Below are 113584 nucleotides of genomic sequence, written 5' to 3' on the forward strand. Positions count from 1 at the left end.
GACGGCCAGATACTCGCTGGGCGTCAGGTTGCGGGCCAGCCAGATGAACTGGCGGTCGAGCGACAGCCGCTGGCGGACCGTGTCTGCGCTCAGTTCGGGCAGCACCGTGATCAGGGCCGCGGTCGCGCTCTCGACGTCCAGGATCTCGCTCGGATTGGCATAGAGCGACTTGGTGACCACGCTGGTTGCCAGCAGCAGGCCGTTGCGGTCGACGATGTCGGCGCGGCGTGCGGTCGCAGTTGCCTCTTCCGCCGGCTCGGCGACCGGCGTCATGGCCGGGCCGATCACCATGGCGTCGACGAGCCGGCCGGCGACCGCCAGGAAACCGATCGAAAACAGCACGCTGGCCACGACCAGGCGCGTGCGGCCGACCTCGACGGAGCGCGAAGCCGGGATCTCGGCGCCGCGTGCGCCCTGCGCGCGCAGGTCGATGCCGGCGCGCAACGCCGCGGGCTGGCGGGCGGGGCTCGCGGGCTTCGATCGCCACAACCTCATTGCGCGATCCCCCGCGGGAAGCTCAGGCCAGCGGGCGGCCCGTCGGTGGACGAGGCGGAGTGGCTGTCGAGCACATTTGCGATCAGCGCGCCGATCGCATCCTGCGGCGCGGCGGCCGCGGTGGCGACTCCGGCCTGGGCCGGGCCGGCCGGGACCAGGGCGAGCTCGGGCGGCGGCGCCGTCTCGGCGTCGGCGACGATCATGCCGTCCGCGCCGTCGTTGCCGACCAGCGGGGTCGCGCCGGGCTCGGTCGTGCGCCGCGGCGGCAGGGGCGGCAGCGGCGGCGGCGTCACGCCGTCGGGTGCGGCGGGCAGGCTGGCGTCGTACACATGGCCCGGCGCCATCGGGATGGCGTCGAACGCCACGATGTCGTGCACGGTGGCCGGGCGTGTCGACAGGTAGTGGCCGGCATAGGCCTCGATCCGCGTCGGGTCGTTCAGGTAGGACCATTCGGCGTGGAGCATGGCCACCGCGTCGCGGTTGGCCTCGATGTCGCCGTGGATCGCGGCGAGCTCGTGCTCCAGCGCCTCCACCTTGTACTTCAGGTGATACAGGCTGCCGCCGGCGCCGGCGATCAGCACCAGCCAGATCGCTATGGACCAGCGGATCACGCGCGGGTCCCCGCCAGCGGGTCGTCTTCGCCGGCGGGCATGGCCGGCGCGTCGGTGCGCTCGGCGATGCGCAGCCGGGCGGAACGGGCGCGCGGGTTGGTCTCCGCTTCCAGCAGGCTCGGCCGGACGGCCTTGCCGGACAGCAGGCGGAAACTGGGCGGCCGCCGGCGCAGCAGCTCCGGCAGGTGGCGCGACGGGTTCGGCGCCGCGCCGCAGCGCACGCGCAGGAAGGTCTTCACCAGCCGGTCGTCGATCGACTGGAACGAGACCACTGCCATGCGGCCGCCGGGGCTCAGCATCTGCTCGGCCGCGGCCATGCCGCGGTTCAGCTCGCCGACCTCGTCGTTGACCTTGATGCGCAGCGCCTGGAACGTGCGGGTCGCGCCGTCGATCTGGTCGCGGCCGGACCGCACCACGCCGCGCACGATCTCGGCCAGCCGGCGCGTCGTCGCGATCGGCGCCTGCAGCCGGGCGGCGACGATGGCGCGGGCCACCGCGCGGGCGTTCCGCTCCTCGCCGTAGGTGTAGATGATGTCCGCCAGCTCGCGCTCGGACCAGCTGTTGACGATGTCGGCGGCGGTCGGGCCGTCCTCGTCGCTGGTATCCATCCGCATGTCGAGGAAGCCGTCGTACCTGAAGCTGAATCCGCGCTCCGGCGTGTCGATCTGCATCGACGAGACGCCCAGATCCAGCGCCACCCCGTCGATCTGCTCGATCCCGCGGTCGCGCAGCAGGCGCGCCATGTCGCCGAAGCGGCCGTGCACCATCATCAGCCGGCCGGGATAGTCGCGCGCCAGCCGCCGGCCGCGGCGCACCGCACTGGGGTCGCGATCGATGGCACAGACGAAGCAGGCAGTGCGGCGCAGCATCTCGGCGGTGTAGCCGCCGGCGCCGAAGGTGCCGTCGACGTAGATGCCGCCCTCGCGCAGGTTCAGGGCGTCGATGACCTCGTCGCGCAGGACCGGGGTATGGCCCGCGGCGGTGCCGGTGGTCTGCAGGGTGGCTGTCACGGCATTGCCTTCGTTCGTCACAGGTCGTCTCCCCCCGAAACGATGCTGAACAGCAGATCCTCGGTCTCGCTCTCCGGGATCGCCTCGATTTCGGCCTGCAACGCCCTGTCGTAGGCCTCGTAGGCTGACGGTTCCCACATGGCAAACGTCGCGCCTTCGCCGACGAAGGCGATTTTTTCCGCGATGCCGGCATGCCCCAGCAGCTCCGGTGTCGGCTGGATGCGGCCGGTGTCCTCGACGATCAGCCGCCGGCTGCGGCTCAGCACCACGCGGGCGATCTTGCGCTGGGTCAGCGACAGCCGATCGAACTTCTCATCCATCTTGCGCACCAGCCGCTGCATGCGCAGCGCCGGCCAGACCTGGACGGAGTTCGCGGAGGTGCCGAACGAGGCGAAGGCGTAGATCCCCTTGTCGAGGTCCTCGCCGAGGGCAGCCCGGAAGTCAGAGGGGATCGAAACCCGTCCCTTCTTGTCCAGGACCTTCTCGTGCTTGCCATGGAAGAAGCCCACGCCGCATCTCCTCGACGGATCGGGCCCGCCCCGCGCCCTGTCCCGCCGATGTCCGTTCCTCGATCGCTGCCGATCTGCCCTCCGGTCTCCTGCGGCGCCACACACCCCTCCCGTGCGCGTCCAGGGTGTCGCTGGGATAGCATGGGAAATATTGGGTCGTCAATGAAATGCCGGCCAGAATGGACTCTTTTCTGTGGCCTCACGCTGCGTGACTGCCATGGTATCCATCCCCTGTGGATAAACATAGAACAGGCTGTCGGGTGGGTCCAGAGAATTCACTTAGAATCATGTGATTGCTGCACTCTATTCACACGATGTCGAAGCTGGGCCAGCCGGCCGCACGGCCACGAGCGGGCGTCGGCGGCGCGACCAAAGGCCGACAGGAATGCTGCCAGCGGTAAGACTCTTGATACGCTTTTTACGAGTATTATTTATCGCAGTGACGATCTGAGAGATTGTCGGCGAGCCGCATCGGCGGGCAGCTCGGCATAGGCGCGGCGGGGCGGGAAGCGGGCGGTCAGCCGCGCGCGGCCCTCAGCGCGGGATAGAGGCGCGCGAACGCCCGGTAGGCCGGGTCCATCGCGGCGCGAAGGGCCGTATCCGGCCGCTCGGCCGGCCCGGCAGGACGCACGCAGGCGTCGGCCGCGGCGACCACGTCGGCATGGACGCCGGCGCCGACGGCGGCGAGCAGGGCGGCGCCGTAGGCCGGGCCCTGCTCCGCGCTCAGCCGTTGCAGCGGCTGGTCGAGTGCAGCCGCGATGATCGCCCGCCACAGGTCGCCGCGCACGCCGCCGCCGACGGCGTTGAGGCCGTCGACCGGGATGCCGAGGGCGGCGATGCGTTCCAGCGACTGGCGCAGGGCGAAGGCGACGCCTTCCAGGACGGCCCGGGCCATGTGCGCCCGGCCATGCGCCAGCGTCAGGCCGACCCAGGCGGCGCGGGCGTCCGGGTCCATGTGCGGCGTCCGCTCGCCGGCCAGGTAGGGCAGGAAGACGGCGCCGTCGCAGCCTGCCGGCGCCGCGGCCGCTGTGCGCTGGATCGCGTCGTAGGGATCCTCGCCGTCCGCGGTGTCGGCGCCGATCACGTCGCGGTACCATCTGAGCGCACCGCCGGCCGACAGCACCACCCCCATCAGGTGATAGCCGCCGGGCACCGCGTGGCAGAAGGCGTGCAGCGCGCCGCTCGGGTCGACCGTCGGCCGGTCGGTGTGGACGAACACCACGCCGGAGGTGCCGATCGAGACCAGGCCGCGGCCTTCGCGCACGACGCCGCTGCCGACGGCCGCCGCCGCATTGTCGCCGCCGCCGGCGACCACCGGCAGCCCCTCCGGCAGGCCGGTCGCGGCCGCCGCCGCGCCGCTCAGCCGGCCGGTGATCTCCGGCCCCTCGCACACCCGCGGCAGCCAGTCCCGCGGAATCGCCAGCGCGTCGAGGATTTCCGGCGCCCAGTCGCGGGCGGCGAGGTCGAGCAGCAACGTGCCGGCGGCGTCGGAGGGGTCGGTGGCCGCAACCCCGGTCAGCCGGTGGCGGATGAAGTCCTTCGGCAGCAACACGCGGGCGATGCGGGCATAGGCCTCGGGCTCGTGCGCGCGCAGCCAGAGGATCTTCGGCGCCTGGAAGCCGGTCAGCGCCGGGTTGCCGGTGATCGCGCGCAGCCGCGCCGCGCCCAGCAGATCGGTGATCCGGTCGCACTCGGCGCCGGTGCGCTGGTCGTTCCACAGCAGGGCCGGCCGGATCGCGGCGCCGTCGGCATCGACGAAGGTTGCCCCGTGCATCTGGCCGGTGAGGCCGAGCGCCAGCGGCGGCCGGGGTGCGGTCTCGGCCAGCCTGCGCAGGATCGTCAGGGTCGCCTGCCACCAAGCCTCCGGGTCCTGTTCGGTCCAGCCGGGCCGTGGCGTCAGCAGGGGATATTCGACCCCGGCCTCGGCGACGACGCTGCCGGTCGGGTCGACCAGCAGGCCCTTGGCGCCGCTGGTGCCGATGTCGAGGCCGATCGTCAGGCCGTCCGCCGCCTGGCCCGGTGCCATCGCGTGTCCTCCCGCTGGCGCGCGGCCGCTCGCCGGGCCGCCGCTCTGGTCTTGCTCCCCGGGGCCACGGTATCGCATGGTACCGCCCGCGCAAGATCGGCGATCGGCCGGCTGTGACGAGGGAAGCGATGCGAACAGGCGGGATCAGCGTGCCGGTGCTGCTGGCAGCGCTGCTGGCCAGTGCGGCCGGCTGCGCGCCGACGGTGTGGACCAAGCCGGGTGTGGACGAGGCGACGCGCGATGCCGACATCGCGCGGTGCGAGGCCTTCGCCCGCGAGCAGGTCGAGGACGATTTCGTGGCCCGCATCGAGGACACGCAGCGCGGCGTCACGGTCGGCCGCGATGCGCTGTACAGCCGCGACGACATGCGCCGCTATGACGAGCGCGCGCGCCGGCTGAGCCTGATCGAGTCCTGCATGCGCCAGCTGGGCTACACCGAGGGCGAGCCGGACGCCGCGACAGAGGAGACGGGCGGCGATGCCGAGTGAGAATGCGACGGTCACCGCCTGCCTGCTGATCATCGGCAACGAGATCCTGTCGGGCCGGACCCACGACGCCAACCTGCCCTATGTCGCCGCGGGGCTGAACGACGTCGGCGTGCGCCTGCTCGAGGTCCGGGTGATCCCCGACGTGAAGCAGACCATCGTCGAGACGGTCAACGCGGTGCGGGCCAGCTACGACTACGTCTTCACCACCGGCGGCATCGGGCCGACCCACGACGATATCACCGCCGATTCCGTCGCCGCCGCCTTCGGGGTGGCGATCGAGCGCAACGGCGAGGCGCGGCGACGGCTGGAGTCCTACTACGCGACGACGACGATCGAGCTGAACGAGGCGCGGCTGAAAATGGCCGACATCCCCGTCGGCGCCGAGCTGATCGAGAACCCGGTCAGCGGCGCGCCGGGCTTCCGGCTGGAGAATGTCTATGTGATGGCCGGCGTCCCGCGGATCATGCAGGCCATGTTCGACAGCATCAAGCACACCCTGAAGGGCGGCAGCCCGATGCTGTCGCGCACCGTGGTGGCGCCGATCGGCGAGGGCGCCATCGCGGCGGGCCTGGGCGCCATCCAGGAGGCGCACCCGTCGGTGGAGATCGGCAGCTATCCCTTCTACGGCGGCGGCCGCTTCGGCACCTCGCTGATCTCGCGCGGCACCGACGCCGCCGCGCTCGACCGCGTCGCCGAGGCGATCCGCGCGCTGGTGCGCGGCCTGGGCGTCGAGCCGCAGGACCCGCCGGAATGACCGGCATGGACACGGAGGCCGCCGCGCGGACGCTGGCCGCGGACCGGCTGGCGCATCGTCCGTTCGGCGGCTTCGGCGCCGGCGCGGACGGGCTCGACGAGGCGACGGCCTATGCGATCCAGGCCCGGCTGCACCGGCATCTGGTCGGCCGCGACGGGGTCCAGGTCGGCTGGAAGATCGGCTGCACGACGCCGGTGATGCAGGAGTTCCTGGCGATCGACCGGCCCTGCGCCGGCCGCATCCGCGCCGGCGGGCTGTACCAGGGCTCGGCCGACCTGGCGGTGGCCGACTATGCGCGCGTCGGGGTCGAGTGCGAGATCGCGGTGCGGCTGGGCCGCGACCTGCCCGCCTCCGGACGACCATGGACACGGGCAGCGGTCGGCGCGGCGATCGGCGCCTGCATGGCGGCGATCGAGATCGTCGACGAGCGCTATGTCGACTATCGCACGCTCGGCGCGCCCAGCCTGATTGCCGACGATTTCTTCCATGCCGGCTGCATCCTGGGGCGGCCGGTTGCGACCGTCGCGCCGGATGCGCTGGCGGCTCTGACCGGCCGCATGGTCATCGACGGCGTCGAGGTCGGCAGCGGCAGGGGAGCGGAAATCCTGGGCGAGCCGCTGGCGGCACTGGAATGGCTGGCCAACGGCGCCGCCACCGCCGAGACCGGGCTCGCCGCCGGCGAGATCGTGATGCTGGGCAGCCTGGTCCGCACCCACTGGCCGGGGCCGGGGTCGACGGTCGAGATCGAGATCGCGCAGCTGGGCAGCGTGTCCGCCCGCTTCCACTGAGACCCGGCGTCGGTACGGCCGGGGCGGGAAACGAAGCGACCGCCGCCGCGCCAGGAGGCAGAGGGGAAGAGGAGGTTGGCGCGACGGCGGTCCATCGGTTGCGCGGAGGGCAACCCCGCGCTTCCTTGAGAACAGATATGGTGCGGGCGAATTCGCTTTTCGACGGTCCTGCCTGTCACATCGATGTGAGCGCCGGGCCTCAGTCGCGGCTGCCGTCGCGCGGCCGGGGCCGGTCGGGCGGCGGCGGCGTCGGCGGTCCGGCCAGCAGCCGGGCGACGCCGAGCCCGACGATCCAGCCGCCAAGCGGTACGACGAAGATGTAGTCGAACCAGGGGTGGGCCGGGTCGCTGCCGGAAACCACCAGGATGCCGATCATCCACGCGGCGGTGAGGCCGTAGCCGATGCCGCGCCAGATCTGGCTGCGCGGCAGGCTCATCCGCTCACCGCGGCATAGATGCCATAGCCGATCCCGATCAGCGCCACGATCGCGGCCCACAGCAGCAGGTCGCGCATCGCCTGCGTCCCCGGCCGCGACAAGAAATAGCGCGTGCCGACGGCGACAAGGAGGACGAGGCCGGTGATCAGGCTGGCGAGCTGATAGTCGTTCATCGCGCCCCATGAGGCCGGCCGGGCCGACCGTATCTGGCAAATACGAAAAAAATTACGGTTTCTCAACCGGTTTGGCCGACGTTGTTCAAATCGAACCTGACGTAGTCCGGTCGCACAGGGCGACAGGAGGGACCGACGTGACTGCACAGACAGCCGCCGCGGAGGGTACCGCCTCGCAGTTGCACAGCGAAGGCGCGCGTCTCCTGGCACGCGGTGCCGATCTCAAGCCGGTGACGTTCGAGGATCGCGGCGTCGCCATCGCCTTCACCTCGCCGCGGCTCAGCCAGGCGCGGGTGCGCCGCAACCAGCGCGACGGGCTGGAATTGCTGGTGCCCGATTTTGCCGACAGCGGCGGCACTTATGTGGTGCCGTGGAAAGCGTTGCCGGAACTTGTCAGCATGACGCTGCACGACCGCGAGCTGCACAGGCTGGTCGCCGGGCTCCGCGACATCAACCCGTGGGAGGTGCGCCGCGCCCAGGTCGAGATCGGTGCGCGCGGCCTGGCCGGGCCGGCCGCGGCAACGCTCTGCAAGGCCGCGCTGGGCGAGGACGACGGCCTTCGCCTGGCCGCCAATTTCGCGCTGATCCAGCGGGTCTTCGGCTTCCTCGGCTTCGACACCGCGGGTCTCAAGGCTTCCAGCCTGCTGGCGGACGAAACCCAGGCCCAGATCAGGAAGGCCTTCCACGCGCTGGCCCAGCAGATCGGCGCCACGCCGAACGAATGCTACGCGGCGATCGCCGAACAGAGCGTGAGCCTGGCCCAGATCGGGGTGCCGGGTGCCGCCCAGCCCGGCCGCCTGCGCAAGGTGGCGACCGAGGCCCGTTCGCTGGTCAAGTCGCTGGACGGCTGGGCCGCCGGCACGCGCTCGGAGCTTGCCGGCAGCGCGAGCCTGATCGCGCGGGTGGCCGAGCAGACCGTGTTCATCGCCGCGAACGAGATGAAGCGCCTCGACGAGCGCATCAAGGATATCGCGAAGTTCGTGAAGAACTGGCGCAGCGAGGGCCGCGAGGTGCGCGAGCTCGTCACCCGGCTCTACTGGCTGCTCGACGGTTGGGACCACATCGCGTCGAGCTGGTTCCTGGCGCTGAAGGGCACCGAAGGCGACATGCAGACCGCCGTGCAGGAGATCCGCAGGATTCTGCCGTTCGTGCCGCGCAGGGAGCTGGAGCGCATGGCGCAGGAGCCGGCCGAGGCCGGCAAGCTGACTTCGGTCCGCCGCATCGGCGCGATGCAGGACTGGCGCACCAAGTCGCAGGACGCAGACCTGATCCGGCGGCTGGAAGCGGTCAAGGGAGCGGTCTCATGACCAACGGCAATTCGGCGACGGCGTCGGTCCTCGGCGTCCTCGGCAAGAAGCTGTCCGACCTCGCCGACGACGAGGTGTTGCACATCGCGGCCCTGCTGGAACGCGGCGGCGACGATCCGCAGGCGCTGAAGGGCCGTGCGATCCTGCGCCAGCGGCTCACGGTGCTGCGGCCGCGCCGCCGGCTGAACGCCCGCCGGCTGTTCTGCGTGCCGTTCGAGATGCTGCTGAGCGACGAACAGACCCCCAGCGACCCGGTCCGACGCATCGCGCGCGCCGGCCTGCTGCCCGCCTGGCAGCTGGTGGCCAAGCGCCTGCCGGTCGAGGTGCTGAACGCGGCCGAGGCGGCGGCGGCCGAAGCGAAGGGCATCGGCGACGACCGCCTGCAGGCGCCCGCCGAGGCGCTGTGGACGGCCGCAGCGGACGCCATCGACGCGCATTTCGAGCAGATCGCGTCGCAGGTCGGCGACCCGCAGTGGCTGCGCGATATCGGCGCGACCCTGCGCGCGTGCGGGCCGATCGCCGAGATCCGGGCGCTGCTGCAGTATCCAGGCCGCCCGCAGCCGTCGGACGAGGTCGGCGCCCAGGTGGCCGGCATCCTCGGCGGCACCCAGGCACTGGGCGTGGAGGCGGTCTTCGCCACCACCCTGGTCGCCGCCGCCCACTTCCGCGCGCCGGGAACGGTCATCGGCGTCCTCGCCGCCAATGCCTTCGGCGTGACGCCGGGCCCCGGCCAGGATGCGCTGCGCCGGTTGTGCGACGTGCTGGGCGCCGGCTTCGAGCGCACGCTGGCCGCGCTCGGCCGCGAGCCGGTGACCGATGCGAACGCGGTGGTGGGAAGCATCGCCGGGCTGGTCGACAGCCTGACCCTGATGCGGGACTTCGCCAACAAGGTGAAGGACCCGCAAATGCGCCTGCAGGTCGAGCGCGCACTGTTCGAGGCACGCAGCACGACGATCGACCGTGTCCTGCCGCAGATGACCGGAGCCGTCGGCTGCAATCTCGACCGGGCCGTCGGCGAGATGGTCGACGGCGGCTCGCTGGAAGCGGCGCAGTCGGTCGAAGACAACATGGTCGCGCTGGCCCGGGCCAGGCCGACCGCCGAGGTGCTGGGCGTCGGCGACGAATTCGCCGGATCCCTCGCCACGCTGCTCGCCACCGTCAAGGCGAAGGCGGCGGAAGATGTCGCCGGCGAGACGGCCGACGCGCGCGGCCTGCGCATGATGGCGCTGGCGCGCTATGTCGAGCTGCTGGAAGGCGCCGACGCCGCGCAAGCCTGCCTCGCCGCCTGGCTGGCGGCGGAAGCCGCCTGACCCGCCACGACGGCCGGCGGTCGCGCGCCGGCAGCCCTGCGAACGTGGCTTCGGAACTCCCGGGCACCTCGCACGTTCTGGCTGGCAGTCAGACCGTTGTGGGGGCTTCACATTGGGTGCGGACCGGAACCTGGAGCCGGCATGGCGGCCTATTGCCGGGTCGAAGCGCCGGGCCGTCGGCGACCAGGAGCCGGCGACCTTTGCCGACCGCGGCGTCGCGGTCGCGTTCACCGCGGCACGCCTGAGCCAGGCCCGGGTGCGCTGCGCGCGCCGCGGCGGCCTCGAACTCATGGTGCCGGGCTACGCCGACGACGGCAGCACCTACATCATGCCATGGCCGGCCATCGACCAGTCGCTGGGCCTGACGGCGCACGACCACATGCTGCATGCCCGTATCGGCGCGCTGACGACTGTGGATCCCTGGACCGTGCGCGCGGTGCAGCTGGCGGTCGGCGCGGAGGGGCTGGCCGGGCCGCAGTTGCTGCAGTCGAGCCGCCGGGCGCTGGAGGAGGATCGCCGCGCCTGGATGGGCGCCCATCTCGATCTGATCGCCCTGGTTTGCGCGGCCAGCGACGTGCAGATCGAAGCGTTGCGCCCGGAGGACCTCGCGGCCGGTGAGCTGCCGGCCAACGTGCGCCGCGCCTTTGCCGGTTTTGCCGGGTCCGCCGCGCTGTCGACCGAGAGTTGCCGCAGGCTGATCGTGGAGCAGAGCGTTCTGTTCGCCCCGCTCGGCCTCGGCGAGGCCGTCCCGGTCGCCTGCGCCTGGTGCTGCAGCAGTTGCACGAGGCCGTCTGCGGCCTGGAGGACTGGGCGCCGGCCGCACCGTCCGACGTGACGTCGGCATGCGGGGCCATCGCCCAGCGCTGTCGCGCGACGATCGCTGCCGCCGAGGCGACGATCGAGCGCTTCGACCGCCAGGCGACGGACATCGTCGGGCTGGTCCGGCGCTGGGAGGCGATGGCGCCGGCCCTGCGCGCGCTGGTCGAGCGGGTGTACTGGCTGCTCGACGGCTGGGACCATGTCGTCGCGTTGTGGACCGTCGGCCGTGACGGCGCCGAGGCCCGCCTGGTCGACACGGTGCAGGAGATGCGCCGCATCCTGCCACGGCTGCCGCGCAGCGAGGCGCCGGCCGCGCAGGTCGGCAGGGCGGTGCCCGGCGACGGCAGCCGCCGCCTTTCCGCGATGCGCGACTGGCGCACCGGCCTGCCCGATTTCGAACTGGCGCGCCGGGTGGAGCAGGTGCGGGCGGCGGTGCGATGAGCCGGCCGCCCGAAACCAGCCGGACGGCGGTCCTGGCGGACCTGTCGCGCCGGGCCGGCCGGCTGAGCGACACCACGGTGATCGAGATCACCGGCCTGCTCGACCGTGGCGGCGTCGACCCGGCGGCGGTCGGCGGCCGCGAGATCCTGCGCGCGCGCATCCGCGTGCTGAAGCCGGCTCGGTTTCTCACTCATTGCCGGCTGTTCTGCGTCCCGTTCGAAATGCTGCTGAGCGAAGCGTCGGCGTCGGCCGACCCGCTGCGGCCGGTCGACCGCAGCGCCATCCTGCCGATGTGGGAGGCTGTGGAGCCGGCGTTGCCGCCCGCCGTTCTGGAAGCGACCGCCGCGACCCTTGCCGATGCCCGTTCGATCAGGGACGAGGGGCTGCGCGCCGTTGCGCCCGACCTGTGGGCGGCGGGCGCGCAGGTCGTCGACGAAGCCTTCGATCGCATCGCCGCGCGGATCGACGATCCCGGCTGGCTGGTCGCGATCCGTGCCGCGCTGGCCGCCCACCGCGAGATTCTGGCACTGCGGATGGTCCTGGCCTATGGCGGGCGGCCGGCCCCCGACGATGCGCTGGCCGGGGAGATCGTCCGCGCGGTGCGCGCGGCCGCGGCGCAAGGTCCCGACGAGGGCTATGTCGCCGCCGTCACCGCCGCGCTGCACTTCGCGGCACCGGCCGTGGTCCTGGAGGCGCTGGCGAACGGCGGCTTCGCCGACGGAGCCGCCAGGGCGGGCGAGCGGGTCGTGCTCGAGCGCTTTGCCGCCGCCGTCTGTGCCGATACGGAGCGCGAGCTGGCGCTGCTGGCCAGGTTCGATCCTGCGACCGCCGCGGCCGATGCCGCCGAGGCGGTCGAAAGCGTCGCCGCCGCGGTCCATGGCCTGCGCGCGGTGTCGCCGCGCCTGCGCGACGCCGGCCTGCGCAAGCGGCTGGCGGCGATCGAGCCGCGCTTCCGCGCGACGTTGGCGGACGCGGTGCTGCCGGTTACCGCGGACCGTGTGCTGCGCCGGATCGACGATGCCGTCGGGCAGATGCTGGACGGCAGCGACATGGCGGATGCGGTCGCCATCGAGGCGGACATGATCGCGCTGCGCCGGATGCGCGCGGGGGCCGAGGCGGTGGCGCTGGGCGCCGAGGTCGACGGACGCATCGCGGCGCTGCTCGCGCAGATGGAACGCCGCGCCGCCCAGGTTGTCGACGGGGAGGGCGCGGGCGCGCGGCGGCGGCGCGTGCTGGTGCTGGTGCGCTATGTCGAGCAGCTGGCCGGCCCGGCGACGGCCGTCCGGTGCATGCAGCGGTGGCTGCCGGCGGCCTGACCGGTGCGTGCCCTTACTGCGGCGGGACGAACTGGAACGCCTCGATCGGTTCGCTGCGCCCGCGCAATGCGACCTCGCCGAACGGCTTCAGCGCGGCCTGCTGGCGTTCGTCCAGGCGGCGGGCGATCGCCTCGCTGATCACGATGACGGTGGCCCGTGCCGCGCCGGGTCCCTCCCGCTCCACCGACCTGCCCATCTGCTCCAGCCGCTGGCACACATTCACCGTGTCGCCGACGATGGTGTAGTTCATCCGCTCCGGCGCGCCGATGTTGCCGACCGTGACCGGCCCGCAATGGATGCCGATCCGCATCTGCAGCGGCGGCGCCTGCCCGTCGAGCCGGCGGTTCTGCGCCGCCAGGGCGTCCGCGATCAGCGTGGCGGTTCGCCATGCCCGCTGGGCGTGATCCTGCTGCCGCTCCGGCGCGCCCCAGAACGCCATCGCGCCGTCGCCGATGAACTTGTCGAGGGTGCCGCCCGTCGCCTCGATCGCCTGGCCGACCATCGCGAAATGCCGGTTCAACATGCTCGCCACCTCGGTCGCGTCGCGGCCTTCCGACCAACTGGTGAAGCCGGAAATGTCGGTGAACATCACCGAGACCTCGGCCTGCTGCGAGGTCACCTCGCCGCCGGTCGCGGCCAGCAGCCGCCGCGCCAGCCGGCGCGGCACATAGATCTCCAGCCAGCGCAGCGCGCGCACCATGCCGTTGAAGGCGCGCGCCTGCTCGTCGATCTCGCGGATGCGGCTGCGCGGCAGCGCCTCGATCTGGTCCAGCGCCAGCTCGCCGACCCGCGAGGCGGCATTGGCGACCCTGGTGAACGGGCGGGCCAGTTTCTTGGCGACGATGAGCGCCGCGACGATGCCGAGCAGCGTGATGCCGAGACCGATGAAACCGGTGCTGAACAGCCGCTGCACCTCCTGGCCGATGTCGTCGACCCTGAAGTAGGACCCGACGGCGATCGGCCGATCGGAATAGCCGTCGAGCCGCTCGTAGACGAAGACGTAGTCGGTGTCGAAGACCTTGATGGTGTGGCCCTCGCCGCCGCCGGTGAAGTCGATCATGCCGAGCGGGCCCTGGTCGGCGCCGTCCCAGATATGGGCCAGCACCGGGTCGGCGAAGCCGACGAGCGCCGGCAGCGGCCGCTCCGGCGACAGCCCGTCATAGGGTTGGGCGAGATAGGGGTGGGCGAGCACCAGGTCGTCGCCATAGAGCGCGAACGCGTTCTGTCCCAGGGACTCGACCAGCGCGCTGAGAAACGCCGAGAACTGCTGGATCGTGACGGCGACGCCGACGGCGCCGGCCAGCTCGCCGTTGACGGTGACGCCGCGAATGACATTCAGCACGCTGGTCTGCAGCTCGGCAGACCAAGTCGGCCGCCCCCATTGCGGCGTCGCGGGCGCATCCGCCAGGCGGTCGCGCGCAAAGGCGAAGTCCGGCGTCTCGACGGTGAACTCGCCGACCCCAAACCCGCCGCTTGCCAGCTTGCGCACGCCGATCGCGGTGCTGTCCGGCCGAATGAAGATGATGCCTTCCGCCTGGTCCAGCCCGGCATGGCCGTCGAGCAGCGCCTGCTTGATCGCATCGACGTCGTCGATGTCCAGGCTGCCGTCTTCCATACGCCGGGCGATGAAATCGGCGGTCGCCGCAGCCGGGTCGAGCTGGGCGCGGATCTGGCTGACCGCCGTCTCCAGCATCAGCGCGGCCTTGTCGCTGAGCAGCGCCCTGGTGTTGGCGCCGGCCCCCCACAGCGTGACAGCCAGCACCGCGCCAAGGGTCAGCAGCAGCAGCCCGCCGATGCTCAGGCCCAGCGCGACGTTGAGCGGTATGCGGCCGCGGCGCGCCTCGCCATTCTGCGCGGCGAACCCGGCGCCGATGCCGTGGCGTTGTCGTGTGTCGGGCGCGGGTTCGCTCATGACCGATCTGTAGCAAATCCGGGGGCGGCTGGCAGTTCCCGTCTCGCGCCCCATGTTTTTATTTGAACCTTGTTCAATGCCGGTGCGACCATGATGCATCGCAACGGTCCGCCGCAGGCGGGCCGCTGGGGTGGCGCCTCGGGGCGAGGCGCCGGCTCCATGGGACAAACCGGTACGACGGGGACTGAAACAGATGTTGAAGGTGTTTGCGCGCGCCCGCTGCGGCGCGAAGGCGGCGGTCATGATTGCCGCGACGTGGCTGGCCGGCGCGGGCGTTGCCCAGGCCGGCGACAGGGCGGAGGCGGCCGTGATCGGGTTCTCGGCGGACGGCCGCTATGCCGCCTACGAGCAGTATGGCGTCCAGGACGGGTCGGGCTACCCCTACGCCCAGATTCACATCCTCGACGTGGCGGCCGGCGGGCCCGTGCAGGGCGCGCCGTTCGGGGTCATGCTGACCGAGGAGGACCTGCCGGAACCCCAGCTTTACGACGAGGGTCTGGCGACCGCACGGGCCGATGTCCGCGCCCTTGCCGCGGACGCGCTGGCGGCCCACGGCATCGACGGGTCGCGGCAGGGCATTGCCGTGCTGAACCGGCTGACCGGCGACCTGAATGCGCCGGAGCGCGAGGCGCGGTTCTCGATCGACGCGGCGATGGGGCTGACCGTCCGCGACGACCTGCTGCTGCGCCTGAATGCCTGGCCCGCGGCCAGCGCGGTCTGCGAAAGCTATGGCGTCGACGCCATCCAGCAACTGGCGGTCGAGCTGATCCAGCGCGGCGGCTATGCGCGCGAGACCCTGCTGCAGGACGACGGGACGGTCGAAGGCCGCACCTGCCCCGGCAGCTACCGCATCGCACAGATCGTCGCCTTTGCGCCGGAGCAGGGCGGCCCGGCGTCGATGGCGGAGAGCTACGTGCTGCTGGTGCTGATCGCCGTCGAGGAACTGCCGGGCTTCGAGGGGCCGGACACCCGCTATTTCGGCCTGGCGGCGCTGGTCGACGTCTTGCGCGGGTAGGCTGCCGGCCGGCGCGGCCCGATCGGCCGGGGGGCGATCTCCGGCCGATCGGGCTGCGGGCCGGGTGAACGCGATTTCACACAGGCGGAAAAGGCATTAGAAGGGCAGCAGCGGAACCGAGCGGGGGAGAGAGATCCATGCGGTTGACGTCCGGGCTGTGCGCCACCCTTGTTGCCCTGCTGCTTGTCTCGGTCGGGGTGCTGTCCGGTACCGGTGCCGCGTTCGCCGGCGACCGCGCCCAGGTCGCGGTGATCGGCTTCTCGCCGGACGGCGCGTCGGTGGCGTTCGAGGAATACGGTTCGCAGGACGGCTCCGGCTTTCCCTATGCCAACATCTACGTCCTCGATGTCGCAGCCAACGACTGGGTCGCGGGTTCCCCGGTGCGCGTGATGATCACCGATGAGCAGATGTCGGAGGACGAGTTGTTCACCGTCGGCGTCGCCGCGGCGCGGGCGCAGGCGATGGAACAGGCCGCGCCGGTCATTGCCGCGCGCGGCATCGTGCCCGGCAACGTCGGCCAGACGGTGATCCACCATCCGTTCGGCGACGTCGACGCGCCCGCCTATGAGGTGCGCTTCTCGATCGCCGCCGGGCTGAACACCTACTTCAGCGAGCACAACACGCTTCGGCTGACGCTCAGCCCGACCCGATCCGAGACCTGCGTCGGCTACGGCATCGACGAGGTCTTCATCTTCACCCTCACCGTCGGTCCGGACCACGCCCCGACGGTGCTGCAGCAGGACCGGCAACTGCCGCGCAGCCGGGTGTGCCCGACCGACTATCGCATCACCCACCTCGTCGCCTATGGCCTGGACCATGCCGACCAGTCCCAATGCTGTGCCGAACGCTATGCCCTGCTGGTGCTGCTGGCGATGGAGATGTCGCCCGGGTTCGAGGGGCCGGACACGCGCTATCTCGGCGTCAGCGGCATCGTGCCGCTGCAGCCCTGACCGGCCAGGCACCCGGGCGAAGGCCAAGGGTCGGCGCGGAGGAGACGCCACGGTGTCGGGCCCCGGGTTCGAGCCGCCTGCCGCCGTCCCGCCGCCCGGCGGCGAATTCCGCCTCGGCGATGCCGACGCCGCCTTCGTGGAATCGCCGGTCTCCGTCCTGGTCTGCGCCCAGGGTATCGACGGCGAGCCGGAGGTCGCGCGCGCCATCGCGGCGCGGTTCGAGCCCGGCAGCGGCCGCATCCGGGTCTGCCTGCGGGTCGCCGACGCGCGCGCACTGATCGACGGCGCACTGCACCACGACCGCTGTGCCGCCATGTTCTCGCGCCCGCGCGGACACGTCTCCATCCAGGTCAAGGGCGACCGGGTCCGCGCCGAGCAGCCGGATGCCGACGACGAGGCGGCGCGCAGGCGCTATCCGCCGATGCTGTACGGCCAGCTGCTGCCGCTGGGCTTCGATGCCGGCCTCGTCGGCTGCATCATCTCCGACGCCGGCAGCGCGTTGTGCATGCTGTCGTTCCGGCCGACGGCCGTGTTCGACCAGACGCCGGGCCCGCGCGCCGGCGAACGGCGGCCGGAATGAGTGCGCTCGCGCGGCCTGAGCCGAACCGTGCGCCGGTGACGCTGGACTCGATCCGCGCATGCCTGGAGGGCGTCATCCCGGTCGCGATCGCCACCCTGGCGCCCGACGGCACGCCGAACGTGACCTACATCAGCCAGGTGCACTACATCGACCCGGGCCATGTCGGGCTCAGCTACCAGTTCTTCAACAAGACCCGCGCCAACCTGCTGGCCAACCCGCGGGCACGGCTGCTGCTGATCGACCCCGTCACCGCGCGCAGCTATCGCATGACCATCGTCTACGAGCGCACCGAGACCGGCGGGCCGCTGTTCGAATCGATGCGGGCGAAGCTGGCCGGCATCGCGTCGCACAGCGGCATGGCCGGCGTGTTCCGCCTGGCCGGCGCCGACATCTGCCGGGTCGAGGCGATCGAGCCGCTGCCGGGCGACAGCCTGCCGCCGCGGCAGGACGCGCCCGGCCTGCTGTCGGCTCTGCGCAACTGCTGCCGCCGGCTGGCCGCCGAGCAGGACCTCGGCACCGCGCTGGACCGGCTGATGGACGTGATCGGCGACGACCTCGGCATCGGCCACGCCGCGCTGTTCCTGTGCGACCCCGACGGCCGCACGCTCTATGCCGTCGCCAGCCGCGGCTACGAGGCCTCCGGCATCGGCGCGGAGATCGCGGTCGGCGACGGCGTCATCGGCATGGCGGCACGCGAGCGCACGCCGATCCGGATCGGGCGGATGACCGACGACGTCGACTATGCCCGCGGCGTCGGCGCGCGCCTGGGCGCGGGCGGGGCGGCGCCGGAGATCCCGCTGCCGGGCCTGGAACGGCCCAGCAGCCAGCTCGCCGTGCCGGTCGAGGACGGCGGCGGCCTGCTCGGCGTCCTGTTCGTGGAGAGCGAGCGCGACCTGCGCTTCACCTACGACCACGAGGATGCGCTGGCGGTGATGGCCGCGCAGCTGGCCGCTGTGCTGCGCCGGACCGCGGGCGGCGTCGCGCCGGCGCGGAAATCGGCGGCGCAGGCGGGCCCGCTGCAGCCGGCGGCCGGCGCGGTGCCGCTCGACGTCCGCCACTACCGGTTCAACGACAGCGTGTTCGTCGGCGACGACTATCTGATCAAGGGCGTCGCGGGTGCCATCTTCCGCATCCTGTTGGCGGCACATGCGCATGACGGGCGCTGCGAATTCACCAACCGCGAGCTGCGGCTGCACCCCGAACTGCGGCTGCCCGCCCATGCCGAGAACCTGGAAGCGCGACTGATCCTGCTCGAGCGCAGGCTGGCGGAGAAGGACTGCGGCATCGGGATCGAGAAGACCGGACGCGGCCGCTTCCGCCTGTGCCTGGCGCGCCCGGTCCGGCTGCACGAGATACAGGCGGAAGCGCCGACGCGGGACCAAGGGGGCTGACCCCGCGTCGGGCAGGTGCGGCGTGCGTTCAGGCGGCCTCGGCCAGCCCGTCCAGGGCCAGCGCCAGCTTGTGTCGGTCCTGCTGCGAAAGCCGGGGCCGGATCGCCTCCAGCATCGCGTCGTAGAACGGCTCCGGCGCGCTCCGCCGCAGCATGTCCAGCGTCGCGGCGCGTTCGGCCGGCGCGGCCGCCAGCAGAATCGCCTGCATCGCCTCGGCCATCGCTGCCGGCGGCAGCGAGGCGACCAGCGCCTGGTGGATCGCGATCAGCTCGGCGTCGGAATAGTGCTTCCACAGTGCGGCGTTGTTCTCGCTTTCCTCGACCTCCATGTGCAGGAAGTTGTCGCCGACGAACACGGCGACCCGGCGATAGAGACGGGCGAGGGCGGCACCGCGCTCGACCGATCCGCTGGCCGCCTCCACCGCGGCGATGCCGGCGCGCAGTTCGGCGAACGCGGCCGCATGGTGTTCGTGGTCGCCCGCTGTCCGGCCGCTCCAGTCCGTTGCGCGGGCCGCGAGCGCCGGGTGGACGAACGCGTCCTCGTGCTCGAGGTGGCCGGCGCAGAAGTCCACCAGCCGGCCGACCTGGGCCAGCGTGCCGGCCACGCTCGCCGGGTCGTCCGCATCGGCCCGGCCGAGGGCGACCAGCGTGTCGCCCATGACCATGCGCAGCGCCTTGTGGATCGCGCCGTAGAGGTCGACTCTTCCGTTGTTCATGTCCGCATTCCCTGTCCGGTTGTTGCGCCTTGCGGCGTTGGCAGGGAGATAGGCCCGGCCCGGCGGCGGCACCTCATAAATGATCCCTCGCCGAACCGTAAAATCTTGCTAAGTGGCTGATTCTTGCGGAAAACAGGGCAGGATCGGCGCGCGTGGCCGCAATTCCGGCGCATCGGTCACGCCGCCGCCATCCCGCCGCGGCAGGCTCGCCGGGGTCGGGCAACGAAATACGCAAGGAGGCATGGCATGCCCCGAACGTCAGGTCGCGCTCTCGCGCTCGCTCTCGCCGCCGGCGGTCTTTCAGCAGGTCCCGTCCACGCCGGCCACGTGCCGCAGGCCGCGGTGATCGGCTTCTCCGCCGACGGCCGTTACGCCGCCTACGAGGAGCACTTCACGGACGACGTCTCGCAGGAACCCTATGCGGCGATCCACATCGTCGACGTTGCCGGTGGCACGGCGGTCCCCGGAGCCACGACCGCGGTGCACATCGCGATCGACGGCCTGCCGGAGGCGCAGTTGCTCGGCGACGGCGAGGCGCTGGCGCGACAGCGGGCGTTGGAGCAGGCAGCGCCGCTGCTGGCGCGGTACGGCATCGCGCGCGACAACGCCGGCACGGTGCTGGTCCATCGGCCGCCCAGCGACTTCGACGCGCTGCCGCACGACGCCCAGTTCAGCATCGGCGGCGCCTGGTCGATGTGGTCGCCGGACCTGAGCGTGCTGCGGCTTTCGATCAGGGAAGCGGAGGATGCGGCCTGCCTGCGCGAACGCGGTCTGCCGGCGGTGTCGCTGCTGCGCATCGACCTGGAACAGGGCGACGGCGCGGTGGCGACCACGCTGCACGACGACGCCGGTGGCCTGGATGCCGGCCGCGGCTGCCCGGTCGGCTATCGCCTGTACCAGATCGTGGCCTTTCCGGTCGATCCGCCCGGACGCGACCTGTGCTGCGCCGCCGATTATGCCCTGCTGGTGCTGGTCGCGGTCGAATTCATGTCCGGCGACGAAGGCACCGACGCGCGCTTCCTGCCGGCGGCGGCGCTGGTCGAACGCGTGTTCTGACCGAGGCGCGCCTGCGATTCCCAGCGGTCGCCACAGGCATTATGGTCGCGCCATGTCATGCGATTCCGCACCCAGCCTCGACCTGCTCAGCCGCCGTGCCGCCGCATTGCACGCCAGCCAGATCCGCGAGGTGGCGGAGGAGGGCATGCGGATGGACGGCGTGCTGCCGCTGTGGTTCGGCGAGGCCGCCTGGGGTGCGCCCGACGTGGCGGTGGAGGCCGCGGTCGCGGCGCTCAGGGCCGGCGACCACTTCTACCAGCCGAACAGCGGGCGGATGGCGCTGCGCGAGGCGATCGCGGCCTATACCGCACGCACATATGCGGTTGCGGCCGGCGTCGAGCGCGTCACCGTCACCGCTTCCGGCATGCAGGGCCTGGCGCTGACCGCGCAGGCCATCGTCGACCCCGGCGACCGGGTGGTGGTGGTCGATCCGGCCTGGCCGAACATCCCCGGCGCCTTCGCCATCGCCGGCGGCACGATCGCCACCGTCGGCCTCGCGCCGCGCGACGGCCGCTGGTCGCTCGACACCGACCGCCTGCTCGACGCGCTGACGCCCGGCACGCGCGCGCTGGTCGTCAATTCGCCCAACAACCCGACCGGCTGGGTGATGGACCGCGCCGCGCAGCAGGCCGTGCTGGCCCATTGCCGCCGTCACGGCATCTGGATCGTGGCCGACGACGTCTATTCCCGGCTCTATCTGGCCGGCGACCACGCGCCGTCGTTCCTCGAGATCGCCGAGCCGGAGGACCGGGTGGTCTCGGTCAACAGCTTCTCCAAGGCCTGGTCGATGACCGGCTGGCGGCTCGGCTGGCTGGTCGCGCCGGCGGCACTGGAGCCGGCGCTGGCGATGCTGACCGAGTTCAACATTGCCGGCCCGCCCGGCTTCACCCAGCAGGCCGGCATCGCCGCGCTCACCGGCGGGGAGAGCCACGTGGCCGGCCAGCGCCAGCGGCTGCAGGCCGCCTACGACATCACCGCGGCGCGGCTGGCGGCGATGCCGGGGGTCACCTTCGTCGCGCCGGAGGGCGCCTTCTATGCCTTCTTCCGCATCGACGGGCTCGACGACAGCCTGGGCTTCGCCCAGCGGCTGCTGCGCCAGGCCAGGGTCGGGCTGGCGCCGGGCACCGCCTTCGGGTCGGCCGGCCAGGGCTGCCTGCGGCTGTGCTATGCCCGCCCGCCGGAGATGATGGCCGCGGCGATGGATCGGCTCGACGCGTTCATGCGCCATCGCTGACCGCATTGCGGCCGGCGGCCGGGCGGAAGCGATCCGCCTCTTGCCCGGCGCGCCGCTTGCGTGGAGAATCCGGTGAAACCCCGTTTGCGGCGGTGACAGCATGAACGTCGACGGCAAGTTCTCGGTGGCAAGCGATCCGGTCGGCCTGGCCGAGCGCCGGGTCGGCATCGGGCACAATGGCGGCCCGCCGCTGGACGAGCCCGGCCGGCCGTGGGGCGCCGGCGGACCGGTGGTCTATCGATGCTGGCTGGAGGCACAGCGCCGCGCCTGGCGCGACGTGCCGTTCGACACGGTGCGCCGTCGCGCCGCGCGGGCGGCGCAGCTGGGGCTGACCTATCGCGAGTACACGCTGGAGATCCTGGAACGCGGCCGCTACCTCAGCGCGGCCGATTCCGAGCGGATCGCCGAAATCAAGGCAAAGCGCGGCAGCTCCGACTGGTAGGCGTCCGCCGGTGCCGCGGGTCACGCCGGGCAGCGGTAGAACACCAGGGGCGCGGCCTGGTCGGGCGAGTGCGCGACCAGCACGTCGGCGCTGCGCGGCGTGATCGTCCAGGTGGTGACGTTGCTGCCGATCTGGGGCCCGAGCTGGCGCATCAGGCCGGCATCGAGCGGCATGCCCATTGCCGCGACGGCGACCGACAGGTTGTTGACCCAGGCAAAGCCGTTGCCGCCGCGCCAGACCAGGTCGAACCGGCGGACGGGTTGGTCGCCGAACGCCTGTTCGGCGGTCAGCGTGAAGGCGTCGTCGTCGGCCTGCCAGATCGTCAGCGCCTTGAACGGGTCGCAGGCATCGGCGATGGCGCCGTTGCGATAGGCGTCCAGCACCTCCGGCCATGAGGCTGCCGCCCAGGTCCCGACCATCAGCGCGCGCACCATGGCGCCGTTCTGGGCGACGCCGTAGTCCACCTCCGGCGGCATGAAGCCGGGGTCGCCCAGCTCGACCAGCAGCGGGCCGACGATCGCCGGCGTGAACGGTGCCGCACCGGCGGACGGCGGCGCGAAGGCGGCATCGAAACACGCCAGTCGGGCATCGCGGTCTTCGATCAGCGTGCAGCCGCGTATGGTTTCCGGGCGCTCCTCGGCGGCGGCGGCCGTCGCGGTCGCAAGGGCGCCGGCAGCGGCGAGGATGCGGGCAGGCTTGATCATGGCGGCCTCCTGGCGGGTGTTTGCGCGGGTTGGATGAAGGCACACTGTGCCCCGCGCACCATGGCCGGCCAACCCGCTTGCGCCAAATTGCATCACCGGGCCTATGCTGCCGCGCGCGGCATCGCCGGTCGTGGCCGCAACGTCGCTAGAATGGGAGATCGCCAGATGGACATCGCCGGGTTCGCCGCGGTCGGGCTGTATGCCGGGCTCAATACGCTCATCCTGCTGTGGATCGCGCTGGCGACCGGCCGGCTGCGCCAGCGCACCGGCATCTACATCGGCGACGGCGGCAACATGCATCTGGTCCGCATCCTGCGCGGGCATGCCAACGCGCTGGAAACGATCCCGGTCGTGCTGATCCTGATGCTGCTGATGGCCGCATTCGCCGCGCCGGCCTGGGTCATCCACCTGTTCGGCATCGCGTTGACGGTCGGGCGCTTCTTCCACGCCATGCACTTCATCGCCGCCGATGCCCCCGGCTGGCAGCGCCGGATCGGCGCCGGGTTGTCGCTGCTGGTCGCCCTGCTCGCCGCGCTCGGCGTGATCGGCCACGCGATCTGGCTGATGGCCGCGCCGACGGCAGGCGGCTGACGCCGGCGGTTCTTCGGCCCGCTACCACTCCAGCAGGATGCCCTGGCTGATCGCGTCATAGTCGGCAAGCACCAGGGTGACCTGGTCGTTGTCGTCGTAGACCCGCGTGTGGCCGTTCTCGTCCACGTCGTAGTAAAGGCCGCGCACCGTATCGAGCTGGCTGACGTCGTAGTCGTGGACGATGTCGAACAGCCCGTCGTGGTTGACGTTGACGAACCGGTCGGCACCGGCCCCGCCGTACATCTCGTCCTGACCGTCGCCGCCGGACAGCAGATCGTCGCCCGCGCCGCCTTCCAGAATGTCGTTGCCGTCGTCGCCATAGAGGTCGTCGCTGTCGGCGCCGCCCATCAGCCAGTCGTTGCCGTCGTCGCCGTTGAGGATGTCCCGGTCGGCACCGCCCAGGATGGTGTCGTTGCCCGCACCGCCGTGAAGATTGTCCCAGCTGTCGCCGCCGCCGTCGATGTAGTCGTCGCCGTCGCCGCCGTAGATCCAGTCTTCGCCGTCGCCGCCGAACAGCCGGTCGTCGCCGGCGCCGCCGTAGATCTCGTCGTCGCCGTCGCCGCCGTGGATCACGTTGTCATAGGCCGGTGGCGCCTTGTGGCCGGTCTCCGAAAGCGGGCCGGACGGATCGGCGACGATGACGTCGTCGCCGTCGCTGCCCTGGGTGGTCTCGCCATTGCCGGGCGCGATGCGCACCGCCCGCACGCCGTCGGGCAGTTTCCAGACCATGTCGCCGGGCGGCTCGGTCTCGCCCCAGCTGCCGGAAACCATGCCCTTCGTCATCGTCGGCCCGTCGCCGCCCTCTTCGGCGGCGTCGGTCGGCCACAGCCGCCATTCGGCCTCGGCCAGCGCCTGCAGGTCCGCGATCGTGGCGTCGGCGCCGGTCGTCTTGCTCGGCTGCATGGTCATGGCGCTGCCCTCCGTCTGCTCTGGTTGGGTCGCGCGCGCGCCGCGCCAGGTTCACACCAAGTCGCGCGGCGGGCCGCACGGGCGGCAGGTGCTGGAACAGGGCGCAACGAAGCGGGTCGCGTCGGCGCCACGCAGGGCTAACCGGTTCGCAAGGCACCGGCGCCTATGCTGACCAGGCATCGGGTCTGAGGGAGAAGAGGTCATGGGTGCCTGGGGCGGCGGGCTCTACGCCAGCGACTTCGCGCGCGACATGAAGGCGACCATCAAGGGCGTGCTGCGTGCGCCGTTGGATGACGACGCGCTGCTGGCCGAGATCTGGCAGGCCCATGGCGCCGGCACGGAGGACCTGGAGGCGCTGGACTACTGGCTGGTGCTCGCCGACCAGCTCGAGCGTCGCGGCCTGCATCGGCCGGAGATCGCCGCACGCGCGCTCGCCATCGCCGCCTCGGGCGAGGATCTGGCCCTGCTGGCGGAGCTGGAGGCGGACAAGTCGACGATCGCGGCGCGGCGGCGCGACACCGAGCGCCTCGCCGCCCGGCTGCGCGAACCGCGCCCGGCGAAGCCGCGCAGTCCGCTGCGGAAGCCGCAGCCGCTGCTGCTTGCGCCCGGCGAGGCGCTGACCTGGCCGACGGACCGAGGGGCATCGATCAATGCGTACATTCCGGAGGACGCCCCCTGGAAGCCGGATTTCAACCAGGACGGCTGGGGCTTCGGCGTCGTGACCGAGGCGGGCCACGCGTTCCACGCGCTCGCCTACTATGCGATCCAGGTGCTGCGATGGCGTCGGGCGGCGCGCCCGTCCGCCGAACTGGCGGCGCACTGCCCGCGGTCGCCGTATTGCTACGGCACCATCACGGCGGGACAGCTGAAGCGGGCGCGGGTCGAACGGCTCGGCCGGATCGCCGACGCGCAGTTCGGGCCGGCGCCGCAGCCGGCGGAGGCGGACCGCTGCGTGCGCCGGGCCGTGATCGCCGAGATCGGCCTGTCGAACGCCTTCGGGCTCGATGCCTGGAACACCTGGGTCTTGCCGGGGCCGAAGTTCCCGATCCCTGCGCCGTCGGGCACGCCGCTGGATCCGGACCAGCCGGACCAGCGTCCCGGCCCCTACGACCTCGACGCGGCGCCGGCGTGAACGCCGGCCCTCAGATCACGCTGAAGCCGGCGTCGATCAGCATGGTGGCGCCGTTGACCAGGTCGGAGGCCGGCGAGGCCAGGTAAAGCACCATATCGGCCACTTCGACCGGTTCGCCGAACCGGCCGAGCGGGGTGCGGTCCAGCATCGGCTGCGACTTGGCCCGGTCGCCCCACACCAGCTTGCCGAGCGGGGTCATGATGATGGTCGGGCAGACCGCGTTGACCTGCACGTTGTGGCGCGCCCATTCGGCCGCCATGTTGCGGGTCAGCGCGTTCAGCCCGGCCTTCGACGCCGAATAGGACGCGTGCCCCTCGATCGCGATCACGCTGGCCTGGGACGAGATGTTGACGATCTTGCCGGCCTGCTGCGCGATCATCCCCGGCGCCAGCGCCTGGGCCAGGATCAGCGGCGTGCGCAGGTTGATCGCCATGGTCCGGTCCCAGGTATCGAGGTCGGTGTCCAGCGTCGGCTCGATCACGGCGATGCCGGCGTTGTTGACCAGGATGTCGACGGTGCCGAAGGCGGCCAGTGCCGCTTTGGCCGCGCCGCGCGGACCCTCGACCGTGGCCAGATCGGCCGCGAAGGTCTCGCAGCGGCGGCCGAGCCCGCGCACGGTGTGCGCCACCGCGTCCAGCCCGGCGGCGTCCCGGTCGACCGCCGCGATGTCGGCACCGGCGTCGGCCAGCACCTGGCAGATCACGCTGCCGATCCCGCCCGCCGCCCCGGTGACCAGCGCCCGCTTGCCCGCGACCGCGAACCGCTCCGTCCATCGCGTCATTCGTTTGTCCTCCCTACCCGATCACGCCCGCCGTCGACCGCCGTCATCGCGCGGCCCCGCCTTGATTGCCGCGCGGCCTGCGGCGGTTCGCAATGACGGCGAGGGTTTCTGCCTTTGTCTTCGCCTCGTCGCGAGGCGCGGAGCGCCGTGGCGATCCATGCCGTCTCACGCCGGCAGAATGTTCTGGTTCAGGCGGAACAGGTTGTGCGGGTCGTATTTCGTCTTGGCGGCGCGCAGGCGGGCGTGGTTGGCGCCGTAGTTGGCGCGCACGCGCATGTCGTCGGCGTCGGACATGAAGTTGATGTAGCCGCCCGCCTCGGAATAGGGCCGCAGCGCCGTCTCATAGGCCTTGACCCAGGCGGTGTTGGCGTCGTTGTCGGCCGGGTCGGGCCAGGAGCCGGAGAAGATCACCGAATAGCGCGCGGTGCGATGCGGGAAGGCGGTGTCGCCGGGCCTGAGCCGGTGGCAGGCGCCGTCGATGGGAAACAGGAAGGTGCCGGAGGCCGGGTGCGGCGTCCGCGCGCCGTGCTCGATATGGGCGGCCAGCGCCGCGTCCGGCACGTCGTGCACCACGTTGGCGCGCCAGTAGTGCTGCATGCCATAGGGCAGGGCGCCGTCGAACAGGGTGTTGATCTGCGGATAGGGCATGCGCCACAGCGCCTGGCCGATCACCTCGCCCAGGCCGCCGAGCGCGGCCGCGATGCGCGCATCCTCCGATTCGGCGCCGCTCCAGCAGGCCACCACCGCCATCACCGCCTTGCCGTGCCAGGCTTCCGGCAGGAACGGTGCCGCCGGCGCCATGGTGAAGGCGAACAGCGCCTGCAGGTCGGTGCCGGCGTCGGCCAACAGCGCCTCCCAGGCGCGGAACACCGCCGGGTCTGGACGATAGAACACCGGCCCGCCGAGCACGCTCGACACCTGCTGGGCGCGATACTCGAAGGCGGTGACCACGCCGAAATTGCCGCCGCCGCCGCGGATCGCCCAGAACAGCTCCGGCTCGTGCTCGGCATCGCAGGTGACGAAGCGGCCGTCGGCCAGCACCATGTCGGCCGAGACCAGGTTGTCGCAGCTGAGCCCGCCGCGGCGGGTGAGGTGGCCCATGCCGCCGCCCAGCGTCAGGCCGGCGATGCCGGTGGTCGAGACCACGCCGCCGGGCACGGCGAAGCCGAACGGGTGGGTGGCGTGGTCCATGTCGCCCCAGGTGACGCCGCCCTCGGCCCGCACGGTGCCGCGGGCGGTGTCGACCCGGATGCCCTTCATCCGCTTCAGGTCCAGCACCAGCCCGTCGTCGCAGGTGGAAAAGCCGGTGACGTTGTGGCTGCCGCCGCGCACCGCGAGCGCCAGATCGTGGTCGCGGGCGAAGGTCACTGCCGCGATCACGTCGGCCACGTCGGCCGCCTGCACGATCAGCCCTGGCCGGCGGCCGGCGTGCATGGCGTTGTAGATCGTCCGCGCGCCGTCATAGGCCGGATCGGCCGGCCCGACGGCCGCGCCGCGCAGTCGTGCCGCCAGCGACCCGACCGCATCCGCCCCCGGCCCGGCCCCGCCGTCGCGCCGCCTGAGTGCATGCTCGATCATTGCGTCCTCCCCCTGCATCGATCCGGCGGTGATGGTAGCGGCTGGCGCCGCCGGCGCAAATCGTCGGATGGACGCGACGTGACGGCAGCCTGTCCGCGTTAACCGCTTGTTAACCGCAGATGCGGTGTATTGCCCCTAACGGGCCACTACATCTTGTTGATAACTGTGGGGACAAGTTGTGGAACAACAATGGGATAACCTGCCGGAACGCTTCGTGAGTCCCTTTCTGCAGCGGCCTTTGCGCGACCTTGCCCAGGCCCTGCGGGACATCGCCGCCGCACGCGCCGAGCGCACGCTTCCCGTCCACGACCGGGACGATCGCGGCTGACGCGCGGCGGCCCGGCCGCGGCGCCGGCCCCGTCCGGAAACAATTGAAACACGAAAAATCACGCCCGGACACGCGACTGAAATCGGGCGTGCGTATCTGGTGTCCTGCGTCGACGGCGGGGCACCGACGAGCCGAACACCGAAACAGGGCCTCGCCCGCCGTCATCGCAAGCAGGGATGACAGGAACCAGACCCATGAACCGGTGGAAACCCCGATTGGCCATCGCGCAGGACGAACAGGCGTTGCGCGCGATGCAGGCGCAGTGCGTTCACGCCCTTGCCGAGGCCTATTACGCCTGCGAGATCATCGAAACCTATTTCAGCCACATCGGCACGCTGGATCCGGCGCTGATCGCGGACGGCACCTATTTCGTGGTGGAGGACGAGGGCAGACTGGTGGGCAGCGGCGGCTGGAGCGTGCGCCGACCGCACTACGAGCAGGCGGCCGAGCCGACGGCGCCGCTGCTGCGCGGGTTCTTCGTCCATCCGGACTATGCCCGCCGCGGAGTCGGCAGCGCACTGGTGGAGCGCGTGGAGCGCGCGGTGTTCCGCGCCGGCCACGACGAGGCGCGGTTGACCGCGATGCTGTCCGGCGTCGCCTTCTACCGTGCCCACGACTACACGGTGCTGCGCCACCGCACGGTCGACCTGGGCGACAGCGTGGTGATGCCCGTGGTCGACATGGCCAAGCGCCTGGGCGAGCACAGGATGACCGCCTGACGGATGGCGACGTGCGCGCGGTGGGGGGCGCGCAACGCTGGTGGGGTGCCTCTTCTGGCCGAGAGGCACCCCACGTCTTTTCGTGCCGCGGCGCGGCGCGTGGGCGGGCGGCTCAGGCGACGGCGACGACGATCTTGCCGAAGTGCCGGCCGGTCAGCATGTGGCGCAGCGCCTCGACGGCCTGCTCGAACGGGAACACGCGGTCGACCACCGGCCGCATCGCCGTCTGGACGATCGCCCGGTTCATCGCGTTGAACATCGCGACCGAGCCGACATAGGTTCCCTGGATCCGGATGTTCTTCTGCAGAATCAGGCCGGTGGCGACGTTGTCGGCCACGCCGGTCAGCACCCCCATCAGCGCGATCGAGCCGCCATAGCGGACCGCCTGCAGCGTCCGGCTGAGCGTGCCGGGGCCGCCGACCTCGACCGCATGGTCGGCGCCGATGCCTCCGGTCAGGTCCAGCACCGCGTCCTGCCACTCCGGCGTCGTGCGATAGTTGATGGTGTGATCGGCGCCGAGTGCGCGGGCCCGCTCCAGCTTGGCGTCGTCGGAACTGGTGATGATCACCCGTGCGCCGGCCATCTTGGCGAACTGCAGCGCGAAGATCGAGACGCCGCCGGTGCCGAGCAGCAGCACGCAGTCGCCGGGCTTCACGGCACCGCCGACGAACTGGGCGTACCATGCGGTCACGCCGGCGCAGGGCAGGGTGGCGGCCTCGGCGAACGAAAGGTGCGCCGGGATCCTGACTACGCCGGTCGCCGGCAGCACCACCTGCTCGGCCAGCATGCCGTCGACGGAGCCGCCGAGCGCGGCGGCCTGCTTCTCCGGCGTCAGCGGCCCGTCGAGCCAGGTCGGCATGAAGGCGCCGGCGACCCGGTCGCCCGGCTGCAGGTCGGTGACCCCTTCGCCGACGGCGGCCACCACGCCGGCGCCGTCGGACAGCGGCACCACGCCGATCGCGCGCGGCCGCGGATCGTTGGCCGTCCCGCCGCGGACCAGCAGCGTGTCGCGGAAGTTCAGCGAGCAGGCCTTGACGTCGATCACCACCGTGCCGGCGCCGGCGCGCGGTGCCGGCCGCTGCTTGATCGCGATGGCGTCGATGGCGTTGCCCTCGACCAGTTCCCAGGCGCGCATCCGTTCTCTCCTGCCGTTGCGAAGGGCCTCATGCACCTGCATGGAGAATTGCACAAGTACCCACATTTTTGTAAGTATAGGCGCTCGAGCGGAGGAATCCCGTGCCATGGCCCGCGACTACGACTGGAAGACCGGCTGCGACGTGGAAGCGACGCTGTGCGTGATCGGCGGGCGCTGGAAGCCGGTGCTGATCTGCCATCTGCTGACCGGTCCCAAGCGGTTCGGCGAGATGCGCCGCCTGACCCCGAACGCGACCGAGCGGATGATCACGCTGCAGCTGCGCGAGCTGGAGGCCGACGGCGTGATCGCGCGCCGGGTGTTCGCGGAGGTGCCGCCGCGGGTGGAGTACCGGCTGACGGAGTTCGGCCGCAGCCTGGCGCCGATCCTCACCCAGATGCAGGCATGGGGCCGCGCCTTCAAGCAGCGCTGCCGGGCGCAGCAGGCCGCGTACACCGACGCGGCCTGAGCCCGGCTGGTCGCTGCCGGCGATGCCTCAGTGGCCGCGCAGTTCCATCGAGCGGTTGTGGTGGGCCAGCGCGCCGTCGCGGTCGCCGATCGCCAGCAGCGCGTTCGACAGCCCGTCGTGGGCGTGGATGAAGCCGTCGTCCAGCGCCAGCGCCTGCTCGTAGGCGGCGATGGCGTCGTCCCAGCGCTCGCGCAGCGACAGCACGTTGCCGTAGTCGGCATAGACCGGGGCCACGTCGGGCAGCATGGCGATCGTGCGGGCGAAGCAGGCGTCGATCACCGCGTCGTCCAGCCCTGCGACATAGGCGGCGATGCCCATGCCCCAATAGGGTTCGGGCCGGTCAGGGCCGACATGGAGGGCGGCGATGAATGCGCCCAGCGCTTCCGGGCCACGCTCGTTGAAGGCATGGCTCCAGCCGAGGTCGATCAGCGTCTGGCTCTGTGCCCAGCCGAAATTGGCCTCGCGCCCGGGTCCGTCGGTGCAGATCCGCAGCACCAGTGCCGGATCGATGTCCGTACCCGCGAGCAGCCGTTCCAGCGTCGCCTCGTCGAGGGGCGCCGGGTAGGCGACCGGCGCCTCGGGGGTCTGCGCCTGGGCAGTGCCGAACAGGCCCTTGAGTGCCCCGTCGCCGGCAAACACGCCGCTCTGGTCGGCGAACATGAAGGCCCCGGCGGCAACGACAACGGCGGCGGCGGCGATGCGATTGCGGATCATGGTTGCGTCCCTTTCCCGTCAGCGCCGGCGGGTTGGCCGGCCTTTGCTGATCCCGTGGTCGCTGCATATATGAACATGGTTCAATTTCGGCTGTGACGCATGTCACGTCGGCCGCGGCCGGCGCTCGGGGCGGGCAGGCGATGGGGCTTCAGGCGGCCGGCGGCGGGCCGGGATACCACTGCTCCGGCTCCGGCCAGACGAAGTCGGCCGGGACCTGGAAGATCTCGAAGGTGGTGGTGGTGTCGCCCTCGGTCTCGAAATAGGCGTGCGGGTACTTGCCCTGCCACAGCCCGGACTGGATCATCGTGTAGCCGCGGTCGGCGAAGGCCTTCAGCTGCTCCGGCCAGGGGATGTGGTTGCAGTCGAAGGCGACGTGATGGATGCCCTCGCCGTGGGCGTCGAGGAACTCCTCATAGATGTTCGGCCCGGCCAGCGGCTGCACGATCTCCCACATCATCGAGCCGGAGAAGGCGAGGCCGAGCTTCATCGCGTGCCGCGACGGCCGCCCGCGATAGGTGATCTCGGTCATCGTCTCCGGCCCGAAGGTATAGACCCGCCACGGCCCGATACCGGTGCGGACCAGCCCCTCCATGGTGCGCATGAAGTCCCGCGTCACCACGCAGATCTGCATGTTCGAGCCGAGAAAGCTGTTCGACAGCGTGTTCTCGGACGTCACCGTCGGCAATGCGGTCATGTTCTCTCCTCCCCGAATTCGCGACCGGATAGCGCCGCGTCCCTATCAGGCACGCCGGGCGACGGCGATGCAATGCGTCGAACCGGTCATGCGGCGACGACCGCCGGTCGGCAACCGCGCGCGTTCCGGCAACGATGGAGAGCGACCGGCCGCGGATGAACCATCGCCGCCGCCGCGGCGACAGGTCTTGCAGACCCGCGCGGCAAGGGGGGGGGAGCGATGGCATTCAAGTACGGCACCGGCGGCATGGACATCATCGTCGGCAGCAACCTCGACGACATCATCTACGGCTATGGCGGCTTCGACTGGCTGTACGGATTCGGCGGCGACGACCTGATCCACGGTGGCAGCGGCAATGACCTGATTTCCGGCGGCGACGGCGACGACACGCTGATCGGTGGAACCGGCGCCGATGCGCTGTACGGCAACGCCGGCCAGGATACGGTCAGCTATGCCGGCGCGGAATCGCGCGTGATCGTCAATCTGGCCACCGGCAAAGGCAAGCTCGGCGAGGCCGAGGGCGACACCTACAGTGGCATCGAGCATGTCGTCGGCAGCGAATTCGACGATATTATCAGCGGCGATGGCGCCGCCAACGTCTTGGACGGCGGCGCAGGCGACGACGAACTCTCCGGCGATGCCGGCGACGACGTGTTGCATTGCGGCGATGGCGACGACTATGCCTTCGGCGGCAACGGCTTGGACTCGCTTTATGGCGGCGACGGCGACGACCGGCTCTATGGCGGTTCCGGCGGGGATACCCTGGTCGGCGGCGCCGGCAACGACGCCCTGTTCGGTGACGGCGAGGCCGATCATCTGATCGGCGGCGGCGGTGACGACACGCTGACCGGCGGCACCGGCGCTGACCTTCTCGAGGGCGGCTTCGGCCAAGACACGGCCGCCTATACATTCTCCTCGGCCGCCGTTGTCGTGTCGCTGGCGCTTGGCACGGCAGCCGGCGGGGACGCGGCCGGCGACGTCCTCGTTTCGATCGAGAACCTGACGGGCACCGCCCACGGCGACTGGCTGCTGGGCGACGACGGTAGCAACGTGCTGAGCGGGCTAGACGGCGACGACCTGCTGGTCGGCCTCGGCGGACACGACCTGCTGGACGGAAGCTTCGGCCGGGACACCCTGATCGGTGGCGACGGGTGGGATACCCTCATCGGCGGTGCCGGTGCCGACAGCTTGATTGGCGGCGCGGGAGAGGACACGGTCGACTATTCCACCGCCACGGCGAAGATCGAAGCGTGGCTCGACCTCGGGGTCGGCTACGACAACGACGCCGCCGGCGATGTCTATTTCGACATCGAGCATGTCGTCGGATCGAACTATGACGACACCCTGGTCGGGAACGAGAATGCGAATTCCCTCGCGGGCGGCGGCGGCAACGACCTCATCAACGGCTATGACGGCAACGACAGATTGCTCGGCGGCGATGGCGGCGACCACCTGCTTGGCTGGAACGGCGATGACCAACTAGAGGGCGGATACGGAAACGACACGCTGGAGGGCGGGGCCGGCAATGACAGCCTTCTCGGTGACGGTGGTTCCGATTTTCTTTCCGGCGGGCAGGGCGACGACAGCCTGTGGGTGGAAATCTCCGAGCCGGACATCATGGCCGGTGGAAGCGGCGCGGACATCTTCGGCTTCCTCGCCTGGTACGTGGACAGCGTCGCGGAAGTCCAGGACCCGGCCTCCGTCGCCGTGATCAAGGATTTCTCCCAGAGTGACAAGGACTTGATCAACCTGCAAATCATGCCCCGGAATCTTCCGAACAGCGCGTTCGACACATTCAAATTCGTGGGCAAGGACGGTTTCTCGGGAACCGCTGGCGAACTGCGCTACGACTACGACACTTTCTACGATGTCACGCGCCTTCAGGCCGACACCGACGGCGACGGCAAGATGAATTTCGCGATCGACCTGCCCGGGGTCCAAGGGCTCAGCGAGTTCGACCTGATCCTGTAGCGGGTTTCGCAACAGAGCCGGGCGCGCGAACGGGCCCCGAAGCGGTGCCACCCGCCGCGCGGGCCCAAGTGGACTGTCGCTGGCGTTCGCAGCCCGCGAGCCGTCGCGGCCGGGTCAGCGTCCCTCGCGGCGCCAGGCGACCATCATCGCGCCGACGATCAGCACCAGGGCCAGCGCGGCCGGCATCAGCGGGATGTCGCGCACGCCGGTGACGATGAAGTCGCCGTTGGCGCGCAGGCCGAGCCAGCTGGAGCCGGCGGTGGCCCGGCCGGCGCCGACCATGCGGATGTCGGGCGTGCCGTCCTCGCCCAGCCAGTAGACGCCGCCGCCGGTCGCCTCGGCCACCGGGCGCAGCACGGCGTCGGTGGCACGCACGTCCGCCAGTTCGACCGGGTTGACGCCGCCGACCGCGGCCAGCGTCACCCGCTCGCCGTCGCTGAGCCGATAGAGGCCGGGCTCGTCGACGGTCAGCGCGCCGCGGGCGATGCCGAAGTCGTCGGCGGGGCCAAGCGTCACCGATCGGGTGGTGCCGGAGGGGCCGGTGACCTCGACCGGCGCGTCGCTGTCCTCCAGCGTCTGCCGCTCGACGGTCAGCTGGTCGCCCTGCACGTCGGCGCGCAGCGCGTTCTCCTCCAGCGCCGGTTCGCGCATCAGCCAGTGGGCGATGCGGCGCAGCAGCTCCTGATAGGGGCCGCCGCCCTCGTAGCCGCGCGCCCACAGCCAGATCTGGTCGCTCATGATCTGCGCCACCCGGCCTTCGCCGACGCGGTCGAGGATCAGCAGCGGCCGGCCGCCCTCGTCCGACATCAGCGTCTCGCCGGAGGTGCGGTCGGTGTCGACGATGCGGAACCAGCGGCCCCAGTTGGGCAGGCCGTCGTCGCCGTCGAACGATTGCAGCAGCGCGGTGACCGGGTGGCGGCGCCCGGTCTCGGTCAGTTCCGGCAGGAAACCCTGCTCGTAGACGTCGCCGGTCGGCGCGCCGGGCAGCACCGCGCCCAGCGGCGTGTTGTACAGGCTCAGCGGCGTGGCGAAGGTCGGGCCGACCGCTTCCAGGAAGGCGCCGCCGTTGCGCACATAGTTGGCGATGTTCTCCAGATAGGCCGGCGGCAGCACGCCGCGGCGGCGATAGCGGTCGAAGATGATCAGGTCGAACTCGTCGATCTGGATCTCGAACAGCTCGCGCACCGGGAAGCTGATCAGCGACAGCTCGGTCACCGGCGTGTTGTCGTGCTTCTCCGGCGGCCGCAGGATGGTGAAGTGGATCAGGTCGACCGACGGGTCGGACTTCAGCAGGTCGCGCCACATCCGCTCGCCGGCATGGGGCTCGCCGGAGACCAGCAGCACACGCAGCCGGTCGCGCACGCCGTTGATCTCGGCGACGACGCGGTTGTTGATCAGGGTCAGCTCGTTCTCGCCGGGCTCGACCTCGATCTCGTAGACGTTGGAGCCGGCGTGGTCGACGTCGACCGTGACCGGGAACGGCACGCCGACCGGCGCCGCCATGACCTGCGGGTCGCCGCCGTCGTGGCGGATGGTCAACTGGGCGATGCTGCCGGAAGCCGACGGGTCGTCGATCCGGACCGTGATCGACTGCTCGCGGCCGACCAGGCCGAAGCCGGCCGCCTCGACGATCTCGATCCGGCGGTCGCGCTCGTCGGGCACGCCGGTCAGCAGTACGTGGAACGGGGCCGGCGCGTTGGCCAGCTCGTCGGCGCCGGGCGCGTCGTGGACCTGGCCGTCGGTCAGCGCGATCACCCCGGCCAGGCGCGAGCGCGGGGCATCGGCCAGCGCGCGCTCGACCGCAGCCATCAGCCGGGTGCCCTCGTCGCCGGCGCCGATGCCGGCGCTGTCGACATGGACGACGCGCAGGTCGAGACCCGGGCGGGCGCGCAGCTCGGCCTCGATCGCGCGCGCGGTCGCGTCGGTCAGCTCGGTACGGCCGGCGACCTGCTGGCTGGTCGAGCCGTCGACCACCAGCAGCGCCACGTCGTCCAGCGGCTCGCGCTGCTGCTCGACCAGGGTGGGGTTGGCGAGCGCCAGCAGCACCACGACGGCGGCGAGCACCCGCCACCACGCACCGCGGGCGCTGCGCCACAGCGCGACGACGCAGACGACGAAGGCGACCGCGGCCAGCGCGGCCAGCACCGTCCAGTCGAAGGCCGGATCGAAATTGATCGACAGCGCGTCGTTCATTGGCCCAGCCGCTCCAGGATCGCGGGAATATGCACCTGGTCGGCCTTGTAGTTGCCGGTCAGCGCATACATCGCCAGGTTGACGCCGAAGCGGAAGGCCATCTCGCGCTGGCGCTCGCCGCCGGGCAGCACCGGCAGCATGCCGCGGCCGTAGAGATCGATCGCCCAGGCGCCGGCCCAGTCGTTGCCGCCGATGATGACCGAGGAGACGCCGTCATAGCCGGCATCCTCGTCGGCCACGATCCATACGTCGCCGCCGACGAAGCGGCCCGGGAAATCCGACAGCAGGTAGAAGGCCTTGCCCAGCACGTGGTCCGGCGGCACCGGCACCAGCGGCGGGATGTCGATGCCCTCGGCGATGGCCCGCAGGGCCAGCTCGGCATCGCTCGATCCGCCGATGCCGCCGCCGCCGGGCGCGGCGTCGCGGGTGTCGAACAGGATCACGCCGCCCTGGCGCAGATAGTGGTTGATGCGGTCGCGCGCGCCGTCGCTGAGCGGCTGCGCCTCCGGCACCACCGGCCAGTAGATCAGCGGGAAGAAGGCGAGCTCGTCGACCTCGGGGTCGACGCCGATCGGCTCGCCCGGCTCGATCGCGGTGCGCTGGTTCAGCACGTAGCTCAGGCCCTGCAGACCGGCATGGCTGAGGTCGTCGACCTCGCGCACGCCGGTCCGGACATAGGCGAGGTGCACCTCCAGCGAGGCGGCGAGCGCGGCCTCGTCGAGCGCGCTCTGCGCACGCGCCGTGCCGTCCGGCAGCGCCAGCGCGAACCCGACCGCCAGCACGGCGGCCATCCGCCGGGTCGCCGGCGTCAGCAGCCCGCGCAAGTAGAGGCCGATCAGGATGTCGACCAGCAGGATCAGCAGGGCGGCGGCCAGCAGCCACGGCTGCAGGTCGACCTCCTTGGCGGCGGCATAGGGCCGCTCGACCGCGCCGTCCGGCAGCGACGGCCAGCGCGACGGCGCCGCCACCTGGTCGCCCAGGTTCAGGGCCACGCGGGCGTTGTCGTGGCCGTAGTAGCCGGGCGGGTGCTGCGGTCCGATCACGTGGTCGCCCTCCGCCGACAGGTCGATCGCGGTGGCGATCGGGAACGCCTGGCTGGTCCGCCCGAAGCCGTCGATCAGCTCGACCGGCGGCAAGAGGCCGCCCTGGTCGCCCTCGCCGCCGACGATGCCCTCGCTCAGGTCGACGATCCGGCGCAGCATGTCGACGAACAGGCCCGACAGCGGCAGGTTCGACCAGTCGGCGTTGGCGGTGACGTGAAACAGCACCAGCCAGCCGTCGCCGACCCGTTCCGCCGTCACCAGCGGCGTCCCGTCGGTCAGCCGTGCCCATGTCCGGCTGCCCAGGTCGACGGTCGGCTGGGCCAGCACCTGGCGGTCGACCGCGATGTCGACCGGCACCGGCAGGCCGACGAAGGGGCTGTTGGCGTCGAACGGCGCCAGCGACAGCGGCTCGCTCCATGACATCGCGCCGCCGGTGGTGCGGTCGCCCAGACGCAGCGGCACCGGCACCAGCGTGTCCTCGCCCTCGGCCAGCCGCGGGCCGGCGAACCGCACCAGCACGCCGCCCTCGCCGATCCAGGTGGCGAGGTCCTGCTGCTCGTCGCCGGTCAGCGGGCGCGCGTCGACCAGCATCAGCACTGCCGGCGGGTTCTCCAGCAGGCCGGACAGGCTGCCCTGCTGCACCTCCGAATAGGGCTGCAGCGCGCGGCCGAGATAGTAGACCTCGCTCAGCAGCGGCTGGCCGCTGTCGGCGATGTCGTCGGTGACGACGCCGACCGGCCGGCGGCGCCAGCGGGAGTCGATCAGCAGGCTGGCACCGGCGCTGGTCTCGCCCTCGATCACCACGCGGGTCAGGTCGGCACGCACCGACTCCGGCAGCTCCAGCCGCAGCTCGGCGTCGGTCGCGCCCTCGTCCAGGGTGGCGGTGCTGCGGGTCAGCACGCGGCCGTCGTCGGCCATGGCCAGCACGGCGATCCCGTCAGGGCCCGCCGCACGGCGGGCGACCGGGACGACCAGCGCGTCGGCATCGGCCCGCGGCGGCAGGAGCAGGCGCGCGGCGTTGCGCGCGTCGTCCTGCATCACCGAGACCGGCCCGAGCGCGGTCAGCCGCTCCAGGGCGCGGACCAGCGCGTCCTCGCCGGCCGCATCGGCCAGGATGCCGTCGCTGAGCCAGACCGTCTCCAGCGACAGGTCGTCGGCCAGGGTGGCGACGCGGTCGGCAACGGCCCGATAGTCAGCCGGCCAGGGCATCGGCGCCAGGCTCTGCGCGACGCTGCGCACCTCGCCGGCCGGCATCAGGTCGGTCATGCGCGGCCCCTCGCCCGTGGGCTGGTCGGCGGTGGACAGCAGCATCACCGGCCGCGCGTTGCGGTCGGCCTGGGCCAGCAGCTCGTCGAGCGCCGCCGTCTGGCGTTCCCAGTCGCGCGCCGCCGACCAGGCGTTGTCGACCACGATCAGCAGCGGGCCGCCGCCCTGCGGCGTCGCCGCCGGGTTCAGCAACGGGCGGGCCAGGGCCACGATCACCAGCGCCGCCAGCACCAGCCGCAGCAGGATCAGCCACCACGGCGTGCGTGCCGGCGTCTCTTCCTGCTGGCGCAGGCCGAACAGCAGCCGGATGGCGGGAAAGCGGATGCGCCGCGGCGCCGGCGGCGTGGCGCGCAGCAGCCACCAGATGATCGGCAGCACCAGCAGCGCCGCCAGCAGCCATGGCGTGGCGAAGGCAATGCCGCTACCGGCCAGGAGGTCGCCCATCCCGTCAGCCTCCGGCTATGGCGGTATAGGCCGCCAGCACCGCGGACTGCGCCGACTGCCCGGTGACGTGCAGCGCATAGGTCCAGCCGGCGTTGCGCGCGAGCGTGCGCACGCCCTCGACATGGGCCTCGATCCGGTCGACATAGTCGGTGCGCAGGCTTTCGGCCCGCCGCACCAGCAGGCTGCCCTCGTCCTCCAGCCCCTCGAAGCGGGTGCGGCCGCGGAACGGCAGGTCGAGCTCGGCCGGGTCCAGCACCTGGATGAAATGGCCGCGCGCGCGCCGGTCGGTCAGCGCCCGCGCCAGCCGCTCGATCTCGTCCAATGGCGACAGCAGGTCGCCCACGATCAGCGCGTGGCTGTGCGCGCCGACGCAGTCGGGGATCGGCAGTCCGGCCTTGGCGTCGGCGCGGCGCCGCTGCACCTCGTCGGCCAGCCGCAGCAGCGCCATCCGGCCCATGCCCGGCCGCAGGTCGGGCGCGTCGGTGTCCGCCATCAGCGCGATGCGCTCGCCGCCGCGGCCCAGCAGCGACGCCATCGCCAGCATCAGCACGGCGCCGCGCTCGGCCTTGGTGGTAAGGTCGCGGTCGCTGGCGTAGTCCATCGACGGCGACTGGTCGGCCCAGAACCATACGGTCTGCGCCGCTTCCCATTCGGTCTCGCGGACATAGACCTGGCTGCCGCGCGCCGACCGGCGCCAGTCGATGCGCCGGATCGGGTCGCCGCCCTGGTAGCCGCGATACTGCCAGAAGGCGTCGCCCTGGCCGACGCGCCGGCGGCCGTGGCCGCCGGGCAGCACCGTGTTGGCGATCCGCTCGGCGGCGGCGAGCAGCGGCGGGAAGCTGCCGGCCAGCCGTTCGGCGGTGGAGAGCTGCGTGGTGGTCAACTGCGTTCGCCGGTCGCCGCGCCTGCCGGGCCTATTGCAGCGGCGAGGTGAGCGAGTCGATCACCTGCGCCAGGGTGACGCCCTCGTGCCGGGCCGCGAAGTTCAGCGCCATGCGGTGGCGCAGCACCGGCCCGGCCAGCGCGACGACGTCGTCGATCGACGGCGCCAGCCGGCCGTGCATCACCGCGCGGGCGCGGGTCGCCAGCATCAGCGACTGGCTGGCGCGCGGGCCGGGGCCCCAGTGCACGTGCTTGTCGACCAACGCGTTGCCGCTGCCCGGGCGCGCCGCGCGCACCAGCTTCAGGATCGCCTCGACCACGCTCTCGCCGACCGGCACCCGCCGCACCAGCTGCTGCGCCGCGATCAGGTCCTCGGCCGTCATGATGCGTTCGACCTGCGGCTGGCTGACGCCGGTGGTCTCCACCAGGATGCGCCGCTCGGCCTCAAGTTCCGGATAGTCGACGTCGATCTGCAGCAGGAAGCGGTCGAGCTGGGCCTCGGGCAGCGGATAGGTGCCTTCCTGCTCCAGCGGGTTCTGGGTGGCGAGCACGTGGAACGGCCGCGGCAGGTCGTGATAGTGGCCGGCGACCGAGATGCGCTGCTCCTGCATCGCCTGCAGCAGCGCCGACTGGGTGCGCGGGCTGGCGCGGTTGATCTCGTCGGCCATCAGCAGTTGGGTGAACACCGGCCCCTTGATGAAGCGGAAGCTGCGCTTGCCGTCGGGCGATTCCTCCAGCACCTCGGAGCCGAGGATGTCGGCCGGCATCAGGTCGGGGGTGCACTGGATGCGCCGCTCTTCCAGGCCGATCACCTGGCCCAGCGTCTCGACCAGCCGCGTCTTGGCCAGGCCGGGCACGCCGATCAGCAGCACATGGCCGCCGGCAAGCAGCGTGATCAGCGCCTCTTCCACCACCTCTGACTGGCCGAAGATGACCTGCGCGACCGCCTGGCGTACCTTCTCCATCCGCGTGCCGAGCTGCTCGACCGATCGCACCAGGCTGTCGGGATCGTCGCTGCGCCGCTGGGCTGCCGAGGGTCCGGCGTCGTCTTCGATCAGGCTCACGCTCGCATCTCCTGCTGGAGGACATTACATAGACAACAAAGTCCCGCAGTCGGGACGCAAATGGGCGGCCTCACCGTCCGTGCCGTCACAATAAACGCCCATGGACCATGCCATGAACCGGGCCATGCCCGAAACCGCCGCCAGCCGCGCCGACCAAGGCGCCGTTGCGGCCGCCCTGCCGGCCGCCGACGCATGCGGCCATTTCGGCCTGCGCATCGCCCGCGACGGGACATGGTTCTATCACGGCTCGCCCATAGGCCGCAAAGCGATCACAAAATTGTTTGCAACCGTTTTGCGGCGAGAAGATGACGGCAGCTACTGGCTGGTGACGCCGGCCGAGCGCGGCCGCATCGACGTCGACGAGGTGCCGTTCGTGGCGATCGACATGACGGTGGAATCGGCCGGCCGCGGCCAGCGCCTGATTTTCACCACGAACCTGGACGAGACCGTCGTCGCCGGTCCGGCGCACCGTCTGTGGCTGGAGCCTGCGCCGGCCGGCGAGGAGGGCGTGCGCCCCTATGTCCATGTGCGCGACGGCCTGGTCGCGCGGCTGTCGCGGCCGGTGTTCTATCGCCTGGCGGAACTGGCGGAGGCCGACGACGACGGGACGCCGGGGGTGTGGAGCGACGGCGCGTTCTTCGCGCTTGCGGCGGTGGGGCAGATGGAATCCGGAGAACGGCGACGGTGACGCTGGCCCAGCTCGAGCAGGCCTTTGCCGCGCAGAACGGGGCGCGGGTGCCGTGCGTGCGCGGCGACGCCGACCTCAATCCGGGCATGCATCCCAACCCGGCGACCCCGCCGGACATGCTGACCCCGGCGGCCGTGCTGGTGCCGGTGCTGCGCCGCGACGACGAGGACATGGTGCTGTTCACCGTGCGCCATCGCCGGCTGAAGCGCCACGCCGGCCAGATCAGCTTTCCCGGCGGCCGGATGGACCCCGACGACCGCGACGCGGTCGCGACCGCGCTGCGGGAGACGCACGAGGAGATCGGCCTGCCGCCCGAGGCGGTGCGGGTGCTGGGCGCGCTCGATTGTTACGTGACCCGGACTGGTTATCGCGTGACCCCTGTGGTCGGCGTCATCGAGGTGCCGCCGGCACTGGTGCTGTGCGACGACGAGGTCGAAGAGGCGTTCGAGGTGCCGCTGTCCTATGTGCTCGATCCGCGCAACCAGATGCGCGAGACCTGGGACGGCGACGGCCGCCGCGGCCAGTTCTACGCCATTCGCTTCGGCGCCCGTTACATCTGGGGCGCCACGGCCGGCATGCTGGTCAGCCTGGGCCAGTTCGTGCGCGGCGGCGGCTGGCTGCGCTGATGCCCGCCGGGATGGCGCCAGCCGCGGGTCGCCGTTCGGCATGAGCGCGCCGCCGACGCTGGCCGCCCAGGACTGGCTGCGCGCGGCGCCGCTGCGGCGCCTGTTCGCCGCATTCCCGCCGGGCAGCCTGCGTTGCGTCGGCGGCTGCATCCGCGATTCCCTCGCCGGACTGCCGGTCAAGGACATCGATCTCGCCACGCCGCTGTCGCCGGACGCGGTGATGGCGCGGCTGCGCGCCGCCCGCATCGCTGCCGTGCCGACCGGCATCAGACACGGCACGGTGACCGCCGTGATCCGGCACCGGCCGTATGAGATCACCACGCTGCGCCACGACGTCGAGACCGACGGCCGGCACGCGACCGTCGCCTTCATCGACGACTGGGAGGCGGATGCGGCCCGGCGCGACCTGACCATCAACGCCATCTATTGCGATGCCGACGGCACGCTGTTCGACCCGTTCGGCGGCGCCGACGACCTCGCCGCCGGCCGCGTCCGCTTCGTCGGCGACGCCCATGCGCGGATCACCGAGGACTATCTGCGGCTGATGCGGTTCTTCCGGTTCCACGCCCGCTATGGCCGCGGCGCGCCGGATGCCGAAGCGCTGGCGGCGGCGCGCGCGCTGGCCCCGGGCCTCGCCCGCCTGTCGGCGGAGCGGGTGCACGACGAGCTGATGAAGCTGCTGGCCGGGCCGCGCGCCGATGCCGTCCTGGCGCTGATGGCCGCCAACGGTATCCTGCCGCATGTCGACCCCGCGGTCCGCGACGTCGACCGGCTGGCGCGGCTGGTGGCGGCCGAGACGCTGGCGGCCGGACAGCTGCCGGGGGTGCGACCGGACGCGGTGCGCAGGCTGGCCGCCCTGCTTGGGGATGGCGCCGGCGCCGGCGCCGACGGGATCGGCCAGCGGCTGCGCCTGTCGAACAAGGAGATCAAGCGGGTCGGCCGGGCGCTGGCACTGCGGCCGGCCATGTCGCCGACGCACGAACGCCGCACGCGCCGGCTGCTGATTTACGAGCTCGGCGCGGAGACCTATCGCGACCGCTGCCTGCTGCGCTGGGCATCGGCACCGGCCGAGGGCACGGCGGAGGCCTGGATCGTTCAGCTCGCCGAGGCGGAGAGCTGGCAGCAACCGCAGTTCCCGCTCGGCGGCGCCGACGTGCTCGACCTCGGCGTCGCCACCGGCCCCCGGGTCGGCCGCCTGCTCGATGCGGTTCGCGACTGGTGGCGCGACGGCGGCTTCGTCGCCGACCGCGAGAGCTGCCTGGCCGAACTGCGGGCCCGCGCCGCGCTGCCGGACGGCCGCAAGCTCAGGGGTTGATGTCGTCCATGACGTCTTCGACCCGGATCAGGCGCCCGGTCACGGTTCGTCCGACCTCGCCGTCGCGCTCGCTGGAGAAGGTGAGGTCGAGGCCGCTGTCGTTGAGCGCGCGGCGGAACACGGCAAGCTCATAATAGCCGTCGTCCTCCAGTACGAAGGAATAGACCAGCAGCACGCCGTCGGCGATCCGCGCCCACTGCAGCGCGTCGCCGGCCACCATGTTGGTCTCGCCGCGGGTGGCGAACACGTCGCGCTGGAAATCGCGCCGGTAAACGCCGTCGATGTCGGATTCGACGAACGACATCACCGAGCTGCGCCGGCGCACGTCCGGCGACAGCCGGTCGCCGTGGTGGTTGACGGTGATCGATTCGATGCGGAAGCCGTGGTCGGTGCTGGTGATGGTCACGTCGATGTCGCGGATCTCCGGCTCGCCCGCCGCATTGGTGCCGGCTTCCGCCCGGCCGACATAGGTGCCGAGGAACGGCTCGTAGGGTTCCGCCGCCAGGGCGGTCGCGGCGCTCGTCACCGCCAGCAGCGCCGCCGCGATCGCGGCCCGCCGGGCGCTCAACGCCGCACCATGGTAAACAGGGCACGCGCGACCGGCACGTCGTCGGTGCTGATGGTCAGCACGCCGCTCAGCACGCCGTCGCCGGGGATGAGGCGGTAGACCACCAGCATGCGCCGGCCGCTGTCCTCGTCGAGCTGCAGCCGGCCGAGGTCGAATGCGTCCGCACCGCTGAACGCCCACATCAGCGGCTCGCCGTCGAAGATGTCGACCTCGTCGCTGGCCTGGAAATAGCCGGGCCGCCGCGCCGCCTCGAAATCGGCGCTGATCCGCTCCCACTCGATATCGCCGTCGTCGATGACCGGGGCCGACCACTCGGCCTCGAACTCGCTGGCATTGCCGCGCAGTGCCACCGCCAGCGCGTCGGCCGAAACGCCGGGCATCTCGCCGGCGACGACCTCGATGCTGTCGCCGACCCAATTGCCGGCCAGGCTGTCGACCGCGACCTGCGCGTGCGCCGGCAGGGTCGCCAGCACGACCGCGCCGAGCGCGGCAAGACCGGCGCACCGCGCGGTGCGCGCGGCGAAATCGGGAATGCTGCGATCCATGCTCATGCGGCTCAATCTAGTCGTGCTGCCGGGACCCGCCAAGGGCAACTCGACTGACGGCCGGGCAACAGCGCGTGATTGGACCGCGGCGGGCCGGTTCAGGGCCAGCGTACCTCGGGCGGCAGCGACATCAGGATCGCCTCGGTGTTGCCGCCGGTCATCAGGCCGAACTTGGTGCCGCGGTCGTAGATCAGGTTGAACTCGGCATAGCGGCCGCGCTTGACCAGCAGGGCCTCGCGCTGCTCCGCCGTCCAGGGCGCATCGAAGTGGCGCCGGACGATCGCCGGATAGACGTCGAGGAACGCCTCGCCGACCGCCCGGGTGAACGCGAAGTCGGCCTCCCAGTCGCCGGAATCGAGGTTGTCGTAGAAGATGCCGCCGACGCCGCGCGGCTCGTCGCGGTGCGGCAGGAAGAAATAGCGGTCGCACCACGCCTTGTATTCTTCATAGTAGCCGGGGTCGGCGCCGTCGCACGCCGCCTTCATCGCGGCGTGGAAATCGGCGGTGTCGGCCGCCACCGGAAAGGTCGGGGTCAGGTCGGCGCCGCCGCCGAACCAGCCCTGGCTGGTGACGATGTGGCGGGTGTTCATGTGGACCGCCGGCACCAGTGGCGAGCACATGTGGGCGACCAGCGAGATGCCGCTGGCCCAGAACCGGCCGTCGCCGGCCGCGCCGGGGATCTGGCGGCGGAACTCCTCGGAAAAGGTGCCGTGCACGGTGGAGACGTTGACGCCGACCTTCTCGAACACGCGCCCGCGCATGATCGACATCACCCCGCCGCCGCCGTCGCCGCCGTCCCGGTCGGGCCGCTGCCAGGCCTTGCGTGCGAACCGGCCGGCCGGCAGGCCGGCATTCGGGCCGGCGTGGTCGGCCTCGACGGCCTCGAAGGCGGCGCAGATGCGGTCGCGCAGCGTCTCGAACCAGGCGCGCGCACGCTGCTTGTGCTCCGCGGTCGGGTCGTCGTCGGCGGCTGGTGCCATCTGGGTCATCTGATCCCTTTCCCTTCGCTTGGCGCCGCCGATGCCGTCGGAAAGGCATCGAGCTGGCGCAGCGCCTCGCCGGCCACCATTGCCGCCGCGATCGCCACGTTCAGCGAGCGCGCGGCGATCGGCACCCGCACCTGCACCGGGCAGGCGGCGTGCACCGCCGCCGGCACGCCGGCGCTCTCGCGGCCCAGCAGCAGCACGTCGGCCGGGTCGAAGCCGAACCGAGTGTGCGCCTGCGCCGCCCGTGTGGTCAGCAGGACCAAGCGTCGCGATTCCGCCGCCATGGTTTCGCAAAAGGCGGCCCACGAGCGGTGACGGCGCATCTCGGCCAGTCCGCCGTAGTCCATCGCGACCCGACGCAGGCGGCGGTCGTCGAGGACGAACCCGCAGGGCTCGATGATCTCCACCGGCATCGCCAGGCAGGCGCCGAGCCGCAGGATCGCGCCGGTGTTCTGGGGGATGTCGGGCTGGTAGAGCGCGAATCGCATGGGCTTGCCTATCGAGGCCAGACTGGTGCACTTAGTCTGGCGTGCCGAATCGTCCGGTTTCGCGCCCGCGCGCTGTGTCAGGTTGTCGCGTTGGCGGGGGTCCGGGCGCCGGTATAACTCGCTGTCCAAACGGATGGTGCGCAGGCCGGTCAACGCTGCGCGCCATCTGCCTGTCTGTTGCTCTGAAGAAGCCTCGCGAAAATACGGGCGAAATCTGGAGGGTTCCATGGCCGAAACCGCAGGCGCGCACGGCGCCGGCACCGAGGGCGGTGACCACGGCGACGACGCGACCAGGCGCGATTTCCTCTACCTGACCGTGGGGGCGTTCGGGGTCGTGGGCGGTGCGACCGCGATCTGGCCATTCATCAACTCCATGAACCCGTCCGCCGACGTCCTGGCCGCCGGCGCCCCGGTCGACGTCGACCTCGCGCCGGTGGAGGCGGGCCAGGCGATCACCGTGGTCTGGCGCGGAGAGCCGATGTTCGTGCGCAACCGGACCGAGACCGAGATCGAGGAGGCGCGGTCGGTCGCGCTGGACGATCTGGTCGATCCGCAGACGGACGAGAGCCGGGTGCACGAAGGCCACGAGCAGTGGCTGATCGTGAAGGGCGTGTGCACGCACCTGGGCTGCGTGCCGCTGGGCCAGAAGCCGGGTGAGCCGCGCGGCGACTACGGCGGCTGGTATTGCCCGTGCCACGGCTCGCACTACGACACCTCCGGGCGAATCCGCCGCGGCCCGGCGCCGGCCAACCTGCCGGTGCCGCCCTACGCCTTCTCGGCCGAGGAAGAGGGCATCGTCACCATCGGCGAGGAGGCTTGATCATGAGCGGCCACACGTCGGCGACGCCGAAGAGCGGGCTGATCGGCTGGATCGACAGCCGCCTGCCGGTCTTCAGCTACCTCGAGAAGGAATACCGCCAGTTCCCGGCACCGCGGAACTTCAACTACTTCTGGAACTTCGGCGCGATCGCCACGGTGATGCTGGTGACGATGATCGCCACCGGCATCGTGCTGGCAATGCAGTACACGCCGCATGTCGACATGGCGTTCAACAGCGTCGAGCGCATCATGCGCGACGTGAACAACGGCTGGCTGCTGCGCTACCTGCACATGAACGGCGCGTCGTTCTTCTTCATCGCCGTCTACATCCACATCCTGCGCGGCCTCTGGTACGGCTCCTACAAGCAGCCGCGCGAGCTGCTGTGGATCCTCGGCGTCGTCATCCTGCTGCTGATGATGGCCACCGCCTTCATGGGCTATGTGCTGCCCTGGGGCCAGATGAGCTTCTGGGGCGCCAAGGTCATCACCAACCTGTTCTCGGCAATTCCGCTGGTCGGCGAGGACATCACCACCTGGCTGTGGGGCGGGTTCACCGTCGACAACCCGACGCTGAACCGGTTCTTCTCGCTGCACTATCTGCTGCCGTTCGTCATCGTCGGGGTGGTCGGCCTGCACGTGGTGGCGCTGCACGTGGTCGGCTCCAACAACCCGCTCGGCATCGACCCGAAGGGCCCGCGCGACACGCTGCCGTTCCACCCGTACTACACGGCGAAGGACAGCTTCGGCATCGTCGTGTTCCTGATCGTCTATGCCCTGTTCGTGTTCTTCCTGCCGAACTACATGGGCCACCCGGACAACTACATCCCGGCCAATCCGCTGTCGACGCCCGCGCACATCGTGCCGGAATGGTACTTCCTGCCGTTCTACGCGATCCTGCGATCGATCGATTTCGACATCTGGTTCATCCCGGCCAAGCTCGGCGGGGTGATCGCGATGTTCGGCTCGATCCTGGTGCTGGCACTGGCGCCCTGGCTGGACAAGTCGCCGGTGCGCTCGTGCAAGTTCCGCCCGGTGTATCGCTGGTTCGTGCTGATCCTGGTTGCCGACGTGATCCTGCTCGGGCTGGTCGGCGCCAAGGTGCCGGACGACGAGGTGTTTGCGGGCCTCGGCATCACCTGGCTCGACGTCGGCCATATCACGACCTTCTGGTACTTCATCCACTTCCTGATCGTGATGCCGCTGGTCGGCAAGATGGAGCGTCCGCTGCCGTTGCCGCTCAGCATCCGCGACGCGGTGCTGAAAGGCGGGGGCGGCATGCCGGCCGGCGCTGCGGCGCAGACGTCGCACAAGGCTTGAGGAGATGGCGGGCATGAAGCGCGCAACGATTGCGACCCTCGCCGCCGCCGTTCTCGGCGCCGGCATGGCCTACGCGGCGGAAGAAGCGGCCGATGGCGCGGCCGCGTCGCACACGATCGAGATCCCGTCCGAGCACTGGTCCTGGGACGGCATCTTCGGCGGCTTCGACCAGGCCCAGCTGCAGCGCGGCTACCTGGTCTACGAGCGGGTCTGTTCGGCCTGCCACTCGATGAACCTGCTCGCCTTCCGGCACCTGCACGGCCTCGGCTTCGATGAAAGCCAGATCGAATCGATCGCCGCGGCGCGCCGGGTCAGCGACATCGATCTCGAGACCGGCGATACCATCACAAGGGCGGCGCGACCGGCCGACCACTTCCCGGCTCCCTTCGCAAACGAGATCCAGGCACGGTCGGTCAACAACGGCGCGCTGCCCCCCGATCTCAGCGTGATCGTCAAGGCGCGGGTCGGCGAGGCCGACTACATTCACGCGCTGCTGACGGGCTACGAGGATGCGCCTGCCGGCATCGACGTTCCGGCCGGCAAGTACTACAACGCCTACTTCCCGGGACATGTGATCTCGATGGCGCCGCCGTTGTCCGACGGCCTGGTCGACTATATCGACGGCACGCCGAACACGCGCGACCAGATGGCCCGCGACGTGTCCGCCTTCCTGGCCTGGGCGGCCGAGCCGTCGCTGGTCGAGCGCAAGGAACTGGGCGTCAAGGTCGTGCTGTTCCTGATCGTGCTGGCCGGCGTCGCCTATGCGGTCAAGCGCAAGGTCTGGTCCGACGTCGAGCACTAATAGGGCGGTCGGTGCGCGCATGCCGGCCGGACCCAACCTGAATCCAATCTCGGCGACCCCGGCCCGGACCGGCGGTCGCCGAGTTGCTTCAGCGGCTTGCCCACGATGATGTCGAGGGTCGGCTCTCCCGTCGTCGGCATCATCGGCGGCAGTGGGCTCTACGAGATCGACAGGCTCGCCGATGTGGAGTGGCGCACGGTCGAGAGCCGTTCCCGGCACGCCGTCGGACCAGCTGATGTTTGCCCGGCTCGACGGACAGCCGGTGGTGTTCCTGCCGCGCCGCAGCCGCGGCCACCGCATTCCGCCGAGCGAGATCAACTACCGCGCCAATGGTAGAGCGCGCTGAAGCGGGCGGGCGTCGGCGAGATCGTCTCGGTCAGCGCCGTCGGATCGCTGGACGAGGGAACGCCGCCCGGCACCTTCGTGCTGGTCGATCAGTTCATCGACCGCACCTTCGCGCGGGCCAAGAGCTTCTTCGGCACCGGGCTGGTCGCCCATGTTTCGATGGCGCGGCCGATCTGCCGGCGCGTCGCCGGGGCGCTCTACCGCGCCGCCCAGGACCTCGGCATCGACGTGCAGCAGGGGCGGCACCTATCTGGCGATGGAGGGGCCGCAGTTCTCAGCGAGGCCAGGATCGGCGCTTCAACACCGCAGTTGGGGCTGCCAGGTGATCGGCATGACCAACATGCCCGAGGCTTAAGGGATTGGCGCGCGAGGCCGAGCTGTGCTACGCGAGCGTGGCCATGGTCACCGGCTTCGACGCTGCTGGCATCCGAACCACGACGCCGTCAATGTGGAGCAGGTGGTGAAGGTGCTGCTGGCCAACGCCGCCAGGGGCGCGACCTGGTCAAGGGCGTGGTGCCGTTGCTGGCAGCGCGCCAGGGCCCGTGCGAGGCGGCTGCCATCACAGCCTGGACAACGCGGTCGATCACCGCGCCGGCCGCGCACGCGATCCGGCCATGGCGGCGAGACTGAGACGGTCGCCGGCCGCGTGCTCGGCTGAACGCAACCCGCGGGCGGCCGGGCCCGCGCGACGGCATCGGGCAAGACTGGGGAACGACGGAATGGACCACTTCGACCTGCGGCGCGCGATCGTCGATACCTGCCTGGAGATGGGGCGGCTGGGGATCAACCAGGGAACCTCGGGCAATGTCAGCGCCCGCATCGAGGGCGGCATGCTGATCACGCCGTCCGGCGTGCCCTATGACGAGATGGGCGTGCAGGACATCGTGTTCATGGCGTCGAACGGCGACTGGCGGGCGATCGAGGGCCGGCGGCCGTCGAGCGAATGGCGCTTCCATCTCGACATCTACAACAACCGGTCGGACGCCGGCGCCATCGTCCACACCCACGCCACCCACTGCGGCGCTGTCGATGCACCGCAAGGGATATCCCGGCGGTGCACTACATGATCGGCTTCGCCGGCGGCAATTGATCCGCTGCGCCGAATACGCGACCTTCGGTACGCAGAACCTGTCCGACAACGCGCTGAAGGCGCTGCAGGAGCGGCGCGCCGTCGCGCTTGGCCAACCACGGCATGATCGTGTTCTGGGACACGTTGAAGCGCGCCCTGTGGCTGGCCAACGAGGTCGAGGTGCTGGCCTCGCAATACTGGCATGCGCTGCAGATCGGCAGGCGACGGTGCTGTCCGACGCGGAGATGGAGATCATCGTCGCCAAGTTCGGCAGCGAGCACGGCCTGGGCGGCGCCAAGCTGCGGCCGACCAAGGCCAGGCTGGGCCAGAAGACAAGCCAGGCGACCGGTAGCGAAGGTGGTCGCCAAGGCGGCGAAGGCGAAGCCGGCGAAGCCGAAGCGGGCCGCCGCCAGGCGCAGCCGGCCGAACCGCCGGCGCGGCCGGGCGAAGGCGGCAAGCGCGAGGCCAGGGCGGCCTGAGCCGCCGGCCGCAACGGCGCACCCGCGCAGTTCCGGTAGGGAGCCAGAACGATGACCGCAACGATCTCGCCCTATCCTCGCGCCGCGCTGGGCGTCGACGTGCTCGACAGCCTGGCCGCCATCGTCGGCGACCGGCTGGCGACGACGCCGGGGATCCTCGAGCGCCACGGCCGCGACAGATCCTTCCATCCGTCGGTGGCGCCGGACGTGCGGTGGTGTTCGCGCAGCACCGAGAAAGATCGCGGCGATCGTCCGCCTGTGCGCGGAGCGGCGGCTGCCGGTGCCGTTCGGCGTCGGCACGTCGCTGGAAGGCCATGTCGCCGCGCTGCAGGGCGGGGTCTGCATCGACCTGTCTGCAGATGGGCCGCGTGCTCGAGGTCAATGCGGAGGTGCAGCGGACTGCCGGGTCCAGGCCGGGGTGACCCGCAAGCAGCTCAATGCGCACCTGCGCGACAGCCTGTTCTTTCCGATCGACCCCGGCGCCGACGCCACCATCGGCGGCATGGCGGCGACGCGCGCCTCCGGCACCAGCGCCGTGCGCTACGGCCACCATGCGCGAGGCTGTGCTGGGGCTGACCCTTGCAGTGCTGGCCGACGGCCAGGTCCCTGCCGGCGGGCGGGCGCGCAGGTCGTGCCAGAAGCTACGGCCTCACCCGCCTGATGGTCGGCTCGGAGGCACGCTGGGCGTGATCACCGAGGTGCAGCTGCGCCTGCACGGCGTGCCGGAGGCGATGTCGGCCGCGGTCTGCCAGTTCGACGAAGCCTGGACGGGGCCGTGCCGCACCGGTGATCGAGACCATCCAGCTCGGCATTCCGGTGGCGCGGGTCGAGCTGCTCGACGACATCCAGATGGGCGCCGTCATCGCCTTCAACAAGATGGAAGGCTATCGCCCGGCCGACACGCTGTTCTTCGAATTCCACGGCACCACGCGCTGGGCCGCGGAGCAGGCGACGGAGGTGGTTGGCGAGATCGCCCGCGGCCAACGGCGGCGGCGTTCCGCTGGGCGACCCTGGCCGAGGCGCGAAGTGCTGGCACGCGCGGCACGAGGCCTTCTATGCGGCACTGGCGCTGCGGCCGGGCTGCAAGGGCTGGCCGACCGACGTCCTGCGATGCCGATCTCGCGTCTGGCCGAGGTGATCGGCGACCAAGGCCGATATCGAGGCCTCAGGCGTGCTGGCGCCGATCGTCGGCCATGTCGGCGACGGCAACTTCCACCTGGTGTTCCTGATCGATCCGGATAATGCCGACGAGATGCGCCGCGCCGGCGAGGTCAACGACCGGATGATCGCGCGTGCGCTGGCCGCCGGCGGCACCTGCACCGGCGAGCATGGCATCGGCTACGGCAAGATCGCCTGCCTGGAGAAGGAGCAGCCGGATTCGGTGGCGGTGATGCGCACGATCAAGCGGGCGCTGGACCCGCACAACCTGATGAACCCCGGCAAGGTGCTGCGGGTCTGAGCGGGGCGGCGCGGGAATGGAGCCGGCGGGCCACCAGCCACAGCGCATCTTCGAGGTCGGCGACATCGTGCCGTCGTTCGTGCTGCCGGACCGGCACGGCGCGCGGCTCGATTTCGGCCAGCAGAGCCGCGCCGGGCGGGTCGTCGTGCTGCACGTGGTGTCGGCCGACAACCTGGCGGCCGGCGGCCGTGCCCTGACCGCGCTGACCGGCGCGGTGGCGGACGGGGAGGACGTCCAGGCCTTCGTGGTGGCGGGCGGATGCCAGCCCGGCGACAAGGCGCTGACCGACGACCGCATGCTGCCCGACCCGCAGGGTCTGATCGCCAAGGCGTTTGCCCTGCAGTTGCCGGCCTGGCTGGTGCTCGACGCCGGCTTCCGGCTGTCGGCGAAGGCCGGCGGCATGGCCGAGGCGCTGGGTGCCGTGAGGGCGCTGGCCGGTCGCAGCGCGCCCGACCGGGTTCGCATCCAGGCGCCGGTCCTGGTGCTGCCGGGGCTGTTCGAGCCGGCGTTCTGCAGCCGCCTGATGGCGTTCTGGGACGAGGGCCACAAGGTCGCCGACCTGGTGTCGTCCTCCGCCGGCGATGCCGCGTCGGGCCGCGCCTATGCGGCGCTGAAGCGGCGGACCGACGTCGCGGTCGACGACGCCGGGATCACCGCCGAGATCCGCCGCCGGCTGGCGCGCCGCGCCTTGCCGCAGATCGCCGCCGCGTTCCAGCGCCCGGTCGACCATTTCGAGACGTTCCGCGTCGGCTGCTACGACGCGGCGACCGGCGGCCATTTCGGCCGTCACCGCGACAACACGACGCCCTATACCGCGCACCGGCTGTTCGCCCTGACCGCGAACCTGAACGGCGACTACGAGGGTGGCGAGCTGGTCTTCCCGGAATTCGGCCGCCAGCGCTATCGCCCGGAGCCGGGCGGCGGGGTGGTGTTCTCCTGCGCGCTGCTGCACGAGGCCTTGCCGGTGACGGCGGGGCGGCGCTTCGGCCTGTTCGGCTTCCTGTTCGACCGTGCCGGTGCCGAGCAGGTCGGCCGCCGGCTGCAGCAGGAACGCGCCGCCGGCCGCGACCCCGAGGCTGCCTGGCGCAGCATGTAACTTTCGCCATCGGCGCCTTGGTCGCGTTTCCCGCCACCGCGCGCCGTGCTAAGGCAGCGGCACGCCAACCGATGGGGATTCGGCCATGGCCCTGACCGCGGGCGACCTTGTGCCCAACATCACGATGCCCGGCCCGCAGGGCGAGCGGGTGGAACTGGGCGCGCGCTGGCGGGCGGGCTATGTGCAGGTGGTCGGCTTCGCCGATGCCGCCACCGCCGGCCCGATGGTGGCCGCACTGCAGGCGCATCGCGCGACCCTAGCCGCCCTCGATGCGGTCGTCGCGGTCAGCGCGCCGGCGGGATGCTGGACAGCGATGCCGGCGGCGGACTGGCCGGTGGCGATGGCGGAGCGCGACTTCCAGCTGGCGCAGGCGTTGGGCGCCGCGCCACCGTGCCTGTGGGTGGTCGATCAGGCGCGGCGGCTGGTGGAAACGCTTCCATGGTCCGAGCTGCGGTTGCGGACGCCGTCGCGCTGGCCGAACGGCTGGAGGGGCGCACGCCGGCGGCGACCCTGCAGATGTCGCCGCCGGTGCTGGTGATCCCGCAGCTGTTCGAACCGGATTTCTGCCGGCGTCTGATCGCCTACTGGAACGACCATGACAAGCTGGCCGACATGGTCTCGACCGGCGATTTCCGCGGCGGCGGCCAGATCGCTGAGGCCAGCCTGAAGCGCCGGCTGGACACGCCGATCACCGATGTGGAGCTGACCCGGGCGATCGCCGAGCGGATGCAGCGCCGGGCCGGCCCGATGATCGGCAAGGCGTTCAAGACCGTCGCCAACCATTTCGAAACGTTCAAGATCGGCTGCTACGATGCGGCCAATGCCGGCGGCTTCGGCCGCCACTGGGACGACACCGCACCGAAGGCGGCGCACCGAAAGCTGGCGATGAGCGTCAATCTCAACACCGGCGAGTACGAGGGCGGCGAACTGGTCTTTCCCGAGTTCGGCCGCATCCGATATGCGCCGCCGAGCGGAACCGCGGTCGTGTTTTCCTGTTCGTTGCTGCACGAGGCCCTGCCGGTGACACGCGGCCGCCGGTTCGGGCTGTTCGGATTTTTCTTCGATGACCAGGGCGCGGCCCAGGTGCGGCAGTGGATCGAGGCCGACGGCGGGCGCATCCAGGTCGAACAGGCGCGTTGAGCGTCGCGAACGCACGGAGCAAGAGTGTGAAAAAGCTTCTCTACGGCCTTCTCGGGCTGGTGGTCCTGCTGGTCGCGGCGGTGTTGATCGTGCCCGCCGTGATCGACTGGAACGGCTACAAGGCCGAGCTGGCGCAGGAGGTGAAGGCCGCAACCGGCCGCGACCTGGTGATCGAGGGCGATATCGACGTGACCCTGCTGTGGTCGCCGCACGCCTCGGTCTCGGGCATCCGCTTCGCCAATGTCGAGGGCGGCAGCGAGCCGATGATGGCGACGCTGGAGAGCGCCAGCGCCGACATCGCGTTGTGGCCGCTGCTCGGCGGCGACGTCCAGGTCGAGAGCGTCACGCTGGTCAGGCCCGACATCCTGCTGGAGCGCACCGCCGACGGCAGCGTGAACTGGAACATGGCCGCCGCGGCCGACGCCGAGGACGCGGTCGCCGCCAATCCGGGCGACGATTTCGACATGCGCCTGGACAAGGTGACCATCGAGGACGGGCGCATCCGCTATGTCGAGGCGGGCGCGCCGATCGCGACGGTCGACGGCATCGACGCCGAGTTGTCGGCGGAATCGCTGCACGGCCCGTTCGCCGCCAATGGCACGGCAACGCTCAACGGCCTGCCGCTCAGCTTCGACGCCGGGATCGGCGCGCTGGCGACCGCGCCGGAACTGGCCATCCGGATCAAGACCGATGCAGGCAATGGCGAGGCGTCGGTCGATGGCAGCCTCGCCGACGGCGGATTCGACGGCACCGTCGTGCTCGCGGCGGAGGACGGCCGCGCGTTCGTGACCGGGCTCGCCCAGGCGGCCGGCCAGGCGGTCGAGGCGCCGGACATCCTTGCCGGCAAGTTCTCGGTTTACACCCGGCTGACGGTCGCCGGCGCCGACATCGCCGCCGAGGACCTTGCCGTCACGCTGGGCGAATCGCGCCTCGCCGGCCATGCCCGCCTCGCCGGAACCGAGGCCGGGATGCAGTTCGACGTGGCGCTGGGCGGCGAGAAGCTCGACCTCGACGCCGTGCTGGCGGCCGTGCAGCCGGCGTCCGACGAATCCGCGGAGGGCGACAGCGGTTTCGCCTTCCCACCCGGATTCGGCGGCACGCTGGTCGTCGACATCGACGAGGTGGTGCTGAACGGCGGCAGCCTTGCCGACGTGGCGCTGACCGCGACGCTGGCGGACCAGGTCCTCGTTCTCGACCGGGCCTCGGCCACGCTGCCGGGCAACTCGCCGGTGGCCCTGGCGGGCCGTCTCGCCGGCTCCGAGACGGGGCCGAGCTTTGCCGGCTCGCTCGACATGTCGTCCGGCAACCCGCGCCAGCTGCTGGCATGGGCCGGGATGGACGCGTCCGGCCTGCCGGATGGTCGGGTCCAGTCACTGGCGCTGGCCAGCCAGGTGCAGTATGGCGGCGGCGCCGTGCAGCTCGACCGCTTCACTCTGACGGTCGACGAGACCACGGCAAACGGCTCGCTCGACCTCGACATGGGTGCCCGCACGCGGCTGGTGCTCAGCGCAGAAGTGGATCGGATCGACGTCGACGCCTACACCGCCGGTGGCGGATCCGGCGGCGAGGGCGGCGGCAGCGGCGGCAACCCGCTGGCGGCCCTCGACGCGACCGTCAACCTGGCCATCGGCATCGCCGCGGTCGGCGGCACCGACTACAGCAACGTGACGGTGGCCGCGACGGCGCAGGACGGCCTGCTGACGATCCAGGAGCTGTCGGGGGTCGGTCTGGGCGGCACCGCCTTCGCCCTCAGCGGCGTGGTCTCCGATCCCGCGGCGCCGGCCTTCGCGCTCGATTTCAACATCAGCCACCCGAACCTGCAGCAGCTGGCCGCGGCGCTGACCGGCGACGGCAGCGGGCTGCCGGCGGTCGCAATGTCGGCGGCAGGCGGCGCGGTTGCCGAGGGCGGCCAGCTGACCATCAGCAACCTCGATGCGCGGCTGGGCGCGAGCGACATCCGCGGCACGATCACCGCCACGCTCGGCGCGCCGGTGCAGGCCAGTGCCGAGCTGCAGTCCAACATGCTCGATCTCGACAGCCTGCTGCCCGGCGGCAGCGGCAGCGGCGGCGGGGGCGGCGAGCGCTGGTCGCACGAGCCGCTGGACCTGGCCGCGCTGCGCGGCGTCAATGCCGACATCGCCTGGACCGTCGGCCGCCTGGTGATGACGCCGACCGGGATGGACAATGCACAGCTGCATGCGACGCTGGCCGATGGCGTGCTGACCCTGGACAGCCTGACCGGCAGCATCGGCGGCGGGCCGGTTTCGGTCAGCGCGACAGTGAACAGCAACCAGGGACCGGCGATCTCGCTGTCGCTCAGCGGCAGCGGCGTGACCTTCGAGCCGGGCGTGCTGTCGATCGGCGGCGTCTCGCTGGACGGCGCCCAGATCGATCTCGACGTGCAGGTCAGCGGTGCCGGCGCCTCGATGGCCGACATCGTGTCGGCGCTCAACGGCTCCGCTTCGCTCTCGGTCGGCGGCGGCGTCATCAACGGCCTCGACCTGTCGGGCTGGCGCGATGTCATCAACGGCCTCGGCGGCGGGCTCGACATCGGTAACATCGGCAACCTGGCCGGCATGGTGCAGGGGCTCGGCGGCGGCTTCGAGCAGAGCATCCTCGGCGGCCAGACGCCGATCGGCGCGCTGACCGGTACCTTCACTATCGCCAACGGCCAGGTGTTCAGCGACGACCTGACCCTCAGCACCGATGTCGCCGAGGTCACCATGAACGGCGGCGTCAGCCTGCCGCAGTGGACGATCAGCTCGCTGGGCCAGGCGCTGATCCGCCAGCTGATCTTCGAGGAAGCGCCGGCGATCCCGTTCGGCCTCGGCGGCTCGCTTGACAGCCCGCAGTTCGAGCCGGATTTCGCCGCGCTGCAGCTGTTCCTCGGCACCGACGTGCTGGGCCTGTCGCTGGACCAGCTGCCGCAGAACCTGCTGGCCGGCCTGCCGATCGAGGGGCTGACGCCCGGCATGCTGCAGGGCGTGGACCCGCAGGCGCTGATCCAGGGCCTGACCTCCGGCCAGGGCCGGATCGGGCCGGAGATGTTCCAGGGTCTGCTCGGCGGCGGCGGTGCCGGCGGCAGCCTGGTGCCGCAACCGGAACAGCTGATGCAGCAGCTGCTCAACGGCAGCCTCGGGGCGGACACCGGCGGAGAGGCCGGCACCGCTGCCGTACCGGCGCCGTCGCCGGCCGAAGCGTTGCAGCAGCTGCTCGGTGCCGGCCAGTTCGAGACGCCGGAGAACCCGGCCAGCGTCGAGGACGTGCTGCACCTCGACACGCCGGAGGAGATCGGCGGCGCGCTCGGCGACACGGTCAACGACCTGCTCGGGACCGGCGGCGCGGATCCGCAGCCGGCGGCGCCGGAACCGACGGCAGACGGCGACAGCCGAGACTGCGCCCGAGCCGGTCGCCGAGCCGGATGCCGAGGCCGAGCCGGCTGGCGACGCGCAGCCGACGGCGGAGCCGGAGCAGGCGGCCGAGCCGGCCGAGCCGGCCGCGCCGGAAACGGCTGCGGAGCCCGAAGCGAAACCCAGCCCGAAGCGGAAGCCGAGCCGGAGGCGGTCGACGGTGCGCCGACGGCGGAGCTGAGCAGGCGCCGGCCGCAGACGCGGTGCCGTCCGGAAGCGACGCAGGAGGCTGCACCGGAGCCGACCGCGGAACCCGAGCCTGCTGCGGAGCCGCTGGAGCCGGCGAGCGAACCCGAAGCGGTCGAACCGGAGGCGGCAACCGAGCCCGAACCGGCGGCCGAACCCGAAGCGGTCGAGCCGACCGCCGTGCCTGAGACCCCGGCCGATGCGGCCGAGCCCGAGCCGGAAACCGCTGTCGAGCCGGAGATCCTGCCGGAGGACGGCCAGCCCGCGACCGAACCGGAAGCGGCCGTCGAACCCGCCGTCGAGCCGGAGGCGGCCGCTGAGCCTGCGCCGGAGCCTGCCGCCGCGGAGCCCGAGGCTGTTGTGGAGCCGGAGGCGGTCGTGGAGCCCGAACCCGTGCCGGAGCCCGCAGCGACGGCGGAGCCGGACGTGATCGAGCAGGCCGGCGACGCGGTCGAGGGCGCCACCGACGAGGCGATCGAGATCATCGAGGATGCGGCCGGCGCGGCCGATCAGGCGACCGACGAAGTGATCGAGGGGGCCGGCGAGGCCGTCGACCAGGCGCAGGAGCTGATCGAGGACGTGTTCTGACGGCGGCTGTCAGCGCCGCTCTGGCGGTGGCGCCGTGAATGGAATGTCAGGCCGCCGGGACGGATCGCGTGGTGGGGCCGATCCGTCCCGGCGCTGACGGGGCCGCCGCCGGCTCCAGGGTGGTGGGAGCACTGGCCGGCAGGCGGTCCGACACGGCACCAGGTCACCGCAACCGGGGCCGCGCATTCGATCTGGCGTCGCGCGTTACTGGATCGACGCGGCGCAGGTGAACGGGTAGGGCGCCGCGCCGGCGTGGATCACGGCACCCGGGGCGAGCCCCGGCAGCCCGGTATTGGCCATGCCGCTGTGACCGCCGTTGGTGTGCCAGACGATCTGGGTGCCCGGCGCGATGGCCTGGCTGCCGTTGTTGCGGATCAGCACGTCGGCGAGTACGTCGCCGCTGCCCATCATGCAGGTCAACTGCGGCAGCACCACGCCGGGAACGGCGGGGCCGATCTGCAGGTCCTGGGCGGCGCCGAAGCGCTGCGGCTGGTTGTCGGCGTGGGCCACGGTCGCAGCGCCGAAAGCGGCGGCGAGCGCGACGGCGGCGAGCATGCGGGAGGTCGTCATCGCTTGGTTCCTTTCCGGTTCCACGCGCTAGGCGCGCCTCGTTGCCCGGTAAGTCGCCGTGACGGCGCATCGGGTTCAATGGCCCTAACGATTTTTTTCGAATGGGCGGATCGGGCGCGCTACAGCCCCGCGCGCCGCTTCAGGTCGGCAACCACCAGCAGCCTTAGCGCGCTCGACAGGTTGGCTTGGCTGCGGGCGGCGTCGACCGCGGTGACCAGGCCATTCAGGGTCAGGCCGCGCGCGGCGGCGATGCGGCGCAATTCGTCCCAGAACGGCGCTTCCAGCGACACGCTGGTGGGGTGGCCGGCGATGCGGACGGAACGCTTGACGACGGCGCTCGGCTCGCCGTCCGCCGCCACGTCGGCCGCCCGCGCTTCAGTCGCGCGGGCCGATCATCGCCTCGGGCCGCACCCATTGGTCGAACTGCTCGGCCGTCAGCAGCCCCATCTCGACCGCCACCTGCTTCAGGGTCTTGTTCTGGGCATAGGCCGTCTTCGCCACCTTGGCCGCATTGTCGTAGCCGATATGCGGGTTCAGCGCGGTGACCAGCATCAGGCTTTCGTGCAGCAGCGTGTCGATGCGGTCGCGGTTGGCCTCGATGCCGACCACGCAGTTGTCGGCGAAGCTGACCGCGGCGTCGCCGAGCAGCCGGATCGACTGCAGCACGTTGTAGATGATCACCGGCTTGAACACGTTGAGCTCGAAGTGCCCGTTGGAGCCTGCGACGGTCACGGCGACGTGGTTGCCCATCACCTGGGCGGCGACCATGGTGATCGCCTCGCACTGGGTCGGGTTGACCTTGCCCGGCATGATCGACGAGCCGGGCTCGTTTGCCGGCAGGATCAATTCGCCCAGGCCGCAGCGCGGGCCGGAGCCGAGGAAGCGGATGTCGTTGGCGATCTTCATCGCCGATACCGCGACCACGTTCAGCGCGCCGCTCAGCTCGACCAGCGCGTCGTGAGCGGCCAGCGCCTCGAACTTGTTCTCGGCGGTGACGAAATCGATGCCGGTCAACTGGGCGGCCTTGGCGGCGAACAGCTCGGCGAAGCCCTTCATGGCGTTGAGCCCGGTGCCGACCGCGGTGCCGCCTTGCGCCAGCTGCAGAATGCGCGGCAGCGTCGCCTGGATGCGGGCGATGCCGTATTCGACCTGCTTGGCATAGCCGCCGAACTCCTGGCCCAGGGTCAGCGGCGTCGCGTCCTGGGTGTGGGTGCGGCCGATCTTGATGATGTCGCGGAACGCCTCCGCCTTGGCGGCCAGCGCCTGGTGCAGGTGGGTCAGGGCAGGAATCAGGTCGCGCACCGTGCGCTCGGCGGCGGCGATGTGCATCGCGGCCGGGAAAGTGTCGTTCGACGACTGGCCCATGTTGACGTGGTCGTTCGGATGCACCGGCTTCTTCGAGCCGACCGCGCCGCCGAGGATCGCGATCGCGCGGTTGGCGATCACCTCGTTGGCGTTCATGTTGGTCTGGGTGCCGGAACCGGTCTGCCACACCACCAGCGGGAAGTGGTCGGCCAGCGTGCCGTCGATGACCTCGTCGGCCGCCTTGACGATGGCGTCGCCCAGCGCTCTGTCCAGCACGCCGAGTTCCATGTTGGCCAGCGCCGAGGCCTTCTTCTGGATGCCGAGCGCACGGATCAGCGCCGCCGGCATGCGTTCGCCGCCGATGCGGAAATTCTCCAGCGAGCGCTGGGTCTGGGCGCCCCAGTAGCGGTCGGCCGGCACGTCGATCGCGCCGAGGCTGTCGGTTTCGCTGCGGGTGGCGGCCATGGGGGCGTCTCCTGGTGCTGGGCGGCCTGATCGGCTGCGGCGGGCGGCGCGATCATAGCCAGGATGATCCGCCGGTCGAGGCCGAATTTTGCCGGCGTTGGGGGCTCGAAGCACCGCCTCGATCTGCTATAAGGCGGGCGCCCGTCGCTTTCGCCCCGGAGACCGCCCATGAGCCGACTCGTCCTGCTGCGCCACGGCCAGAGCCAGTGGAACCTGGAGAACCGCTTCACCGGATGGCACGACGTCGACCTGAGCCCGCTGGGCGAGGACGAGGCGCGGGTCGGCGGCGAGCGCATGCACGACATCCGCTTCGACGTGGTGTTCACCTCGACGCTGAAGCGCGCGATCCGCACCGCGGAGATCGCGCTGGCGGCCAGCGGCCCGGCCAACGCCCACCTACATGGGCCCGACGGCTGGAAGCTGGTCAAGCACGACGATCTGCGCGAGCGCGACTATGGCGACCTGGTCGGTCTCAACAAGGCCGAGACGGCACAGAAGTTCGGCGACGAGCAGGTGCGGCTGTGGCGGCGCAGCTATTCGACCCGGCCGCCGGGCGGCGAAAGCCTGGAGGACGTGGTCGCGCGGGTGACGCCCTATTGGGACAGCCACATCCGGCCGGAGGTCGAGGCCGGCAAGAACGTGCTGGTTGCGGCGCACGGCAACACCGTGCGCGCGCTGCTGGTGGTGCTGGGCGAATACGATACCGCCGCGATCCCCACGGTGGAGATCCCCACCGGCGTGCCGCTGGTGTTCGACTTCGCCGACGGCCGACTCGGCAAGGGCCACTATCTCGACGGCGACGAGTAGGCCGGCACCGGTCAGTCCGCCGGCGGACCGTTCGACCGGCGCCGCCGGCGACGGCGGAACCACCACCAGCCGCCGGCGATGGCGAGCAGCAGCAGCGGTACGCCGATCGCGGCCACCCAGCCGAGGTGGCGCAGCAGATAAGGGATCACGTGCAGTTCGCTGCCGAACTCATAGGCCAGCGTCGACCACGTGCCCACCCATAGCGCCGCGCCGATCACGTTGGCGATCAGGAATGCCAGCCAGTGCATGCCGGCGGCGCCGGCCGCCAGGCCGTTCAGCTGGCGCAGCAGCACCACGAAGCGGGCGAACGCCACGATGATCGGGCCGCGGCGCTGGATGATCGCCTCGACCTTGTCCATCCGGGCGTGGGTGATGCCGAAGCGGGCGCCGTGGCGCACGATCAGCGGCCGCCCGCCGAAACGGCCGATGGCATAGCCGAGGTTGTCGCCGAGCACCGCGGCGACGAACGCGGTCAGCGCCACCGCGACGATGTTGATCTGGCCGGTGGCGGCGAAGGCGGAGAACAGGATGATCATGGTCTCGCCCGGCACCGGCATGCCGAAGGACTCGATGAAGACGCCGGCGAACAGCCCGGGCAGGCCGAGGCCGCGCAGCATCGCTTCGATGTCGGCCAGCCAGGATTCCATCGTCGTGAGTCAGGTCGCGCGGGTCTGGCCGCCTATTCCGCGGCGCTGCGCGCTGCGTCCCGGCTCCCGCGCGCCGCGTCCCAGGTCTGCCGCAGCCAGCGCGCGCAGGCGACCGAGTTCTCGAAGATCGAATAGTGCGCGCCGGCGCCATAGTCGATGCCGGGGATGAACTCGGTGGAGACCGTCGTCAGCGCGCTGTCGTCGCTGGCGGCGTGCCAGGCCATCAGCCGACGCAAGACCTCCTTCCACGGCTCCAGCGCGGCCTCGTCCCACGGGCTGTGCCACTGGCCCGGCTGCGGCGCGATGAACGGATACTGGATGCCGCGGCCGGTCAGGTCCTGCGGATGCAGCGACGACGGCAGGGAGTCCAGGCCCGGGTGGCTGGCCCAGACGTTGCGCGGGTTGTTCGGCACGACCGCGCGGGCGTGGACATGACCGACGAAGCCGCGCCCGATCCACAGGTTGGTCACGCCGGCGGGGTCGTAGGGGTCCAGCACCAGTTCGCCCGCCGCAATGGCACGGTCGATGCCGAACACCTGCTGCTCGCGCGGGTTGTCGATCTTGAAGATGACGTGGCTGTGGTCCAGCGTCATGCGGAACGGGACGCCGCGGGCCTCGACCAGGTCCGCCACCTGCGCCACCCGCCGGAAGTCCTCGGACCACATGTTCACATGCACTTCGAAGGTCGGCATGCAGCCGCAGGCCGCGCCGACGTCATAGGCACGCAGAGAGGTCTCGGCAACCTCCCGGTCGGTGACCAGCCGGTTCTCGGTGGCGTGGTCCATCATGATCTGGGTGTTGTGGACGCGGCTGCCCAGGCGGGCGCCGAGCCGCAGGTTGCTTTCCAGCAGCGCCTCGTCCCGGCCCAGCCGGTAGAACCAGCCGCCGGCCAGGATCGGCAGCTCGTATTTCTCGCTGGCGGCGCGATAGGCGCCCTCCTGGTCGGCCGGCGGCGTCTTGTCGAAATAGTCGTAGACGCCGGCCTGCCTGACCATGCGGAACTTGGTGTCGAGGTCCAGCGGCGCATCCGCACTGGTGTGGGTGACCCCGCTTTCGGTGATGCCGAACAGCAGCGTGTCGGCCATCCGCGATCCTCCCCGGTTGCCCGCGCCGGACGCGGCGCGGTGCCGTGACCGAGGCTAGCACAGCGCGGGCCCGCTGGCAGCGGGCCGATGCGCGGGAACGATCACAGCCAGAACAGGGCGATGCCGTCGGTCTGCAGGTCGTGGTTCTGCAGGACGAACAGCAGTGTGTTGGCGTCGTCGTAGACATGGGTGTCGTTGCCGACCGTCTCGGCCGAGAAGCCCTCGACCACGTCGCCTTCCGCGGCATTGTAGTCGGTCACCACGTTGACCAGCAGGTGCGGCGGCGCGACCGAGGGATTGGGCAGGTCGTCAATCACGAAATAGTCGGCGCCGGACCCGCCGGTCAGCACGTTGGCGCCGCCGCCGCCGACCAGGATGTCGTTGCCGGCGCCGCCGTTCAGCACGTCGTTGCCGTCCTCGCCGGCCAGTGCGCCCTCGCCGGCGTCGACCTGGCCGGGCAGCGGGTGGATCATGCCGGTGTCGTAGCCGCCGAACAGGATGTCGTTGCCGTTGCCGCCGTCGACCACATCGTCGCCGGTGCCGCCAGACAGGCGATCGTCGTCGGCCTCGCCATAGAGCGTGTCGTCGCCGCCGAGCCCGGTGGCGGTATCGTCGCCAGCGCCGCCGAACAGGATGTCGTCGCCGGCGACCAGGTCGGTGACGTCTTCGCCGAGCATGTAGTCGTTGCCGGCCCCGCCCTGCATCCAGTCGCTGCCGTTGCCGCCGCTCATCCAGTCGTCGACATCGCTGCCGATCAGGCTGTCGTTGCCGCTTTCGCCGTGCAGGTTGGCGCCGCCCGCCCCGGCGAACAGCGTATCGTCGCCGGCACCGCCATGCAGGTCGTCATAGCCGGCGCCGCCGTCCAGCGTGTCGTTGCCGGCGCCGCCCCACAGTTCGTCGCGGCCGGCTTCGCCATAGATGCGATCGTCGCCCTGTTCGCCGAAGATCGTGTCGTTGCCGTCGCCGCCGTGCAGGATATCGTCGGCGTAGCCGGGCGCGGTCAGGCTGGTCCCGGTCGTGGCGCGGTTGCCGTCGCCCCAGATCACGTCGTCGCCGGGAAAGCCGTGGATGTCGTCGGAGCCGGGGCTGCCGTACAGCGTGCCGCTGAGCTTGAGGTCGACGACCTCAACCCGCAGGTCGGTGTCTGTCGCGCGCGCGAATCCCATGACTGTGCTCCCTTCGACAATGCCTGAAGGGCAGTCGCACCGCGTCGGGCTTCGGTTCAACTGGGGGGCGTCGTTGCGCCGGATGCGCCGGCGGCGCGGTCAGGCCGCGCGCAGCTGACCGATTCGGCCGGCGAGCGGCCAGACGATGCGGCGCAGAAGCGCCGGGTCGCCCCAGGCCGCGCGCAGGTCCGTCGCGAATCCGGCGATCAGCGCGTCGTGGCCGGCCTTGCGCGCCTGGCGGCTGGCCGACCAGGTGTCGACATAACCGAGCAGGTCGTCGCAGGACCAGTCGCGCACGATCGCGGTGTCGGGAAACTCCAGTTCCGCGAACGGGAACGGCATATCGGCATAGCGCCGCTCGACATGCCTGCGCTCCGGCGGCCAGTAGGGCGCGATCTCGTGCCAGTAGAACTGCCGGAACCGCGCCTCGACGCCTGCGTCGTCGATGTGCAGCACGCCGTAGGTGACCAGCGCGATGACCGCCCCTGGCGCGGCCATCGCCTGCGCCGCGGCGTAGAAGGCCGGCAGGTCGAACCAGTGCGCGGCCTGGGCGGCGACGACCAGGTCGACCGAGCCGGCGTCGGCGCAGGCCTGCTCGGCCGGGGCCTGCCGATAGCGGACATGCGGATGCGGGCTGGCGTGGGCGATCTGCTCGGCGCTGGCGTCGGTGGCCAGCACTGCGTCGAAGCAGTCGCCGAGCAGCACGGAGAGCTGGCCGGTGCCGCAACCGACGTCGAGCGCCAGAGTCCGCCGCGGCGCCAGGGCGGCCAGCGCCTCGGCCAGCGCCGGCGGATAGGTCGGCCGGTGCCGGGCGTAGCGGTCCGAACCGTCGAGAAAATGATTGGTCGCCGCCATCCGGATCCGATCCCGCGCATGTCCGCACACGGCGCCGGCGCGGCCGACGCCCCGACGACGCTATCACGGCCGCGCGCCCGCGGTCAGGTCCAGATCAGGTTCAGGCCGTCGGTGGCGAGGTCGTGGCCGGTCAGCACGAACAGCAGCTGGTTGGTGTCCGACAGGACGTGGGTCGCCGTGCCGACGCTGATGGCGCTGAAACCCTGCACCACATCGCCGTCGGCCGCATTGTAGTCGGCGATCGTGTTGAACGAGAAATCGGCGTTGAGCGCGAACGGTCCGCCACCGGTCAGCTCGATCGAGGCCAGGAAGGTGTCGGCGCCGTCGCCGCCGGTCATCAGGTTGGCGCCGCCGCGGCCGACCAGGATGTCGTTGCCGGCGCCGCCGTCGAGGATGTCGTTGCCGCTGTCGAGGCCGGGGGTCGACCAGGCGTCGACCAGGATGTCGTCGTCGTCGCCGCCGAGCAGAATGTCGGCGCCGGGGCCGCCGAACAGGGTGTCGTCGCCGGCGCCGCCGTCGGCGGTGTCGTTGCCCATGTGGGCGTCGATGATGTCGTCGCCGCCGCCGCCGAAAATGGTGTCGTCGCCCGGCACGGCGCCGCTGTAATAGTCGTCGCCCCAGATGACGTCGTTGCCGCCGGCCGCGTCGATCACATCGTCATGGTCGCCGCCCTGAAATCGTTCGGCGTCGTCGCTGCCGTAGAGTGCATCGGCACCCATGCCGCCCAGCAGCGTGGAGAAACCGCCGTCGTTGTACAGGGTGTCGTTACCGCCGCCGCCGTCCAGGGTGTCGTGGCCGGCGCCGCCGTGCAGCACGTCGTCGCCCCATCCGCCATAGAGCTGGTCGTTGCCGTCGCCGCCGTCCAGGTTGTCGTCGCCGAATCCGCCGATCAGGATGTCGTCGCCGCCGTGGCCGTAGAGCACGTCGTCGTCGAGCGCCAGCGCATCCCAGCCGTCGGTGCCGTTGCCGAGAATGGTCTCACCGTAGTCGCTGCCGTGGATGACGTCGTCGCCGTCGCTGCCATAGAGCGTCATTGGCGTCAGCACCAGCGGGCCGGTGTCGGTTGCGGCCGCCACGTAGCTGCCGCCGCCGTTGATCGGCGGCGGCAGCGTCTCCGGAGCTTCGGCCGGCTCGCCGAAATAATGGGTGCGGAGGAGGGCGGCGAAGTCGACTTCCAGGCCGGTGCCGATGGCGCCGCCGCGCGCATCCGACGTGCCGTCGGCGGCGGTGCGCGGGTCGGCAAGCTCGGCACTGGCGCGCGGGTCGCCGCCGGCGGTCTTGGCCGCGGGCTCCATCGTGTCCGTGTCGTCGATGCGCAGCTGCGCCTGGGTGCGTTCGGTGCGGGTCGCCATTGCCGCAACCTCCCTCTGCTGTCCTCGGTGCTGAGGGTGGGTCGCGACGGCGGCGGCATCGGTTCACCCCGAAAGCGGGGCGAGGGCACGGAGCGGCGCGTCGGAAACGCCCGGAGTCACCCGACGGCGTCGCCGCTGCCAGCGCTCGGTGCGCCGCGGACGCCGCGGCGCCGGCGGCCTACCAGAACTTCCACCATGGTCGTGCCCGTCCGGCGACGGCAGGAGACGGCGCGGGCGGCTGCGACGGACGTGGAGCGGCCGGCTGCGTTTGGCCGGCTGCGGTCGCGCCTGCCGACGACGGCGCGCCTTCCGACGCGTCGTCCGCCGCTTCGGTGGGCCCGGCTTGCGACAGCATGCGCAGTACCTCTGCCATCGTGCTGTCGTCGACATCGTCGTGGCGAAACCCGGTCAACGCCTTGCCGATCTCGGCGGGCAGGTCGCTGTCATAGGCGCCACTCTTGCTTTTCGGCGCCTCGCGCTGGCGTCGCGCTTCCAACCGCGCCCGCACCTCGGCCAGCTCCGGCGGCAGGTCGCCCTGAAGCTGCAGTGCCGGTTTCTGGTTGCTGTCGTACCAGATGCTCCAGCGCTGCTCGCCCGATGCATAGCTCTCGAGCCGGGCGTGACCGGCGTTCTCGACGATGTGGAATTCCAGCAACTCCGTAGGCAATGTCTGGCTCTGCGCGAAATCGTGCGCGGCGAGGTCGTAGGCGCCGCGGTCGTCGACCAGGATCAGGTACCAGCCGGGCAGCTCCAGCCCCATCAGGTCGGCCGACTCGGCCGGCGCCATCTCGCCGGTGCGCTCGGCGCCGAACGCCGCGCAGGCGTCGTCTGCGCTCATGCCCTTGAATGCCACCCAGCTCATCGTGAAACTCATGGGGCGGTCCCTCTCCGACGAATTGATCGAACCCAGGTTTGCACAATTTACACGATGCACGTGCAATGGAAATCGTCTCAGGTCTCTTCCCGGCGAGTAGCCGGCCGGTTCCTCCGCATCGCGGCCGCGAAAGAGGGTTCATGTGCGGCAAGGCGATTTTCCGCTCTCCGGCAACCATGACGAGTATTTATCCGCCATGATAACAACCTTAGTGGAGTGCAGCAAGCCAGAATTCATGATTTGTTCCGAATGGCGAGCCGCCGGCTGCCGACGCTGCCGCGCAGCGGTCCGCAGCCGGGTGCCGGTCCGGCCGATCAGCAGTACCAGTTGATGCCGTCGGCGCCGGCGTCATAGCCCTCCAGCACGAACACCAGCGTCTGGCCCGAATAGACCCAGGTGTCGCCGCCGACCACCGTGAAGCTGTCGCCGGTCACCCGGTCGCCGTCGGCCGCGCAGTAGTCCATGATCGAGTCCGCCAGGCCGTAGCCGGTGCCCTCCAGGAAGGTGTCGGCGCCGCTGCCGCCGTAGAGCGTGTTCCAGCCGCTGCCGCCGACCAGCAGGTCGTCGCCCGCATCGCCATAGGCGACATCGTTGCCGCCATGGCAGTAGATCGCGTCGCTGCCGTCGCCGCCGTGCAGTTCGTCGTTGCCGTTGCCGCCGAGCAGCTGGTCGTTGCCGCTGCCGCCCCAGATCGCGTCGTCGCCGTCGTCGCCGACCAGGTAGTCGTTGCCCGCCCCGCCCTGGATGATGTCGTCGCCGGCGCCGCCGAGGCCCCAGTCGTCGCCGTCGCCGGTGGACAGGAAGTCGTCGCCCTCCTCGCCGAGCAGTACGTCGTTGCCGACGCCGCCCAGCATCATGTCGTCGCCCAGGCCGCCGAACAGCAGGTCGTGGCCGCTGCCGCCGGAAAGGTAGTCGTCGCCGCCGAGGCCCTTGATCACGTCGTCGCCGCCGTTGCCGTAGAGATGGTCGCCGAACGCGCCGCCGAGAATGTCGTCGGCGCCGGCGCCGCCCTCGATCACCTTCGGCTGCACCAGGATGTCGCCGATGGTGTCGAGGCCCGGCCGCAGCGAAGGAGCGGTCACGGTTGTCTGGATCGTCGCGGTGCGCAGCATTCTGTCCTCTCCATCGGGTCGGCGTCGATGCTTGGTCGCGCCAGCCGTCCGCGCGGTTCAATCGGCGCGTCAGAGCGGGATGAGGGCGATGCCGCCGACGTCGGCGTCGTAGTCGGCAAGGATGAACAGCAGCGTGTTGTCGGCGGCATAGACATGCGTGTCGTTGCCGATCACCGTTGTGTGGTCGCCCTGCACCGCATCGCCCTCGCCATGGACGTAGTCTGCGACCACGTCGGCGATGCCGTCGGCCCCGGCCAGGAAGCGATCCGCGCCGCTGCCACCGACGAGCAGGTCGGCGCCATTCGCGCCGAGCAGCCAGTCGTCGCCGGAGCCGCCGTAGAGCGTGTCGGTGCCGTCGCCGCCGCCGATCGTGTCGCTGCCGGCATCGCCGTGAATGACGTCGTTGCCGCTGCCGCCGGTCAGGATGTCCTGCCCATCGTCGCCGTGGATCGAATCGTTGCCGAAGTCGCCGTCGATGGTGTCGTCGCCGCTGCCGCCGTAGAGCACGTCGTCGCCATGGCCGCCGTCGATCAGATCGTCGCCGGCGCCGCCATCGATGAAGTCGCCAAGTTGCGCGACGGACGGGAAGCTGAGCACGAAGCCGCGCGTCTCCCCCAGCAGGTCGTCGTTACCGTTGCCGCCCAGAATGGTATCCGCGCCCGAGCCGCCGGCAATGGTGTCGTCGCCGTCGCCGCCATAGGCCGTGTCGTTGCCGGCACCGGCGGCGATCAGGTCGTCATCGTCGCCGCCGTCGAGGAAATCGGTACCGGTGCCCGCTTCGATGGTGTCGTTACCCGCGCCGCCATAGACGGTGTCGTCGCCGGCGTCGGCATGGAGCAGGTCGTCGCCGTTTCCGCCGTAGAGCAGGTCGTCGCCATATCCGCCGAGGATCGTGTCCCAGCCTTCTTCGCCGTAGAGCGTATCGGCATCGGCGACGAACGGGTTGGCGGAGCCGTTGCCGACGATGAGGTCGTCGAACGGGCCGCCGTGGATCACGTCGTTGCCCCAGCTGCCGAAGAAGGTGCCGCCAAATGCATTGGGCTCGCGCGCCGGCGGGTTGCGGCCGATGCCGCTGCCGTGGAGTGCACCCAGGTCGGCGGACAGGATCGGGTCGATGACGGCTCTGGCCATTTGGTTGCCCGCTGCTCCGGGTTGCGTTGTACAGTGGTCGCCGCCGCCCTGCCGGCGGTTCACTTCGCAACATGATCTGCCGGCAGCCCGTGCACGACGCGTCGACGTCGTTCAGTCAGTATCCTGTCAGGGCGATGCCGTCGCTGTAGGCGTCATAGTCGGCCAGCACGAACAGGGTCTGGCCGGCGTGGTAGACATAGGTGTGGTTGCCGATCACCTCGTAGGAGGTGCCGGCCACCGTGTCGCCCGCGGCAAAGGAATAGTCCTTGATGACATCGGGGTTGGCGTCGAGATAGCCCTCGAACCGGTCGGCGCCGGCGCCGCCCCACAGCGTGTTGGTGCCGGTGTAGCCGTCGATGGTGTCGTCGCCGTCGCCGCCTTTGATTATGTCGTCGCCGGCACCACCTTCGATGACGTCGTCGCCGGCTTCGCCAAGCAGCTGATCGGCGCCGTTATCGCCATAGAGCGTGTCCTGATCGTCGCCGCCCAAAATCCAGTCGTCGCCGGCGTCGCCGTGCAGCGTGTCGTTGTCAGGGCCGCCAAGGATGACGTCGTTGCCGTTGCCGCCGAAGACCACGTCGTCGCCAAAGTAGGCGACAATGAGATCGTCGCCGGCGCCGCCGTCGATGAAGTCGGCATTGTTGGTGCGGGTGGCAAACGCGCTGGGGGCTTCGCCCGAATATTGTCGTCGCCGTCGCCGCCAGCAGCGAATCTGCGCCGAAGCCGCCGACGAGGTAGTCGTCGCCGGCGCCGCCTTGGATGACGTCGTCGCCGAAGTCGCCATAGGCGTAGTCGTTGCCGGCGCCGCCGTCGATGCTATCCGCGCCGCTGCCGCCGAAGATTGTGTCGACTCCGGTGCCGCCGAGGAGTGTGTCGGCTCCGGTGCCGCCGTACAGCTCGTCGTCGTCGTCGCCGCCGTCAAGCAGGTCGTTGCCGTCCTTGCCGTAGAGACTGTCGTTGCCGATGCCGCCATAGAGCTTGTCGTCGCCCGCGGCGCCGTCGAGCAGGTCGGAACCGCCCTCGCCGTAGAGCGTGTCGTTGTCGGGGACGAACGGGTTCGGTGTGCCGTTGCCGAAGATCCAGTCGTCGGACGCCGTGCCGTGAATCACGTCGTTGCCGGTGGCGCCGTAGATGTAGTTGGGCATGGCTGGTCCCCGATGGAGTGTGCGGCAGGGCTTCGCGTCGAGGCGTCAGTATCCGGTAAGGGCGATGCCGTCGCTGTAGGCGTCGTAGTCGGCCAGCACGAACAGGGTCAGGCCGTTGTGGTAGACATAGGTGTGGTCGCCGATCACCTCGTAGGAGGTGCCGATCACCGTGTCGCCCTCGGCAAAGGAATAGTCCTTGATGATGTCGGGCTTGGCGTCCAGCCAACCGTCGAAATGGTCGGCGCCGGGGCCGCCCCACAGCGTGTTGGTGCCGGTGTAGCCGTCGATTGTGTCGTCGCCGTCGCCGCCATAGATGATGTCGTCGCCGGCGCCGCCATGCAGCTGGTCGGCGCCGGCGTCGCCGGCGTGTCCTGATCGTCGCCGCCATGGATGTAGTCGTCGCCGGCGTCGCCGTGCAGCGTGTCGTCGTCGTAGCTGCCCCAGATCGTGTCGTTGCCGCTGCCGCCGAAGACCACGTCGTTGCCGTCGTCGGCGCTAATGTGATCGTCGCCGGCACCGCCGTCGATATAGTCGGCGTTGTTGACGCGAGTGACATAGGTGCCGTTGCCGGTGTCGCCGAGGATGTCGTCGTCACCGTCGCCGCCCAGCAGCGTGTCGGCGCCGAACCCGCCATAGATGTCGTCGTCGCCGGCGCCGCCGTGGATGGCGTCGTTGCCGCCTCCGCCATCGGCGACGTCGTTGCCGGTGCCACCGTCGATGATATCGACGCCGTTGCCGCCAAGCATGAAGTCGTCGCCGTTGCCGCCGAGGAGAATGTCGGACCCGTCGCCGCCGTACAGCCCGTCGTCGTCGTCGCCGCCGTCGAGCAGGTCGTTTCCGTCCTTGCCGTAGAGATGGTCGATGCCGGTGCCGCCATAGAGCTTGTCGTCGCCCGCGGCGCCGTCGAGCAGGTCGGAGCCGCCCTCGCCCGTACAGCGTGTCGTTGTCCGGGACGAACGGGTTCGGCGTGCCGTTGCCGAAGATCCAGTTGTCGCCGTTGTCGCCGTGGATCACGTCGTTGCCGGTCCCACCGTAGATGTAGTCGGTCATGGCTTGTCCCCGATTGAATGTGCGGTCAGGCGGGCAGCAGGAGAATTCCGCTGGCGTCGGCGTCATAACCGACCAGCAGCAGCAGGGCGGTGCCGTCGGCGGCGAGCACATGGGTGGTGCCGTCGATCACCTCGTAGTGATGGCCGACCGCCAGATCGCCGGCGGCATGGCTGTAGTCCATCACCAGGTCGGCGATGCCGTCCTCGCCCGGCACGAAATGGTCGGCGCCGGCGTCGCCATAGAGCAGGTCGATGCCATAGGAGCCGTTCAGCCAGTCGTTGCCGGCGCCGCCGTGCAGGGCGTCGAAGCCGTCGCCGCCGTCGAGGACGTCGTCGCCGTCGCCGCCCCAGAGCTGGTCGTTGCCGCCATCACCGAACAGGCGGTCGTTGCCGCCGTCGCCGTGCAGCAGATCGTCGCCCTCGTCGCCATGGGCAGTGTCCGCGCCGGCTCCGCCGCTGACGGTGTCGTCGCCGCTCATGCCGTAGATCACGTCGTTGCCGTCGCCGCCCGCGATGGAGTCGTCGAAGGATTCGGTGCGCGACGTCGGTTGCGGCGCGAACACGCGGTCGTCGCCCCAGATATGGTCGTCGCCGGCGCCGCCGTCGATCGAATCCGCACCGGCACCGCCGCCGATACCATCGTCGCCGCCGCCACCCAGCATCAGGTCGGCGCCGCGGTCGCCATAGAGCGTGTCGTTGCCGGCGCCGCCGTCGAGCAGGTCGTTGCCGCGGCCGCCGTCGAGCAGGTCGTCGCCGTCGCCGCCGAACAGCGAGTCGTCGCCGCCCATGCCGAGGATCGTGTCCCAGCCGCCCTCGCCATGGAGCGTATCGGCATCGGCGATGAACGGGTTCGGCGTGGCGTTGCCGACAATCAGGTCGCCGAACTCGCCGCCGTGGATGATATCGTCGCCGGTGCCGCCGAAGAAGGTGCCGCCGATCGCGTCGGCGGCCGGCGGCGGCGGGCCGGTGAGATCGAGCAGGGCCGACAGGTCCGGGACGAACCCCGATACGATGGTGTCGCTTGCGACGGTCCGCGCCATGGCGCCCTCCCCATTGTCCCATGAGGAAGTCGCGGCGAAACCTCGCGCGGTTCACACCGGCGGGATGGAAATGCGGGTCAGCCTTCGTAGAGCGAGCAGCGGTCCGCGATGCAGGCGTCCAGCGCCGCGTCGAAGGCGGCGTCGCGCACGTTGCCGTCGGGCCCGACCGGATAGCCATGCGCGGCGAGCCGGCGGTAGTAGGCGCGGATCTGGCTGGTTCCGCCGGCGGCGATGGCACGGTCCAGGTCTGCGCGCGCGGCGTCGGCCCGGCCGAGCGCGATCAGGATGACGCCCGCCAGGTGATAGGTCTCCGCCACGCCGTCGGCGGTTGCCAGCGCGGCGTTGACGTGGCGCAGCGCGGTGTCGGCGTCGCCGAGCAGGTAGAAGGCCTCGGCCAGGTCCTGGCGGGCGATCTGGCTGTAGGGATTGACGCGGACGATGTCCTCCGCCAGCCGCTCGACCGCCTCGCGGTCGCCCAGCAGCGCCAGCGGCACGGTCATGCCGCTCTCCAGCGACGGATCGCCATTCGCGTCCCAGCCACGCTGGAATGCCGCGACCGAATCGCCGTACTCGCCCGCCTTCAGATAGGCCTTGCCGAGCAGGCCATAGGCCCAGGGGTCGCCGTGGGTGGCGGCGATCGCCTCTTCCACCATTGCCTCGCCTTCCTCCAGCCGGCCGGTGACGATCAGGGCATAGCCGAGGTTGCCGAGGGTGAAGGCGTCGTCGGGTGCGAGCTGCAGGCTTTCCCTATGGTCGGCGATGGCCAGCGAATAGTCGCCGTTGCCGGCATGGGCCATGCCGCGATTGTCCAGGGTCAACGCGTCGTCGGGGTCCTGCTGCAGCAGGGCGGTCTGGTCGGCGATGGCGAGATCGTAGGCGCCGCGCTCGTAGAAGATGCCGGCGCGGTTGCGCAGCGGCACGCGCTCGTCCGGCAGCCGGTCGATGGCGCGGTTCAGCGACTCCAGCGCGCCTTCCAGGTCGTTGCCCTGCCATTGCAGCAGCGCATAGTTGTTGTAGGACCAGCCGTAGTCCGGGTCCTCGGCGATGGCGCGGAGGCAGTCGTCCTCGGCCTCGGGCAGGTGGCCCATGTTGTAGTGGCAGGCGCAGCGGTCGGCGAACACCGGCGCCGACGTCTCGCCCAGGTCGATGGCCTTGGTGAGGTCGCCGAGCGCCTCCTCCCACTCGCCGATCTGCATCAGCGCGATGCCGCGGTGGCTGTAGGCGGCGGCGTAGCCGGGATCGATGGCCAGCGCGTGGTCGAGGTCGGCAAGGGCGCCGTCGATGTCGCCGAACATCAGCGCGATCTGGCCGCGGCAGTCGAATCCGGCGGGCAGGCGCGGCGCGGCGCCGATGGCAGACTCGCAGTCGGCAAAGGCGGAGCGCAGGTCCCCGCTCATCCGATAGGCCTCGGCACGCTCGCGGTACAGGCCTGCGATCGGGCCGCCGGTGGTCTCGCCGGCGTCGATCGCGGCATCGATCAGCTTGCCGTAGAGCAGGGCGACCACCGACCACTGGCCGGCCTCGCGCGCCCCCTCGATCAGCTGCTCGGTGTCGCGGTCGGCATGCGCCGGACCGGCGTACAGGGCCAGCGAGGCCAGCGCGGCAAGCACGCGGCGGCTTGTGCGGCCCCGAATCACCCCTTCCGGTCCTCGTCGTCGGTCGTGCCCGCCGCGTCGGCCGCCGTCACCCGCGGCTGCTGCTGCGTGATGCAATGGATGCCGCCGCCGCCGGCGACGATGTCCAGCGCGGGAATCTGCTCCACCATCCGGTCGGGGAAGGCGGCCGCAACGATGTCGTTGGCTTCGTCGTCCATCGGGTCGTCGAACGCTGGCATGATGACGGCCTTGGTGTCCCCGGCACCGGCAAGATAGAAGTTGAGATAGGACAGAATCATCCGTTGACCATTGTGCTCCCGGCGCGCGGGCTGCGGCAGCGTGACCACGTCGAAGACGCGGCCCGAAGTGTCGGTCGCACCGCGCAGCCGGGCCAGGTTGTCCCGGAACACCGCGAAGTTCGGATCGTCGGCGTCGTCGCAGTCGATGGCCAGGATGCGATTCTCACCGGCGAAGCATGCCAGATTGTCGACATGCCCGTCCGTGACGTCCTGTTCATAGCCGGCGCCCAGCCACAGCACCTCGTCGATCCCCAGATAGGCCCGGAACACCGCCGCAGCGCCCGCCGCGTCCAGCCCTGGATTGCGGTTCGGGTTGAGCACGACGGATTCGCTGGTCAGCAGCGTGCCGGCGCCGTTGACGTGAATGGCGCCACCTTCCAGCACGATCGGCGCGGCGAAGCGGGCGGCGCCGGTTCGTTCCATGACCAGGCGCGCCGCCGCCTTGTCGGCGGCCGTCTCCGCCACGCGCCCGCCCCAGCCGTTGAACATCCAGTCGACCGCGCCGAGCGCGCCGTCGGGTCCGACCAGGAACGTCGGGCCGAAGTCGCGCAGCCAGGGCTCGCCATAGTCGGTCATCATGGTCTCGACCGTGTCGCCGCAGCGCAGCGAAACGTCGGCCAGCTCGGCCGGGGCGGCCAGCATGGTCACCGGCTCGTAGCGCGCGATCGTCCGCGCCACCTCGGCGTAGGCGTCGCGCGCCGCCTCCAGGCGCGCGCCCCAGTTGCCCGCACCGACCGGCCAGGCCATCCAGCAGCGGTCGTGGTCGGCCCATTCCGGCGGCATGACGAAGCCTGCTGCGGCGGGCGGCGCGTCCGGCATCGGGGATCCTCAGCGGCGAACGGGGGTTACTCGGTCAACAGGATGACGCTGTCGGGCGACCAAGTCACGCCGATTTGGGACCCGGGGGTCAGCAGCTTGGCCTGGGCCTGGTCGCCGGAGTTGGTGGCGAGCAGCTTGATCGAGTGGCCGGTGTCCAGCGTCAGCTGGCAGATCGAGTTCTCGCCCTGATAGGCGGTGGCGCTGAGCCGGGCGTCGAGATAGTTGCAGTCGTGGGAGCCGCCATTGGCCAGTTCGAGCCGTTCCGGCCTGATCGCCACCCAGATCCGGTCGCCGACGCCGACCCGGTCGGTGCCCGGCGCGGCCGCCGCGGCGGCGATCGGCGCCTGCAGCTCTTCGCTCTCGATCCGGATCAGGCCGTCGGCGCGCCCGGCGACCCGGCCCTCGAACAGGTTCACCGAGCCGATGAAGTCGGCCACGAACCGGCTGTTCGGCCGCTCGTAGATCTCGTCGGGCGGGCCAATCTGGACGATGCGGCCGGCATTCATCACGCCGATGCGGGTCGCCATGCTCATCGCCTCCTCCTGGTCGTGGGTGACGATGATGAAGGTGATGCCGACCTCGTGCTGCAGCCGCTTCAGCTCGAACTGCATCTCCTCGCGCAGCTTCTTGTCCAGCGCGGACAGCGGCTCGTCCAGCAGCAGCACCTTCGGCTGCTTGACCAATGCGCGCGCCAGGGCCACGCGCTGGCGCTGGCCGCCCGACAGCTTGTCGGGACGGCGGTTCTCGTAGCCGGACAGCTTGACCATCTCCAGCGCCGCCGCGACGCGCTTGCGGCGCTGGTCCGCCGGCACGCCCGAGACCTTCAGCCCGTAGCCGACGTTCTGCGCCACCGACATGTGCGGGAACACCGCGTAGGACTGGAACACCATGTTGACCGGCCGGCGGTTGGGCGCGATCCGTGCCATGTCCTGGCCGTCGATCACGATGCGGCCGCCGGTCGGCGTCTCGAAGCCGGCGAGCATGCGCAAGAGCGTGGTCTTGCCGCAGCCGGACGGGCCGAGCAGCGCGAAGAACTCGTTGCGGGCGATGTCGAGGTCGACGTCGTCGACGGCAACGACGGTTTCGCCGTAGGTCTTGCGCACCTGCTCGATGGCGATGATCGGCGGCGGGGTCGAATAGACAGGATCGGCCAAGGCGGGCTCCCTCAATGTCCTGAACGCACCGGCGACTGCAGCCGCAGGGCGATGACGGTGATGACGATGGTCATCACGATCAGCACGGTCGAGGCGGCGTTGACCTCGGGCGTCACGCTGAAGCGGACCATCGAGAAGATCTTGATCGGGAAGGTCGGCGTGTCGGGGCCGGCGCTGAAGAAGGTGATGACGAAGTCGTCCAGCGACAGCGTGAAGGCCAGCAGCGCGCCGGCGATCAGCCCGACCTTCATGTGCGGCAGCATGATGTCGCGTACGATCTGCCATTCGCTGGCGCCCAGGTCGCGTGCCGCCTCCGCCAGGCTGCGGTCGAAGCCGGCCAGCCTTGCCCGCACCACCACGGTGACGAACGGGAAGCAGAAGGCGATATGCGCCGCGGTGATGGCGGTCAGGTTGATCGGCCACGGCGCCTCGCGGGCATAGTCGAACCAGCCGATGCGGCTGAAGAACACCATCAGCGACACGCCCATGCAGATCTCGGGGATGACGATGGGCAGCGCGCTCAGCCCCTCGAACACCGGCTTGCCGACGAAGCGGAAGCGATACAGGCCGAGCGCGACCATCCCGCCGAGGATCGTGGATATCAGCGTCGCGACCACGGCGATGGTCATCGAGTTGAAGAATGCCTCGATCAGGCCGGCGTTGCGCGCCGCCTTCTCGTAGTAGTCGAAGGTGAAGCCCTGCCAGACGATGTTGCGCCGGCTGTCGTTGAAGCTGAACACGATCAGCGTGACGATGGGCAGGTAGAGGAACAGCAGCACGAAGCCGATGATCAGCCGGATCCACAGCTTGCGCGAATAGTCGAGCGGTCCGGCCGGGGCCCTGCCGCCGCGCCGCCGGCGCTGTGCCGCGGCCGCCATCAGAAATCGGAGCCCTTGCGGCCGGCGGCGAGGCTGCGCAGCGCCAGTGCGCCGAAGGTGGCATAGAGCAGCACGAACGACAGCGCCGCGCCGAACGGCCAGTTGTTGGCAGCGCCGAACTGGCGCTCGATGACGTTGGCGATCATCGCGTCCTCGGTGCCGCCCAGCAGCTCCGGCGTCAGGAACGAGCCGAGCGCCGGGATCAGCACCAGGATCACACCGGAGATGATGCCCGGCATCGCCAGCGGCACCACCACCGCGAAGAAGGTGCGCAACTGGCCGGCGCCCAGGTCCAGGCTGGCCTCGAGATAGCTGCGGTCGAGGCGTTCGACGGCGGCATAGAGCGGCAGCACCATGAACGGGAAGTGGACATAGACCAGGCCGATCAGCACGCCGACGCGGTTGTACAGCATGTTCAGCGGCTCGAATTCCTCGCCGAGCAGCGCCATGTCGCCGAGGCCGATCCAGGCGAGCAGCCCGTCGCCCTGCGTCCACAGCCATTCCAGCCCGAAATTGACCTGGCCCTGGCTGCGGAACACCGCGATCAGGGCATAGTGTGGATCAGCAGGTTGGTCCAGAACGGCAGGATCAGCAGCAGCAGCAGGAACGCCTTGGCCCGCGGCGGCGCGAAGCTGACGCCCAGCGCAACCGGCAGCCCGACCACCAGGCAGATCAGCGTGGTGAGCGCCGCCATCCACAGCGAGCGAACGAAGATCTGCAGGTACTCCGGCTCGAAGACCCGCAGATACTGGCCGAAGGTCCAGTCGATCTCGACATTGGTCAGGTCGACCTGGCGGCCGAAGCTCAGCACCCAGACCAGCGACAGGGGAACGAGAAAAAACAGCGCGAGCCAGACGGTCGCGGGCGACAGCAGGATGGCGAACGTATTGGGCGCGCGGCGCCAGGATTCCATGCCCGGTTCGGAGCCTCGTAGACAGCCTCAGCACCCGACGTTAGTCGGCAATGGCCGGCAGTGCCACATCGATTTGGCCGCTCGCGGCGCTATGGAGGCGACCTCGGGCTCGGCCGCCTTGCCGCCTTGCGGCCGGATGGCGCGCACCGCCCGCCGGCATGCGGTTGCGGGGCAGCGCGGCAGACGCGCCACGTCCGCCGCGTCGGGGCGAAACGGCAGGCGCGCAGGTGCTGTGCGGCGGCTCACAGCCGCAATAGGATGGCGTCACCACATCCCGGCCACTGTCGGGGAACAGGAGAATACCGTGATCGATTTCGATATGAGGCGGGGGCATCGCGGCGCGATGACCCGCAATCTCTTCGTCGCGGCATTGGTCGCGCTCGTCGGCCTGACGGCGCCGGCATTGGCGCAGCAGGCGACGCTTTGGCATGTCGCCGACGGCGACGGCGACGGCGACGACGGCAACAATGACGACGACTCCGATGATGACGACGACGACGATGCGAACGGGAACGGCATCCCGGACGACAACGAGTCCGGTAGCATAAGTGCCGACCGCATGGAGGCCGAATGCCAGGCCACCGCGCGTCCGGAGATCTGCCTGAGCTACTTCCAGTTCAACTGCCAGTATTACGGCTTCCCGCTGGCCTGCGCGATGGCGAACCTCGGCGGCAACTGCTATGGCGGCGACCCGGGCCAGTGCCAGTATTTCGTCGGCCTGATGCAGGCCAACAGCGCCTGCATTTTCGGCGACCAGAGCGCCTGCGCCTACATCATGCAGCAGCCGATCATGCGGCAGTAGCTCACTCCGCGGCCGCAGCGACCTCGCTCTTGCCGGGTCTGGGCGCTTCGCTGCGGCCGGTCGGCTGGGCGTCGCTGCGGCCGCGCCCCTCGATGGTGGCGACGAACAGCGACATCAGCGGCGGCACGATGGCGAGGGTCAGCACGGCCGACAGCGTCAGCCCGCCGACCACGACGGAGCCCAGCCCGCGATAGAGCTCGGAGCCGGCGCCGGGGAACAGCACCAGCGGCAGCATGCCGAACACGCTGGTCAGGGTCGACATGAAGATCGGGCGGATGCGGTTGCGGGTGGCGTGGGCGATCGCCGCCTCTGGCGACATGCCCTCGGTGCGGATGTTGTACAGGGTCTGGTGCACCAGCAGGATCGCGTTGTTGACGACGATGCCGATCAGGATGACGAAGCCGAGCATGGTCAGCATGTCCAGCTTCTGGTCCTGATAGATGTTCAGCACCTGCAGGCCCAGCAGCCCGCCCGCCGCCGCGATCGGCACCGACAGCATGATGATCAGCGGATAGACGAAGCTCTCGAACAGCACCGCCATCACCAGATAGACGATCACCACCGCGATCAGCAGGTCGAGCACCATGGCGTCCCAGGTTTGCGCCAGCTTGTCGGCGGTGCCGGACAGGGAGAACTTGATCTCCGGCGGCACGCCCTGGCCCTCGACGCCGCCGACGACCTGCTCGTTCAGCAGGTCGATGGCGGTCTCCAGCGGCATGTCGGGCGACGGGGTGATCTGCAGCGTGATCGTCCGGCTCTGCTCCAGGTGGCGGATCTCGGTCGGGCCGGCGGTCAGCACCACGTCGGCGACCGAGCCCACCGGCACGATGTCGCCGGACGCGGTCACCAGCGGCAGCGCGCCGATGTCCTGGGTGCTTTCCGCCTCGCCGATGGCGCCCTTCAGCGTCAGGTCGATCCGGTCGCTGCCGACGGTGATCTCGTCGGCGCGCAGCCCGTCGTTGAAGGCGTCGACGGTCTGGCCCAGTTCGACCGCGGAGACGCCGTTGTCGGCCAGCCGCAGGCGGTCCGGATAGAGGCGCACTTCCGGCGCGCCGAGGGTCAGGTCGGGCAGCGGGCGGGTCTGGTTGCCTTCGGTGAACGGCAGCACGCCCATGGTGGCGCCGAAGGCACGCTGCGCCACGCCGATGATCGTCTCCAGCTCGTTGCCGGAGATGTCGAGGTCGATGCTGCGGCCGCCGCCGAGCCCGCGGCCGAACAGCGACGGTTGGAAGAAGAAGCCGAAGGTGCCCGGCTCGGCGAACACCGCGCCCTGCATCGGCGGAATCAGCTCGCCGGCCCGGTCGAGCTCGACCGCGGCGCCGCCGATGAAGGCCTGCGATTTCAGTGCGACGGTGAAGAAGCCGTCGAATTTCGGAACGCCTTCATCCGTCTCCTCCGGCCCGCTGACGGTGCGCCAGAGCGGACGGGTGGCATCCTCGACCCGACGCGTGATCGCGGCGTTGGTCTCCAAATTGTAGCCGGGCGGCGGCAGCACGATCCCGAACACGAAGTTCTGGTTGCCGGTCGGCAGATAGTCGAGGTCCGAGCGCAGCAGGTAGACGAAAGCGCAGGCGCCGGCGACGATTGCGCCGACCGAGACCAGCGCCAGCATCTTCGACTTGACCACGCTGCGCGCGAATCCGGTGGTCAGACGCACGAAGCCGCGGCCGAAGTCGTCGACGATCGGCAGCCGCATGATCTCGTCGTCGGTCGGCGCGTGGGTCAGCAGCTTGTTGGCCAGCGCCGGGATCACGGTGATCGACACCAGCAGCGACAGCAGCACCGACACCGAGATGGCGACCGCGATGTCGCGGAACAGCTGGCCGACCTCAAGCTCCATGCTGAGGATCGGGATGAACACCATCACCGTGGTCAGTGCGGAGACCAGCACGGCGCCCCAGACCTGGGCGGCGCCCTTGTAGGCCGCCTCCGACCGCGACAGCCCCTCCTGGCGCAGGCGGTAGATGTTTTCCAGCACCACGATGGCGGCGTCGACCACCATGCCGACGGCAAAGGCGATGCCGGCCAGCGAGATCACGTTCAACGTGCGGCCCAGCACCGCCATCGCGACGAACGAGCCGATCACCGACACCGGAATCGACAGCGAGACCACCAGCGTGGCCCGCCACGAGCGCAGGAACAGCAGCAGGATGCCGGCGGCGAGCAGGCCGCCGTAGACGATGTTCTGGTTGACCAGCTCGATCGCCGAATCGATGTAGACCGTCTCGTCGTAGACCTGGGTCAGCTGCAGGCCTTCGCCGGGCAGCACCGTCTGGTTCAGCTCCGCGACGACGGCGCGCACCTCCTCCATCGTCTCGATCACGTTGGCGCCGGAATCGCGCACCGTGTTCATGGCGATCGCCGGCTCGCCGAAATAGCTGATCAGCGCGTCCGGGTCCTTGTAGGCGAAGCGCACCTCGGCGATGTCGCCGATGGTGACGCGGCCGATGCCGCCGACCGCGTCCTCCTCGCTGCGCACCAGCACCGCGCGGACCTGATCCGGGTCGCTGAGCGAGCCCTCGGTGCGCACGGTGTAGCTGCGCTTGCCCTCGTCGACGTCGCCGGCGGAGATCGAGGCGTTGGCGGCGCGCAGCGCTGCGGCGACCTGGCTTACCGTCAGCCGGTATTGCGACAGACGGATCGGATCGACGATCACCTGCATCTCGCGCTCGGTGCCGCCATAGGCATTCACCGTGGCGACGCCGTCGATGCGCAGCAGCCGGTCGGCGATGACGTCGTCGACCAGATCGCCGTAGGTGTGCATCGGCTGCTCGTTACCCGGCAGCCGGTTGAGCACGAACCAGGCGATGGCGTTGTCGTTGGCGCCGGAGGTCGCCAGCGTGGGCTCGGACGCCTCGTCGGGATAGCCGGTGACCCGGTCCAGCCGGTTGGAGACCAGCAGCAGCGCCCGGTCCATGTCCTGGCCGATGGCGAATTCCAGCGTGATCTCGGCCTGGCTGCTGCGCGACGAGCTCAGCATCCGCTGCAGGCCCTCGACGCCCTTCAGCGCCTCCTCCTGCTTGTTGACGATCTCGCGCTCGACCTCGGCCGGTGCGGCGCCGGGCCAGAAGGTGGTGACCGTGATCACCGGCTCGCGCACGTCCGGCGCAAGCTGGATCGGAATGGTGACCAGGCCCATGTAGCCGAACAGCAGCACCATCAGCACCGCTGCGATCACGGCGATCGGCCGGGCGATGGAGACGTGGATCAGGTTCATGGCCGCGGGCCCCGGCGCGCGATCAGGCGCCGTCGGAGGGCGGCTCGCCCTCAACTGGCGGCCCGCCCTCCGCCGGCGGCGCATCGTCGCCGCCCGCCGGTGCGCCTTCGCCTCCCGGCGCGCCGCCTTCGGGCATCGCGCCCGGCGGCGGGCCGCCGGCCGCCATCACCGGCTGGCCCGGCTGCAGCCGCTCGTTGCCGCGCACCACGGCCTGGTCGCCGACGGCGAGCCCGGCCAGCACCTGGAAGCGGTCGCCGATCGCGCTGCCGAGCTGCACGGGGCGCAACTGGGCGGTGCCGTCCAGGACGACATAGACGATGGTGCCGCTGGGCCCGGCGATCACCGCGTCCTTGGCCACGGTGACCACCATCTCCTGCGGGCCCTGCGGCACATAGACGGTAGCACTCTGGTTGGCCGCCAGCGGCTTGACCACCTCGCCGAACGTGGGTGCGAAGCGCACCCGGCGGGTGCGGGTCAGCGGGTTTTCCTCCGGCACGACGGCGCGCACCACCGCGCTGTGGCGCGTGCCGTCGTCCAGGGTGAAGCTGACCTCGGTGCCCAGGCCGAGGCCGGTCAGCCGCTCGGTCGGCACGTCGGCCTCGAGTTCGAGCTCGCGGTCGTTGACCAGCCGCAGCACGCTCTGGCCGACGCTGACATAGTCGCCGGCGGCGACGAAGCGTTCCGCCACCACGCCGGGGAACGGCGCGGTGATGGTGGCGTCGCCGAAATCCAGGGTCGCCTGCTCCAGGCTGGCGTTGGCGCGGTCGAGCAGGGCCTGGGCCCGGCGCACCGCGGCCTCGGCCGCCGCCGCGACCATCGCCTGGGTGTCGTAGGACGCCTGGTTGAAGGCGGCGGAGTTGCGCAGGTTGGCCAGCCGGTTCAGGTCCTGCTGGGCGCGGTTCTGTTCCGACCGCGCCGCACTGAGCGAGGCCTCGTGGTCGGCGACGTCGGCCGCGGCCAGGTCGAGCGCGAGGCCGAGCCGGCCGGTGTTCAGCGTGACCAGCGCATCGCCGGTCTGCACGCGGCTGCCGACGTCGACGACGACCTCGTCGACCGGGCCGGCCACGCGTGCCGCGATCTCGCTGATCTGGCGGGAGACCAGGCGGCCAAGCACCGGCGTGGTCTGCGCCATCTCCTGCTGCACCACCGGATCGGTGACCACCAGGGCGGGGCCCTGGGCGGTCGCGGGGCCGGCGCCGGAAAGGCCGACAGCGGCCGCCGCGCAGGCGGCCAGCACGAGCCGTCGCGCAAAGCCGATATCGGGAACCCGCGCGATTGTCACGTCCAAGGTCTCGCTCTCCGGTTGCCGGCACGACATATCATGCCTTGGGGACCAGATCAGGGTTTTTTGTCGCCACTGGAAGGGGAGGGCGCATAGGATAGCGGCCATGCCGACATTGCTCTACAGCCATTCCGCCTGCCTGGCGCACGACACCGGCGGGCACCATGTCGAGCGGCCCGATCGGCTGCGCGCGGTGCTGGGGGCGCTGGCCGGCGCGGGCTTCGACGGGCTCGACCGGCGCGAGGCGCCGGTGGCGGATCTGGACGATGTCGCCCTGGCCCATCCGCGCGCCTTCGTCGATGCGCTGCTGGCGGCGCTGCCGACCGACGACCTGGCGGCGCTCGATGCCGACACCGTGGTCTCGCCCGGCAGCGGCGAGGCCGCGTTGCGTGCCGCCGGCGCCGTCTGTGCCGCGATCGACGCCGTCGTGGCCGGCGAGGCCGACAATGCGTTCTGCGCCGTGCGTCCGCCGGGCCATCATGCCGAGCCGGCCCGGCCGATGGGCTTCTGCCTGTTCAATTCGGTCGCCATCGGTGCGCTGCATGCAAGGACCGTGCACGGCCTCGACCGGGTCGCGGTGATCGACTTCGACGTCCATCACGGCAACGGCACCCAGGCGATGTTCCAGGACGACCGCCACCTGTTCTACGCCTCCACCCACCAGTGGCCGCTGTATCCGGGCACGGGGGCCGAGGAGGAAACCGGGGTCGGCAACGTCGTCAACGCGCCGCTGCCGGCCGGTGCCGGCGGCGACGCCGTCAAGCGGGCGTTCGACCGCCGCATCCTGCCGGCGCTGAGCCGCTTCGGCCCCGATCTGGTGCTGATCTCGGCCGGCTTCGACGCGCATCGGGCCGATCCGCTGGCCGGCCTGCGGCTGGAAAGCGACGACTTCGGCTGGGTCACCGACGCGCTGTGCGCGGCGGCGGACGAAAGCTGCGGCGGCCGGGTGGTCTCGCTGCTGGAAGGCGGCTATGAGTTGGCCGCCCTCGCCGATTCGGCCGCCTGCCACGTCGAGCGGCTGATGGCCGCCGCCGAGGCCCGCCACGACGACCGAGAGGAAGCCCATGGCTGACAACGCCGACCGCGACGCCCTGCCGGCGGACATCGCCGCGATGTCGTTCGAGGACGCGCTTGCCGCGCTGGAGGCAGTGGTGAAGCGGCTGGAGGCCGGCGAGGGGTCGCTCGACGAGTCGATCGGCGCCTATGAGCGCGGCGTGCTGCTGAAGCGCCATTGCGAGGCTAAGCTGCGCGAGGCGGAGGCGAAGGTGGAGCGGATCAGCCTAGCCGCCGACGGCAGCGCCCGGGCGGAACCGGCGGACCTGGGCTGACGCACTTGGCGGCATTCCAGGCGGCACTGGCCGGCGCCGCGACGGAGGTCGAGGGCGAACTGGAGCGCTGCCTGCCGGCGGGGGACGGGCGCATCGGCCGCCTGTTCGCGGCGATGCGCTACGCCGCCATGGCAGGCGGCAAGCGGCTGCGGCCCTTCCTGGTGCTGGAGACCGGCCGCCTGTTCGGCGCCGATCCGGCCGCTGCCCTGCGCACCGCCGCGGCGGTCGAGATGGTGCACTGCTACTCGCTGGTGCATGACGACCTGCCGGCAATGGACGACGCGGCGCTGCGCCGCGGCCGGCCGAGTTGCCACGTCGCCTTCGACGAGGCGACGGCGATCCTGGCCGGCGACGCCTTGCTGACCCAGGCCTTCGCGCTGCTGGCCGCGCCGGCGCCGGTGGCGGACCCTTCGGTGCGCGCCGACCTGGTGGCGACACTCGCCGCGGCGGTCGGGCCGCTCGGCATGGTCGGCGGCCAGATGATCGACCTGGCTGCCGAAGGCGCGGCGCTGGATCTCGACGAGCTCAGCGACCTGCAGGCGCGCAAGACCGGTGCGCTGATCGGCTTCGCCTGCGAAGCCGGCGCGATCCTCGGCCGGGCGGAGCCGGCCGGGCGCGCGGCGGTCGTCGCCTATGCCGCGGCGCTGGGCCGGGCGTTCCAGGTCGCCGACGACCTGCTCGACGCCACCGGCGACACGACGCGGACCGGCAAGGGTGCCGGCCTCGACTTCGACCGCGCCAAGGCCACATTCGTCACACGGCTTGGCGTTGACGGCGCGCGCGTCGAGGCGCAGCGTCTGGTCGGCCAGGCCTGCGATGCGCTGGCCGCATTCGGGCCGCGCGCCGACCTGCTGCGCGACGCCGCCCGTTTCGCGGTAACGCGCGACCACTAGGGCCGGGAAGAGGGGCATTGCGATGACACGGCGGGCCAGCCGCACGCCACTGCTCGACACGGTGAAGCTGCCGGCCGACCTGCGCCGGCTGGGGCCGGAGGACCTGCGCCAGCTGGCCGACGAGCTGCGGGCGGAGACCATCGACGCCGTCTCCCACACCGGCGGTCATCTCGGTGCCGGCCTCGGCGTGGTCGAGCTGACCGTCGCGTTGCACTATGTGTTCGACACGCCCGACGACACCCTGATCTGGGACGTCGGCCACCAGGCCTATCCGCACAAGATCCTGACCGGGCGGCGCGACCGCATCCGCACCCTGCGCCAGGGCGGCGGGCTGTCCGGCTTCACCCGGCGGACGGAAAGCCCCTACGACCCCTTCGGCGCCGCCCACAGCTCGACCTAGATCTCGGCCGGCCTCGGTTTTGCCGTCGCCCGCGACCTGCGCGGCGGGCGCAACCGGGTGATCGCGGTGATCGGCGACGGCGCGATGAGCGCCGGCATGGCCTATGAGGCGATGAACAACGCCGGCGCGCTCGACACCGGGCTGATCGTGGTGCTGAACGACAACGACATGTCGATCGCCCCGCCGGTCGGCGCGATGAGCAGCTATCTGTCGCGGCTGATCTCGTCGAACCCGTATCGCACGCTTCGCGACATCGCCAAGCGCATGGCGCGGCGCTTCCCGGAGCCGTTCGAGAAAGCGGCGGCGCGGGCGGAGGAGTTCGCCCGCGGCTTCATCGCCGGCGGCACCCTGTTCGAGGAACTGGGCTTCTACTACATCGGCCCGGTCGACGGGCACGACCTCGACCACCTGCTGTCGGTGTTCGGAAATCTGAAAGAGTCGGCTCAACGCCGACCGGTGCTGGTGCATGTCGTCACCCAGAAGGGCAAGGGCTATGCCCCGGCGGAGGAAAGCGACGACAAGTATCACGGCGTCGCCCGTTTCGACGTGGTCACCGGCGCCCAGGTCAAGGCCAAGCCGAACGCGCCGAGCTACACCTCCGTCTTCGCCCGCGAGCTGATCGCCCAGGCCGAACGGGACGAATCCATCGTTGCCGTCACCGCGGCGATGCCGTCGGGCACCGGCCTCAATCTGTTCGCCGAGCGCTTCCCGAAGCGCACCTTCGACGTCGGGATTGCCGAGCAGCATGCGGTGACCTTCGCCGCCGGCCTCGCCTGCGCCGGGCTGAAGCCGGTGGTGGCGATCTATTCCACCTTCCTGCAGCGCGCCTACGACCAGATCGTCCACGACGTGGCGATCCAGCGTCTGCCGGTGCGCTTCGCCATCGACCGCGCCGGCCTGGTCGGCGCCGACGGCGCCACCCACTGCGGCGCCTACGACATCGCCTATCTCGGCTGCCTGCCCGATTTCGTGCTGATGGCCGCGGCGGACGAGGCCGAGCTGAAGCACATGGTCGCGACCATGATCGCGATCGACGACCGGCCGAGCGCGGTGCGCTTCCCGCGCGGCGAAGGCGTCGGCGTGGACATGCCCGACCTCGGCGGCGTGCTGGAGATCGGCAGGGGACGGGTGGTGCGCGAGGGCGCCGGCGTCGCCCTGCTCAGCTACGGAACCTGCCTCGCCCGCTGCCTGGAGGCGGCCGACGGCCTCGCCCAGCACGGCCTGAAGCCCACGGTGGCCGACGCGCGTTTCGCCAAGCCGCTGGACGGTGCGCTGGTCGACCGGCTGGCGGCCGAGCACGACGTGCTGGTGACGGTGGAGGAAGGTGCGGCCGGCGGCTTCGGCGCCATCGTCGCCCACCACCTGGCCCGGGCCGGCCGGTTCGACCGCGGCCTCAGGTTCCGGCCGATGACCCTGCCGGACCGCCTCGTCGACCACGGCAAGCCGGCCGACCAGCTCGCCGAGGCCGGCCTCGACGCGCCGGCCATCGTCGCCACGGCGCTGTCGGCCCTGGGCCGCGACGAGGCGACGGCGGAACGCCCGGCGCGGGCGTGAGCGCCCTGCTCGTCCCTTCTTCCATCATTGCGAGGAGCGCGCCGACGCGGCAATCCACCGGGCGTCTCCGCTGTGGCGCCATCCTTCCGGATTGCCGCGCCGCCTGCGGCGGCTCGCAATGACGGGAAGGACCGTGGGGTTCGATCCGCGCCCTATTCCGCCCGGTCCGCCAGCGCCCTGAGAAAGAACACGGTCGACAGCGCGTCGCGGCGGGCCAGCTGGAGCAGGTCGGCGGCGGCGCTGTGGCCGCCCTCGGTATTCTCGTAATAGAGCACGTCGCGGCCCTGCTCTAGCAGCTTGGCGGCCATCTTGCGGGCGTGGCCGGGGTGCACGCGGTCGTCGCGGGTCGAGGTCCAGAAGAACAGCTTCGGCATCGGTCCGTCGACCGGGACGTTCTGATAGGGCGAGTAGCGGGCGATGAACGCGCGCTCCTCGGGAATGTCGGGGTCGCCGTATTCGCCGATCCACGAGGCGCCGGCCAACAGCTTGTGGTAGCGCAGCATGTCGAGCAGCGGCACCGCGCATACTGCGGCGCCGAACAGCGCCGGCCGCTGCGTCACCGCGGCGCCGACCAGCAGCCCGCCGTTGGAGCCGCCGTAGATGCCGAGCCGCCGCGGCCGCGTCAACCCGCTGGCGACCAGGTGCTCGGCAACGGCATAGAAGTCGTCGAAGGCGCGCTGGCGGTTGGCCTTCAGCGCGGCGTCGTGCCACGCGGGTCCGAATTCGCCGCCGCCGCGGATGTTGGCGATGGCATAGGCGCCGCCGCGCTCCAGCCACGCCTTCCGGTCCGGGCCGACATAGCCCGGCGTCAGCGAGACTTCGAAGCCGCCGTAGCCGTAGAGGATGGTCGGCACGTCCCCGTCCGGCCGGGCGTCCCTGGCGCGCAGCAGGAAGTATGGCACCTCGGTGCCGTCCGCGCTCGTCGCGATCCTCTGCTCGCTGACATAGGGCTCGGCGTCGATGTGGGCCGGCAGCCGCTTGATCGGCGCCGGTGCCGCCGCCCCGTCGGCCAGGTACAGCGTCGTCGGCGTCAGGAAATCCTCGTAGTTCAGCAGCGCGGTGTCGGTGTGGTCGTCGGCGCCGACCACGGCGACGCTGCCATGCTCCGGCAGTCCCAGCGGCTGCAACCGCCAGCCGTCGCCGTCCGGCTGCGCCACCGCGATGCGGCTCTTGACCAGGTCGAGCACCTGCACGAGCACACGGTCGCGGGTGGTCGCCATCCCCTGGATGGCGCCGCGCGGCGGCGGCGTCGCGATCAGCCGCACGGCCCGCGGCGCCGTTGCAGCCACCGTCGCGGCGATGTCGAGCGAGATCGCCGCGCCGGCCGGCAAGTGCGCGCCGTCGACGGCCCAGGGCGACCGCAGCAGCGCCAGCAGCCGGCCGGCGAAGACCCCGCGGAAGTCGATGTCGTCCGGCAGGGGCAGGGGGTCGCCTGCCCGTCGCGGTCGACGAGGAAGACCTGTTCGTGAAAGAAGTCCGGCCGGCGCAGGATGAAGGCATGGGTGCCGTCGGGGCGGTGCTCGACATGGCTGCCGAGCAGGGCGTCGGTCTCGGGCGCCTCGTAGACCAGCGGCGCATCCGCGATCGGCGTGCCGCGCCGCCACAGCCGCACCGTGCGCGGATACCCCGCCGTGTTGAGCGGTCCGCCGCCGTTGCCGGTCTGCACCAGCAGGGTGTCGGGATCGAGCCATGCGGCGCTCTGCTTCGCCTCGGGCAGCGCGAAACCGTCGTCGACGAAAGCCTTGGTCGCCAAGTCGAACTCGCGCATCACCACGGCGTCGCCGCCGCCACGGGACAGGAAGACGAGGCAGCGCGACCGGTCCGGCGGCAGGAACGCCCGTCCGGCATAGACCCAGTTCTCGCCCTCGGCCACGGCGAGCGCGTCGAGGTCGAGCACCACCTCCCATGCGGTCTTCGGCGCGCGGTAGCTGGCCAGGCTGGTCCGCCGCAGCAGCCCGCGCACGTGGTCGCGGTCGCGCCAGAACCCGTGCACCGTGCCGGCACGGGGCTGGCCGTAGGGGATGCGGTCGTCGGCGGTATGGATGGCGCGGGCGTCGGCATGGATGGGGGCAAAGCGCGGATCGCCCTCCAGGACCTTCAGGCTCTCCGCATTGCGGGCGCGCACCCACTCCAGCGCCCGCGCGCCCTCGATCTCCTCGAGCCAGAGATAGGGGTCGTCGGCGGGGGTGTCCTGCGGGGACTTTTCGTTCATGGCATTCGGGCTCCGTCGCTGCCGCGATCGCGTCGCCGGAAGGGGGCGGCGCACGACCCGTATCACGGCGCAGCGGCGGCGGGAGAATCCGATTCCACCCTGCCCGCAAAGTAGGCATAGTGCGGAGCCATGCCCACACCAGAGACCACCGTGCGGCCGGCCGTTGGCCGGGCCCAGATGCCTGCGCGTTCGCCGTGGCTCGTCGAGCTGCGGGCAACGGTGTGGCTTGCCGTGCCGCTGGTGCTGACCCAGCTGTCGCAGATCGCGATCCAGACCACCGATGTCGTGATGATGGGCTGGCTCGGCAAGGACGAGCTCGCCGCCGGCGCGCTGACCGGCCACACCTTCTACGCCTTCTTCCTGCTCGGGCTCGGCGTCTGCTCGGCGGTGGCGCCGCTCGCCGCCCAGGCGCTCGGCGCCAACCGGCGGCGGGACGTGCGCCGCTACACCCGCCAGGGCCTCTATGCCGCGCTGATCGTCTGTCTGCCGGTCTGGCTGATCCTGGCCTGGTTCGGGCCGATCGCCCGCCTGCTCGGCCAGGATCCGGTCATTGTCGCGCTGGGCCAGCCCTACATGGTGGCGCTGCTGGCGGCGCTGCCGCCGGCGCTGGGCTATGTCGTCCTGCGCTGCTTCTGCGCCGCGCTGAACCGGCCGACGCCGGCGCTGGTGGCGATGGCGGTCAGCATCCCGCTCAACGGCCTGCTCAATTACGGGCTGATGTTCGGCGAGTTCGGCCTGCCCGACCTCGGCCTGGTCGGCGCCGGCGTCAGCACCGTGATCACGGAGTGGCTGATGTTCGGCGGGCTGCTGCTCTATGTCGTCCGCGACCGCGGCTTCCGCCGCTACGGCATCCTGGTGCGCTGGTGGAAGGCCGACATGGTCCGGCTGCGCCAGGTGTTCGCCGTCGGCCTGCCGATCGGCGGCTCGATCCTGATGGAAGCGCTGATGTTCTCGGCCGCGGTCTACTTCATGGGGATCATCGGCGACGATGCCATCGCCGCCCACCAGATCGCGATCCAGTGCGCCGCGATCAGCTTCATGGTGCCGCTGGGCGTCGCCCAGGCGGCGGTGATCCGGGTCGGCCACGCGGCCGGCAGGCACGATCGCGCCGGCCTGCGCCGCGCCGGCTTCGTCGCCTATGGCGTCGCCTGCGGCTTCATGGCGGCGATGGCGATCCTGTTCCTCGCCATCCCGGAGATCCTCGCCGGCGCCTATCTCGACCGTGCCGATCCGGCCAACGCCGACGTGATCGCGCTGGCGGTCGGCTTCTTCGCCATCGCCGCCCTGTTCCAGGTGTTCGACGGTGCCCAGGTGATCGGCCAGCACGTGCTGCGCGGCCTCAAGGACACACGGGTGCCGATGGTGGTGGCCGGCATCGGCTACTGGCTGGTCGGCATGCCGGCTTCGGCGCTGCTCGCCTTCGGCCTCGGGCTGGAGGGCACCGGCGTCTGGCTGGGGCTGGCGGCCGGGCTCTCGGTGGTGGCCGCGATCCTGCTGCACCGCTTCAACCGCGAGACGCAGCCGGACCGCGTCGGTCGCTGGTTCGCGCGGGTCGACCACGGATGACCGCCGCCCGACGCCGTCGCGCCGACGTGGCCCTGGTCGAGCGCGGGCTGGTCGAGAGCCGCGCCCGGGCCCAGGCCCTGATCATGGCCGGCAAGGTGTTCCAGGGCGAGGCACGGGTGGAGAAGCCCGGCCAGCCGGTGAAGGACGAGGCGCCGCTGGAGGTACGCGGCCGCGACCATCCCTGGGTCTCGCGCGGCGGGCTGAAGCTCGCCCATGCGCTCGACCGCTTCCGCCTCGACCCGGCCGGGCTGGTCGCGATCGACGTCGGCGCGTCCACCGGCGGCTTCACCGACGTACTGCTGTCGCACGGTGCGGCGCGGGTCTATGCCGTCGATGTCGGCCACGGCCAGCTCGCCTGGAAGCTTCAGTCGGACCCGCGGGTGGCGGTGCTCGACCGCACCAACGCGCGCACGTTGACCGCGGCGCAGGTGCCGGAGCCGGTCGACGCGGTGGTGTGCGACGCCAGCTTCATCGGCCTGAAGACGGTGCTGCCGGCGGCGCTGGCATTGGTCCGGCCCGGCGGCTGGGCGGTGGCGCTGATCAAGCCGCAGTTCGAGGTCGGCCGCGACCGGCTGGGCAAGGGCGGGGTGGTCCGCGATCCCGCGCTGCACCAGGCGGCGTGCGACGACATCCGGGCGTGGTTCGATGGGTTGCCGGGCTGGACGGTGATCGATATCGCCGAGAGCCCGATCACCGGACCGGAGGGCAACCGCGAGTTCCTGATCGCGGCGCGGCGCGGCGATGGCTGACACCGTCGAGGTCGTGGTCGAGCGGCTGGGCGCGCTCGGCGACGGGGTGGCGAGCCATGCCGGTGCGCCGCTGATCGTGCCGTTCGCGCTGCCCGGCGAGCGGGTCGCCGTGCGTCTCGTCGGGCGGCGCGGCGGCGTGGCACTGTCCGAGCTGTGCGCGGCCGTTGCGCCGTCGCCCGACCGCGTGGCGCCACCCTGCCGGCATTTCGCCGCCTGCGGCGGCTGCGCCCTGCAGCACGCGGCTCCCGGACCGATCGCCGACTGGCGGCGGCAGACGATCGTCGAGGCGCTGGCCCGGGCCGGGCTGGAGGCGCCGGTGGCCGCGCCGGTCGGCGCCGGCGGCGGCGGAAGGCGGCGCGCGTCCTGGTCCGCGCTGATGCTGCACGGCGGGCACGTGCTGCTTGGCTACCACCAGCGTCGCGGCAAGCGGCTCGTCGACATCCAGGTCTGCCCGCAGGTCGACCCGGCGCTGTTCGCGCTGGCGCAGCCGCTGCGCGAGGCCCTGCGCGCGGTGCTGTCCGCGCACGAGACTGCCGACGCGACGGCCAGCCGGCTCGACAACGGCATCGACCTGCTGCTGGTCGGTCCGCGGGCGCTGTCGCTCGACGCCCGCATGGCGCTGACCGAGCTCGCCGAGCGTTGCGACCTCGCCCGCGTCGCCTGGCAGCCGCGCGAGCGCGAGCCGGCCGAACCCGTCGCGCTGCGCCGCGTGCCGACGATCGCGATGGGCGGGGTGCCGGTGCAGCCGCCGCCCGGCGCCTTCCTGCAGGCGACCGCCGCTGGCGAGGCGGCGATGGTGGCTTGTGCCACCGCCTGGCTCGACGGCGCCGGGCACGTCGCCGATCTCTATGCCGGCTGCGGCACCTTCGCGTTCCCGCTGGTTCGCGGCGCGACGGTGGTCGCCTACGAGGGATCGCAGGAAATGGCTGCCGCGCTGGATGCCGCCGCCCGTGCCGCCCAGCTTACCGGGCGGCTGACGGTGGCGCGCCGCGACCTGGAGATCCGGCCGCTGCAGCGCGACGAGATGAAGAAGCTGGACGGGCTGCTGCTCGATCCGCCGCGCGCCGGTGCCACCCGGCAGTGCGCCGTGCTGGCCAGCTACGGCCCGGCGCGGGTGGTGATGGCCTCGTGCTATCCGCCCAGCTTCGCCCGCGACGCCCGCACGCTGGTCGACGGCGGCTATCGCCTTGTCGAAGTGCAGCCGGTCGACCAGTTCGGCTGGTCGCACCACGTCGAGCTGATCGCCCGCTTCGAGCGTTGACCACGGCCGGGCTCCCGGCGGATGTTGCCGCCATGGACGCGATTTCACCCCCTGCCGATGCGATCCGGGCCCTGAAGGATGCCGTCGGTGCCAAAGGCTGGCTGGATGCGCCGGCTGAGACCGCGCGCTATCTGACCGACGAGCGCGACCTGTTCCACGGCGCTGCGCCGCTGGTGCTGCGCCCCGATTCGACGGCGGCGGTGGCGCGGGCGGTGGCGCTGTGCGCCGCGCACGGCATCGGCATCGTGCCGCAGGGCGGCAACACCGGCTATGTCGGCGGGGCGACGCCCAGCGCCGACGGCAGCCAGGTGGTGCTGTCGCTGGAGCGGATGAACCGCATCCGCGCGGTCGACCCGCTGGACAACACCATGGTGGTCGAGGCCGGCTGCGTGCTGGTCGCGGTGCAGGCGGCCGCGGCCGAGGTCGACCGGCTGTTCCCGCTCAGCCTCGGCGCCGAGGGCAGCTGCCAGATCGGCGGCAACCTGTCGACCAATGCCGGCGGCACCCAGGTGCTGCGCTACGGCAACACCCGCGACCTCGTGCTCGGCCTGGAGGTGGTGCTGCCCGACGGCCGGGTGTGGAACGGCCTCAACCGGCTGCGCAAGAACAACACCGGCTACGACCTGAAGCAGCTGTTCATCGGTGCCGAGGGCACGCTCGGCATCGTCACCGCGGCGGTGCTGAAGCTGTTCCCGGCGCCGAAGGACCGGTGCGTGTGCTGGCTGGCGGTGCCGTCGCCGCAGGCGGCGCTGGCGCTGCTGGCGCGAATGCGCGCGGCCACCGGCGAGAGCGTGACCAGCTTCGAATACATCCAGCGCGGCTGTATCGACATGGTACTGGCCCATGTCGACGGCACCGCCGACCCGCTGGAGCAGCGCTACGACCACTATGTGCTGTGCGAGCTGACCAGCTCGCGCGCCGAGGCCGGCCTGCGCGACCTGGCCGAGGCCGCGTTCGAGCAGGGCTTCGGCGCCGACGAGATCCTCGACGGCACCATCGCGGCCAGCGATGCCCAGGCGCTGGCGCTGTGGCGGCTGCGCGAGACGATCCCGGAGGCGACGCGCAAGGCCGGTGCCACCATCAAGCACGATGTCTCGGTGGCGATCTCGGCGGTGCCGCGCTTCCTGCAGGAGGCGACGGCGCTGGCCGAGGCTGAGTTGCCGGGCGTGCGCGTCACCCCGTTCGGCCACCTCGGCGACGGCAACATCCACTTCAATCTCAGCCAGCCGGCCGGCGGCGATCTGGCCGCCTTCCTGGCCGAGGCCAAGCGGATCAACGGACTGGTGCACGACCTGGTCCACCGGCTCGGCGGCAGCTTCAGCGCCGAGCACGGCGTCGGCGCGCTGAAGAAGGCCGAGCTGGTGCGCTATCACCCGCCGGAGACGCTGGACCTGCTGCGTGCGGTCAAGGCCGCCATCGACCCGCAGGGGCTGATGAATCCGGGCAAGATGTTGTAGCGGCCGCGCCGCATACCCATGTAAGCGCGACGGTTCCATGCGGCCGCCGCCGGTCGCGGCGCAACGTTGCGCCACCGCCGCCCCTGGGCTAGAACCCAGCCGCCGCAACCGTCCCCAAGCCCAAAAACCGCAGAGGAGTGCGCCGTGGCGTCCTATCAGTACGTCTATGTGATGAAAGGCCTGGGCAAGGCCTACCCGGGCGGCAAGGAGGTGCTGAAGGACATCTGGCTGAGCTTCCTGCCGGGCGCCAAGATCGGCGTGCTCGGCCTGAACGGCGCCGGCAAGTCGACCCTGCTGAAGATCATGGCCGGGCTCGACAAGGGCTTCACCGGCGAGGCCTTCGCCGCCAAGCAGGCCACCGTCGGCTATCTGGCGCAGGAGCCCGAGCTCGACGCGGCCAAGACCGTCGCCGAGAACGTGATGGACGCGCTGGCGCCGCTGAAGGCGCTGGTCGACCGCTTCAACGAGGTCAGCATGCGCTTCGCCGAGGAGCTGACCGACGACGAGATGAACGACCTGATCGCCGAGCAGGCCGAGCTGCAGGAGAAGATCGACGCGGCCGACGCCTGGGACCTGGACCGCAAGGTCGAGATCGCGATGGACGCGCTGCGCTGTCCGCCGGGCGAATCGCCGGTGACCAACCTGTCGGGCGGCGAGCGCCGCCGGGTGGCGCTGTGCCGGCTGCTGCTGGAGAAGCCCGACCTGCTGCTGCTCGACGAGCCGACCAACCACCTCGACGCCGAATCGGTGGCCTGGCTGGAGCGGCACCTGGAGGAATATCCGGGCACCGTGGTGGCGGTGACCCACGACCGCTATTTCCTCGACAACGTCGCCGGCTGGATCCTGGAGCTCGACCGCGGCCGCGGCATCCCCTACGAGGGCAACTACTCCGGCTGGCTGGAGCAGAAGCAGAAGCGGCTGGCCCAGGAGGAGAAGCAGGAGCAGTCGCGCCAGCGGGTGCTGAGCGAGGAACTGGACTGGATCCGCCAGTCGCCGCGTGCCCGCCAGGCCAAGAGCAAGGCGCGCATCACCGCCTATGAATCGCTGCTGGCCCAGGCGCAGGAACAGGCGCCGGAGCGCCAGCAGATCACCATTCCGCCGGGCCCGCGGCTGGGCGAGGTGGTGATCGAGGCCGATCATCTGTCCAAGGCGTTCGGCGACAAGCTGCTGATCGACGATTTGTCGTTCAAGCTGCCGCCGGGCGGCATCGTCGGCGTGATCGGCCCGAACGGCGCCGGCAAGACCACGCTGTTCCGCATGATCACCGGCCAGGACAAGCCGGACGGCGGCGCGATCCGCGTCGGCGACACGGTGAAGATGGCGTTCGTCGACCAGAGCCGCGACAGCCTCAACGCCGACAAGACCGTGTGGGAGGAGATCTCCAACGGCCTCGACGTGATCGAGCTGGGCAAGAAGACGGTGCAGAGCCGGGCCTATGTCGGCGGCTTCAACTTCCGCGGCGCCGACCAGCAGAAGCGGGTCGGCCAGCTGTCGGGCGGCGAACGCAATCGCGTACACCTGGCCAAGATGCTGAAATCCGGCGCCAACCTGCTGCTGCTCGACGAGCCGACCAACGACCTGGACGTCGACACCCTGCGCGCGCTGGAGGAGGCCCTGCTGGCCTATGCCGGCTGCGCGGTGGTGATCAGCCACGACCGCTGGTTCCTCGACCGCATCGCCACCCACATGCTGGCGTTCGAGGGCGACAGCCATGTCGAGTGGTTCGAGGGCAACTTCCAGGACTACGAGGTCGACAAGAAGCGCCGGCTCGGCGCCGAGGCCGACCAGCCGCACCGCATCAAGTACAAGCCGCTGACGCGGTAGCCGCGGCGATAGGCGCGGGCCGGGGTCCCGGTCCGCGCCTGTGACACACCGCCCCGGCGGAATCCGGAACCCGGCTCCCAATCTGTGTGTTGGTGTCGCAACCACGGAAGGGAACGGGAAACATGCTTCACGCCCTCACGGATCTGCAGACCTATGCCCTGCATGCGACCGACGGCGACCTCGGCTCGGTCAAGGACCTCTATTTCGACGACAGCGACTGGTCGGTTCGCTATCTGGTGGCGAACAGCGGATTCTGGTTCTTCGGCCGCGACGTCCTGCTGAATGCCGACGTGATCGGCGCGCCCGATCCCGACAAGGAGATCCTGCCGGTCAGGCTGACGCGCGACGAGATCAAGGACGCGCCGTCGGCGTCGTCGCACGAGACGGTGTCGCAGCGGCACGGGCACGGCGGCCTGCCGCCATTCATCAGCCGCGACACGACGCGGGCGCTGCCGCCCTACCTGCCGCTGCTGTCCATGCCGCGGCTCGGCGACGACGAGCCGCTGTCCAGTTTCGAGGCCGACATCGCCGCGGCGGCGGAGCGCGGCGACCCGCACCTGCGCAGCGGTGCGGCGATCCGCGGCTACGACATCACCGCCAGCGACGGCCACATCGGCACCGTCGACGACGTGATCGTCGGAGTCGAGCCGTGGCGGGTGCGCTATCTGGCGGTCGACACCGCGGGCTGGCTGGGCGAGCGCGTGGTGGTGCTGTCCGTCGACTGGATCCGCGGCATCGATCACCTGGAAAAGACCATCGCGATGCCGCTGACCAGGCAGGCGATCAAGGACAGCCCGACGCTGAACAGCCTGAAGGACCTCGGCCGGCCGTTCGAGCGGCGCCTGCACGACGCGCTCGGCTTCGCCGGCTACTGGTCCTGAGCGGGCGGCCGCGCGGCCGCGCCGGCACGGCTGAGCTGGACCAGCAGGATGCCGGCTGCGACCACGGCGACCCCGAGCACGTCGATCAGGCCGATCGGCTCGGCCAGCAGCAGCCAGGCGACGGCGACGCCGAAGCCGGGATTGAGGAAGTGGAAGGCGCTGGCGCGGGCGGCGCCGATCCGCCCGATCAGCGCGAACCACAGCCAGGTGGCGATCACGCCGGGCACCAGTGTGGTATAGGCGAAGGCCGCGGCCAGCGACCAGGTCGGAACGATCTGGTCGAAGCGTTCGCCGGCGAAGGCGAACGGCGCCAGCGCCGCGCCGCCGACCAGCATCTGCAGCCCGACCATCATGAACAGCCCGGTACCCATGTTGCCGTGGCGCACCAGCAGCGTCGCCGCCGCCAGCGCGGTGACGCCGATCAGGCACAGGCCGATGCCGAGCGGGTCGGCGTTGCCGCCGAGCCGGTCGGCCATGATCGCGACCACGCCGCCGAAGCCGAGCAGCAGTCCGGCCAACCCGCCGGCGCCGATCCGTTCCGGCGAGACCAGCGGCCCGAAGGCGGCCACCAGCAGCGGCATCGCGCTGGCGATAATCGCGGCCAGTCCGGCCGGGATCGTGGTCATGGCGATGAAGAACAGGCCCAGATAGACGCTGTTCTGGCACAGCCCGAGCAGCACCAGACGCCCCCATTGCGCCGCCCGGCGCGGCGGCCGCTGGCCGAGCGCGAGGCCGATGGCGACCGCGATCAGGCCGGACAGCAGGAAGCGGGCGGTCAGCAGCAGCAGCGGCGGGGCGTCGGCCAGCGCGATCTTGGCCGAGGTGAAGGCCGAGCTCCACATCAGCGCGAAGGCGACGCCCATCGCCAACGCGGCCGCGTCGCGGGGCGGCCGCGCGACCGCCGGCTTGCCTGCTGCGGCTGGCTGGGATGACGTCATGCGGGTTCCCGGTCTGCGGCCCGGTCGGGCCGGCCGCCGTTCGATAGCCCAGGCTGCCGGCAAAGGCGATGGCCTTGTACGCGGTTCGCGGTCGCGGCTAGAACGCCTGCATGGCGCACGACAGCAGCGCATTCTTCACCGGCCTTGCCGCCGAGGCCTGGCGGCTGGCGCGAACCGACGACGTCCTCGCCGCCGAGGCCGGCTATCTGCGCAGCCGCCTGGCGCTGCGCCGCGGCGCGCGCGTGCTCGACGTCCCCTGCGGCGACGGCCGCCTGGCCGCCAGGCTGGCCCGGGCCGGGCTGCGGGTGGTCGGCGTCGACGCGTCGCCGGCGATGCTGGCCGATGCACCGCGCGCGGCCGGCTGCGAATGGCGGCAAGGCGACATGGCCGACATGGCGGCGGTGGTGCCGGAGCGGGGCGCGTTCGACGCCGCCTTCTGCGTCGGTAACGCGCTGGGCTATCTCGACCGGCGTGCGACCGCCGGCTTTTTCGCCGCCGTCGCCACGGCCCTGCGCAGCGGCGCGCGCTTCGTCGTCGACACCGAGATGGCGGCCGAATCGGTGCTGCCCAATCTGGCCGAACGGCTGTGGGCGCCGGTCGGCGACATCGTCATGGCGGTCGAACACGACTACCGCGTCGCCGAGAGCCGGCTGCAGAGCCAGTACCACTTCATCCGCGACGGCGCGCGGCAGAGCGCACGGCTCGACCACTGGATCTTCACCAGCGGCGAGATCGCGGCGATGCTCGCCGGCGCCGGCTTCGAGGTGGCCGCGATGGAGGCCGATCTGGACGGCAACCCCTATGCGGTCGGCGAGCCGCGGCTGCTGGTCGTCGCCGTACGGCGCTGAGGCTCAGGCGACGGCGCGCACGCCGGCGGCCGGCCGCAACACGCAGGCCGCCAGCGGCCGGCTCCTGCCGCGCAGCTGGAGCGGCGGCAGCGGCGCGAAGCGCCGCAGCAGCGCCGGGTCGATACCGGGCTGTGCCGCAGCCACCGCATCGGCGGAGACCACCAGCGGCGAGCCCAGCTCGCGGGTCAGCTCCTCCAGCCGCGCCGCGACGTTGACCGTGTCGCCGGTGGCGGTGAACTGGACCTGCCGCGCGCCACCGATCTCGGCCAGCGCCACTGTGCCGTGGTGGATGCCGATCGACAGGTGCAGCGGCCGCCCGCCTGCCAGCCACGCATCGGCGCCCGGCGCACCGAAATCCGCGATCATCCGCAGCGCGCAGCGCACCGCGTCCGCCGCGGCGGTGGCCGCGCTGCCTTCGCCGATGCCGAACAGCACCATCGCGCCGTCGCCGATGAACTTGTCGACGATGCCGTCATGCGCCTCGGTCGCCGCCTCGACCAGCCGGTAGAAGCGCGACAGCAGCGGCAGCGTGTCCGCGGCGGCGATCGATTCGGTCGCCTCGGTGAAGCCGACCAGGTCGACGAACATCACCGCGGCGGTCGCCTCGTGCACCTCGATCAGCGACGTGTCGCGGTTGGCCAGGCGCTCGGCCAGCGCTGGCGCGACGAAGCGGGCCAGCGCCTGGCTGCGCCTGGCGTCGGCCCGCCGCTCGCGCCGGTCGCGCGCCAGCCGGGCGGTGACCGCCCATAGGCCGGTGGCCAGGATCGCCACCGCCACCGGCACCGCGTCCAGCCACAGGTCGAAGGCGGCGAAGGCGACATAGACCACCGCGGCCCAGCCGGTGAGCACCAACCCGATGCCGGCCAGCAGCACACCCGGCAACCGGATCGCCACCATCGCCGCGGTGATCGCGACGAACAGCGCCATCAGCCCGATCGACAGCCCCATGGTCTGCGGCGTGCGGGCGAGCCCCTCGCCGTGCAGCAGGTTTTCGGTCATCGACGCGACCAGCTCCACGCCGGGCATCTGGCTGTCGAAGGCGGTCAGGTAGGTATCGCCGACCCCGGTGGCGGTGGCGCCGATCAGGACGATGCGGTTGCGCGCGGTGTGCGCGGGGACCCGGCCCGACATGAAGTCGACCAGCGACACGGTGCGGAAGCTGCCGGACGGGCCGTAGCTGTTGAGCGCCAGCCGGCCGCCGCTGTCGGTCGCCGCCAGCCGGCCGTCGAAACCGAGGCCGCGGCCCTCGATCCACAGCATGTCGGCCGGCGGCAGCGCCAGATAGCTGCGCGCCAGCTCGACCGCCATCGCCGGATAGCGCCGGTCGCCATAGGCGGCGACGGGCGACCAGCGCCTGACCGCGCCGTCGGCCTCCAGCGGCACCGCGACGCTGCCGACCGCGCTGACGGCGGCAAGCTCCGCGAACGGCGCCAGCACGGTTCCGGTCGGCACGGCATGGCCGGCGGCGCTGTCCGGCCCCTGCACATAGCTGAGATAGGCGGAACGCCGGATCGCTTCGTCGCTGGCAACGCCGCCGGGAACGGCCTGGCCGGTCACCGCAAAGGGCAGGACCACGCCGCGCGACCCGGCCACGGCGTCCACCAGCGCCCGGTCGCCGGCCGTCAGGCCGCCGTCGGGGGCGGCACGCCGGTCGACCAGCAGCAGGTCGAGGCCGATGGCGGAGGCGCCGACGGCGTTCAGCCGCCCGACCAGGTCGGCCAGCACCGTCCGCTCGAGCGGCCAGCCGCCGAAATGTTCGACCGAGCGGTCGTCGATGGCGATGATCATCACGTCGCTGTGCGGCACCCGCGGGCCGCGCACCTGGAACAGCAGGTCCAGGAACTGGCCTTCGACGGTCTGCAGCCACGGGCTGTCGCGCCAGCCGACCGCCGCGGTCGCGACCGCGACCACGATCAGGAAGGGCACCGCCGCGAAGCGGATGAGGAATGCCAGGCCGTGCATCGCCGAAAGCCCGCTACGGTGCGCCGGCGATGCTGGTGCGGGCGCGGGCGTCGGCGGCGCGCGCCGCGCCCCACTCCCGCGGCGCGCTCGGTGCGCCGCCGGCCGGAACGTCGGTGCCGAGGCCGGCCGACAGGGCGACCGCATCGCCGGTCGCCGTCGAGGTGACCGCGACCACGCCGGACAGCACCAGCACGGCCGTGCTGTCGCCGGCATGGTCCATGGTCCATTCCGTCGACCGTGCGGCCACCACGGCCGTCGGGGAGACTGTCTGCAGGTCGGAATCAGGGGCGGGCACGCCGATGCGCACCCGCAGGATGCCGTGCAGCAGCTCGATGATGTCGCCGCGGTCGACGCCGGCGCCGCTGCCGACCACCAGCTGCAGCGCGATTTCCGTCTCGGGCCCGATCACCACCCGGGTGCCGTCGTCCAGCACCAGCATGACGCGGGCCGCGTCGCCGGTGCGGATGCGGCCGTCGGCCGCGACCACGTCGCCGACGGCGAGCGGCCGCTCGCCCGCCGCGTCGACCACGGTGGCGGCGCCGACCAGCGTCGCGACATAGGCGCCGGGACCGCTTTCCTGTGCGTGCGCCTGCGGGGCCGCCAGCGCGAAAATGCCGGCGCAGGCGACGATGAACGCTCGCGCAATGAACCACATGGCGGTGCCTTCGCAATGCCCCGATGGCGGCAACCAAAATGGGCCGGCCGGAGGTCGGGCATCGGGGAAGGGCCGCTTATAGCCGAAATCGGCGTCGGGCGCAGCAGCAAATACCAGCGCCGGACTGTAATGAAGTGAGCGCCGTCACTGGCGCCGGTCGCTGCCGGCGCCGGCGTCCCGGCGCGGCCGCGGCGGACTCAGCCCAGGCGGGCGCGCAGGGCCTCGGTCAGGCCGGTCACCGTGCCGCCGTTCTGCTGCAGCACCGAGGCATATTCCTCGCGCAGGGTCTGCGCGATGCTGACGCCTTCGATCGCCACGTCGACCACCACGAAACCGGCGTCGCTGGTGCGGACCCGCCAGTCCACGCGTGCGTCCTGGCCGTTCGGCGTCGTTACCGACGTGGTGACGATGGCGCCGCTGCTGCCGTCTGGGACGGCGCGGCCGACCGTGAAGCCGTGGCCCGAATATTCCTCGAACCGGCCGACATAGGTCGCCACCATCGTGTCCTCGAACACGTCGTAGAAATCGGCCAGTTCCGCGTCGGAGGCCTGGCGCCGGTATTGCCCGAGCACGAAGTTGCCGATCCGCGGCACGTCGAAGTTGGCCGCCAGCAAGGTACGGAACTGCGCCTCGCGCTGCTCGCGGCTCAGGTTCGTCCCGGTCAGGGTGTCGATTGCCGTCTGGCCCAGGTCCTCGATGAACGCCGCCGCCGCAGCGGTGTCGGCCTCTGCGCGCACCGGCGCGCACATGACCACAAGCAACGCCAGCGCTGCCACGCCTCGCCACAACCGATTCATTTCGCGTCCCGTTCCAGTCCGGCTCTGAAGCCAATCAATCATAGGGCCGGCGTCGCGCCAGGCAACTACTCCACGTCCTCTTCGTCGAAGGGTTCTTCGCCGAACGGCGTGTCGCTGGTCGCCCGGTTCTCGATCTCGGCATTGCGCCGCTGCTGATAGGCCGAGCGCAGCCGGGCATAGAAGTCGAGCGAGTCGGCCTTCAGGGCGTCGATCGCCTCGATCGTGCGCACGCGTGTGTCCACCACCGTCAGCCCGGTGCGGATCAGCCGCGCGCCTTCGTTGTTGGTCGCCACCGCCCAGATGTTGAACGGGTCGGTGAAGAAATCGACGATGCGGCCGACCGAATCGCGCGTGTTGGTCGGGCCGATCAGCGGCAGGACGAGGTAGAAGCCCTCGTCGACGCCCCAGCTGGCCAGGGTCTGCCCGAAGTCCTCGCGCTCGCCGGGCTGGTCGTCGATGTCGACGATGACGAGGGTGCCGCCGAGCCCGAGCACGGAGTTGGCCATGAACCGGCCCATGGTGTGGCCGGCTTCGTCGATCTGGCCCTGCAGCACCTGGTTGATCAGGGTGACCGGCTCGGACAGGTTGTTCAGGAAGTTGTGGACGGCGTCCTGCACCGGATAGGGGATCAGGTCGCGATAGGCGACCGCCACCGGGCGCAGCACGACGGTGTCGACACCTTCGTTGATCGACAGCATGTAGCGGTTGAACGGCTCCAGCGGGTCGTTGACCGTGCTGGTCTCCTCGGAGGCGGTCGAACAGGCGGCCAGACCCGCCGCCGCCACGATCGCGGTCAGGCGCGTCCGCGCGCGGCCTCTCCGATTGCGCGCCGCCAACGCCGCCGCCGGCTGCCGTTCGATCGCGTCTCGTGTCATGCCATCACCTAAGACCGTCTCAAACCAAACCGCCGGCCGTTCGACCGGAAGGCAACCGTCGCCGCCGGGCCGCGCATGTTGCGCGGGGGCAACGCCCGCTGCCGGGCCGCACCGCGCGGCGACAACCCGGCCGTCACGCATGCACCGGCGGCCGCCGACTTTGGCGCCGCGATAGTAACGCCCGAACTTCCTCTGACAAAATATTAATAGCGAGACGCGCGCGTGCGCCAGAGCCGTCCTGCGGGCCGTACGCGGCGCCGCGCGCTTGCAGGCGGGTCTGTGCCTTTTCTGTCACACGGCTCTGTTGCGGGCTCGCAACAACGTGCCGCGGACCCGTACGGCCACCGCGGGCCGTCGGCGACGCCCGGCATTAAGGGCTCGTTCAGCGGTTCGCCATAACCTTGGGTCGGCGAGAGAATCAGGGGCAGGCGGTCACGTCCTGGGCACCGGACTCCGGTCCGGCTCGGCGCGAACGACTGCGAGGGTCGAGAGTTCATGACGACAAATTCGAAGGGCTACGACGAGCTGGTGGCGATTGCAGGTTCGTCGTTCGACCGCATGCGCCAGTTCGGCAACCAGCCCATCCCGCGCAATTACGAGGTCTGGTTCGCCTACTTCTCCGGCTCGCGGCCCGACCTGTCGGCCATGATCGACAACCTGATCGACGAGCACCAGAAGGTCGGCGACGCCGACCTGGAGCAGATCTACAACCGCTTCCTGCAGGACTCGAACACCGAGCACGAGCTGCGCGAGACCACGGCCAAGATCGAGGAGACTGTCGGCCAGGTCCTCAACCTGGTCGGGACCGCGGGCGCCGACACCCGCACATTCGGCGAGGTGCTGAGCGGCGCGTCCGGGCGCCTCGACGCCGCGCTCGACGTCGATACCCTGCGCAGCGTCACCTCCGAGCTGATCACCAACACGCGCCAGATGCTGCAGCGGTCGCGGGTGCTGGAGGCCCAGCTGTCCCGCTCGAACCAGCACATCCTGGAATTGCGCAACCACCTGGTCTCGGTGCGCGAAGAGGTGATGACCGATGCGCTGACCGGCATCCCGAACCGGCGCTTCTTCGACTCCGTGTTGCGCGAGCTGGCCTCGCTGTCGGCGACGAGCGAGCGGCCGCTGTGCCTGTGCATGGTCGACATCGACCATTTCAAGCAGTTCAACGACCGCTACGGCCACCAGATCGGCGACCAGGTGCTGAAGCTGGTTGCCAAGGTCCTGCGCGACAGCGTCAAGGGTCGCGACGTGGCCGCACGCTATGGCGGCGAGGAGTTCGTCATCCTGCTGCCGGAGACCCGGCTGCGCGACGCCACCTTGCTCGCCGACCAGATCCGCGAACTGGTCGCCAGCAAGAACCTGGTCAAGCGCACCACCGGCGAGACCATCGGCTCGGTCAACCTGTCGATCGGCGTCAGCCAGTATCGCCGGCACGAATCGGTGCAGTCGTTCATGTCCCGCGCCGACTCGTCGCTCTATCTGGCGAAGAATTCGGGCCGCAACCGGGTCTGCAACGAGACCATGCTGGCGGCCGACATGCAGAAGGCCAGCTGACCGGCCGCGTTCCGCCGCCAACCCCGCGCTTGCCGCCGCGGCGGCCACACGGCACCCTGCTGTCGTTGTGACCGACGCAAAGCCCTGAGTCGGCGCGGATCGCGGGATGGCTGCGCCCCCGACATTCCCCTATGCCGCCGCCCGGCGCCGGATCGTCGGCTGGCTGGGCGGCCATCGCGACCTCGGCCTGCTCGGCCTTGCCCTGGTGCTCGGCTTCGCCTCGGCCTACGCGGCCATCGGCTTCAGCCTGGCGGTGGCGTGGCTGGAGGCCAACATCGCCTTTGCCGGCACCGGCGACGGGGACCCGTGGTGGTGGTGGCCGCTGCTGACGCTGCCCCTGGGCGGGCTTGTCGTCGGCCTTGCGATTGCCCGGATCACCCGCGACGGCCGCCCCGAGGGCGTTGCCGACGTCATCGACGCCTATGTCAGGCCGGGTCGGCGCCTGTCGCTGCGCGAAGGCGCGGTCCACGCCGCGATCAGCGCCGGTTCCATCGGCGTCGGTGCTTCCGTCGGCCGCGAGGGTCCCGTCGTCCACCTCGGCGCCAGCGTCGCCTGCCAGATCGGCGGCTGGCTGCGGCTGGACCGCGATTCGGTGCGCATCCTGATCGGCTGCGGCGTCGCCGCGGCGATCGCCGCCTCGTTCAACGCGCCCATCGCCGGCGTGTTCTTCGCGCTGGAGGTGGTGATCGGCAACTACGGGCTGCGCGCCTTCGCACCCATCGTGATCGCGTCGGTGGCCGGCACCATGATCTCGCGCGCCCATTTCGGCGATTTTCCGGCGTTTGTGGTGCCGCCGCACGAGATGGCCTCGGTCTGGGAGTTCCCCGCCTTCGCGCTGCTCGGCGCCGGGGCTGCGGTGATCGCCACCGCCTTTGTGCGCACCGCCGAGGCGCTGCGCGCCGGGGCGGCGGCGACGCGGCTGCCGGCTTGGGCCAGGCCCGCCGTCGGCGGGCTGCTGATCGCGGCCATCGCGGTCTTTTTCCCCGAGGTGATGGGCGTCGGCTACGCGTCGACCGACTCCGCGCTGCAGGCGGGACTGCCGCTCGGCATGATGCTGGCGCTGCTTGCCGCCAAGTTCGCCGCGACCGTGCTGTCGATCGGATTCGGCTTCGGCGGCGGCGTCTTCTCGCCCTCGCTCTATCTCGGCGCGATGTACGGCGGGGCGTTCGGGCTGATCGCGGCGCAGATCTTTCCCGCGCTGGCCTCGTCGCACGGCGTCTACGCGCTGGTCGGCACCACGGCGGTGGCCGGCGCGGTGCTGGGCGCGCCGATCTCGACGATCCTGATGGTGTTCGAGCTGACCGGCAGCTATCCGCTGACCGCGGCGATGATGGTCGCCACGGTGGTCGGCGGGGTCGTGCAGTTCGAGCTGAAGGGCCGGTCGTGGTTCCACACCCAGCTGCGCCAGCGCGGCCGCGACATTTCCGGCGACCGCGTCGCCCTGGTGACCGAGGGCATTCCCGTACGCACGGTGATGCGCGCCGACCCGGCGACGGTCGCCGCCGATGCGCCGCTGGCGGTGGTGCGCGACCGCCTGCCCTATGCGCCGGGCGGGCAGGTCTATGTGGTGGAGGCGGACGGCCGGCTGCGCGGCGTGATCCGGCTCGAGGCGTTGGCCGAGCTGGTCGATGCCGAGGAGGGCGAGGGCGAAGCGCCGGTGACAGCGGCCGACATCGCCTCGCAGGCCGTCCCGGCGCTGACCCCCGATGCGTCGCTGGAGGAGGCGCGGCGCCGGCTGGAGACGTCCGGCGCCAGCCGGCTGCCGGTGGTGGCCGACACACAGCAGTGCCGGCTCGTCGGCCAGGTCGACGCGCGCGACGTGTTGCGCGCGATGCACCGGGCTCTGCGCGACCGCGTTACCGAGCAGGAGGGCCATGGCTGAGGCCGCCCGGCCGAAGGTTCGGCTGCGCCGGCCTTTGCCATAATTTCGACATCCGGCGCGCGTTCCTGGAGGCCATGGTCGGCGCCCTTCGCCGCAGCGACAACCGAACGATGAGCAGACCCGCAGCAGCCGCAACGCGACGCAACGCATTCCGAGCCCTGGTCCTCGGCCTGCTGGCGCTGGCCTTCGCGCCGGCCGGCGCCTGGGCGCAGGCGGCACCCGGGGATGCCGCGACCCGCTCGCCGAGCGTGCCCGAGGCGGTGCCGGCGCCCGAGGTGGTCGCCGTCGTGGTCGGCACCTGGGAGGCCCAGATCCCGGACGCCTATGGCGGCATGGAGATCTGGCGTCTGGTGATCGCGCCCGGCGGCGACGCGGCACTGGAAGTGACCGGCGCGGCCGGCGCGATGAGCGCCCGTGCCGGACGCTACCAGATCGATTCGCGCACCATCCGGCTGATCGTCCCGGGCCAGGCCGACGAGACCGACCCCAATTCGACCGCCCTCAACCTGCAGGACGCCCACAGCCTGGAGACCTATTTCTACAGGCTGCTCGGACCCGACCGGCTCGCGTTCCGGCCCACGCTGTGCCGGGTCGACCCCTGCCAGTGGATCGCCGAGCGGGTGGAGTAGGCGCGTCCGGCTGTCGTGTTCGCGTGCCTGCGGCCGCGTGATAGCCTATATGGGAATCGCAACATTCCCGGAACGCCCGCAGGACGATGACCGCGCCCGCCACCGCCATGGACCCACCCTATTTCGCGACGCTGAACGCGCGCCAGCGCGAGGCCGTGGCCGCCGTCGACGGGCCGGTGCTGGTGCTGGCCGGCGCCGGTACCGGCAAGACCCGGGTGCTGACCACGCGGCTGGCGCACATCCTGGTCACCGGCCGCGCCCGGCCGAGCGAGCTGCTGGCGGTCACCTTCACCAACAAGGCGGCGCACGAGATGCGCGAGCGGGTCGGCGCGCTGCTGCAGCGCCCGGTGGAAGGCTGGTGGATCGGCACCTTCCACGCGCTGGCGGCGCGAATCGTCCGCGCCCATGCCGAGCTGGTCGGCCTGCAGGCGAACTTCACCATCCTCGACGTCGACGACCAGCACCGGCTGCTGAAGCAGATCCTGCAGGCGGCCGACATCGACGAGAAGCGCTGGCCGCCGCGTGCGCTGAACGCGGTGATCCAGCGCTGGAAGGACCGCGGCCTGACGCCGGAGAAGGTGACGCGGGCCGAGGCCGGCGATTTCGCCGACGGCAAGGCGCAGGCGCTCTACGCCCAGTATCAGGAGCGGCTGCGGGTGTTGAACGCCGCCGATTTCGGCGACCTGCTGCTGCACTGCCTGACGCTGTTCGCGACCGACGGCGACATCCTCGCCCGCTATCAGGACCGGTTCCGTTACATCCTGGTCGACGAGTACCAGGACACCAACGTCGCCCAGTATCTGTGGCTGCGCCTGCTGGCCCAGCGCCATCGCAACATCTGCTGCGTCGGCGACGACGACCAGTCGATCTACGGCTGGCGCGGCGCGGAGGTCGGCAACATCCTGCGCTTCGAGCAGGACTTCCCGGGCGCCGCCGTGATCCGGCTGGAGCAGAACTACCGCTCCAGCCCGCACATCCTCGGCGCGGCGTCGGGGCTGATCGCCCACAACGAGGGCCGGCTCGGCAAGACGCTGTGGACCGAGCGCGACGACGACGACAGGGTGCGCATCCGCGGCATCTGGGACGGGCCGGAAGAGGCGCGGGTCATCGGCGAGGAGATCGAGGCGCTGCAGCGCGACGGCCGCGCGCTGCACGAGATGGCGATCCTGGTCCGCGCCGGCTTCCAGACCCGCGAGTTCGAGGAACGGCTGCTGACGCTGGGCGTGCCTTACCGGGTGATCGGCGGCCCGCGCTTCTACGAGCGGAAGGAAATCCGCGACGCGATCGCCTATCTGCGCGTGGTCGTCCAGCCCGACGACGACCTGGCGCTGGAGCGGATCGTCAACAAACCGAGCCGCGGCATCGGCCAGGCGTCGCTGCAGCATGTGCACGTCGCGGCGCGCGGGCAGGGCGTCTCGCTCTACACCGCGGTCCGCCGGCTGGTGGAGACCGACGAGCTGACGCCGCGGGCTGCGCCGGGCCTTCACCAACCTGATCGCCGACTTCGACCGCTGGCGGGCGATGGCGGAAACCTGCGCCCATGACGAGCTGGCCGGCATCATCCTCGACGAATCCGGCTATACCGACATGTGGCGGGCCGACAAGTCGGCGGAGGCGCCGGGCCGGCTGGAGAACCTGAAGGAGATGGTCGTCGCGATGCAGGAGTTCGACACCCTGCGCGCGTTCCTCGACCATGTCAGCCTGGTGGCCGAGCAGACCGAGCAGGCCGGCGGCGACATGGTCTCGATCATGACGCTGCACAGCGCCAAGGGCCTGGAGTTCGAGCACGTCTTCCTGCCCGGCTGGGAGGAGGGGCTGTTCCCGCACCAGCGCGCGCTCGACGAGACCGGCCTGAAGGGCCTGGAGGAGGAGCGGCGGCTGGCCTATGTCGGCCTGACCCGCGCCAAGCGGCGCGCCTATGTCTCCTATGCCGCCAACCGCCGCATCAACAACCTGTGGCAGAGCGCGCTGCCGTCGCGCTTCATCGATGAGCTGCCGGATGAACATGTGCTGCGCGCGGCCGACGACGGCATCTATCGCGGCCGCAGCGGCGGCGGCTTTTCCGAGGCGACCGCGCTGTATGCGGCCGGGGCCACGGACTGGGGCCCGATCTGGCGCAGCGGCGGACGCACCAACGCGCCGGGGCGGCGCTACGACCAGCCGCGCCAGCGCCGCGGCGGCCCGCCGGTGATCGACGGCGTGGCCGAGGCGGTGGTGCGCACCGCGGCGGAGGAAGCGCGCTACGCCGAGGGCGAGCGCGTGTTCCACCAGAAGTTCGGCTATGGCCTGATCACCGTGGTGGAAGGCGAGAAGCTGGCGGTCGAATTCGACAAGGCGGGCGAGAAGCGGGTGCTGGCCAGCTTCGTCATCCCGGCCGATCGCGCATGAGCCCACCGGCGGCCGGGGATGGCCCTCTGCTGATCTCCTGCATCGCACCTCAGGCCGTCGCCGAAGCGCTGGCGGCGGCGTGGGAGGAGCATGCCGGCGCGGTCGCCGCTTTCGAGGTCTCGCCGGGCGGCGACTGGCGGGTGGAGGCCTATGGCGTCGACCGCACCGCGGTGCCGGACATCCACGCCTCGATAGCGCTTCTGACCGCGCTGCACGGCGCCGGCGGCATCCAGCCGGCCATCGGCCCGCTGCCCGGCGTCGACTGGGTGGCGCAGAACCTGGCCACCTTCCGCGCGCTCAGGATCGGCCGCTTCGTCGTCCGGCCCTCGCACGACACCGCGCCGTTGCCGCAGTCGGCGCTGGCGATCACGCTGGACGCCAATGTCGCCTTCGGCACCGGCGAGCATGCCACCACCCGCGGCTGCCTGCTGATGCTCGACCGGCTGGCACGCCGGGTCAGGCCGCTGCGGCTGCTCGACCTCGGCACCGGCACCGGCATCCTGGCGATGGCGATGGCCCGGCTGTGGCGGCGCCCGGTGCACGCGGTCGACATTGACCCGGACTCGGTCCGGGTCGCGGCGGAAAACGCGCGCGCCAACCGTCTGGCGACCCTGATCCGGCCGGTCGAGGGGCGCAGTTTCGCCCAGCGCGTGGTGCGTGCGCCCGGACCGTTCGACCTGATCGTCGCCAACATCCTGGCCCGGCCGCTGGCGGCGCTGGCGCCCGGCATGGCGGCCAATCTCACCCGCGACGGCACGGTCATCCTGTCCGGCTTGCTGGCCGCCCAGCAGCCGCTGGTGCTGGCCGCCTTCCGCCGCCAGGGATTGTGCCTGCGCGACTGCTATGTCAGCGAAGGCTGGGCCACGCTGATGCTGGCCCGACGCGGCTAGCGCGGCGCCGGCAAAGCTGTGCTATCCCGGTGCGCCGTCCGCCCGGCACGGCGGCCTGCGAGGAGAATGCGACGATGGAAGGTCCGGCCCCGCTCTGGACGAAGGACGATCTGGTGGATTGGCCCGCACTGGCGCGTGCGCTGACCGAGGCCGGCGTGCGCCGGCCGGTCGACGAGGTCCGGGCGCTGCTCGCCGGCATCGCCGCCGGGCCGGAGCCGATCGGCCGGGGCTGGCTGGAGCTGATCGACCCGCTGCTGCTGGCCGAGGCGGACGGTGCGGCGGCGCGTGCGCACGACGACGCCCGGCGCGCGCTGGCGGCGCGGCTGCTCGACCGCGGCGCCGGCGACGGCCCGGCGCGTGTCGCGGCGCTGCGGGCAGCGCTGCAGGCGCGCGGGCTGGCCGGATCTGTCGTGCCGCGCGGCGACGAGCACCAGGGCGAGTATGTGCCGGCGCGGGCCGAGCGGCTGGCGTGGCTGACCGGCTTCACCGGCTCGGCCGGCGTCGCCGTCGTGCTGGCGAACCAGGCCGCGATCTTCGTCGACGGCCGCTATACGCTGCAGGTCCGCCAGCAGGTCGATACCGGCGTCTATACGCCGCTGCACCTGATCGAAACACCGCCGACCCGGTGGATCCCGGGCGCGCTCGCCGCCGGCGACCGGCTCGGCCTCGACCCTTGGCTGCATGGCGCCGCCGAGATCGACCGCTGGAAGGCGGCCTGCGCCGAGGCCCGAGCGGAGCTGGTGCTGGTCGAGACCAACCCGGTCGACGCGGTCTGGGCCGATCAGCCGCCGCCGCCGATCACCCCCGCCGTGCCGCACCCACTGCAGTTCAGCGGGCGCTCGTCGCAGGACAAGCGGGTGGCGCTGGCCGACGAGCTGAAGCAGGCCGGCCAGCAGGCGGTGGTGCTGTCCGCGCCGGATTCGATCGCCTGGCTGCTCAACATCCGCGGTGCCGACGTGCCGAACACGCCGTTCGCGCTGTCCTTCGCCATCCTGCACGACGACGCCCATGTCGAGCTGTTCATGGACCCGCGCAAGGCGGTGCCGTCGCTGTCCGCCCATCTCGGCAACGCGGTCGCGGTGGCGCCGCCGGATCGGATGGGTGCCGCCCTCGACCAGCTGGCGAAGGCCGGCGCCACGGTCCGCATCGACGCGCAGTCGCTGTCCGGCTGGATCGCCAATCGCCTGACCCGGGGCGGTGCCCGGCTCGCGCCCGGTGGCGATCCCTGCGCCCTGCCCAAGGCCTGCAAGAACGCGGTCGAGCTCGACGGCATCCGGGCGGCGCACCGGCGCGACGGCGCCGCGCTGTCGCGATTCCTCGCCTGGATCGCCGAGGAGGGGCCGAAGGGCACGGTCGACGAGCTCGGCGCCATCGCCCGGCTGGCGGCGATCCGCGCCGAGGGCGGCTTCTTCCGCGGCTACAGCTTCGACACCATCTCCGGCGCCGGCCCGAACGGCGCCATCGTCCACTACCGCGCCTCGGAGGCGACCAACCGGCGGCTCGAGCCCGGCTCGATCTACCTGGTCGACAGCGGCGGCCAGTATCTGGACGGCACCACCGACGTCACCCGCAGCATCGCCATCGGCACGCCGACGGACGAGATGCGCGACCGCTTCACCCGGGTGCTGAAGGGCCACATCGCGCTGGCGACCGCGCGCTTTCCGGTCGGCACCACCGGTTCGCAGCTCGACGCGCTGGCGCGGCTGCCGCTGTGGTCGGTCGGGCTCGACTACGACCACGGCACCGGCCACGGCGTCGGCAGCTATCTCAGCGTGCACGAGGGTCCGCAGCGCATCTCCAAGGCGCCGAACACGGTGGCGCTGGCGCCCGGCATGATCGTCTCCAACGAGCCCGGCTTCTACAAGGAAGGCGCGTTCGGCATCCGCATCGAGAACCTGGTCGCGGTGCGCGACAGCGCCCACGCGGTCGAGGGCGGTCGGCCGATGCTGGAATTCGAGACTCTGACCCTGGCGCCGATCGACCGCAACCTAGTCGCCGTCGGCCTGTTGACCGACGCCGAGCGCGATTGGCTGAACGCCTATCACCGGCGCGTGCTCACCGTGATCGGGCCGCAGGTCGACGCGGCGACCCGCGCCTGGCTGGAGGCGGCGACCGCGCCGGTGTGAGCGCGCGGTGCGGCTTTCCTGCCGCGACGGAAACA

104 protein-coding genes and 6 pseudogenes (1 of these 110 only partly in view) are annotated in these 113584 nt (G+C 71.1%); 55 read left to right on the forward strand and 55 right to left on the reverse strand.

Annotation, left to right across the window (positions count from 1 at the left end; genetic code table 11):
• From R3F55_15435 to xylB, 5 genes are all read right to left on the reverse strand, one after another.
• A protein-coding gene (locus R3F55_15435) for a penicillin-binding protein 2 (GenBank protein MEZ5668801.1) crosses the window boundary here: on the reverse strand, positions 1–495 show its start. 1245 nt of this gene lie to the left of the window's left edge; 495 of the gene's 1740 nt are visible here — the first part of the coding sequence; the start codon lies at positions 493–495; its stop codon lies off the left edge, out of view.
• Entirely contained in the window at positions 492–1106 is a 615-nt protein-coding gene (locus tag R3F55_15440) for a hypothetical protein (GenBank protein MEZ5668802.1), read from the reverse strand. The genes R3F55_15435 and R3F55_15440 overlap by 4 nt, the downstream gene beginning before the upstream one ends.
• Entirely contained in the window at positions 1103–2116 is a 1014-nt protein-coding gene (gene rsmH, locus R3F55_15445; GenBank protein MEZ5668803.1) for a 16S rRNA (cytosine(1402)-N(4))-methyltransferase RsmH, read from the reverse strand. The genes R3F55_15440 and rsmH overlap by 4 nt, the downstream gene beginning before the upstream one ends.
• Before the next feature lie 17 nt (positions 2117–2133).
• Entirely contained in the window at positions 2134–2625 is a 492-nt protein-coding gene (locus tag R3F55_15450) for a hypothetical protein (protein MEZ5668804.1), read from the reverse strand.
• A 517-nt stretch (positions 2626–3142) separates the two neighbouring features.
• Entirely contained in the window at positions 3143–4651 is a 1509-nt protein-coding gene (gene xylB / locus R3F55_15455; protein ID MEZ5668805.1) for a xylulokinase, read from the reverse strand.
• A 128-nt stretch (positions 4652–4779) separates the two neighbouring features.
• Here xylB and R3F55_15460 point away from each other — a divergent pair, with 128 nt between their 5' ends.
• From R3F55_15460 to R3F55_15470, 3 genes are read left to right on the forward strand one after another with little or no spacing between them, the layout of a single operon-like run.
• A complete protein-coding gene (locus R3F55_15460; GenBank protein ID MEZ5668806.1) occupies positions 4780–5139 on the forward strand; it encodes a hypothetical protein in 360 nt (119 codons plus the stop codon).
• Positions 5129–5893 carry a molybdopterin-binding protein gene (locus R3F55_15465; protein ID MEZ5668807.1) on the forward strand — a complete coding sequence of 255 codons (765 nt, stop codon included), beginning with the start codon at positions 5129–5131 and terminating at the stop codon, positions 5891–5893. Before R3F55_15460 ends, R3F55_15465 begins: the two co-directional genes overlap by 11 nt.
• Before the next feature lie 5 nt (positions 5894–5898).
• Positions 5899–6681 carry a fumarylacetoacetate hydrolase family protein gene (locus R3F55_15470; GenBank protein ID MEZ5668808.1) on the forward strand — a complete coding sequence of 261 codons (783 nt, stop codon included), beginning with the start codon at positions 5899–5901 and terminating at the stop codon, positions 6679–6681.
• Between the two features lie 199 nt (positions 6682–6880).
• Here the strand turns inward: R3F55_15470 and R3F55_15475 are convergent, their stop codons facing one another.
• Positions 6881–7117 carry a hypothetical protein gene (locus R3F55_15475; protein MEZ5668809.1) on the reverse strand — a complete coding sequence of 79 codons (237 nt, stop codon included), beginning with the start codon at positions 7115–7117 and terminating at the stop codon, positions 6881–6883.
• Positions 7114–7290 carry a hypothetical protein gene (locus tag R3F55_15480; GenBank protein ID MEZ5668810.1) on the reverse strand — a complete coding sequence of 59 codons (177 nt, stop codon included), beginning with the start codon at positions 7288–7290 and terminating at the stop codon, positions 7114–7116. Before R3F55_15480 ends, R3F55_15475 begins: the two co-directional genes overlap by 4 nt.
• Before the next feature lie 137 nt (positions 7291–7427).
• Between R3F55_15480 and R3F55_15485 the strand changes: the two genes are divergently transcribed.
• From R3F55_15485 to R3F55_15505, 5 genes are all read left to right on the forward strand, one after another.
• Positions 7428–8597 carry a hypothetical protein gene (locus tag R3F55_15485; protein MEZ5668811.1) on the forward strand — a complete coding sequence of 390 codons (1170 nt, stop codon included), beginning with the start codon at positions 7428–7430 and terminating at the stop codon, positions 8595–8597.
• Entirely contained in the window at positions 8594–9907 is a 1314-nt protein-coding gene (locus R3F55_15490; protein ID MEZ5668812.1) for a hypothetical protein, read from the forward strand. Before R3F55_15485 ends, R3F55_15490 begins: the two co-directional genes overlap by 4 nt.
• Before the next feature lie 112 nt (positions 9908–10019).
• Positions 10020–10742, forward strand: a complete 723-nt coding sequence (locus tag R3F55_15495) for a hypothetical protein (GenBank protein MEZ5668813.1) — start codon at positions 10020–10022, stop codon at positions 10740–10742.
• On the forward strand, positions 10739–11167 hold the full coding sequence (locus R3F55_15500) for a hypothetical protein (GenBank protein MEZ5668814.1): 429 nt from the start codon (positions 10739–10741) through the stop codon (positions 11165–11167). Before R3F55_15495 ends, R3F55_15500 begins: the two co-directional genes overlap by 4 nt.
• Positions 11164–12483 (forward strand): hypothetical protein, encoded by a 1320-nt coding sequence (locus tag R3F55_15505; protein MEZ5668815.1) that lies wholly within the window; start codon positions 11164–11166, stop codon positions 12481–12483. The genes R3F55_15500 and R3F55_15505 overlap by 4 nt, the downstream gene beginning before the upstream one ends.
• Before the next feature lie 13 nt (positions 12484–12496).
• Here the strand turns inward: R3F55_15505 and R3F55_15510 are convergent, their stop codons facing one another.
• Positions 12497–14395: an adenylate/guanylate cyclase domain-containing protein gene (locus R3F55_15510; GenBank protein ID MEZ5668816.1), complete on the reverse strand. Its 1899-nt coding sequence runs from the start codon at positions 14393–14395 to the stop codon at positions 12497–12499.
• Between the two features lie 193 nt (positions 14396–14588).
• Here R3F55_15510 and R3F55_15515 point away from each other — a divergent pair, with 193 nt between their 5' ends.
• The 4 genes from R3F55_15515 to R3F55_15530 all read left to right on the forward strand — a co-directional run bounded on the left by R3F55_15515 (position 14589) and on the right by R3F55_15530 (position 18331).
• Positions 14589–15410, forward strand: a complete 822-nt coding sequence (locus tag R3F55_15515; GenBank protein ID MEZ5668817.1) for a DUF2259 domain-containing protein — start codon at positions 14589–14591, stop codon at positions 15408–15410.
• 137 nt (positions 15411–15547) lie between these two features.
• Entirely contained in the window at positions 15548–16360 is an 813-nt protein-coding gene (locus R3F55_15520; protein ID MEZ5668818.1) for a DUF2259 domain-containing protein, read from the forward strand.
• Between the two features lie 52 nt (positions 16361–16412).
• Entirely contained in the window at positions 16413–16940 is a 528-nt protein-coding gene (locus R3F55_15525; protein ID MEZ5668819.1) for a hypothetical protein, read from the forward strand.
• The gene (locus tag R3F55_15530) at positions 16937–18331 is read left to right on the forward strand and encodes a GAF domain-containing protein (GenBank protein MEZ5668820.1); all 1395 of its coding nucleotides are present in this window, start codon (positions 16937–16939) and stop codon (positions 18329–18331) included. The genes R3F55_15525 and R3F55_15530 overlap by 4 nt, the downstream gene beginning before the upstream one ends.
• A 28-nt stretch (positions 18332–18359) precedes the next feature.
• On the opposite strand, the gene R3F55_15535 is transcribed toward R3F55_15530, so the two are convergent.
• On the reverse strand, positions 18360–19046 hold the full coding sequence (locus tag R3F55_15535; protein ID MEZ5668821.1) for a hemerythrin domain-containing protein: 687 nt from the start codon (positions 19044–19046) through the stop codon (positions 18360–18362).
• 246 nt (positions 19047–19292) lie between these two features.
• Between R3F55_15535 and R3F55_15540 the strand changes: the two genes are divergently transcribed.
• The 3 genes from R3F55_15540 to R3F55_15550 all read left to right on the forward strand — a co-directional run bounded on the left by R3F55_15540 (position 19293) and on the right by R3F55_15550 (position 21778).
• The gene (locus tag R3F55_15540) at positions 19293–20102 is read left to right on the forward strand and encodes a DUF2259 domain-containing protein (protein MEZ5668822.1); all 810 of its coding nucleotides are present in this window, start codon (positions 19293–19295) and stop codon (positions 20100–20102) included.
• A gap of 52 nt (positions 20103–20154) precedes the next feature.
• Positions 20155–21336, forward strand: coding sequence for a pyridoxal phosphate-dependent aminotransferase (locus R3F55_15545; protein ID MEZ5668823.1), 1182 nt, complete (start codon positions 20155–20157; stop codon positions 21334–21336).
• Positions 21337–21436: 100 nt separating this feature from the next.
• Entirely contained in the window at positions 21437–21778 is a 342-nt protein-coding gene (locus R3F55_15550; protein MEZ5668824.1) for a hypothetical protein, read from the forward strand.
• A 20-nt stretch (positions 21779–21798) separates the two neighbouring features.
• On the opposite strand, the gene R3F55_15555 is transcribed toward R3F55_15550, so the two are convergent.
• Complete coding sequence (locus tag R3F55_15555; GenBank protein ID MEZ5668825.1) at positions 21799–22482, reverse strand: hypothetical protein; 684 nt, start codon at positions 22480–22482, stop codon at positions 21799–21801.
• A gap of 165 nt (positions 22483–22647) precedes the next feature.
• Here R3F55_15555 and R3F55_15560 point away from each other — a divergent pair, with 165 nt between their 5' ends.
• Entirely contained in the window at positions 22648–23073 is a 426-nt protein-coding gene (locus R3F55_15560) for an MAPEG family protein (GenBank protein MEZ5668826.1), read from the forward strand.
• A 21-nt stretch (positions 23074–23094) separates the two neighbouring features.
• Here the strand turns inward: R3F55_15560 and R3F55_15565 are convergent, their stop codons facing one another.
• On the reverse strand, positions 23095–23982 hold the full coding sequence (locus R3F55_15565; GenBank protein ID MEZ5668827.1) for a calcium-binding protein: 888 nt from the start codon (positions 23980–23982) through the stop codon (positions 23095–23097).
• A 202-nt stretch (positions 23983–24184) separates the two neighbouring features.
• On the opposite strand from R3F55_15565, the gene R3F55_15570 reads away from it, so the two are divergent.
• Complete coding sequence (locus R3F55_15570) at positions 24185–25114, forward strand: hypothetical protein (GenBank protein ID MEZ5668828.1); 930 nt, start codon at positions 24185–24187, stop codon at positions 25112–25114.
• A gap of 10 nt (positions 25115–25124) precedes the next feature.
• Here the strand turns inward: R3F55_15570 and R3F55_15575 are convergent, their stop codons facing one another.
• Complete coding sequence (locus tag R3F55_15575; protein MEZ5668829.1) at positions 25125–25895, reverse strand: SDR family oxidoreductase; 771 nt, start codon at positions 25893–25895, stop codon at positions 25125–25127.
• Positions 25896–26060: 165 nt separating this feature from the next.
• Positions 26061–27473 carry an FAD-binding oxidoreductase gene (locus R3F55_15580; protein MEZ5668830.1) on the reverse strand — a complete coding sequence of 471 codons (1413 nt, stop codon included), beginning with the start codon at positions 27471–27473 and terminating at the stop codon, positions 26061–26063.
• Positions 27474–27651: 178 nt separating this feature from the next.
• Between R3F55_15580 and R3F55_15585 the strand changes: the two genes are divergently transcribed.
• Together R3F55_15585 and R3F55_15590 are read left to right on the forward strand one after the other, a co-directional pair.
• Entirely contained in the window at positions 27652–27801 is a 150-nt protein-coding gene (locus R3F55_15585; protein MEZ5668831.1) for a hypothetical protein, read from the forward strand.
• Between the two features lie 215 nt (positions 27802–28016).
• Complete coding sequence (locus tag R3F55_15590) at positions 28017–28520, forward strand: GNAT family N-acetyltransferase (protein ID MEZ5668832.1); 504 nt, start codon at positions 28017–28019, stop codon at positions 28518–28520.
• A gap of 112 nt (positions 28521–28632) precedes the next feature.
• Here R3F55_15590 and R3F55_15595 read toward each other — a convergent pair whose 3' ends face one another.
• On the reverse strand, positions 28633–29655 hold the full coding sequence (locus R3F55_15595; protein ID MEZ5668833.1) for an NAD(P)-dependent alcohol dehydrogenase: 1023 nt from the start codon (positions 29653–29655) through the stop codon (positions 28633–28635).
• Positions 29656–29761: 106 nt separating this feature from the next.
• Here R3F55_15595 and R3F55_15600 point away from each other — a divergent pair, with 106 nt between their 5' ends.
• Entirely contained in the window at positions 29762–30121 is a 360-nt protein-coding gene (locus R3F55_15600; protein ID MEZ5668834.1) for a helix-turn-helix domain-containing protein, read from the forward strand.
• 27 nt (positions 30122–30148) lie between these two features.
• Here R3F55_15600 and R3F55_15605 read toward each other — a convergent pair whose 3' ends face one another.
• Positions 30149–30835: a tetratricopeptide repeat protein gene (locus R3F55_15605; GenBank protein MEZ5668835.1), complete on the reverse strand. Its 687-nt coding sequence runs from the start codon at positions 30833–30835 to the stop codon at positions 30149–30151.
• A gap of 148 nt (positions 30836–30983) precedes the next feature.
• Positions 30984–31529 (reverse strand): VOC family protein, encoded by a 546-nt coding sequence (locus R3F55_15610; GenBank protein ID MEZ5668836.1) that lies wholly within the window; start codon positions 31527–31529, stop codon positions 30984–30986.
• A 219-nt stretch (positions 31530–31748) separates the two neighbouring features.
• On the opposite strand from R3F55_15610, the gene R3F55_15615 reads away from it, so the two are divergent.
• Entirely contained in the window at positions 31749–33500 is a 1752-nt protein-coding gene (locus R3F55_15615; GenBank protein MEZ5668837.1) for a hypothetical protein, read from the forward strand.
• Between the two features lie 114 nt (positions 33501–33614).
• On the opposite strand, the gene R3F55_15620 is transcribed toward R3F55_15615, so the two are convergent.
• The 4 genes from R3F55_15620 to R3F55_15635 are packed head-to-tail and all read right to left on the reverse strand — an operon-like array spanning position 33615 to position 40386.
• Positions 33615–35693: a hypothetical protein gene (locus R3F55_15620; GenBank protein ID MEZ5668838.1), complete on the reverse strand. Its 2079-nt coding sequence runs from the start codon at positions 35691–35693 to the stop codon at positions 33615–33617.
• A complete protein-coding gene (locus tag R3F55_15625; GenBank protein ID MEZ5668839.1) occupies positions 35690–38446 on the reverse strand; it encodes a DUF4159 domain-containing protein in 2757 nt (918 codons plus the stop codon). Before R3F55_15625 ends, R3F55_15620 begins: the two co-directional genes overlap by 4 nt.
• A 4-nt stretch (positions 38447–38450) precedes the next feature.
• The gene (locus R3F55_15630) at positions 38451–39329 is read right to left on the reverse strand and encodes a DUF58 domain-containing protein (GenBank protein MEZ5668840.1); all 879 of its coding nucleotides are present in this window, start codon (positions 39327–39329) and stop codon (positions 38451–38453) included.
• A gap of 31 nt (positions 39330–39360) precedes the next feature.
• Positions 39361–40386 (reverse strand): MoxR family ATPase, encoded by a 1026-nt coding sequence (locus R3F55_15635; GenBank protein ID MEZ5668841.1) that lies wholly within the window; start codon positions 40384–40386, stop codon positions 39361–39363.
• 220 nt (positions 40387–40606) lie between these two features.
• Here R3F55_15635 and R3F55_15640 point away from each other — a divergent pair, with 220 nt between their 5' ends.
• The 3 genes from R3F55_15640 to R3F55_15650 are packed head-to-tail and all read left to right on the forward strand — an operon-like array spanning position 40607 to position 43021.
• Positions 40607–41080: a DUF1285 domain-containing protein gene (locus R3F55_15640; protein MEZ5668842.1), complete on the forward strand. Its 474-nt coding sequence runs from the start codon at positions 40607–40609 to the stop codon at positions 41078–41080.
• Complete coding sequence (locus R3F55_15645) at positions 41077–41706, forward strand: CoA pyrophosphatase (protein ID MEZ5668843.1); 630 nt, start codon at positions 41077–41079, stop codon at positions 41704–41706. Before R3F55_15640 ends, R3F55_15645 begins: the two co-directional genes overlap by 4 nt.
• A gap of 40 nt (positions 41707–41746) precedes the next feature.
• Positions 41747–43021, forward strand: a complete 1275-nt coding sequence (locus tag R3F55_15650; protein MEZ5668844.1) for a CCA tRNA nucleotidyltransferase — start codon at positions 41747–41749, stop codon at positions 43019–43021.
• Here R3F55_15650 and R3F55_15655 read toward each other — a convergent pair.
• The 4 genes from R3F55_15655 to R3F55_15670 all read right to left on the reverse strand — a co-directional run bounded on the left by R3F55_15655 (position 43011) and on the right by R3F55_15670 (position 45836).
• Entirely contained in the window at positions 43011–43589 is a 579-nt protein-coding gene (locus tag R3F55_15655) for a hypothetical protein (GenBank protein ID MEZ5668845.1), read from the reverse strand. The two genes, R3F55_15650 and R3F55_15655, sit on opposite strands and share 11 nt — an antisense overlap.
• Positions 43586–44140 carry a hypothetical protein gene (locus R3F55_15660; GenBank protein MEZ5668846.1) on the reverse strand — a complete coding sequence of 185 codons (555 nt, stop codon included), beginning with the start codon at positions 44138–44140 and terminating at the stop codon, positions 43586–43588. Before R3F55_15660 ends, R3F55_15655 begins: the two co-directional genes overlap by 4 nt.
• 92 nt (positions 44141–44232) lie before the next feature.
• Positions 44233–45123, reverse strand: a complete 891-nt coding sequence (gene hemF, locus R3F55_15665; protein ID MEZ5668847.1) for an oxygen-dependent coproporphyrinogen oxidase — start codon at positions 45121–45123, stop codon at positions 44233–44235.
• A complete protein-coding gene (locus R3F55_15670; protein MEZ5668848.1) occupies positions 45120–45836 on the reverse strand; it encodes a tRNA (cytidine(34)-2'-O)-methyltransferase in 717 nt (238 codons plus the stop codon). Before R3F55_15670 ends, hemF begins: the two co-directional genes overlap by 4 nt.
• Between R3F55_15670 and petA the strand changes: the two genes are divergently transcribed.
• The 12 genes and pseudogenes from petA to R3F55_15730 all read left to right on the forward strand — a co-directional run bounded on the left by petA (position 45835) and on the right by R3F55_15730 (position 58318).
• Complete coding sequence (gene petA / locus R3F55_15675) at positions 45835–46428, forward strand: ubiquinol-cytochrome c reductase iron-sulfur subunit (protein MEZ5668849.1); 594 nt, start codon at positions 45835–45837, stop codon at positions 46426–46428. The genes R3F55_15670 and petA overlap by 2 nt on opposite strands.
• Before the next feature lie 2 nt (positions 46429–46430).
• Positions 46431–47744, forward strand: a complete 1314-nt coding sequence (locus tag R3F55_15680; GenBank protein MEZ5668850.1) for a cytochrome b/b6 — start codon at positions 46431–46433, stop codon at positions 47742–47744.
• A gap of 13 nt (positions 47745–47757) precedes the next feature.
• Complete coding sequence (locus R3F55_15685) at positions 47758–48546, forward strand: cytochrome c1 (protein MEZ5668851.1); 789 nt, start codon at positions 47758–47760, stop codon at positions 48544–48546.
• 105 nt (positions 48547–48651) lie between these two features.
• A pseudogene (locus R3F55_15690) lies at positions 48652–49549 on the forward strand (S-methyl-5'-thioadenosine phosphorylase).
• 61 nt (positions 49550–49610) lie between these two features.
• Positions 49611–50259: pseudogene (locus tag R3F55_15695) on the forward strand (class II aldolase/adducin family protein).
• 460 nt (positions 50260–50719) lie between these two features.
• Positions 50720–51100: an FAD-binding protein gene (locus tag R3F55_15700; GenBank protein ID MEZ5668852.1), complete on the forward strand. Its 381-nt coding sequence runs from the start codon at positions 50720–50722 to the stop codon at positions 51098–51100.
• Positions 51101–51225: 125 nt separating this feature from the next.
• The gene (locus R3F55_15705; protein ID MEZ5668853.1) at positions 51226–51681 is read left to right on the forward strand and encodes a hypothetical protein; all 456 of its coding nucleotides are present in this window, start codon (positions 51226–51228) and stop codon (positions 51679–51681) included.
• On the forward strand, positions 51611–51898 hold the full coding sequence (locus R3F55_15710; protein MEZ5668854.1) for an FAD-linked oxidase C-terminal domain-containing protein: 288 nt from the start codon (positions 51611–51613) through the stop codon (positions 51896–51898). The genes R3F55_15705 and R3F55_15710 overlap by 71 nt, the downstream gene beginning before the upstream one ends.
• Before the next feature lie 16 nt (positions 51899–51914).
• Complete coding sequence (locus R3F55_15715) at positions 51915–52994, forward strand: 2OG-Fe(II) oxygenase (GenBank protein ID MEZ5668855.1); 1080 nt, start codon at positions 51915–51917, stop codon at positions 52992–52994.
• A gap of 85 nt (positions 52995–53079) precedes the next feature.
• Positions 53080–53532 (forward strand): hypothetical protein, encoded by a 453-nt coding sequence (locus R3F55_15720; protein ID MEZ5668856.1) that lies wholly within the window; start codon positions 53080–53082, stop codon positions 53530–53532.
• Positions 53433–54134: a 2OG-Fe(II) oxygenase gene (locus tag R3F55_15725; GenBank protein ID MEZ5668857.1), complete on the forward strand. Its 702-nt coding sequence runs from the start codon at positions 53433–53435 to the stop codon at positions 54132–54134. The genes R3F55_15720 and R3F55_15725 overlap by 100 nt, the downstream gene beginning before the upstream one ends.
• 26 nt (positions 54135–54160) lie before the next feature.
• Positions 54161–58318 (forward strand): AsmA family protein, encoded by a 4158-nt coding sequence (locus R3F55_15730; protein ID MEZ5668858.1) that lies wholly within the window; start codon positions 54161–54163, stop codon positions 58316–58318.
• 204 nt (positions 58319–58522) lie between these two features.
• Here the strand turns inward: R3F55_15730 and R3F55_15735 are convergent, their stop codons facing one another.
• The 3 genes from R3F55_15735 to fumC form a co-directional block, all read right to left on the reverse strand.
• Positions 58523–58888, reverse strand: coding sequence for a hypothetical protein (locus R3F55_15735; protein MEZ5668859.1), 366 nt, complete (start codon positions 58886–58888; stop codon positions 58523–58525).
• Between the two features lie 119 nt (positions 58889–59007).
• Entirely contained in the window at positions 59008–59247 is a 240-nt protein-coding gene (locus R3F55_15740; GenBank protein ID MEZ5668860.1) for a ribbon-helix-helix domain-containing protein, read from the reverse strand.
• Positions 59248–59263: 16 nt separating this feature from the next.
• Positions 59264–60658: a class II fumarate hydratase gene (fumC, locus tag R3F55_15745; GenBank protein MEZ5668861.1), complete on the reverse strand. Its 1395-nt coding sequence runs from the start codon at positions 60656–60658 to the stop codon at positions 59264–59266.
• 168 nt (positions 60659–60826) lie between these two features.
• Between fumC and R3F55_15750 the strand changes: the two genes are divergently transcribed.
• Positions 60827–61465, forward strand: coding sequence for a 2,3-bisphosphoglycerate-dependent phosphoglycerate mutase (locus tag R3F55_15750; protein ID MEZ5668862.1), 639 nt, complete (start codon positions 60827–60829; stop codon positions 61463–61465).
• 11 nt (positions 61466–61476) lie between these two features.
• On the opposite strand, the gene R3F55_15755 is transcribed toward R3F55_15750, so the two are convergent.
• From R3F55_15755 to R3F55_15845, 19 genes and pseudogenes are all read right to left on the reverse strand, one after another.
• Entirely contained in the window at positions 61477–62112 is a 636-nt protein-coding gene (locus R3F55_15755; protein MEZ5668863.1) for a DedA family protein, read from the reverse strand.
• A gap of 32 nt (positions 62113–62144) precedes the next feature.
• Positions 62145–63197, reverse strand: a complete 1053-nt coding sequence (locus R3F55_15760) for a hypothetical protein (GenBank protein ID MEZ5668864.1) — start codon at positions 63195–63197, stop codon at positions 62145–62147.
• A gap of 101 nt (positions 63198–63298) precedes the next feature.
• Entirely contained in the window at positions 63299–64363 is a 1065-nt protein-coding gene (locus R3F55_15765) for a calcium-binding protein (GenBank protein ID MEZ5668865.1), read from the reverse strand.
• A gap of 99 nt (positions 64364–64462) precedes the next feature.
• Positions 64463–65218 (reverse strand): class I SAM-dependent methyltransferase, encoded by a 756-nt coding sequence (locus R3F55_15770; GenBank protein ID MEZ5668866.1) that lies wholly within the window; start codon positions 65216–65218, stop codon positions 64463–64465.
• A gap of 83 nt (positions 65219–65301) precedes the next feature.
• Positions 65302–66570 carry a calcium-binding protein gene (locus R3F55_15775; GenBank protein MEZ5668867.1) on the reverse strand — a complete coding sequence of 423 codons (1269 nt, stop codon included), beginning with the start codon at positions 66568–66570 and terminating at the stop codon, positions 65302–65304.
• Between the two features lie 178 nt (positions 66571–66748).
• Positions 66749–67444, reverse strand: coding sequence for a hypothetical protein (locus R3F55_15780; protein ID MEZ5668868.1), 696 nt, complete (start codon positions 67442–67444; stop codon positions 66749–66751).
• Positions 67445–67758: 314 nt separating this feature from the next.
• A complete protein-coding gene (locus R3F55_15785) occupies positions 67759–68556 on the reverse strand; it encodes a calcium-binding protein (GenBank protein MEZ5668869.1) in 798 nt (265 codons plus the stop codon).
• Positions 68557–68625: 69 nt separating this feature from the next.
• The gene (locus R3F55_15790; GenBank protein ID MEZ5668870.1) at positions 68626–69687 is read right to left on the reverse strand and encodes a calcium-binding protein; all 1062 of its coding nucleotides are present in this window, start codon (positions 69685–69687) and stop codon (positions 68626–68628) included.
• Between the two features lie 115 nt (positions 69688–69802).
• Positions 69803–70264: a hypothetical protein gene (locus R3F55_15795; GenBank protein MEZ5668871.1), complete on the reverse strand. Its 462-nt coding sequence runs from the start codon at positions 70262–70264 to the stop codon at positions 69803–69805.
• A complete protein-coding gene (locus R3F55_15800) occupies positions 70218–70832 on the reverse strand; it encodes a calcium-binding protein (GenBank protein MEZ5668872.1) in 615 nt (204 codons plus the stop codon). Before R3F55_15800 ends, R3F55_15795 begins: the two co-directional genes overlap by 47 nt.
• 45 nt (positions 70833–70877) lie before the next feature.
• Entirely contained in the window at positions 70878–71000 is a 123-nt protein-coding gene (locus R3F55_15805) for a hypothetical protein (GenBank protein ID MEZ5668873.1), read from the reverse strand.
• Positions 70997–71416 (reverse strand): hypothetical protein, encoded by a 420-nt coding sequence (locus R3F55_15810; protein ID MEZ5668874.1) that lies wholly within the window; start codon positions 71414–71416, stop codon positions 70997–70999. Before R3F55_15810 ends, R3F55_15805 begins: the two co-directional genes overlap by 4 nt.
• Positions 71402–71749 (reverse strand): annotated as a pseudogene (locus tag R3F55_15815) (calcium-binding protein). The gene R3F55_15810 and the pseudogene R3F55_15815 overlap by 15 nt, the downstream one beginning before the upstream one ends.
• 158 nt (positions 71750–71907) lie before the next feature.
• Positions 71908–72921 (reverse strand): calcium-binding protein, encoded by a 1014-nt coding sequence (locus tag R3F55_15820; protein MEZ5668875.1) that lies wholly within the window; start codon positions 72919–72921, stop codon positions 71908–71910.
• A gap of 77 nt (positions 72922–72998) precedes the next feature.
• Complete coding sequence (locus R3F55_15825; GenBank protein MEZ5668876.1) at positions 72999–74558, reverse strand: tetratricopeptide repeat protein; 1560 nt, start codon at positions 74556–74558, stop codon at positions 72999–73001.
• On the reverse strand, positions 74555–75634 hold the full coding sequence (locus R3F55_15830) for an agmatine deiminase family protein (GenBank protein ID MEZ5668877.1): 1080 nt from the start codon (positions 75632–75634) through the stop codon (positions 74555–74557). The genes R3F55_15825 and R3F55_15830 overlap by 4 nt, the downstream gene beginning before the upstream one ends.
• A 26-nt stretch (positions 75635–75660) precedes the next feature.
• Positions 75661–76788, reverse strand: coding sequence for an ABC transporter ATP-binding protein (locus R3F55_15835; GenBank protein MEZ5668878.1), 1128 nt, complete (start codon positions 76786–76788; stop codon positions 75661–75663).
• Between the two features lie 11 nt (positions 76789–76799).
• Entirely contained in the window at positions 76800–77666 is an 867-nt protein-coding gene (locus tag R3F55_15840) for an ABC transporter permease subunit (protein MEZ5668879.1), read from the reverse strand.
• A pseudogene (locus tag R3F55_15845) lies at positions 77666–78579 on the reverse strand (ABC transporter permease). Before R3F55_15845 ends, R3F55_15840 begins: the two are co-directional and overlap by 1 nt.
• A 136-nt stretch (positions 78580–78715) precedes the next feature.
• On the opposite strand from R3F55_15845, the gene R3F55_15850 reads away from it, so the two are divergent.
• Entirely contained in the window at positions 78716–79381 is a 666-nt protein-coding gene (locus tag R3F55_15850; GenBank protein ID MEZ5668880.1) for a hypothetical protein, read from the forward strand.
• Between the two features lies 1 nt (position 79382).
• Here R3F55_15850 and R3F55_15855 read toward each other — a convergent pair whose 3' ends face one another.
• Together R3F55_15855 and R3F55_15860 are read right to left on the reverse strand one after the other, a co-directional pair.
• Positions 79383–82598: an efflux RND transporter permease subunit gene (locus R3F55_15855; GenBank protein MEZ5668881.1), complete on the reverse strand. Its 3216-nt coding sequence runs from the start codon at positions 82596–82598 to the stop codon at positions 79383–79385.
• A gap of 22 nt (positions 82599–82620) precedes the next feature.
• On the reverse strand, positions 82621–83880 hold the full coding sequence (locus R3F55_15860; protein MEZ5668882.1) for an efflux RND transporter periplasmic adaptor subunit: 1260 nt from the start codon (positions 83878–83880) through the stop codon (positions 82621–82623).
• 106 nt (positions 83881–83986) lie between these two features.
• On the opposite strand from R3F55_15860, the gene R3F55_15865 reads away from it, so the two are divergent.
• From R3F55_15865 to dxs, 4 genes and pseudogenes are all read left to right on the forward strand, one after another.
• A complete protein-coding gene (locus R3F55_15865) occupies positions 83987–84952 on the forward strand; it encodes a histone deacetylase family protein (GenBank protein MEZ5668883.1) in 966 nt (321 codons plus the stop codon).
• A complete protein-coding gene (locus R3F55_15870; GenBank protein ID MEZ5668884.1) occupies positions 84945–85208 on the forward strand; it encodes an exodeoxyribonuclease VII small subunit in 264 nt (87 codons plus the stop codon). The genes R3F55_15865 and R3F55_15870 overlap by 8 nt, the downstream gene beginning before the upstream one ends.
• Before the next feature lie 5 nt (positions 85209–85213).
• Positions 85214–86101: a polyprenyl synthetase family protein gene (locus R3F55_15875; GenBank protein ID MEZ5668885.1), complete on the forward strand. Its 888-nt coding sequence runs from the start codon at positions 85214–85216 to the stop codon at positions 86099–86101.
• Positions 86102–86123: 22 nt separating this feature from the next.
• Positions 86124–88055, forward strand: a pseudogene (gene dxs / locus R3F55_15880) (1-deoxy-D-xylulose-5-phosphate synthase).
• 152 nt (positions 88056–88207) lie between these two features.
• Here dxs and R3F55_15885 read toward each other — a convergent pair.
• The gene (locus tag R3F55_15885) at positions 88208–89386 is read right to left on the reverse strand and encodes a prolyl oligopeptidase family serine peptidase (GenBank protein MEZ5668886.1); all 1179 of its coding nucleotides are present in this window, start codon (positions 89384–89386) and stop codon (positions 88208–88210) included.
• On the reverse strand, positions 89311–90267 hold the full coding sequence (locus R3F55_15890; protein ID MEZ5668887.1) for a hypothetical protein: 957 nt from the start codon (positions 90265–90267) through the stop codon (positions 89311–89313). The genes R3F55_15885 and R3F55_15890 overlap by 76 nt, the downstream gene beginning before the upstream one ends.
• Before the next feature lie 177 nt (positions 90268–90444).
• Here R3F55_15890 and R3F55_15895 point away from each other — a divergent pair, with 177 nt between their 5' ends.
• The 6 genes from R3F55_15895 (at position 90445) to R3F55_15920 (ending at position 98005) form a co-directional block, all read left to right on the forward strand.
• Positions 90445–91833, forward strand: coding sequence for an MATE family efflux transporter (locus tag R3F55_15895; protein ID MEZ5668888.1), 1389 nt, complete (start codon positions 90445–90447; stop codon positions 91831–91833).
• A complete protein-coding gene (locus R3F55_15900; protein MEZ5668889.1) occupies positions 91830–92582 on the forward strand; it encodes a TlyA family RNA methyltransferase in 753 nt (250 codons plus the stop codon). Before R3F55_15895 ends, R3F55_15900 begins: the two co-directional genes overlap by 4 nt.
• Positions 92575–93843, forward strand: coding sequence for a class I SAM-dependent RNA methyltransferase (locus R3F55_15905; protein ID MEZ5668890.1), 1269 nt, complete (start codon positions 92575–92577; stop codon positions 93841–93843). Before R3F55_15900 ends, R3F55_15905 begins: the two co-directional genes overlap by 8 nt.
• A gap of 32 nt (positions 93844–93875) precedes the next feature.
• Positions 93876–95300 (forward strand): FAD-binding oxidoreductase, encoded by a 1425-nt coding sequence (locus R3F55_15910; GenBank protein ID MEZ5668891.1) that lies wholly within the window; start codon positions 93876–93878, stop codon positions 95298–95300.
• 144 nt (positions 95301–95444) lie between these two features.
• Positions 95445–97124 (forward strand): energy-dependent translational throttle protein EttA, encoded by a 1680-nt coding sequence (gene ettA / locus R3F55_15915; GenBank protein ID MEZ5668892.1) that lies wholly within the window; start codon positions 95445–95447, stop codon positions 97122–97124.
• A 122-nt stretch (positions 97125–97246) separates the two neighbouring features.
• A complete protein-coding gene (locus R3F55_15920) occupies positions 97247–98005 on the forward strand; it encodes a PRC-barrel domain-containing protein (protein ID MEZ5668893.1) in 759 nt (252 codons plus the stop codon).
• On the opposite strand, the gene R3F55_15925 is transcribed toward R3F55_15920, so the two are convergent.
• A complete protein-coding gene (locus R3F55_15925) occupies positions 97993–98868 on the reverse strand; it encodes a DMT family transporter (protein MEZ5668894.1) in 876 nt (291 codons plus the stop codon). The genes R3F55_15920 and R3F55_15925 overlap by 13 nt on opposite strands.
• Positions 98869–99053: 185 nt before the next feature.
• Here R3F55_15925 and R3F55_15930 point away from each other — a divergent pair, with 185 nt between their 5' ends.
• A complete protein-coding gene (locus R3F55_15930) occupies positions 99054–99791 on the forward strand; it encodes a class I SAM-dependent methyltransferase (GenBank protein ID MEZ5668895.1) in 738 nt (245 codons plus the stop codon).
• Between the two features lie 3 nt (positions 99792–99794).
• Here the strand turns inward: R3F55_15930 and R3F55_15935 are convergent, their stop codons facing one another.
• The 4 genes from R3F55_15935 to R3F55_15950 form a co-directional block, all read right to left on the reverse strand.
• Complete coding sequence (locus tag R3F55_15935) at positions 99795–101753, reverse strand: adenylate/guanylate cyclase domain-containing protein (protein MEZ5668896.1); 1959 nt, start codon at positions 101751–101753, stop codon at positions 99795–99797.
• A 13-nt stretch (positions 101754–101766) separates the two neighbouring features.
• Positions 101767–102408 (reverse strand): FecR domain-containing protein, encoded by a 642-nt coding sequence (locus R3F55_15940; protein ID MEZ5668897.1) that lies wholly within the window; start codon positions 102406–102408, stop codon positions 101767–101769.
• Positions 102409–102605: 197 nt separating this feature from the next.
• Positions 102606–103145: an ABC transporter substrate-binding protein gene (locus R3F55_15945; protein ID MEZ5668898.1), complete on the reverse strand. Its 540-nt coding sequence runs from the start codon at positions 103143–103145 to the stop codon at positions 102606–102608.
• Between the two features lie 125 nt (positions 103146–103270).
• Entirely contained in the window at positions 103271–104080 is an 810-nt protein-coding gene (locus tag R3F55_15950; GenBank protein ID MEZ5668899.1) for a VacJ family lipoprotein, read from the reverse strand.
• 495 nt (positions 104081–104575) lie between these two features.
• On the opposite strand from R3F55_15950, the gene R3F55_15955 reads away from it, so the two are divergent.
• The 6 genes and pseudogenes from R3F55_15955 (at position 104576) to R3F55_15980 (ending at position 113549) form a co-directional block, all read left to right on the forward strand.
• The gene (locus tag R3F55_15955; protein MEZ5668900.1) at positions 104576–105634 is read left to right on the forward strand and encodes a GGDEF domain-containing protein; all 1059 of its coding nucleotides are present in this window, start codon (positions 104576–104578) and stop codon (positions 105632–105634) included.
• 106 nt (positions 105635–105740) lie between these two features.
• A complete protein-coding gene (locus R3F55_15960; protein MEZ5668901.1) occupies positions 105741–107516 on the forward strand; it encodes a chloride channel protein in 1776 nt (591 codons plus the stop codon).
• A 110-nt stretch (positions 107517–107626) separates the two neighbouring features.
• Positions 107627–108145 carry a hypothetical protein gene (locus tag R3F55_15965; protein MEZ5668902.1) on the forward strand — a complete coding sequence of 173 codons (519 nt, stop codon included), beginning with the start codon at positions 107627–107629 and terminating at the stop codon, positions 108143–108145.
• An 86-nt stretch (positions 108146–108231) separates the two neighbouring features.
• Positions 108232–110533, forward strand: a pseudogene (locus tag R3F55_15970) (UvrD-helicase domain-containing protein).
• Positions 110530–111423 carry a 50S ribosomal protein L11 methyltransferase gene (locus tag R3F55_15975; GenBank protein ID MEZ5668903.1) on the forward strand — a complete coding sequence of 298 codons (894 nt, stop codon included), beginning with the start codon at positions 110530–110532 and terminating at the stop codon, positions 111421–111423. The pseudogene R3F55_15970 and the gene R3F55_15975 overlap by 4 nt, the downstream one beginning before the upstream one ends.
• 113 nt (positions 111424–111536) lie before the next feature.
• A complete protein-coding gene (locus R3F55_15980) occupies positions 111537–113549 on the forward strand; it encodes an aminopeptidase P family protein (GenBank protein ID MEZ5668904.1) in 2013 nt (670 codons plus the stop codon).
• Positions 113550–113584 lie beyond the last annotated feature (35 nt).

Source organism: Alphaproteobacteria bacterium (assembly GCA_041396705.1).
Lineage (GTDB): Bacteria > Pseudomonadota > Alphaproteobacteria > CALKHQ01 > CALKHQ01 > CALKHQ01.

Excerpts from the sequence above, each read along its gene's own strand:
- R3F55_15490 (MEZ5668812.1), top strand. The coding sequence starts at position 8,594 with ATGACCAACGGCAATTCGGCGACGGCGTCGGTCCTCGGCGTCCTCGGC.
- R3F55_15760 (MEZ5668864.1), bottom strand. The coding sequence starts at position 63,197 with ATGGCCGACACGCTGCTGTTCGGCATCACCGAAAGCGGGGTCACCCAC.
- R3F55_15960 (MEZ5668901.1), top strand. The coding sequence starts at position 105,741 with ATGGCTGCGCCCCCGACATTCCCCTATGCCGCCGCCCGGCGCCGGATC.
- R3F55_15720 (MEZ5668856.1), top strand. The coding sequence starts at position 53,080 with ATGGCCCTGACCGCGGGCGACCTTGTGCCCAACATCACGATGCCCGGC.
- R3F55_15510 (MEZ5668816.1), bottom strand. The coding sequence starts at position 14,395 with ATGAGCGAACCCGCGCCCGACACACGACAACGCCACGGCATCGGCGCC.
- R3F55_15925 (MEZ5668894.1), bottom strand. The coding sequence starts at position 98,868 with ATGGGCGTCGCCTTCGCGCTGATGTGGAGCTCGGCCTTCACCTCGGCC.
- R3F55_15480 (MEZ5668810.1), bottom strand. The coding sequence starts at position 7,290 with ATGAACGACTATCAGCTCGCCAGCCTGATCACCGGCCTCGTCCTCCTT.
- R3F55_15565 (MEZ5668827.1), bottom strand. The coding sequence starts at position 23,982 with ATGACCATGCAGCCGAGCAAGACGACCGGCGCCGACGCCACGATCGCG.
- R3F55_15535 (MEZ5668821.1), bottom strand. The coding sequence starts at position 19,046 with ATGAACAACGGAAGAGTCGACCTCTACGGCGCGATCCACAAGGCGCTG.
- R3F55_15465 (MEZ5668807.1), top strand. The coding sequence starts at position 5,129 with ATGCCGAGTGAGAATGCGACGGTCACCGCCTGCCTGCTGATCATCGGC.
- R3F55_15615 (MEZ5668837.1), top strand. The coding sequence starts at position 31,749 with ATGGCATTCAAGTACGGCACCGGCGGCATGGACATCATCGTCGGCAGC.
- R3F55_15610 (MEZ5668836.1), bottom strand. The coding sequence starts at position 31,529 with ATGACCGCATTGCCGACGGTGACGTCCGAGAACACGCTGTCGAACAGC.
- R3F55_15895 (MEZ5668888.1), top strand. The coding sequence starts at position 90,445 with ATGCCTGCGCGTTCGCCGTGGCTCGTCGAGCTGCGGGCAACGGTGTGG.
- R3F55_15780 (MEZ5668868.1), bottom strand. The coding sequence starts at position 67,444 with ATGAGTTTCACGATGAGCTGGGTGGCATTCAAGGGCATGAGCGCAGAC.
- R3F55_15975 (MEZ5668903.1), top strand. The coding sequence starts at position 110,530 with ATGAGCCCACCGGCGGCCGGGGATGGCCCTCTGCTGATCTCCTGCATC.
- R3F55_15840 (MEZ5668879.1), bottom strand. The coding sequence starts at position 77,666 with ATGGCGGCCGCGGCACAGCGCCGGCGGCGCGGCGGCAGGGCCCCGGCC.
- R3F55_15820 (MEZ5668875.1), bottom strand. The coding sequence starts at position 72,921 with ATGGCGCGGACCGTCGCAAGCGACACCATCGTATCGGGGTTCGTCCCG.
- R3F55_15685 (MEZ5668851.1), top strand. The coding sequence starts at position 47,758 with ATGAAGCGCGCAACGATTGCGACCCTCGCCGCCGCCGTTCTCGGCGCC.
- R3F55_15555 (MEZ5668825.1), bottom strand. The coding sequence starts at position 22,482 with ATGATCAAGCCTGCCCGCATCCTCGCCGCTGCCGGCGCCCTTGCGACC.
- R3F55_15910 (MEZ5668891.1), top strand. The coding sequence starts at position 93,876 with ATGGACGCGATTTCACCCCCTGCCGATGCGATCCGGGCCCTGAAGGAT.
- R3F55_15870 (MEZ5668884.1), top strand. The coding sequence starts at position 84,945 with ATGGCTGACAACGCCGACCGCGACGCCCTGCCGGCGGACATCGCCGCG.
- R3F55_15965 (MEZ5668902.1), top strand. The coding sequence starts at position 107,627 with ATGAGCAGACCCGCAGCAGCCGCAACGCGACGCAACGCATTCCGAGCC.
- R3F55_15545 (MEZ5668823.1), top strand. The coding sequence starts at position 20,155 with ATGTCATGCGATTCCGCACCCAGCCTCGACCTGCTCAGCCGCCGTGCC.
- R3F55_15940 (MEZ5668897.1), bottom strand. The coding sequence starts at position 102,408 with ATGTGGTTCATTGCGCGAGCGTTCATCGTCGCCTGCGCCGGCATTTTC.
- R3F55_15670 (MEZ5668848.1), bottom strand. The coding sequence starts at position 45,836 with ATGGAACCCTCCAGATTTCGCCCGTATTTTCGCGAGGCTTCTTCAGAG.
- R3F55_15800 (MEZ5668872.1), bottom strand. The coding sequence starts at position 70,832 with ATGCCCAACTACATCTACGGCGCCACCGGCAACGACGTGATTCACGGC.
- R3F55_15790 (MEZ5668870.1), bottom strand. The coding sequence starts at position 69,687 with ATGGCCAGAGCCGTCATCGACCCGATCCTGTCCGCCGACCTGGGTGCA.
- R3F55_15680 (MEZ5668850.1), top strand. The coding sequence starts at position 46,431 with ATGAGCGGCCACACGTCGGCGACGCCGAAGAGCGGGCTGATCGGCTGG.
- R3F55_15575 (MEZ5668829.1), bottom strand. The coding sequence starts at position 25,895 with ATGACGCGATGGACGGAGCGGTTCGCGGTCGCGGGCAAGCGGGCGCTG.
- R3F55_15625 (MEZ5668839.1), bottom strand. The coding sequence starts at position 38,446 with ATGGGCGACCTCCTGGCCGGTAGCGGCATTGCCTTCGCCACGCCATGG.
- R3F55_15830 (MEZ5668877.1), bottom strand. The coding sequence starts at position 75,634 with ATGCCGGACGCGCCGCCCGCCGCAGCAGGCTTCGTCATGCCGCCGGAA.
- R3F55_15865 (MEZ5668883.1), top strand. The coding sequence starts at position 83,987 with ATGCCGACATTGCTCTACAGCCATTCCGCCTGCCTGGCGCACGACACC.
- R3F55_15850 (MEZ5668880.1), top strand. The coding sequence starts at position 78,716 with ATGGCGCGCACCGCCCGCCGGCATGCGGTTGCGGGGCAGCGCGGCAGA.
- R3F55_15470 (MEZ5668808.1), top strand. The coding sequence starts at position 5,899 with ATGGACACGGAGGCCGCCGCGCGGACGCTGGCCGCGGACCGGCTGGCG.
- R3F55_15505 (MEZ5668815.1), top strand. The coding sequence starts at position 11,164 with ATGAGCCGGCCGCCCGAAACCAGCCGGACGGCGGTCCTGGCGGACCTG.
- R3F55_15460 (MEZ5668806.1), top strand. The coding sequence starts at position 4,780 with ATGCGAACAGGCGGGATCAGCGTGCCGGTGCTGCTGGCAGCGCTGCTG.
- R3F55_15905 (MEZ5668890.1), top strand. The coding sequence starts at position 92,575 with ATGGCTGACACCGTCGAGGTCGTGGTCGAGCGGCTGGGCGCGCTCGGC.
- R3F55_15715 (MEZ5668855.1), top strand. The coding sequence starts at position 51,915 with ATGGAGCCGGCGGGCCACCAGCCACAGCGCATCTTCGAGGTCGGCGAC.
- R3F55_15725 (MEZ5668857.1), top strand. The coding sequence starts at position 53,433 with ATGGTCCGAGCTGCGGTTGCGGACGCCGTCGCGCTGGCCGAACGGCTG.
- R3F55_15540 (MEZ5668822.1), top strand. The coding sequence starts at position 19,293 with ATGCCCCGAACGTCAGGTCGCGCTCTCGCGCTCGCTCTCGCCGCCGGC.
- xylB (MEZ5668805.1), bottom strand. The coding sequence starts at position 4,651 with ATGGCACCGGGCCAGGCGGCGGACGGCCTGACGATCGGCCTCGACATC.
- R3F55_15600 (MEZ5668834.1), top strand. The coding sequence starts at position 29,762 with ATGGCCCGCGACTACGACTGGAAGACCGGCTGCGACGTGGAAGCGACG.
- R3F55_15580 (MEZ5668830.1), bottom strand. The coding sequence starts at position 27,473 with ATGATCGAGCATGCACTCAGGCGGCGCGACGGCGGGGCCGGGCCGGGG.
- R3F55_15475 (MEZ5668809.1), bottom strand. The coding sequence starts at position 7,117 with ATGAGCCTGCCGCGCAGCCAGATCTGGCGCGGCATCGGCTACGGCCTC.
- R3F55_15955 (MEZ5668900.1), top strand. The coding sequence starts at position 104,576 with ATGACGACAAATTCGAAGGGCTACGACGAGCTGGTGGCGATTGCAGGT.
- R3F55_15605 (MEZ5668835.1), bottom strand. The coding sequence starts at position 30,835 with ATGATCCGCAATCGCATCGCCGCCGCCGCCGTTGTCGTTGCCGCCGGG.
- R3F55_15765 (MEZ5668865.1), bottom strand. The coding sequence starts at position 64,363 with ATGGGATTCGCGCGCGCGACAGACACCGACCTGCGGGTTGAGGTCGTC.
- R3F55_15855 (MEZ5668881.1), bottom strand. The coding sequence starts at position 82,598 with ATGAACCTGATCCACGTCTCCATCGCCCGGCCGATCGCCGTGATCGCA.
- R3F55_15530 (MEZ5668820.1), top strand. The coding sequence starts at position 16,937 with ATGAGTGCGCTCGCGCGGCCTGAGCCGAACCGTGCGCCGGTGACGCTG.
- R3F55_15515 (MEZ5668817.1), top strand. The coding sequence starts at position 14,589 with ATGTTGAAGGTGTTTGCGCGCGCCCGCTGCGGCGCGAAGGCGGCGGTC.
- R3F55_15750 (MEZ5668862.1), top strand. The coding sequence starts at position 60,827 with ATGAGCCGACTCGTCCTGCTGCGCCACGGCCAGAGCCAGTGGAACCTG.
- R3F55_15935 (MEZ5668896.1), bottom strand. The coding sequence starts at position 101,753 with ATGCACGGCCTGGCATTCCTCATCCGCTTCGCGGCGGTGCCCTTCCTG.
- R3F55_15735 (MEZ5668859.1), bottom strand. The coding sequence starts at position 58,888 with ATGACGACCTCCCGCATGCTCGCCGCCGTCGCGCTCGCCGCCGCTTTC.
- petA (MEZ5668849.1), top strand. The coding sequence starts at position 45,835 with ATGGCCGAAACCGCAGGCGCGCACGGCGCCGGCACCGAGGGCGGTGAC.
- R3F55_15785 (MEZ5668869.1), bottom strand. The coding sequence starts at position 68,556 with ATGCTGCGCACCGCGACGATCCAGACAACCGTGACCGCTCCTTCGCTG.
- R3F55_15755 (MEZ5668863.1), bottom strand. The coding sequence starts at position 62,112 with ATGGAATCCTGGCTGGCCGACATCGAAGCGATGCTGCGCGGCCTCGGC.
- R3F55_15920 (MEZ5668893.1), top strand. The coding sequence starts at position 97,247 with ATGCTTCACGCCCTCACGGATCTGCAGACCTATGCCCTGCATGCGACC.
- R3F55_15570 (MEZ5668828.1), top strand. The coding sequence starts at position 24,185 with ATGGGTGCCTGGGGCGGCGGGCTCTACGCCAGCGACTTCGCGCGCGAC.
- R3F55_15660 (MEZ5668846.1), bottom strand. The coding sequence starts at position 44,140 with ATGAGCATGGATCGCAGCATTCCCGATTTCGCCGCGCGCACCGCGCGG.
- R3F55_15775 (MEZ5668867.1), bottom strand. The coding sequence starts at position 66,570 with ATGGCGACCCGCACCGAACGCACCCAGGCGCAGCTGCGCATCGACGAC.
- R3F55_15890 (MEZ5668887.1), bottom strand. The coding sequence starts at position 90,267 with ATGAACGAAAAGTCCCCGCAGGACACCCCCGCCGACGACCCCTATCTC.
- R3F55_15650 (MEZ5668844.1), top strand. The coding sequence starts at position 41,747 with ATGAGCGCGCCGCCGACGCTGGCCGCCCAGGACTGGCTGCGCGCGGCG.
- R3F55_15930 (MEZ5668895.1), top strand. The coding sequence starts at position 99,054 with ATGGCGCACGACAGCAGCGCATTCTTCACCGGCCTTGCCGCCGAGGCC.
- R3F55_15550 (MEZ5668824.1), top strand. The coding sequence starts at position 21,437 with ATGAACGTCGACGGCAAGTTCTCGGTGGCAAGCGATCCGGTCGGCCTG.
- R3F55_15900 (MEZ5668889.1), top strand. The coding sequence starts at position 91,830 with ATGACCGCCGCCCGACGCCGTCGCGCCGACGTGGCCCTGGTCGAGCGC.
- R3F55_15950 (MEZ5668899.1), bottom strand. The coding sequence starts at position 104,080 with ATGACACGAGACGCGATCGAACGGCAGCCGGCGGCGGCGTTGGCGGCG.
- R3F55_15560 (MEZ5668826.1), top strand. The coding sequence starts at position 22,648 with ATGGACATCGCCGGGTTCGCCGCGGTCGGGCTGTATGCCGGGCTCAAT.
- R3F55_15520 (MEZ5668818.1), top strand. The coding sequence starts at position 15,548 with ATGCGGTTGACGTCCGGGCTGTGCGCCACCCTTGTTGCCCTGCTGCTT.
- R3F55_15595 (MEZ5668833.1), bottom strand. The coding sequence starts at position 29,655 with ATGCGCGCCTGGGAACTGGTCGAGGGCAACGCCATCGACGCCATCGCG.
- R3F55_15770 (MEZ5668866.1), bottom strand. The coding sequence starts at position 65,218 with ATGGCGGCGACCAATCATTTTCTCGACGGTTCGGACCGCTACGCCCGG.
- fumC (MEZ5668861.1), bottom strand. The coding sequence starts at position 60,658 with ATGGCCGCCACCCGCAGCGAAACCGACAGCCTCGGCGCGATCGACGTG.
- R3F55_15620 (MEZ5668838.1), bottom strand. The coding sequence starts at position 35,693 with ATGAACGACGCGCTGTCGATCAATTTCGATCCGGCCTTCGACTGGACG.
- hemF (MEZ5668847.1), bottom strand. The coding sequence starts at position 45,123 with ATGACCCAGATGGCACCAGCCGCCGACGACGACCCGACCGCGGAGCAC.